This window comes from Corynebacterium sp. HMSC065D07, assembly GCF_001810695.1.
Classification (GTDB): Bacteria; Actinomycetota; Actinomycetes; order Mycobacteriales; family Mycobacteriaceae; genus Corynebacterium; species Corynebacterium hesseae.
The window spans coordinates 596-110,038 of the sequence record NZ_KV802471.1 but is presented as its reverse complement, the minus strand read 5'-3'; the positions used below and the strand labels follow the sequence as shown (position 1 = coordinate 110,038).

Below are 109,443 nucleotides of genomic sequence, written 5' to 3'. Positions count from 1 at the left end.
GCGGTAGCTGCACGATGTAGCCGGTGCAAGCATCGTCATTGTTGAGCTCTTCGATGACGCGCTCGAGTTCTTCCTGGGTAACGTCGCCAGGCAGGTCCTTGCGAATCGAATTGATTCCGAGCTTCTCGCAATCGCGGTGCTTCATCTTCACGTAGGAATGCGAACCCGGATCATCGCCCACCAGGACCGTGGCCAGTCCCGGGGTAATTCCCTTCTCCTTGAGGGCGGCCACGCGCTGGGCCAGGTCCTCAAAAATCTCGTCGCGGTACAAGTTGCCATCTAGTTTGGTAGCGCTCATGCCCACCATCCTAGACTGATGCCTATGAGCAGCTTGCACATTGTCTTCGACAACCCCGTGATCCCCACCAACACCGGCAACGCCATCCGCACCGCCGCCGTCACGGGCGCGAGCCTGCACCTCATCGAGCCGCTCGGCTTCAACTTCGAGGACAAACACCTCAAGCGCGCGGGCCTGGACTACCACGACCTGGCGGATCTCAAAATCCACAAAGACTTCGACGCCTGCATGGAAGCCCTGCCCGGTGCGCGGGTCTTCGCCTTCACCACCCACACAGATAAGTGGTTCACGGACATCGACTACCAGGAGGGGGACGTCCTCCTCTTCGGCACCGAGCCCACTGGCCTGCCGGAAGAGCACGCCTTCCATCCGCGTGTCACCGAACGCGTGCGCATCCCCATGATGCCGGCTAGGCGCTCGATGAATCTATCCAACGCGGCGTCGACGGCCGTGTACGAGGCCTGGCGCCAGCTCGGCTTCCGTGGCGCGGTCTAACAAGTCGCGGCACAATGTGGGTGGACTTTCACAACGAAGGAGAAACCTTGCCTAGCCTGCGCCCACTTCTTGATTCCCTCACTACCCGCATCGAAGCTTCGTCTGCCGCGCACGCCGCGCAGATCGCGCGCGTGGATCCCGTCCACCGCCCCGGCGCGGTTAACCTCGTGCGCTACATGGAATTGCGCTCCCAGGACGCCGTCGAAATCCAGGAAGGCCTCACGGCATTGGGCGCCACGAGCCTTAGCCATCCAGAGCCCGCGGTGCTTGAGCGCCTCCACGCCGCGCGCAACGTGCTCGACGCCTTCGATGGCCACGCACCGACCTACCCCGTGCAGCCGATTGCCACGGCCTATGCGGACGCGGACGATATCCTCGACGCCAACACCGAAGCCCTCCTCGGCCCCACTCAGGAGGACACCCACGCGCGCATCATGGTGACCCTTCCCACCGAGGCCGCAGATGACTATGAGCTGGTCCTCGGTTTCGCCCGCGCGGGCATGGAACTCGCCCGCATCAACTGCGCCCACGATGGCCAGGATGCCTGGCAGAAAATGGTGGCACACGTCCACCGCGCCGCCGAGGAGGTGAGGCGCGAGATCCTGATTTCCTGCGATATTGCGGGCCCCAAGGTCCGCACCGGCAGCATCGAGCCGGGTCCGCAGGTCATTCGCGTGCGCGGCGAGCGCACCGCGGCAGGTGAGCTGCTGAGCCCGGCAACGCTCGTGCTTCACGACGCCCCCTCCTCTACCCGCGCCCACGGGGTGGCGGGGGAGGCGTCGCCAAGCGCGGCACGCCCGGCGGTAGCGCTGGAGGTGGATGGCGAGTGGTTGGCGCGCCTGCACCCCGGCAGCGAGGTGCGCTTCACGGAAGCGCGCGGGCGCTCGCGTGTGTTCACCGTGGAGAGCGCGGAAGCAGGCGTGGCGGTGCTGCACGGTGATCGCAACTGCTACCTCGCCGAGGGAACGGTGTTGAGCCACGGCGGGGACACCACGCAGGTGCATGGGGTTCCGGCACTGGAGCAGAAGATTCGCCTGCACCGCGGCGAGGAGTTGGTGCTGAGCACTTCGCAGGAGCCGGCGCGCATCGTTGAGGGCGAGGTGACCACCATTGGGTGCACGCTGCCGGAGGTGGTCGGTGCGCTGGAGGTGGGCCACCGGGTGATTTTCGATGATGGCGCAATCTCCGGCCGCGTCCACGAGGTGCGGGACAACGGCGCTGAGCGCGAGGCTGTCATCACCGTGGAGCACGCCGGGCCCACCGGCACCAACCTGGCCGCCTATAAGGGAATCAACCTGCCGGATACTGACGTCCCGCTGCCCAGCCTCACCGAGGAAGACATCGAAGCGCTGCGTTTTGTGGCCACGCACTGCGATATCGCAGCGGTTTCCTTCATCCGCACTCCAGCTGATGTGGCCTTCCTCTATGACACGCTCGAGGAGATTGCCGCCGAGCAGGAGTCCGAGGAGATGGCGCAGCGCGTGCGTGACCTGGGCATCGTGCTCAAGATTGAGACGGTGCCGGCCTATGAGCAGCTGGGAAGCGTATTGCTGGAGGGCATGCGACATGCCAAGTTCGGCATCATGATTGCGCGCGGCGACTTGGCCGTGGAGTTGGGATTCGAGGAGATGGTCCAGGTACCGGGGCGGATCATGAAGGTCGCGGAGGCGGCACACATCCCGGTCATCATGGCCACGCAGGTGCTGGAGACCCTGGCCAAGACGGGGCTTCCCTCCCGCGCGGAAATCACGGACGCGGGCTATGCGCTGCGCGCGGAGTGCGTCATGCTCAACAAAGGCCCTCACATCACGGAGGCCATCCAGATTCTGGACCGCATGTCCCGCAAGCTGGGCCAGTCGCGGCTGAAGAACCGCCAAAAGCTGCGCCAGGTGAGCAGCTGGACCAACTAATTCAGGCAACATGTAGGAAACGCGGCGCCCCGAGCGCCGCGTGGTGAGGATCACCTAACCGAAAGCGGCGAAAACTAGACAGACCTATATTTACTTAGGTTAACCTATAACGGTAATGCTTTAGAGGAAGAGAGCTCACCGTGAAGTTGTCTGGGTGCCCACGGCAAACCGCCGACGCCATCCCCATGGGATGCACCATCACCTTGGGAAACGAGTGCATTTCCTGCACCTGCGACGCCGCTTTAGCGGTGCGCCTCGGCGAGCTGGGCATCCGCCCCGGCGCCACGCTGACCATGGGCCCGCGCGTGGCCGGCGGCGCCCGCGTTGTCTCGGTGGGCAGCTGCCGCTACGCCATCGACAAGGCAACACTGCAAGCCATCGAGGTCTAAACCATGGCCACCACGAAACCCAGCTGCCACGGCGATCCGGGCGGCGCGCTAGCCCCTGCCGGAGCACCCATCATCGCGCTCGTCGGCTCCCCGAATTCCGGCAAGTCCACACTCTTTAATGCCCTGACCGGCGCGAAGGCGCAGACCGGCAATTGGCCGGGAACCACCGTTGAGGTCAGCCGCGGTGCGTGGAAGCTGGGTGAATCCACCGCCGATCTCATCGACTTCCCCGGCACCTACTCGCTCGATCCGCTCAGCCCCGATGAGGCGCTCACCCGCGCCATGCTCATCGATTGCCCCGATGATGAGCGCCCCGACGCCGTCGTCGTGGTCGTCGATGCCAGCGCCGTCGCGCGCGGCCTCAACGTGGCCCTCCAGTTGGCGGAGCAGCCCTATCGCCTCATCATCGCGCTGACGAAGACCGACGTGGCGCTCAACCAGGGTCAAGTGGTTGACGCTGCTGCACTCACCGAGGCCACCTCCATCCCGGTGGTGGAGGTTGATGGGCGTAAGCGAGAGGGCGTCGAGAAGCTGCGCGAGGTCGTCGTGGAGTCTTTGGCGCACCACCCGGTGCAGCTGCGCGAGGACACCGGCCTGGAGGGCCGCTTCGCGGAGCTGGATGCGGCGGCGAAGGCCTCGGTGAGCGAGGTCGAGCATGCCACGCCACTCTCCCACCGCCTCGATGCGGTAGCCCTTCACCCGGTCGTGGGGCCACTGCTGTTCTTGGCCGTGATGTGGCTGGTCTTCCAGATCACCACCACGGTGGCCGCTCCCCTCCAGGATGGCCTGGAGGCGTTGGTCTCCGGCCCCTTGAGCGATTGGGCACGGGCGGGGCTTGAAGCCATCGGCTTAGGTCATCCCCTCGTTACGGGCTTGCTTGTCGACGGCCTCATCGGCGGCGTCGGCATGGTCCTCACCTTTGCCCCGCTCATGGCGCTGATGTTCTTGTGCTTGGCGGTGCTGGAGGATTCCGGCTACATGGCGCGCGCGGCGGTGGTCACGGATCGTCTTATGCGGGCCATCGGCCTGCCGGGCAAGGCCTTCATCCCCATCGTGGTGGGCTTTGGCTGTAACGTGCCGGCGATCTCGGCCACGCGCGTGCTGGGAAGCCCGCGGCATCGCATTATGACGGCGCTGCTCATCCCGTTTACCTCGTGCTCGGCACGCTTGGTGGTCTTCGTCATGCTTTCGGCCACGTTCTTCCCAGAGCATGCCGGCAGCGTGGTGTTCATCATGTACGTCATTTCCATCGCGCTGCTCGTGCTCGTTGGCTTGGCGCTGCGCAAGACGCTGTGGCGCGCGGTGCCTGAGGAAGCGCTGGTTATTGACTTGCCGACGTACCAGCTGCCCACCGTGCGCCTAGCGCTGAGCGTGATGTGGACGCGCTTGAAGGGCTTCCTGCAGACCGCCGGTGGCATCATCGTGAGCACCGTGGTCGTGGTGTGGCTGCTCATGGCCATCCCGGTTGGGGCCGCGGTGCACGAGACCACCTTGGGCGAGCCACCAGCACCGGAGGATTCCGCCTACGGCGCGGTCTCGCGCACCATTGCCCCGGCCTTTGCCCCGGCTGGCTTCGATTCGTGGTCCCTGGCGGGCCCGCTGGTGACGGGTTTCGTGGCCAAGGAGGCGCTGATTTCGACGTGGGCGCAGACCTACGCCGTCGACGACGTCACCGACGCCTCCGCCGAGGAACAATCCCACAGCGCGCTCAGTGACCACGTGCGTCAAGATTTCGACCGCGCCTCCGGTGGCCATCCCCTCGCCGCGGTGTGGGCCTACATGCTCTTCCTGCTGGCCTACACACCCTGCGTGGCCACGATTGCCGCGCAGCGCCGCGAGATTGGCTGGCGCTGGACGCTCTTCGGTTTCGGCATTCAGCTGGCCACCGCGTGGGTGCTGGCAGTGGCGGCCTTCCAGATTCTGAGGGTGTTTATCTAGTGCCTGCCTCGCCCATTCACGCCGTGCAGCAAGCCATCGAATCCGGTGTGCGCTCGCGCGTAGCCATCGCGGCGCAGACCGGGCTGGAGCCCGGCACGGTCGATGTGATTCTGGATCACCTCACTGCCAGCGGAGTGCTCGATATGGAGCCGCTCGGCTCCTGCCCCGCGGGCGGATGCGGGTCCTGTTCGGCGGCCTCGGCGTGTGCCGGCCCCAGCAGCACCCGCGGACCGGTGCTGCTTAAGCTTCGTCGCCGCCGCTAGGAGCAGGCGCAGACTCGAGGGCGGGGAGGCGGCGGGAGCGCAAACGGGTGAGGAGTTCGGAGGCGTCGGCAGGCGTGAGGTCCTGGCCGGCCATCTTGACTGGGCCCGCCACAAGGTCGAAGCGCACGGTGCGCACACCCGCGAGGTGACCCAACGGCCCCACCTTGAGAGTGAGCTCTTGGATGTGCGGGGTGCCAATCACCATGACGCGGCGGTTGATGCGGCCGCGATGCACGATGGTCACCGGCTGAGGCGATTCCACCAGCGTCACCGACTGCTGCTTACGGTCGACGGGACTGACCCAGGTGGCCCGGCGCGGGGAGGTATAGGTGGGCTGGGTGTGGCCTTCGGGGCGCGCATAGTCCTCAATCTGCGCGCGGTCTAGATCGGAGATGAGGGCTAGCAACTCCAGCGCCTGCTCCCGGGTGCCCACCGGCAGGATGCGCGTAGAACCAGATTGCTTGCCGCCGCCCTTCGCGCCATACCCGGCCACCGAGACGTGCACCTCGTACCAGCCGAAGCGCCTCCACAGGAAAGGCTGGCTCACCCGCACGCCGTGGATGCGACTGATGCGGATGGTTTGGCGGCGGCGGTCGGCAAGACCGTAGGAGACGTTGAGGGCGTTGGCGGGGGCGTCGTGAAGCGCGGTGAACGTCCACGAGGAATCCACCAGACTCCACACCCGCCCCACGAAGCCCACGATGATGGGCAGCAGCGCGGTCCACATCCCGGGGAGGAAGAGCAGGCCGCCGATGACGAGTGCGGTAACCAACGTGGGCAGGCGCAAAGCCTCAGCGGCAATCGTGCGCAGGATGGGAATCTCCGGGATCAAGGCGGCGGGGGTTTCCGGCGCTGGCTCACTGGCAGACCCCTTATTTGTGCGCCGCAGCAGCTCCGCGCGCAGCTCCTCCGCTGTCGCCTTGGTCAGGTACTCGATTTTGATGACGGAGGAGGTGCCGCCCGCGGTCTCCACACGGACTGCGGCCAAGCCCAATAGGCGCGCGATGATGGATTCCACGACATCCACCGCCTGGATACGCTCGTAGCGCGCGGAACGGAAGGACGTTGAGATGACGCCGTGGCGCAGCGCGATTTCATCCTCGGTGAGCTTGTAGCCGAGCTTGCGCCACCAAATTCCGGAGACGAGCCAAATCACCGTGCACACCAGCACGAAGGCACCGATGCCCAGCAGGGTGCCGCGGCCGACCTCGCCCAAGTGTCCACCCTGCACGTAGGACAGGACATCCGACACCATGGAGGCGTTGACGTTCACCGCGAGAACGGCCACCAGCGCCAGAATCAGCGACCAAAAACGCAGCAGCGGGGTGAGGCGGTGGACGCGGGTGTAGCCGTCGGCGTCGATAAGCGCGCGGTCCTTCACAGCCCACTCATCCTCTCGCGGGCCTTGACGGCGAGGCGCTCGCGCAGGGCGTCGGCGTCGGCAGCAAGGAGGCCAGGGATGGTGGCGTCACTGCTGGGCGACGCCGTGTGCAGCTTCACCTTTTTCAGCCCCATCGCCCGCTCGACGGGGCCGGCGGTGACGTCGACGAACTGGATGCGGCCGTAGGGCACGACGGTGAAGGTGTGCCAGATTTTTCCGCGGGTGACCAGTAGTTCGTCGGCGGTTTCCTGCCAGCCTAAGTTTTTGACCTGTGCGGGGATGAGCCACAGTTCGTAGAGCGCCCACACGAGAAACGTGCCGGCGACCCAATAGAGCCAATCCCACCAGAAATACGCTGCGGCGGCAGCGAGGGCGGCGAGGATAATGTCCCAGCTCAAATTCGTGATGTAGCGGGCTTTCGTGAGTGACGGGGATACGGGGTTCATGCCAACACACTAACACGAACCCTTGACAAGTTGTTGGGTTTATACAACACTGTGGTGCATGTCCCCAAAGAAAAAGCCAACCCGCCCACTATTTAACCGGGTCCGCGTGCTCCGCGCTGAACGGGACATGACGCGCGCACAGCTTGCCGACGCCATCGGGGTCAACCCCCAAACCATCGGCGCCCTCGAGCGCGGCGACCACTCCCCCAGCCTGGATCTCGCCTTCAATATCTGTGAGGTCTTTGACTTGCCTGTGGAAGCCGTGTTCTCCCGGACCGAATTCACTCCCATGTCCTCCGAAATCTACCGAAAGGACTAACTCGCTCATGTCCGCCGTCACCATTCCCGATTCCGTTAAGACCCGCAAGCGCTACATCACCCTGACCGACCTGTCCACCGCTCTCATCATCGCGTCCATCCCCCTGCAGTTCTGGAGCGCCTTTACCTCACTCATGGTGGCCGCCCTTGGAACTTTGCTGTGCGCGTTGATGACCGCTCGCCTGCGCACCACTATCAACGCGGCAGACCTACCCGGAACGGAACTTGATGAGTACCAAATGCAGCAGCACGTCGAAGCCCGCGACGACGGCCTCAAGTTCTCCCTCGCAGCACTCGTCATCTTGCTGCCAGTGACTGGCCTTATCGCCTGGGGTGCCCGAACCATGCCCATCATGGACGGCGTGTTCGTGTCCCAGCTCTACCTCAAGATCATCCTGCTGCTCATGGTGTGGGTGCCGTTCTCGGTGGCCCGTTCCCTGGCGGGAAAGATGAACCGCGACGAGCTCATCTCAAAAGAATAAACCTCTTAGCGGAAATCCCGCGAGCCGCGCGAAAGGGCCTCGCCGAAGGCCAGCGGCTCCAGCTGGTCCGCGGCAACGGTGACCGCCCCGGAGGCATTCTGCACGATGCCGCGCACGATGAGCGCGGGCGCCGTCCGCGCGGTGACTTTATCCCAGGCCCACAGGCCGGGCGTAACCATCACGTTCATCAGCCCGGTCTCATCCTCTAGGCCGAAGAAGACCACACCGGCCGCGGTCTGTGGTCGCTGGCGGTGCGTGACCACCCCGGCGATGCGCACGCGGGTGCCATCCTCCACGCCCGGCAAATCCGCCGCCGATAGGATGCCGCGGGCCTGCAATTCCCCACGAACCTGCTCCATCGGCTGCTGGTCGTGGGTCACGCCGGTGCTGGCCACGTCCGCCGCCATGAGCTCGAAAGCGCTCATGCCCGGCAAGGACGGCGCCTCAATCGCAGACAGCCCCGGCAGCATCCCCGCCCGTTCCGTTGCGGCCACGCCCGCCTGCCACAATGCCTGGCGGCGGTCCACCCCAAAGACATCCAAGGCCCCCGCCACCGCGAGGGCCTCCACGTGATCGACGGTGAGGTCGGCGCGGCGGGAGAGATCGGGGACGTCGCCAAACGGCGCAGCCGCCTCAATGCGGTCGGCGGCCTTATCCCCCAACCCCTTGATGAGGTTAAGCCCCAGGCGGATGCGCGCTTGACCGTCCGCGCCCACCACCACGCGCGCCTCGCGGCCCGACTCGTTGACGCTGACCGGCAACACCTCCACGCCGTGGCGGCGCGCATCCTGGATGAGGGACTGCGGTGAGTAGAAACCCATCGGCTGCGCGCGCAACAGGCCCACGCAAAACTGCGCCGGGTAATAGCGCTTAAACCACGCCGAAAAGTACACCAAGGAGGCGAAAGACTGCGAGTGGGACTCCGGGAATCCGTAGGCGGCGAAGGCCACGATCTTGGCCCACAACTTGTCCGCCACTTCCCCAACGATCCCGTTGGTCTTTTCCAAGCCCTCATAAAAGCGCTGCTTGAGCGCCGCCATCTTGGCTGGCGAGCGCTTCGAGCCCATCGCGCGCCGCAAGTCATCCGCCTCCGCGCCGCTGAACCCAGCGGCATCGACCGCAATCTGCATGAGCTGCTCCTGAAAGAGCGGAATCCCCAGCGTCTTGCCCAGGGACTTCTCCAACACCGGGTGGTCATAGGTCACCGGCTCCTTGCCATCGCGGCGACGCAGGTAAGGATGCACTGAGCCGCCTTGAATGGGGCCCGGGCGGATGAGCGCGACCTCCACCACGAGGTCGAAGAAGACCCGCGGCTTGAGCCTTGGCAGCGTGCTCAGCTGCGCGCGCGATTCCACCTGGAACACGCCCACCGCATCCGCGCGGCAGAGCATGTCGTAGACTTCCGGGTCAGCCAGGTCCAACTCCCACAGGTTGACCACCCTGCCGGCGCTTTCCTCCACCAAATCCATCATGTGATGCAGGGCTTCGAGCATGCCCAGGCCCAGCAGGTCGAACTTCACCAGCCCGGCCGCGGCACAATCATCCTTATCCCACTGCAGCACCGAGCGGTTTTCCATGCGCGCCCATTCCACGGGCACGACATCCGCAATTGGCCGGTCGCACAGCACCATGCCGCCGGAGTGAATGCCCAGGTGGCGCGGCTGCCCTATAAACTGCTCGGCCAAGGATTCAACGTCCGAAGGCGCGGGCGCGATCCCCTTCGACCAGGCATCGGCCGAACCCTGCGGGTAGCCCAACGCGCGGGCGGCATCCCGCAGCGCGCCTTTGCGGCGGTACGTAATCACGTTGGCCACCTGCGCGGCGCGCTCGCGGCCGTGCTTGGCATAGACGTACTGAATAACTTCCTCGCGCCGCCCCGATTCAATATCGATGTCAATATCCGGCGGGCCATCGCGGTCCGGGGAGAGGAAGCGCTCAAAGAGCAGGCCCGCGGAAATCGGCTCCGCATTCGTAATCCCCAGCGCGAAGCACACCGCCGAATTCGCCGCCGAGCCGCGCCCCTGGCACAGGATATTCTCCCGTTTACAAAAGTCCACGAGATCACACACGATGAGGAAGTAGCCGGGAAAGCCCAGCTGCTTAACGACGCCCAGCTCATACCGCATCTGCTCCCACGCCCGCTCCCGAATCTCCTTAGGCCGCGTGGCATAGCGCGCTGCCGCGCGCTCGAAGGTGAGGTGTTCTAGCCAGGACATCTCGGTATGGCCTTCCGGCACGTCGAAATCAGGCAGGTTTGGGGCCAGCGCCTCCCAGGTGAAGCTGCATTCCTCAAGGACGCGGACGGTTTCCGCGATGAGCTCGGGGCGCTCCGGAAACAGCTGCGCCATCTGTTCCCCGGAGCGCAGCCAGGACGAGCCCATGGGGTGGGAGTTGGGGGAGGCGTCGGCAAGCGCGAGGCGTCTAGACAAGGCTTCTTTCGCGCCGGCCAGCCGCGCGTGTTGCTGCGTGGCGGCAGCTGGGCGGGTAGAAGCGATGGCGCGCGAAACCGGCAAGGAATCCAGCAGTAGGTGGTGGTCCGTGTCCTCCGGGAGCTGGGTACAGGCATACTCCAGAACCATGCTGTCTATTTTTATTCCATCGACCAGAAGATCGAAATGCTCCGCCCACTCCCAGCCCACCAGGAACAGGCATTCATCCTGCAGCTGCTCGGCAATCTGCGCCAAGGGAGGATAGGACACGGCCCCCTTCTCCCCCGCCTCCATGTGGGCGCGGGCGATGAGCCGAGACAGGCGCCGATAGCCCTCCGGGGTGCGCGCCAAGACCGTCAGCGGGGCCGGATCCAGACTGAGCTCCGCACCAAAGACGGCGGGCAGCCCCACCTTGGCAGCAGCCTCCGCAAATTTCATGAGGCCATAGAATCCATCCCTATCTACCAGCGCAATCCCCCGCAGGCCCAGCTCGACGGCGCGCGCCACGAGCTCCTCCGGCTCGGAGGCACCATGAAGGAAGCTATACGAGCTCACCGCATGCAGCTCCACGAAGGGCACGGCGGAATGCCCAGCCTTCGGCTCCTCTGCCGCCCCCGGAAGGTGGTCCACCGGCACCGGGACGGGCCCTGGGCGGCCAGAGAGAATCCTCTCCACCCGGGACCACGGCAGTGCCTCACCCCCATTGAATCTCATAGCCCCACACACTATATTCGAACATGTATTCCAGTCAAGGTTTTCGTTGAACAAATACTCGGATAGACAAAGCGGTTCAATCGTTGCTAGTTTTTCGTGCAGTGCATACTCCTGCGGTGATACGACTTGCCGCACAAACCAAGAAGGGACACTAGGAACCCACTATGAGCATCCGTCGCGTACTTGCTGCCACCTCGGCAGCCGTCATCGCTGCAACCGGCCTGGTCGCTTGCTCCTCGGACTCCGCCGAGTCCGAGAACTCCGGTGAGGCCATTACCAAGGACTCCACCATCACCATCGGCACCACCGACGCCAACATGGAAGAGTGGGCCGTATTCCAGGACCTGGCCAAGGAGGCCGGCTTCGACGTCAAGCTGGAAAACTTCGCCGACTACAACACCCCGAACCAGGCTCTGGACCAGGGCAAGCTGACGACCAACAAGTTCCAGCACCTGAAGTTCCTGGCTGAATACAACAAGGGCAACGGCACCGACCTCGTCCCGCTGGCAGCTACCGAGATCTACCCGCTGGCCATCTACTGGAAGGACCACAAGGACCTCGGTGACGTCGAGGGCCAGGAAGTCGCCATCCCGAACGACTCCACCAACCAGGGCCGCGCCATCGGCCTGTTGGTCCAGGAAGGCCTGGTCACCCTCAAGGAGGGCAGCCCGCTGACCCCGACCCCGCTGGACATCGATGAGAAGAAGTCCAAGGTCAAGGTCACCCCGGTGGACGCCGCCCAGACCCCGGCCGCCTACGGTGAGGGCAAGCCTGCCATTATCAACAACTCCTTCCTCGAGCGCGCCGGCATTGACCCGCAGTCTGCCGTTGCTCAGGATGACCCGGACTCCACCGAGGCCGAGCCTTACATCAACGTCTGGGCCGTGCGTGCCGACGACGCCGATAACGAAACCCTCCACGAGCTGGCCAAGCTGTGGAAGGACCAGAAGGTCACCGACGCGGTCCTGAAGTCCTCCGGCGACACCGCCGTGGCTGTGGACCGCTCCCAGGAGGAGCTCCAGGAGATTCTGGACCGCCTCGAGGAGCAGGTTTAAGCAGCCTTCACTGACTAACTAGCAAAGGACGAATCATGCGCATCCGCCGTCTCGTAGCAGCCGCTGTAGCTAGCCTCGCTGCCGCTACCAGCTTGGTCGCTTGCTCGTCTGCAAGCTCCGATTTCGCCGCTGGTACCGCCGAGGATCCCATCATCATCGGCACCACCGACGCCGAGCTTCCGGAGTGGGGCGTGCTCAAAGAGCTCGCTGCCAAGGAAGGCATCGAGTTCGAGATGAAGAGCTTTACCGACTACGCCACCCCCAACCAGTCATTGGCTGAGGGGAGCACGGACACCAACAAGTTCCAACACTTAAAGTTCCTCGCCGAGTACAACGTGGGCAACGGCACAAACCTTGTCCCGGTGGCCTCTACGCAGGTCTACCCCATGCCTCTGTTCTGGAAGGGCCACGACAGCATCGACGGCATCGAGGGGCAGGACATCGCCATTCCGAATGACGCCACGAACCAGGGCCGCGCCATCAACCTGCTGGCAGCCAACGGTTTGCTGAAGCTCAAGGAAGAGGGCAAGCTCACCCCGGATCCCGCCGATATCGACGAGTCCGCTTCCAAGGTGACCATCACCCCGGTCGATGCCTCCCAGACTCCGTCCGCCTTCGGCGAAGGCAAGCCTGCCATCATCACTAACTCCTTCTTCAAGCGTGCGGGTATCAACCCGGCCGACGCCGTGCTTTACGACGACCCGGAAAACCCCAACGCCGACCCGGAGATCCTGTTCGACCCCTACGTCAACGTGTGGGCTGTGCAGGAAAAGGACAAGGACAATGAGAAGGTCAAGAAGCTGGCTGAACTTTACCTCTCCGATGAGGTGAAGGCCGCGGTGCAAGACACCACGGGTGGCACCACCATCTTCGTGGACAAACCACAGGCAGAGCTTCAGGAGATTCTGGAGCGCTTGGAAGAGGAAGCCTCCTCTAGCTAAGCGAATCTCCCTCACCCCCGCGCTCACGCTCGTTTGCGTGACCCGGGGGATTTTGCCCGTTACTCCCTGCTTATTCACTACACGGACACGTACAAAGGAAAACCACGTGACTGAACACACTGGCGCCCGCCAGGGCACCCGGATTGAATTCCGCAACATCACCAAAGTCTTTAAGAACAAGAAAACCACCACCACCGCACTCGATAATGTCTCCCTGACCGTCGAGCCCGGCGAGATCATCGGCATCATCGGCTTCTCCGGCGCGGGCAAGTCCACGCTGGTGCGCATGATCAACGGCCTCGATAAGCCGACCTCAGGGCAGCTGCTTCTCGACGGCACCGATGTCGTCCCCCTGCCCGAGTCCAAGCTGCGCGGCATCCGCCGCAACATCGGCATGATCTTCCAGCAGTTCAACCTCATGTCCTCCCGCACCGCGGCGGGCAACATTGAGTACCCGCTGAAGCTGCAGGGCGTCGAGAAGCAAGAGCGTAAGCAGCGCGTCCAGGAGTTGCTGGAGTTCGTCGGTCTGGCGGACAAGGGCGATAACTACCCGGAGCAGCTCTCCGGCGGCCAGAAGCAGCGCGTCGGCATCGCCCGCGCCCTGGCTAATAACCCTTCCCTGCTGCTGGCGGATGAAGCCACCTCGGCCCTCGACCCCACCACCACCCACGAGGTGCTCGACCTGCTGCGCAAGGTCAACCGCGACCTCGGCATCACCATCGTGGTCATCACCCACGAGATGGACGTCGTGCGCTCCATCGCCGACAAGGTAGCCGTCATGGAAAACGGCCACGTCATCGAGGCCGGCAGCGTCTATGAGGTCTTTTCCAATCCGCAGACCAAGGTGGCGGAGAAGTTCGTGGCCACCTCGCTGCGCAATACCCCGGACGTCGTTGAGGCCGATGACCTGCTGGCCCACGAGGGCCGCCTGTTCACCATCAACCTGACGGAAAAGTCGGGCTTCTTCGACGCCGCCGGCAAGCTCGCGGACAAGGACGTGTCTATTGCCGTGGTCCACGGTGGCATCACCACCTTGCAGAAGCACTCCTTTGGCAAGATCACCGTCCGCCTCAACGGCCCGGACGCCGCCATCGAAGACTTCTACGCACACATGCAACGCACCACCGAGATTGAGGAGATCCAACGATGAACGTCACCTACCTCGCGCAGGCTAATTGGGACCGACTGGGCAGTACGCTTGTCGACGCCATCAAGGACACCCTCATCATGGTCGCCACGACCCTGGTGCTTGCGGGCATCATCGGCCTCGTGCTGGGCATCCTGCTCTACACCACGCGCCCGGGCGGCATCCTGCAGAACAAGCCCATCCACTTCGTCATCAACATTCTGGTGAACTTCATTCGCCCGATCCCGTTCATCATCCTGCTGGCTTTTGTCCAGCCGCTGACCGTGGCGGTGCTGGGAAGCTCCATCGGCCGTGAACCGGCCACGTTCGTCATGGTGATTGCGGCTACCTTCGCGGTGGCGCGCATCGTGGAGCAGAACCTCGTGGCGCTGGATCCGGGTGTGGTCGAGGCGGCCCGCGCGATGGGCGCTTCGCCGTGGAAGATCATCACCACGGTCATCATTCCGGAAGCGCTGGGCCCGCTGGTGCTGGGCTACACCTTCCTGTTCATCGGCATCGTCGACATGTCCGCGATGGCGGGCTACGTCGGCGGCGGTGGCTTGGGTGACTTCGCCATCGTCTACGGTTACCGCGCCTTCGAGTGGGAGGTCACCGTGGTGGCTACCCTCATCATCATCGTGCTGGTGCAGGCAGCGCAGTTCTTTGGCAACTGGCTTTCGGCCAAGATTATGCGCCGCTAACCGCGTCGCGCGACGCGACGCGCGACGTAGATTCGAGAGGTCTTCGGCTCGTCTCCACAAGAAGAGACGACGCCGGAGGCCTCTTTTTCTTCCAGCTCCACGTCCCATGCGCGGCCGTCGCGGTGTCGCACAGCGGCAGTACCTGCCGCTGCGGTATCTGTCGCGTCGACGGTGAGGTCGCCGTAGTGGAGGGTCTCGGAGGCGTCGAGAAGCTGGCGGGCTACCGCGAGCTCCGCTACCTGGCCTTGGGGAGTGTGAAGACCGGAACCTCTGTTGGCGGGATAAAAATACTCGCCGTGCAAGGCCTTGCCCACGAGCTCGCGACCGGCCTCCACGTTGAGGCGGCCAAAGGAATATCCCCAGGGCATCAACAGCACTGACGGCGCGAAACGGTGCCCCTTGGTGTGAGAGGTTTCCCACACGGTCTCCTCAAATTCGCACGCCAGGGAGGCGGCAAGCGGGCGGCCCTTGATTGCACAGCAGGCATCGCGCTTGGCGTGGGTGCACACGAGCACCAGCGGCAGGCACGTGCCAGTGGGGTGCTCCAGATCCAAATCGAGGATGTCCTCCGGGCCGTTGAGGACATAATCCTGTACCAACCCCTCGCGTGCCCACACGACGAAACAGCGGAAGTGCCCCGCCCCCCGTTCATGCCCGGCGCGCCCGGGGCGGCGAATGAGTTGCAGGCCCGCCACGCCTTTGAGCTTGGCCTTGAGCTTCTCGGTGAGGCCCGGGCCGAAGGTACGGCCATCGAGCACGTCGCGCGACCACGCCGTGGGCCACTCGAAAAGGACGTACACAGATTCTTGTTTAGCGGTACCAGCCAGGGGCTCAACCTGGACGTCGGAGCAGAAGGTCATGGCGCCATCTTAACTGGCATCACTTCCTTCACAACAATGTGGTTACGATGCTTAGCTCGATGCATATAATTCCCTGCGGTGCCGCTACGCTCGGAATTATGCCGAAACACAATCTCTTGCGCACAGCCGCCCCCGTGGCCGCACTCGTTGTCTCGGGTGCGCTCGTGCTTCAGGGATGCGCTCCGTCTTCCTCCCCGGATGGTAGTACCGGCGACCCCACGAAGACTCTCGACGCCACCCTGTCCGGCGCCTCCACTTCCACCGCTACCGTCACTCCCACTGCGCCCTCCCCCGCCGCGCCCGCTGGCCTAACCCCGCTGGGGGACGCCAACCTGGAGATGAAAACCCTCCGCCCACCGGCCCCCTCGGAGCTGGTGGTGACCGATGTCCGCGTGGGTAAACACGAGGGCTTTGACCGCGTAGTCTTCGAGTTTGTCGGGGATGGTTCGCCGGGCTGGTTCATCGATTACACCGATTCCCCCGCCCAGCAAGGCTCCGGCAACCCGATTGCTTATGAAGGCTCCGCCGCGCTCGACGTCAGCATCGACGGCACCGCCTACCCCTTCCAGCTCAACATGGAAGACCCGAACATCGGCACTGTAAAGGGCGCCGGCGGGCTGGTTACCCAGGTGGTCAGCAGCGGCACCTTCGAGGCCCGCTCGCAGTTCGTTATCGGGCTTAATGAACGCCACCCGTATTCGGTCCAGGTGCTCAGGGCGCCGACGCGCCTGGTCATCGACATCTTGAACTAAGCCGTTCAGGCATAGGTTGCCTCCACCGACCAGCGCCCGCCTGCCCACACCAGCAACCAGGCGCGCTGGCCTTTGTCGTTTTCCCCGACGACTTGCAGACGCGCGCAGCGCTGCGCCGCACCCGCCTCCCACCACCCGGTATCCACGGGCCACGGGCCGGCCCACCCAGTCACCCGGTAGCGGTGCTGGCCCCACCCCAGACCTGCTGGAGCCCCGGAAAGGAGGGCCTCGGCGGTGACGATGATGTCCTTCGAGGAGACGTCGATAAGCCGAATCCGCGCAGCCGGGTGCGCCAGGCTCGCCGGAAGCGGCGCCGGGATGCGCCCCGGCCACGTGCCCTCCGGCTGCGGGTCGCGCTGCTCGCCATAAGGGACGTACTCGATGCGCTCGGCCACCCCCCGCCCGGCCGCCGGGCGGGGTTGCAGCACGCGATCCACCCCCAGCTGGGATTGCACGCGCGCGATGACACGCTTAGCCTGCTCAGCGGATTCACCCGCGCCCCACAAAAGCCCGTCCCCCGGCGGGGCGACCTCCACCGGTTCCAACGCCAGCTTGGCGATGCCCCCTCCCTCACCCGGCGCACTCCCAGCCCGCGCAGTACTCAGCCAGCCGTCGAGCTGCCAGCGCACACGATCCGCCGTGGCGGCCTCGCTGAGCGCTTCCTGGGTACGCCAGATCCGCTCCAGGCGCTCACCGCCCTCAAACTCCGCGGCAACGCGCAGGCGCAGGCACACCACGCCGGCCTCCTCGAGAGCCGCGTGGAGGCGAGCCGCCAGCTGACGCGCGGCGAAGGCCGCGGCATCCACGCGCTCCAAGGGCTCCTCGAAGCCCTGCTCCACGCCCAGGTCAGGGCGCGCGAGTTCCGGTGCCACGCGCCGATCCGGCGCAGCCGCGGCCACCGCGTGGCACCGCCGCCCGGCCTCACCGAAACGGGTGGTGACTTGGCGCAGCGGCAGGCTCGCCAGCTCCCCTAAGGTGCGCACACCCAGCTGCTCTAAAGAATGAACCACGTCCGCCGCACAGCCCAGCGCCACTTCCGCGGCCAATACTCCTACCGGCTGCTTAGCCAGAAAGTCGCGCGACCCTCCTACCGGCACCACCGCGCCCAGGTTGCGGTGGCGGGCGGCAATCAGCGCGGTAGCAATCTCGTCCGCGACGCCGACGGTGGCGTCGAGGTGGGATCTGGAGGTGGCGTCGACAAGCATCTCCACCGCCTTTGCCTCACTGCCGTGGAAACGCCCGGCCGCGCCCGCGTCCACGATGACCAGCCCAGGGCGCAGCACCTCCACCGACGAAGCCACCGCGTCCAGGCCCGCGGCAATCTCCGCGAACACCACCCCGTCCCGGTCCGGGTTGGCCTCCTCCACGCGCAGCTCCGGCAGGACGGCTTGGGCTTGGCGCACGCGCATCCCGCGGCGCACTCCCGCCCGGCGCGCCGCCGCGTTGCACACCGCCACGCGGTGCTGGGCGGCGATGACACACGCCGCCCTCTCGGCATCCTGCAGCGCCTGGATGGGCCAATCCGGGAACCACAGCGCCGCGACCCTCACACTGCCTCCAAGTGCGGGCGCGTGTCTGGTCGCTGCCCGCACGTGAGCACTCCACGCCGCGGGCGCATGCTTGCCGACGCCACCCGCACCCCTATATCAACCCCCCGAATCCGCCCGCTGCCCCGGCCCAGGCCATGCACCGCGACGACCTCCGCACCGATCTCCACGGCCGTGCCCGGCAGCCGGGTCCCCACGGTGAGCAGGGCCGCCTGCCCTGCCCGCACCTTCGCCAGCACGGGGCGCGCCCGGGTGGGACTCAGCGCACCTGTCCCCTTGTGCACGACGAGGTCCAGCCCCTCACACAGCACGCTAGTTACCGCCCAGGGCTCCGCGCCCGGGTCGGGCACCGTGATGACCCGGGAGACATCACCATCCTCGGCCACTTGTGCGAGTGATAGATCCGGCCAGCCCACTACCCCGACGTGTCCGCCCACCGCGCTAACATGAGTTATCAGCTCCACCACGAGCGCGGCGCATTCCGCGCAGGCGGTTGCCCGTTTACGCGGCAGACCACCACCCGGGAGCAGCTCAGATAACTTTTCAGGGACGCCAAGAAGTTCCGCATCCGGCTGCACCTGCACCGAATCATCCGGGGTTTCCAGGCGTTGAATCTGGGCGCGTAGAACCGCAATCTGGTCGGCCCGTGAGCCGCCCGCTACGCGAACACCTGTTTGATTCATGGCTCCTATTATGAACCTCTCCCCGGACACGCGCAATTGCGCTGGTAGCGTTAGGCGCCATGAATCCCCTCCGCGCGCACACCACCCCAATCCCCACTCCGCCGTGGGTACGCCTCGGCGCCTCGCTGCTGGCTGGTGCCGCCGTGGCAGCAGGTACCAGCCGCATCCACTTCGGGCTCGCCATGGGGCTCAGCCTGCTCCTCCTCATCGCCGCCTGCGCGCTCGTATTCCTGCACCCCTACCGCGCGGACCTGCGCGATTATGCCCAGCGCCACAACGTCACCATGCTGCCCAACGCCGCACAGCTTATTCCCCTCATGGTGCTGTGGTTGATGGTTATGCTCTCCCCGCTCCTCGCGCTCCCTGCCTGGGGCAGCGCGCTGGTGTGGGTGCTCGTCGCGGGCGCGGCCTTCCTGCTCTTTCCCCACGTCGACGGCTCCCGCAAGCTCGCCTACGCTCCCCCTGCCTAGGCTGCGCCTTAAGCCAGGTCGCGCGAGGTGGCCCAGCGCGTGAGCTGATGGCGGTTGGACTGCTGGGTCTTGCGCAAAATATTGGAGGCGTGCGTCTCCACCGTTTTCACTGAAATGAACAGCTGCTTGCCAATCTCGCGGTACGTATAGCCGCGCGCAAGCAACCGCAAAACCTCCAGCTCGCGGCGCGTGAGCGCATCCACTGCTGGGTCTTGCCCCTCCTCCGGCTCCGGTGCGGGCGATCCGGAGGCAAAAGCGTCAAGGACAAAGCCTGCCAGGCGCGGCGAGAAATACGCATCCCCGCTGTTGACCTGCAGGACCGCGCGCGCCAAATCCGGGCCGGAAATATTCTTCGTTACGTACCCGCGCGCACCCGCCCGAATCAGCGCAATCACGTCCTCCGCCGCATCCGACACGCTCAGCGCCAAAAACACCGGCCGCGAAGGCTGGTTAGCCGTCGCGTTAATAACGGCGAGGCCACCGCCGTCGGGCATGTGGACGTCGAGAAGCACCACGTCCGGCGAGGTACGCGCAATGCCCTCCAGTGCTTCCGCGACGGTGCCCGCATCGCCCACAATCTCAATCTCCGGGGCCGCCGCCAACTCGGCGCGCACGCCCGCGCGGAAGACGGAATGATCATCAACCAAAAAGACCTTCACCATGCTCATAACGCTACCGCTAGCTCCACCTCGGTGCCCTCCCCCGGGGTCGAGGAAATCCGCACGCGCCCACCAGATCCCTCTACGCGCGCGCGAATACTGTCACGAATCCCGTGCCTATCAGCGGGAATAGCATCCACGTCGAAACCCACCCCGCGATCACGCACGAAGATACTCAGCTCGCCCGCCAACAACTCCGCGTAGACATCCACCGCGTCCACGCCCGCGTGCTTGCCGACATTGACCATAGCCTCGCGCGCCGCCTGAATAAGCAACTTCGCGGACTCCGTCAGCTCCGCATCCTCACCCACCGTCACAGCGGATACCCGCATGTCGAAGAGGTCTTCCACCTCCCCGCACGCCGCTTCGAGGGCGCCGAAGCAGGTGGTGGGGGCGGCGGAGGGAGCGTCGAAAAGCCAGGCGCGCAGCTCGCGTTCTTGGGCGCGCGCCAAACGCGTCACCTCGCGCGAATCCCCCGCCCGCTTCTGAATCAGCGCCAGCGTCTGCAGTACCGAATCGTGCAGGCGGGCGGCAATCTCGGCGCGCTCCTCCGAGACCGCCTTGGCCGCCTGCTCCTGCGACAGCGAACGCCAGAGCTTCAGCACCAGCGGCACCACCAGCGCGCCAAAGCCCACCAGCGTCAGCGCCGTGGCCAGGATCGCCGAGCCGGATCCGCTCTCCCACGTCACCGCTGCCACCACGACGCCACCGATGACCAAGACGGCACCAGCCGCCACAGCAACCAGGCCCACCGGCGTGTTCAGCCCGCGGTCATACGCCAACCATGCCAGCACCGCACCGATGGCCACAACCGCCAACGGCACCGCCACGCTTAGCGACGCCCCCGAGACCCCCAACACACCCACCGCACTACCCGCCAGCGCCAGGAACACCAGCACGAGGGAGAGGGGGCTGCGGCGGGTGGAGGGGGCGTCGTCAAGCGCGGGCGTGAAGATCCACAGCCCGGCATAGGCCATCGCCCCCACCCCACCCAGCAGGGTCAACGCGGTCAAGGCGATGCGCGCGGAGAGCGCCGAAACCCCCAGATTCTGTGCCAACCCCGCTGCCACGCCGGCCACCACGCGGCCAGATTGGGGGCGTGACATCACGGGATAAGGCGCCGCGTTCTCGGCGGGGACATAGGGCGAAGTCATACTAGACATAGTCCCACGCACCATCCCTCCGGCACATCGGGGACAACCCTGAGGTCTAAAAATCAGGGCGATTACCGATACCGCCGCGAAGCCCCGCGCGGCACCATAAAAGTATGACGAAGAACAGCACTTTCAACCAGATGTGGACAACCCGCCCCGTCCGCCTTCCCAAGAAGCAGGGCGGCGACGCCCAGCTCGCCGGTGTCTGCGAAGGCATCGCGGTGCGCTACCAGCTCGATCCTACGATTGTGCGCGTGGCCTTCGTGGTCGCAGCACTCGCTTTCGGCGGGGGCATCGCCGCCTACCTCGCCGCGTGGGCGCTCATGCCGCGCTACGGATCGCCCTACTGCCCGCTCGATGCGGCCTTGGGCAAGGATGGCGTCAAGGAGGAGCAAGAGCTCGGCTGGATCCTGATTGTCGGCGTCCTTCTGACGTTTAGCTCCGGCCCACTGTTCTTGAGCGGACAATTCCTCGCCGGCCTTCCGCCCGCTGCACTGACCTTCGGCCTGTTAGCGCTGGCGTGGTACGCCCTTCACCAACGCGAGCCGCTACCACCCAGCGGGCTACTAGCTGCCGAGCAGCCGGTGCGCGAGGAACCTGTCAACCTCAACCCTTATACCCCGGCAGACGGCCACCCCTTCCCGCCAGGGCGCACGACCCCGCCGTCCTGGGATCCGCTCGGTGTGGTGCCCGATGCCTGGGACCTGCCGGAGCCGGGCCCGCGGGAGGAACCGACAAAGAAGCGCGGCTCGCAGTGGGTTGAGGGCGCGATTGCTCTCGGTGCCGTGGGCGCCGCCCTGACGATTGCCTTCCTTGGAGTCACCTTCGTCTCCGAGGCCGACGAGTCCGGCTTCAGCGCCCGCTTCAACGTCGGTGAGCAAGACATCGCGCCCACCCATGAAGATGAGCTCGAGGACTACTACGACCTGGGCATCGGCGAATCGACGGTGGACTTCAGCCAGCTCCACGACCTCACAACCAAGCACGACGTCACCGTCGACGCCGGCATCGGCGCCGTCGAGGTCATCCTCCCGAAGGACATCCCCGTCGCGCTGACCTGTGATGACGGCCTGGGTGAGAGCAACTGCACCGAACGCCAGGACCCTGACGCGCTGCTGAACATTCACATCGACGCTGGCATCGGCGAAGTCACCGTCACCGGCTAAACTGGCCACCCATGATTCACTTCGGCAACGACTACCATCGCTCCGCCCACCCCCGCGTCCTTGATGCCATCGCAGGGGCGGGCGGGGCTTATACCGGTTATGGCGCCGACGAGCTCTGTGCCACGGCCGCTGAGCGCATCCGCACTGCCTGCCAGGCGCCGAACGCCGAGGTGCATTTCATGGTCGGTGGCACGCAGGCCAACGCCACGATCATCGCCCATCGCCTGCGCCCCTGGGAGGGCGTTATCGCGGCGGATAGCGGGCACATCGCCACCCATGAGACGGGAGCTATCGAGCACACCGGGCACAAGGTCATCACGCTGCCGAACCAGCTGGGAAAGATCACCGCCGCGCAGGTGCGCGCCTGCATGGAGGAATACCGCGCCTCCGGGGTGGAGGAACACATGCCAGAACCCGCACTGGTCTACATCACGCAGCCCACCGAGTTCGGCACCGCCTACTCCCGCGCCGAACTCGTGGCCCTGCGCGAGGTCTGCGATGAGTACGAGCTGGGCCTGTTTGTCGACGGCGCCCGCCTCGGCTATGGCCTCTCCGCCTCAGATATCACGCTGCCGGACCTGGCCGCGCTTGTCGACGTCTTCACCATCGGCGGCACCAAATGCGGCGCCCTCTTCGGCGAGGCCATCGTCTTCCCTGCGGGCGCGCCGCGTTTTCGCAATGCAATGAAGCAAAACGGCGGCCTGCTGGCCAAGGGCTGGTTGCTCGGCGCGCAATTCGCCGCGCTCTTCAGCGCCCCCGCTCCTGAATCCGCCGATGTGCTCCCCGGAACCAACGCTTCCTACGCAGACGCTAGCGCAACTACCCCAGACGCTAAGGCACATAGCGCAGCAGCAACCACCCTCTACGAACACATCTGCGCCCGCGCCAACGCCCAGGCCCAGCGCATCGCCGAGGCATTCCGCGCCGCAGGCATCGACATGCTCTTTGACTCCCCTACCAACCAGCAATTCGCGCTGTTGACACGCGAACAGGAAGAGAAGCTCGCGCAGGACTTCGTGTGCCAGTTCTTCGAAGAACACGAAGGCCTGCGCGTGGTGCGGTTCTGTACGGCGTGGTCGACGGAGGAGGGGGACGTCGATAAGCTCTGCTCTGCGATTTCTGCGCTCAAGTAGCGAGGTTCCCCAACCTGGTTTAGGCTGTGAGCTATGCAACTGGGGGGTTACATTCAAGCACTAGCGCGCGGGCTCGACGTGGTCGAGCAATGCGCCGGTGTCACGCGCGCGCAGCTAATTGAGATGGGTGCGCGGCCGGATTTCGCGGAGAAGCTCCTGGGGCTGCACGCGGTGTATTTCGGGGACACGATGTTCCGCTCCCGGCAGCGCAAAGCGCGCCGCACGGGCCACGACGTGTTCACGCTCCTCGATATCGAGCGCTATTGTTCCAAGCTCAAGGCCCGCAAGGCGTGGGAGCTGCGCCAACTGCTGGCCGCTACCCCGCGGGAGAAAATCCCCATGGTGGCGAAGGCAAAACTCAAAGAGTGGCACCCGCCCAAGGACCCCGCCCCAGGCGTGCGGGTGACGCGGCGCGCGGGCCGCAACCACACGCTGAGCATTACGGATTCCTCGCTCAACATCTCGAAGCTGCTGGCCGTGTTGAAGACCACCGACAAGGACTTGCTCACCGCGGCGCATACCGTGTTCCGCGGCGGGGGCGGCTCGGGCCAGAAGCTGCAGTCCAACGTCATCGTGCGCTTGGATGAGCTGGACCGCATCGTGGATGGCGATGGTGAGGAGATTGAGCTGCAGTTGACCAATGGGGCGACGATGACCGGTGCGGAGTTCGTGCGCGAAAAGCTTGCCGACGTCGGCCTCATCACCCTCGTCCACCCCCACCACGGCCCCGTGAACCTCTACATGGCGAGCCGTTTCGCCAACATCAAGCAGCGCCTCGCACTGTCTGCAGAGCACCCGACGTGCGCCTGGCCCGGGTGCAACGCGCCTGCCGACGACTCGCAGATTCATCACCTCACCCGCTTCCAAGATGGCGGGCCGACAAACATGGCCAATATGGTGCCGCTGTGCGCGTATCACAACGCGGTCAACGACGATGATCCGGAAAAGCCCACCGGCCGCGGGCACCTCGACCGCATCGATGGCCGCGTGTACTACCTGCCGCCGTGGGCCGGCCCGCCGATTCCCATCGAAAGCCCGGCCCACCCGCCGCGTTCCGCGCCGGGGCGAGCACCAGGCACTGCTCGCGCATCCTCAGATCCGCCAACATCCGGCCCGCCTGATCCGCGTTCCGGTCCGGCTGACGGCTCCAGCCCTGGGGCGCCGCCGCATAACTCCGGCGAACCTCCGGACCCCGCCACCGAGTTCATGAGTTCAACCAGCCCGTGAATCGTCGCCCGAGTCCCCAGGTCGAAGTCCAACCGGTCGCCGGATCAACAGGATCGATGGGTCGTAGGACGCCGGCTCACCGGCCTGCGACGCCTTAGCAACAAACAGCCGCTTTCACCAGCCGCCCGCTGAGAATTTTCGCTCGGCGTGCGGCTACTCGCGCGCGCGTTAAAGAGGTATGCGAGAGCTCTCGCCCGATTCGCGGAGCTGTACAGCAACGAGGCAACACAAACGCTCTACTCCGCGCCTCGGTCGGAGCTTGTGGCGACAAAGACGGTGCCAACGACAAGCCACGCGGGCTTGGTACCAGGGGCCGAAAACGGGAGCGCAGCCGCGCCCTGTTAATTCAAGGCACGGCCGCGCTACGCAGCGTCTGGGAGTTTGCTTCGCTTTACTCCCACTCAATGGTTCCCGGCGGCTTCGACGTCACGTCGAGCACTACTCGGTTAACTTCCTTGACCTCGTTGGTGATGCGGGTGGAAATCTTCTCCAACACGTCGTACGGCAGGCGGGTCCAGTCCGCAGTCATGGCGTCTTCGGAGGATACCGGGCGCAGGACGATCGGGTGTCCGTAGGTGCGGCCATCGCCTTGGACGCCGACCGAGCGGACGTCGGCAAGCAGCACCACCGGGCACTGCCAAATCTCGCCATCCAGGCCAGCGTTGGTCAGCTCAGTACGCGCGATGAGGTCTGCCTGGCGCAGGGTCTCCAGGCGCTCCTCGGTGACCTCACCAATAATGCGGATGCCCAGGCCCGGGCCCGGGAACGGCTGGCGTGCCACGATTTCTTCCGGCAGGCCCAGTTCGCGGCCAACCGCACGGACCTCGTCCTTGAAGAGCAGGCGCAGCGGCTCGACGAGCTCGAACTCGACGTCGTCAGGCAGGCCGCCCACGTTGTGGTGGGACTTAATGTTCGCGGTACCATCACCGCCGCCGGACTCCACCACGTCCGGGTAAAGCGTGCCCTGCACCAGGAACGCGGCATCCTGGCCGTCCAGGGCTTGGTCGACGACGCGCTCAAAGGAGCGGATGAACTCCGCACCGATGGCCTTACGCTTAGCCTCCGGCTCGGTCACACCAGCCAGCTTGGAAAGGAAAGCCTCGCGCTCATCAGCGGTGATGAGCTTCGCGCCAGTCGACGCCACGAAATCCTTCTCCACCTGCTCACGCTCGCCCGCGCGCAGCAGGCCGTGGTCGACGAAGACACAGGTCAAACGGTCACCAATAGCGCGCTGCACCAGGGCCGCGGCCACGGCGGAATCCACGCCACCGGACAGGGCGCAAATGGCATGGCCGTCCTCACCAATCTGCTCGCGCACATCCTCAATGAGGCGCTCCGCAATGTTCTCAGCAGTCCAGTTCTGCTCCAGGCCTGCTACCTCCGTCAGGAAGCGCGTGAGCACCTCTTGGCCGTGCGGCGAGTGAAGAACTTCCGGGTGGTACTGCACGCCGGCCATCTTCTTGGACAGGCACTCGAAGGCGGCCACGGGAGCGCCCTCGGAAGAGGCGGTGACTTCAAAGCCCTCCGGGGCTTCAGAAACCGAATCGCCGTGGGACATCCACACCTTGTGCGTATCCTCGAGGCCCTTGTGGAGCACACCGCCAGACACGGTCATGTCCGTGCGGCCGTACTCGCGGGCACCCGTGGAGGCCACGGTGCCGCCCAGGGCTTGGGTCATGGACTGGAAGCCGTAGCAGATACCAAAGACCGGGATGCCGAGCTCGAGCAGCTCCGGCTTCAGTGCGGGGGCGCCGTCCGCGTATACGGAGGACGGGCCACCGGAGAGGATCAGCGCGGCCGGGTTCTTGGCCTTGATGTCCTCCACGGAGGCGGAATTGGGGACAACCTCGGAGTAGATGTTGGCCTCACGCACGCGCCGGGCGATGAGCTGCGCGTACTGGGCGCCAAAATCCACCACGAGGACAGGACGCGGGGTTGTATTTGGGTTAGTCACGGTCATCAGTTTAACGCAAGAACCCACACCCTAGACCGCAGGGAGTGGCCCAAAATCTTTAGCGGTGGCAGCCGCCTTGCTCAACGCGGCCCGAAACGCCCGCAAGGCGGGGTGTCCCTCGCGCCCGGCGCGCACCGCGGTGTAGAGCGTGCGGGTGGGATTACCAGGCAAGGAAACCACGCGCACGCCCTCAATTTCGTCGAGGAAAAGGTCCGAGATCACCGCCACCGCGTGTCCGGTGCGCACCAGGTGCGCATGTAGAAAGGGGTCCGGGGTTTCATAGAGCACGCTGGGGTTAAAGCCATGCCTGCGGCACAGCCGGTGGACGAACCGCCCCAATAAAAACTCCTCCGGGTCCATGGCAAAGGGGATTTCCTCGTCATGCGCTGCAAAATCCTCTAAGCGCAACTCGCTCCAGGGCCCGCGGGACCAGCGAGGACATGATGGTTTGAAAGGTCGTGACCTTAATCGTGCCCCGCACCGCGTTGGTTGACGCAATGACCTGCGACTCCGCCTCATCCGCCAACGCGAGCATTCGCTCCGCGTAGGAGGCCAGGATTTCTCCCTGTTCCGTCAAACGCACGCGCCGGCCGACCTTTTCATAGAGCGCCACGCCGACGTCCTTCTCACACTGCGCCAACTGCTGGGAGATGGCCGAGTGCGTATAGCGCAGCGATTCCGCCACCGCAGTGACGGTGCCGAGGCGGTGCAGCTCGTAGAGAATGCGGAGGCGGTGCAGGTCCAACATGGCAGAATCCCTAACGGGTACGTGTTAAAAACTGTAGATAGACTAACAGTTCTTCCCACCCCACAATGGTCTGCATGACCAATCCGTTTGCCGTTCTATGCGTCATCGGCTCGTGTATTTCCCTCCAGCTCGGAGCCAGCCTCGCCATCCAGATTTTCCCCATTGGAGGCCCCTGGGGCACCGCCTCGCTACGCTTGCTCTTCGCCGCTGTGATTCTGCTCTTCATCGCGCGCCCGCGCGTGCGCGAGTGGAGCCGCGAGAAGTGGATCTCCGCCACCATTTTCGGCCTCACGCTGGGCCTGATGAATGGTTTTTTCTATGCCGGCATCGAGCTCGTCGCGCTGGGCCCGGCAGTCACCATCGAGTTTCTCGGCCCGCTACTGCTGGCGGCGTGCCTCTCCCGCTCGCTTCGCGACGCCACCTGCGTCGCCCTCGCCCTCATCGGCATGGGCCTGCTGGGGTTGGACTCCTTCAACGGAGACCCCCTCGACCTGCGTGGAGTTTTCTTCTTGATGTGCGCGGGTGCGATGTGGGCCGCCTATATCTTGGCCAGCAAGAAGGCGGGCGCTCTCTTTAGCGGGCAGGATGGTTTGGCCGTGGCCTTCCTCATCGGTGGCCTCGTGCTCCTGCCCGTCGGCGGGCGCGGCGCGGTGGCTTTGGCCAGCGACCCAAACCTCCTAATGCTCGCCCTAGGCACGGGCGTGCTGGCCTCGCTCATCCCCTATTCGTTGGAGTTCATTGCGCTGCGCAGGCTCGCCCCCAACGTCTTTTCCATCCTGATCGCTTTGGAGCCCGTCTTCGCGGCTCTCTTTGGCTGGCTCCTGCTCTCCCAGAAAGCCTCCCAGCTTAAGCTGGCCGCTATCGGGCTGGTCGTGGTGGCCTCGGTACTGCAAACCATGGTGCCGGCGCGCGGGCGCGTGGTATTCCGCAAGGTGGCGCTGCGCCCACGCCGCCTAAAGAAGCCCCGGCTGCCGTGGCGCCCAAAACCGCGCGCCAGCGACTCTAACGCTACGGCCACTGAGGCCAGCGCCACGGCCACTGGAGCGGTGACATAAACTCCGCCCCGAGCTTTGTTGAGCGGAGCAGCATTACAACGGGCGGGCTAGCGAACGGCCAAGCCCACCTTCTGGAAGGACTTCAGGTCCGTGTAGCCGCACTTCGCCATCGCGCGCTTGAGCCCACCGACCAAGTTCAACTCACCCAGCGGCTCGTTGGACGGGCCATGGAGCACGACTTCAAGGGAGGTCGCTGAAGCGTCCTCGGCGGTGCCAGAAGCGTCGACGCCGGAAGCGTCGGTGCCGAGGAGGGCGCCAGCCACGCCAACCGGCTCGATGATGCCGCGCGGGAAACGCGGGTGGCCGGCCGTGGACGGCCAGTACCAGCCCTTGCCGCCAGCCTCCGCCGCGCGGGCCAAGACTGGCCCGAGAACGACGCCATCGGCACCACAAGCAATGGCCTTGGCGATGTCTGCGGAGGTGAAGATGTCGCCGTCGGCAAGCACGTGCACGTAGCGGCCCCCAGTCTCATCCAGGTAATCGCGGCGTGCGGCCGCGACATCCGCGATGGTCGTCGCCATGGGGATATCAATGCCGACGGTCTCCGGGTTGGTGTTCACACCGGAGCCGACGATGATGCCCGCGGCACCGGCGCGCATGAGGTGCAGGGCCGTGGTGTAATCCGCCACGCCGCCGGCAATCACCGGGGTATCCAGCGAGCCGATGAACTCCTTCAAGTTGAGCGGCTCGCCACCGGTCTGCACGTGCTCAGCGGAGATCAAAGTGCCGTGGATGAACAGCAACTCTGCGCCGGCCTTAATAACCACGGGTGCCAGCTCGCGGGCGTGCTGCGGGGAGACACGCACGGCCACGGTCACGCCGGAATCGCGCACCTGCGCGATGCGCTCGGCCAGCAGCTCTTCGTTCAAGGGCGCTGCGTGCAGCTCCTGCAGCGTCGACAGGTCACCGTAGTTCTCCGTCACGCGGGCAATCGCGCCCTCCAGATCCTCGTGGCGGCCCCACAGGCCTTCCGCGTTGATAACGCCCAGGCCGCCCTGCTTGCCCATCTCGATAACAAACTCGGGGGTGGCCAGCGCATCGGTCGGCGCCGAGACAAACGGGACCTCGAAGGTGTACGCATCGATGTGCCATGAGGTGTCCACGTCCTTGGAGGAACGGGTGCGGCGAGTCGGCACCAGGGAGATCTGGTTCAGGTCATAGGTGCGGCGAGCCTCACGGCCCACGCCGATTTCTACGTAATCGCGCATGATTAGTCCTTAGCGGTAGTTCGGAGCTTCGACGATCTGCTGAAGGTGGTGCGGGTGAGACTCCTTGAGGCCCGCGGCGGTGATCTGGACAAACTGCTTGGTCTTGAGCTCGGCCAGGGTGGCGGAGCCGGTGTAGCCCATGGAGGCGCGCAGGCCGCCGACAATCTGGTGCACGATGGCATCGATGTCACCGCGGAATGGCACGCGGCCCTCCACGCCTTCCGGCACCAGCTTGTCCTCGCTCTTGACGTCAGCCTGGAAGTAGCGGTCCTTGGAATAGGAGCGCTTCTCCCCCGTCAGACCGCGGCCCTGCATGGCGCCCATGGAGCCCATGCCGCGGTAGCGCTTGTACTGCTTGCCCTGGACCACGACGATATCGCCCGGCGCCTCCGTGGTGCCGGCCAGCATCGAGCCCAGCATGACGGTATCGGCGCCGGCAGCCAGCGCCTTGGCAATGTCACCGGAGTACTGCATACCGCCGTCACCGATAACCGGAACGCCCGCCGGGCCGGCCACCGCAGCGGCCTCCATGATGGCGGTGATCTGCGGGGCACCCACGCCCGCCACCACACGCGTGGTGCAGATGGAGCCCGGGCCAATGCCAACCTTGATGGCGTCGGCACCAGCCTCAATCATGTCGCGCGCCGCAGCACGAGTGGCCAGGTTGCCGCCGACGACGTCAACGCGGTCGCCGAAGTCCTTCTGCACGCGGGAGACCATCTCCAGCACGCGGTTGTTGTGGGCGTGGGCGGAGTCGACGACGAGGACGTCCACGCCGGCGTCGACAAGCTGGCCTGCGCGCTGGTAGGACTCCTCACCGGTACCGATGCCCGCCGCCACGAGCAGGCGCCCGGAAGCATCCTTGGAGGCGTTGGGGAACTGCTCAGTCTTGACAAAGTCCTTGACGGTGATGAGGCCGACGAGCTTGTTCTCATCGTTGACGATGGGCAGCTTCTCCACCTTGTTGGCGGACAGCAGCTCCAGCGCCTCCTCCTTGCTGACGCCCTCCTTGGCCACGACGAGCGGCATCGGCGTCATAATCTCGGAGACCTTGCGGGAGAAATCCGGCTCGAAGCGCATGTCACGGTTGGTGCAGATACCCACGAGGGTGCCCTGCTTATCGACGACCGGCAGGCCCGAAATCCGGAACCGCGCGCACAGCGTATCGACTTCATCGATGGTCATCTCCGGGGAAGCCGTGACCGGGTCGGTCACCATGCCGGACTCGGAGCGCTTGACAATCTCTACCTGCTGGGCCTGATCCTCAACTGACAGGTTGCGGTGCAGGACACCGATGCCGCCCTGGCGCGCCATGCCGATGGCCATGCGGGCCTCGGTCACCGTGTCCATCGCGGCGGAAGCCAGGGGCACGCCGAGGCGAATGTTGCGCGTAAACTGCGCCGAGGTATCCACCTCGGAGGGAACGACGTTGGATTCTGCCGGAAGCAGCAGGACATCATCAAAGGTAAGGCCGTAGAGTGCAATCTTGTCGGGGTTGTCTCCGCCGGTGTGGACGTGGCTCATGAGGGTGGGGCTCTCCTAAACTGACCAGATAGTTTTATGCGGTAGCCCTCACTGTAGTGCGTGGACGCCCCGTAGTGGTAGCCGTGGGTAGAGGAATAGGTATCTATAGGGAATTGCCATGCGCGCACGGAGTCAATAGGCTCGCAGGCGTGAACTTTTTCGCCAACATGCCCCGCGATCCTTTCGCGGACGACCCCAACGACCCAGCTTCCTTCCTCGAGGAGGATGATCACGTCGAGCCGCTGTCCGAGGAGGACCGTCTCGCCGTCATCCACGATCTGGCCATGGTCCAAGAGTTTGCGCGCGTGCTAAGCCCGCGCGGCATCGATGGCATCTTCTTTTTCTGCGAGGACTGCGAGGAGAACCACTTTTACGAGTGGGACATCATGGCCTCCAACATGCAGGCCACGCTGGCAGGCCAGCTAGCCCCCGTGCACGAGCCGGGCGCGGAGCCGGACCCGATGCGCTACGTCCCTTGGGATTATGCGGTGGGTTATCTCGACGGCATGGATTCGCGCTACTAGCTGCGGTCAGCGCGGTAGAACTACCGCGCGTTAAACGGAAAGAACCTCTTCCCTCCTGTTGCGGGGGAAGAGGTTCTTTGTGGTTTTATTGCTGGAATTGCGCCGGCGGGAGCTGGCCATTATCCGTGGCGCCATCCGAAGCTCCGTCGGAGTTGTCGCCTTGCGGAGGTGTTGCCTGATCGCCGCCCTGCTGGCCTGGCTCCGGCTGGTTCTGCTCCGGTGGGCTCAGCGGGTTGCCCGCCGAAACCGTGCGGGTCACCACGACGGTGGAAACCGCAGTCTCTGTCTGCGTTACGGTTTCCGGCTCCGGCGGCTGCTGCTCCTCCACTGGGGCAGGCTTCTCCACGGTCTGCGTCTGCGTCACCGTGGCGCTGGGCTGCTGCTTCGTGGTACGAGGGGCCTCTGCCTCACGTTCCCGCTTAGCCTGGTCCACCATCTTCCGGGCTTCTTCAAGCAACTGGCGGGTGCCATCCATGTCGCCTTGGGCGGAACGCTTCTCCATCTCATCGAGCGTTCCGGCAAGCTCCACTACGGACACATCGTGCTCGTCCGCGCCGAAGAGCGACTGGTTCACTCCGTAAAGCGGAGATCCCGGGCCGGCGTTGACGACCACAGCGCCGGTACCTGCGATGAGCAGCGTAGCTGCGGCCGCCCCGATGAGTCCGTGCATGAAAGGCTTGCTTCGACGGCGGCGTGCCGCGCCGAGGGAAATGATCTCCGGCTCTTCCTCCGCGCCCTCAATGAGAGGGGCCGGAGGCATCTGCTTTTCGACGTCCCCGCGCAGCTCCAGCAGAAGCCCCGCCAGTTCATCACCGCCATCGGAGGGATCTGTTCCTTCGGAGAGAGTAGTGAGGAATGCATCATCATCAACCAAGGGCTGCAGCTGCTCAGCGACACCCTGCTGAGGCTCGTCCTTCTTTGCCATGATGACCTCCCTTCCTTATTAGAGAATTATTAGTTTGTCGGTGCCAAGTGCCGATGGCTCACTGCTAGCTCTGGGCTAGCCCAATTACTGGTTCACTCTGCTGGTTCACATTGTTGGTTCACTGCGTCTCGTGCGAATCGAGGGATTTGCGCAATTGCGCGAGTGCACGATGCTGCGCCACGCGGACTGCGCCAGGGGTGGACTCCACAATTTCCGCGGTCTCCTCTGCCGACAGCCCCACGAACACACGCAAGATGATAATGTCCCGGGCCTTGTCACTTAACGTATCGAGCATGGCCCGCACTCTGTTACTACCGTCCACGGCAAGGGCGGATTCTTCGGGGGTAGCGTCCTGAGCAGCATCCTCCGGAAGGTCTTCCGTGGGGTGAGTGTGGTCGCGGCTCAGGGCGCGGTGGGCATCGGTCACCTTGTGAGCAGCAATGCCATAGACGTAGGCCATAAACGGGCGGCCCTTATCTTTGTACGTGCCAATAGACGTCGCCACCGCCAAACAGATCTCCTGCGCCACGTCCTCCGCCGTGGGCTGGCGGTGGCCGCCGATGCGCGCGCGACAATAGCGCAGGACCTGCGGGTGAATGATCCGCATGATGCGCTGGAGGGCGCGGCGGCTACCGTCGACGGCCAGCGGAACGAGGTCCGCTAATTCCTTATCGCTGTCGCGCTTCGCCGCCGTTGAGGAGCCGCTCGCGTCTGTAGCCTGAGTAGCCACTGCCATCCTTGCCGTTCTGCTTTTGCTCTTCTGCTTAATGCATTACTTCATATTCTGTATGAACATCATGGCATAACCTTTTGGCGAAACCCCAAAACGACGGGTCTCATCCCCAGCTTTGACCCCACTAGAAAAAGTTCATACACCGTTCATCTTAGCCTTAAGCGCAGGTCACAGGGGCTCCAGTTGAGGAGTTTCAGCCAGTTATACCTGCATGTCAGCATTGCGTAACGCGCTGTTTACCCAAGGGGGACACACTTCAATCTCGTCTCACTTCGCCTCGGCGTTCACGGGGGCGTGCCCGCAACGCGCCCCGCGCCTGGGCACTCTATCTTTGGCAAAGGAGAATCGAACGTGTCTCAGTCCTTCCTGCTCCCCGGGCCGAATACGGACTTTTGGGATTGGCAGCTTCATGGCGCATGCCGTGGAGAAAACTCTGACGTGTTCTATCACCCGGACGGCGAGCGCGGACGCGCCCGCGCCCAGCGCGAGAACCGCGCCAAGGCTATTTGCAGCACCTGCCCGGTCATCGAGATGTGCCGCGAACACGCTCTCGCCTCCGGCGAGCCCTACGGCGTGTGGGGCGGCATGAGCGAGTCGGAGCGCGTCGTCGCCCTGCGTTCTCGTCGCACCCACGCGGCCGTCGGCGCCTAGTCCGCTTCTGCCAGCTCCCAGCCTTGGGGTCGGACGGCAAACCACCACCTCTATTGGCTGGACGCGACAAGGCTGCTCTCCCCACTGGATGAGCCCGCCGTGGGCCGTCGCGCAGCGGGCCTTTTGCGAAGTTTCTTTAAGTAGCATCACGCCCCTCCCCCACCTGCACTGATATCCAACAGCCAGCACGGGCAAGGGGCAGCGGGTGAAAGACGCCAGTTTTTACAGCGCCTGCGCTAGGTAGCGGGCGGTCAGCGTGTCCTTGTCGAGGAACTCGCGCGGCGAGCAGGCCGCCACAACCTCGCCGCCGGCTGAGCCCGCGCCGGGACCGAGATCAATGATGTGGTCGGCGTGCGCCAGGACGGCGCGGTGGTGTTCGACGCAGATGAGGGTGAGATGGTCGTCGACAAGCGTGTCAAAGAGGCGCAGCAAGGTGTCGATATCTTTCTGATGCAGGCCCACCGTCGGCTCATCGAGCACGATGATGTCCGCAGTCGCCTTGCGGTCGCACAACCGCACCGCCAGCTTCAGCCGCTGGCGCTCGCCGCCGGAGAGCGTCGAGAGCGGCTGCCCCAGCGTCAGGTAGCCCAGCCCCACGGCAACGAGCTGCTCACACACGCGCTTGGCGGCAGTAACTTTGGCCTCGCGGCAAAACTCCACGGCTTCAACCGCGGGAAGCGCGAGTACCTCCGCGATGTTCTTGCCCGCCAGCTCGTAGCCCAAAACGTCGGCAGCAAAGCGGCGGCCCTCGCACACCTCGCAGGGCACATCCGCGCTGTCCATCACACCGAACTCCACGGTCACCACGCCAGCGCCGGAACAGGCCGGGCACGCGCCCTCCGAGTTGAAAGAGAACATTCCCGGCGTGGCCCCATCGTTGGCCTTGGCGAAGGCCTTGCGCAGCGCGTCCATCGCACCTGTGTAGGTGGCCGGGTTCGAGCGCCGCGAGCCAGACAACGAAGACTGGTCGACAACGAGGATGCGGTCGTCGTCCGGCAGGCATTCCCTCAGCGATGACTTTCCGGATCCCGCAACGCCCGAAATGACCGTGAGCACGCCCAATGGAATATCCACGTCGACGCCCTTGAGATTGTTATGGGACGCCCCACGGATTTCCAGCGCTCCGGTGGGCTCGCGTACCTCCTCCTTCAACGCCACCTTCCCGCTGACGGACGGTGCAGCACCGACAGAAAGGATCTCGCCACCTTCCACACCGGCGCCGGGGCCAAGCTCGACGACGCAATCCGCAATCGCCATCGTCTCCGGGTTGTGCTCCACCACGAGCACGGTGTTTCCCTTATCGCGCAGCTGCAGGAGCAGCTCGTTCATCCGCGTGACGTCATGCGGGTGTAGGCCAGCGGTCGGCTCATCAAAGACATAGGTGACGTCCGTGAGCGCCGACCCGATGTGCCGCACCATGCGCGTGCGCTGCGCTTCGCCACCGCTCAGCGTTCCCGTCGGGCGCGCCAGCGTCAGGTAGCCCAGCCCCAAATCCAGGGCGGCCTCCAACCCACGCAGCGGGGCCACGGCAAGCGGTGAGTTGATGGTGCGGAGCCATGCGGAGGCGTCGGCAAGCTCCATGGCGCAGACATCCGCGATGGAGACGCCGTTGAGGTAGGACTCGCGCGCGTGCTGCGCCAAGCGCGTGCCGTGGCACTCCGGGCAGTCGACGAAAACCACCGCGCGCTCGACAAAGGCCCGCATGTGCTTTTGCAGGGACTCCACGGGCTTGCTCAGCACGTTGGTTTTCAGGCGCGTGACCAGCCCCATGTAGCTCATGTTGACGCCACCGACCTTGACTTTGGTCTCGGTTTCGTACAGGTCGCGCTTCTGTTCCGCACTAAAGTCCTTGACAGGTACATCCGCCGGGTACAGCCCGGACTCGGCGTAGGCGCGCCACATCCACGAGCCCACCTTCATGCCGGGGTACATGATGGCGCCGTCGTTCAACGCCAGAGTCTCATCAACGAGCTGGCGCTTGTCGACGTCCCCCACTTCCCCCCTTCCCTCACACCTCGGGCACATGCCGCCGGTGCGCTCGAAGCGGCGGACTTCCTTCACACCGTTGACCTCGATGGCGCCCTGCCCGGAGGCGGAGGGCACGTTGAAGGAATAGGCCGCGGGGCCGCCGGCGCGGGGCTCGGCTAGGCGTGAGAAGAGCACGCGAAGGTGCCCGGTGATGTCGGTGGCGGTACCGAACGTCGAGCGCGCGGAAGCCGCCATGGGCTCCTGGCCCACGACGATGGCTGCGGTGAGCCCTTCCAAGCGGTCCACGTCGGGGCGGGGTGGGGCCTGCATGAAGCCCTGCACGAAGCCGGGATAGGTCTCGTTGATGAGACGCTGCGGTTCAGCCGCAACGGTATCGAAGACCAGCGAGGTCTTGCCGGAACCAGACACGCCGGTGAAGACGGTGAGCTTGCGCTTAGGGATGCGCACGTCCACGTTCTTGAGGTTGTTTTCGCGGGCGCCGGTGACGGTGATGAATTCTTGTTCCACGGCTCAGCAGTCTAGTACCGGGGCGGAGATTCCCGCCCCCACGGCGAAGGCCCGCCGCCCCGCAAAAATGCGGGTTAGCGGGCCTTCCTTACGGCAATGTGGGAACCCTTGTGGCTACGCGGGAACCCTTGTGGTTGTGCGGGAAACGAATGTTTCCCGCACGCACGGTTTAGTGCGCGTGCGAGTGCGCGTGCGCAGCCTGTGCCGGCTCTTCCTCGGCGGGCTTCTCCACAACGGAAGCCTCGGTGGTGAGCACCATGCGGGCCACGGAGGCGGCGTTAACCACGGCGGAGTGGGTGACCTTCACCGGGTCGATGATGCCCTGCTCGAGCAGGTTGCCGTACTCCAGGGTGGCAGCGTTGAAGCCCTCGCCGTTGGCCTTCTCGGCAACGTGGGCGACCACGACGGATCCGTCCAGGCCTGCGTTTTCGGCGATCCAGTAGGCCGGGCGGGTCAGCGCGCGGGCCACGGCCAGCACACCGATCTTGGCCTCGCCCTCGAAGCCCTCGGCGAAAGCCTCGAGCTCCTGGGAGATCTGGACCAGCGCAGAGCCGCCGCCAGCAATGACGCCCTCTTCAACGGCCGCGCGGGCGGCGTTGATGGCGTCCTCGACGCGCAGCTTGCGCTCGTTGACCTCGGTCTCGGTAGCGGCGCCAACGCGGATGACGGCAACGCCACCGGACAGCTTGGCCAGACGCTCCTCGAGCTTCTCCTTATCCCAGGTGGAATCGGTGCGCTCGATCTCGCGGCGCAGCTGCTCGCGGCGCTCCTCGACAGCCTCAGCGGTACCTGCACCATCCACAATCACGGTGTCCTCCTTGGACACGGTGACGCGGCGGGCAGAACCCAGCACCTCCGGGCCGACCTCCTTGAGGTTGATGCCAACCTCAGGGTCGACGACGGTAGCGCCGGTTACAACAGCCAAGTCATCCATGAAGCCCTTGCGGCGCTCGCCGAAGTACGGGGACTTCACGGCGGCGACCTTGAGGACCTTGCGGATGGAGTTCACCACGAGCGCCTGCAGCGGCTCGCCCTCGATGTCTTCAGCGATGATGAGGGTCGGGCGCGAGGACTCCGCGATCTTCTCCAGCAGCGGCAGGAAGTCCGGCAGGGAGGAGATCTTGTTGCGGACGAGGAGAATTGCGGCGTCGTCAAGCACGGCGTTGTAGGTCTCCTCTTCCGTCGCGAAGTACGGGGAGAGGTAGCCCTTGTCGAAGGAAATGCCCTCGGTGACGTCCACGGTGGACTCGATGGTCTGGGACTCCTCGACGGTCACGACGCCGTCCTTGCCCACCTTGTCCATGGCGCCAGCAACCATCTCGCCGACCTCCGCATCGCGGGAGGAAACGGTGGCAACCTGGGAGACCTCCGCGGAGGAGTTCACCGGGGTAGCGCGCTTCTTGAGCTCCTCGACGACCTTCTCAGCCGCCGCTTCGATGCCCTTGTTCAGCTCGATGGGGTTAGCGCCGGCTGCCACGTTGCGCAGGCCTTCGAAGACGAGAGCCTGGGCCAGCAAGGTGGCGGTAGTCGTACCGTCACCGGCGATGTCGTTGGTCTTGACGGCCACGGACTTCACCAGCTGGGCGCCGAGGTTCTCAAAAGGATCGTCGAGGTCAATGTCGCGGGCGATGGTGACGCCGTCGTTGGTGACGGTCGGGCCACCGAAAGCCTTGGACAGCACAACGTTGCGGCCGCGCGGGCCGAGGGTGACCTTGACGGCGTCGGCAAGCGTGTCTACGCCGCGCTGGATGCCCTCGCGGGCCTCCTGGTCAAATGCAATCAGTTTTGGCATAGGGTTAATCGCCTACTTTTACTTCTCGATGACAGCGAGCAGGTCACGAGCGGACAGCAGGAGGTACTCCTGGCCGTCGTACTTCAGCTCGGTGCCGCCGTACTTGGAGAAGATGACGGTGTCGCCCTCGTTGACGCCAACCGGGACAACCTCGCCCTTATCGTTGGTGCGGCCCGGGCCGACAGCGACGACGGTGGCCTCCTGCGGCTTCTCCTTCGCGGAGTCCGGGATAACCAGGCCGGATGCAGTGGTGGTCTCAGCTTCAACGATCTGAACAAGGACCTTGTCCTCCAGCGGCTTAATGTTTGCCATGATGATTTCCTCCAAAGTGTTCCTAGTGCGCGTCCACGTGGACGCGCGCGTGCCGGTTGTGGGTGTCCAGCACAGCCGTCGTCGCGGGTGAACAACTGTGGGTCAAAACAACCTGCCTAGCACTCTACCCGCGCGACTGCTAGCCCTCAACGTTGTGGGCCGCTAACCCGTTCGCCCTCCGCGAACGACGCGGCTCGGGTGTGTACAAAGCCGGCCAACGCCAGCTTGACGACGCCCAGGGCAATAAACATTGCGCCGAATATTACGGCGAAGGACGGCCACCACAACTCCTCTACCAGCGTTCGACCGAAGGAAGCCTGTGGGGTGAGCAGGTGCTGGAGGGGCAGGAGCGTCGCCAAACACAGCGCCCAGACCACGCCGGCCGCAGTCAGGGTGAGGCACGCCGCCTCCCCCACTTGCACGCGCGCCCAGGCTGAGGGGGCGGCGCCCGCCAAGGTGAGGCCACGAATATCGGCCGCGATGCGCCCGTGCATAAGCAGCGAGGTAAGCACGGCGCCCACGATGCTGGGTGCAAAGACAGGACCTAAAAGGGCAACAAAGACTTGCCAGGAGGACAGGGAGCCGCCGGTGCCGACGTCGTTCCCGAAGCGCAGGCCCGAACCGACGGCGACGATAAGACCTGCGACGAGCACCCACGGCACGATGTGCGGGGTGGAAAAGCTCCGGCGCACGCGTACGTTGTTCCCGGCGATGCCGACAGCGCGGGTCCATTGATCGATGCCGGGCATGAGCCAGGGCAAGAAGAGTGCAACGAGGATGACTAAGCCCATCTCGGCCGAGAGGAGGTCGCCGGGATCATCGATGTGTAGGCATCCATAGACCGTACTGCCGACAGCAACGGACGCGAGCAGGAATTTCACCATGAGCCATGCTGGGTGCGTGGCGGCCCGCGGCCGGAACACGCGGCGCAGTGGAGGAAGCGCGCCAACCAGGGCCGCGGACATACAAACAACTACTGCAATGACTACGACCTGGCCAGTAATAGCAATGTCTGGCAAGGGGATGCCGTCGCTGCGCAGGGCGCGCACGCACGGGGCAAGCAGAGGGAGGGCCGGCAGCACGCCGAGCAGCCCGGCGCCCGCGCTGACCACCGCGACTTGGCCCAGAATGAAAAACAGGATCACCCACCCAGGCATGCCCACCATGCGCCAGGAACGGTAGACCGGTTCGCGCTCGGCGATAATAAGGCGCATCTGTGACAGCGTCACTAGCACCACCACGCACAGTGACATACCCAGCACCGTGCCGCCCAGTTGGCCGGCGGGGTTTTCTTCGGCTCCGGGGGAAGCGACCAGCATGGCTAGCGCTAGGGTGCACGAGGTGGAAGACACCACCAGGGTCAGCGCTACGGCCAGCCACGATAGCCAATTGGACTGTAAGTCCTTAAGCCACACCAGCATGGGCCACCTCCTCCAAGGAAATGACCCGGTCGGCCGCCTCGGCGGCAAGGTGCGAGTGAGTCACCATGATCACCTGGCTCCATCGCGGGCAACGGCGCGAAGGTGGGAAAGGACGGTGGAAGCGGTGGCGTCGTCAAGCGCGCCCGTGGGCTCGTCAGCGAAGATATAGGGCGCTTGGGCCAGCAATGCCCGGGCGACAGCCACGCGTTGCTGCTGCCCACCAGACAGCTGCGCGGGCAGGCGGCTCTCCAATCCAGCGAGACCGAGCGAGTCGAAGACCTCTTCCACCCGGCCGCGTGCAGGGCGCCGTCCGGAAAAACGCGCCGTCAAGGTAGCATTGCGTCGCGCGTTGAGGGATTCCAGCAGGTTGTAGCCTTGGAAAACAAATGCACGCTGCTTGCGCCCCGGCGCGTTGACTCGGCCGGAAGTGGGCTTATCGAGCCCGGATAACAGGTTCAGGAGCGTGGTTTTGCCGCTTCCCGATGGCCCCATGATGGCAACGAATTCGCCTGGGGCGATAGACACATTGACGCGATTGAGCACGGTGCGGCGGCCGTAGCGCTTACTAAGGTTTTCTGCTTTTAACATGCCTTTGATTCCACTCGGCCACGCACGACAATGACATGGGGCGGGCTGCCCGGAAAATGGTGGAGCTAGCTCCACTGCCCTTCCACCGGCATGGCGGATAGGGTCGAAGACTATGCGAACCTTCAAAGCTTGTGCGTGGAGCCTCCTCCTCGGCATGCTGTGTATCCCAACCTTGGTGATTTCGGTGCTGATGCTGCCGTGGATCCCGTTGGTGGGTCGCGCCGCGGAACTTGTCGGCCGGTTGGGCGCGCAGTGGATGGGCGTGGAAATTCCACCCCGGCGCGCAGATCGATGGTTTGATTGGCAGCAGTTCTATCACCTCGTGTTGCAGTTATTGATTTCGGCTGCATGCTTTACCGCGTGGACGGCCCTGGGTTTCACAGCGGGTGTGCTAGCGATAACGCCATTCGTACCTAAGGCCGAGTTCTCCGTTGGCGAGTGGTCCACCTCCAACCGACCGCTCATTTTCTTAACCTGCTGGCTGGCTGCCCTGTTGCTTGTGGTGTTACTGGTAGGTCTCAACCGCCTCTTGGTCTTAGTGTCGGTCTCGCTGACCCGACTGGCATTGAGTCCTTCGGCCGAGGAAATGGCGGCCTCGCGTGCCACGCTTATCGATGCCTTCTCCGGCGAGCGCCGCCGCATCGAACGCGAACTGCACGATGGCCCGCAGCAGTACCTCACCGCGCTCAAGCTCAACTTGGCCGCGGCAAAACTACAAGCCCCGCCCCAGGCACAACAGGCCTTGACTGACGCAGAACATAATGCCTCTTTGGCTCTGGCTTCATTGCGGGCGACAGTGCGTGGCATTGCGCCGCAGGTGCTTTTCGACGACGGGCTTATCCCCGCCCTCGACGAGTTACTTGCCCATTCCGGGCTTGAGACCACACTTCGCGTAGAGGGCGCCGAGAGCTCGATTGACGAGACCACAGCATTGCTGGCTTACCATGCAGTCGCCGAGGCGCTCACAAATGCCTCTAAGCACGGCGCAGCCACCGAAGCCGTGGTAACGGTCGCTTTTAGGGATATGCTGCGCCTAAAAATCGTAGATAATGGCACGGGCCCCACGGACGAAGAGCCGGACGGTGAGAGTGCAGCTGTGGGTTCGGGCACGGGCCTCGCCGGGCTGCGCGAGCGTGCTGCTGCACTCGGCGGCACAGTAACCTTTGGTGCTGATAGCACCAATGCTACGGGTAAAGGCGGCGGCCAGCTGCTGGTCAAACTACCGCTGAAGGAGGCGGAATGAAGCTACTACTCGCAGAAGATTCCGCGCTCCTGCGCGCGGGTCTGGAGCAACTACTCGGTGCTCTCGGCCATAGCGTCACGACGGTCACAGATGCCGAAGCGCTGCGCGCCATCGCAGGGCAGGAAGACTTCGACCTCATTATCAGCGATGTGCGCATGCCGCCCACGATGACCGATGACGGGCTTCAAGCCGTGCACGATCTACGGGCAGCCGACCCCACCCAACCCGTGGTGGTGCTGAGCCAATACGTAGCGGCGAGCTATCTCGACCGCCTCCTGGAGCACGGCGGATTCGGGTACCTACTCAAGGAGCGCGTTTCTGATGTTGAAGAATTCGTGCGCACGCTTGACGATGTCGCCCGCGGCGGCACCGTGGTGGACCCAGAGGTGGTCACGGCGCTGCTTTCTGCAAGGCACACTGGGCTAGCCCGGCTCACCGCTCGCGAGCGGGAGGTACTGGGGCTTATGGCCCAAGGATTGAGCAATAAAGACATTGAAGACACGCTCGTCCTTACCTCCGGAGCAGTAAGCAAGCATGTCTCCAATGTATTTATAAAGCTCGGGTTTCGACCCGAGGACTCCAACCGGCGGGTGAAGGCCGTATTGGCATGGCTGCGCCACACCGAGCGCTAGAAAAGCGCTGAGGCCCTACAAACAAGGGCTGGAATTAGACCTGCCGGTGGGAGTTCAGCACAGCCGCGCGCCACAGCTGGTACTCCTCCGGGTTGTCCTCGCGGTAGTTCTTCACCGCGCGGATGCCGTGCTCCACGGCCTCGGCGACCTCGTCGATGTTCTTGTCGTCGCCGTCGGCAGCAACGAAGATCACCGGACCGCAGATGGAACGGATTGGGTCCTGCAAGAAGGCGGAATTGCCGGTCGCAGCTGCATTGCGCGCCAGGGACGCCACCGGGTTCGGGTCGGCGCCTTCAGCCTTGGCGTTCGGGTTAAACAGCGCCGCGTAGGTCTGGCCATCATCCTGAAAGGCCACAGATACGCGATCCTCGGTGGTGCCGCCGAGGAATTGATTTGCGTGCTCGATCTCAAACTCGATGGTGCGGCGGGACAGATCGGGGTTAACGAGGAATCCAGTGGTCATAGCGGTGTGAGCTCCTTATGTGCGAGCGAGGCAATTATCGGTCATCACACTACCTGCACCCCGGGGGTTGCGCATCCGCTAGCGCGCAGCAGCCACGAGCGGCACTTCCACCTCAAGCTGTGTATCGGTCCCGCATGCCAGGCCGGAGGGTTCGGCGCCTTCGTGGATGAGTTGGGCGGCCACTGCCGCGATCATCACGCCATTATCGGTGCACAGCTTGAAGCGCGGCACACGCAGCTCGATGCCCGCGGATTCGCAGCGCTTCGCTGCCAGCGCGCGCAGCCGCGAATTCGCCGCCACGCCGCCGCCGAGCAGCAGTACCTTGGCGCCAGTGTCCTGGCAGGCTCGCACGGCCTTGGCGGTCAGCACATCTGCCACCGCCTCCTGGAAGGAGGCACACAGGTCCTCAACCTGGACCGTCGCGCCCTCGCGCTCGGCCTTTTCCACGTGGCGCGCCACCGCCGTCTTGAGCCCCGAGAAGGAGAAGTTGTGGCGGTTGGGCCCGCGCAGGTCCTCGGCCTTGGACAAACCACGCGGCAAATCGATGGTGGGCTCTCCTTGGGCGGCCAGCTTATCGATGACCGGCCCTCCCGGATACCCCAAACCCAACAGGCGGGAGACTTTGTCGTAGGCTTCGCCGGCGGCGTCGTCAAGCGTGGTGCCCAACTCCTTCATGGGCTTGCCCACGGCCTCGACCTCGAGCAGCTGGGTGTGGCCGCCGGAGACGAGCAGCGCCACCGAGTGCGGCAGCTCCTCGCCCTCCAGGTTGGCCACCGCGACGTGCCCGCCGAGGTGGTTGACGCCGTAGAAGGGCACGCCCCACGCGGAGGCGAAGGCCTTGGCTGCCGACGCCCCGACGAGGAGCGCGCCGGCCAGTCCCGGCCCCACGGTGGCGGCCACCGCATCTGGCTTCTCGACGCCCGCTTCCTCCAGCGCTGCCTTCATCACCTGCGGCATGGCTTCGAGGTGGGCGCGGGAGGCAATCTCCGGCACCACGCCGCCGAAGCGCGCGTGCTGCTCCATGGAGGAGGCGACGACGTCGGCGCGAATCTCCATGTGGCCGTTGTCAGACAGCTCGATGATTCCCACGCCGGTTTCGTCGCAGGAGGACTCGATGCCGAGGATTAACATCTCTCACTCTTTCGTGGTCGGTACATGGTGTGGGCGTCCGCGCCGGAGGGCTGGTAGTAGTTGCGGCGCAGGCCGTTGATGACAAAATCATAAGCCTCATAGAGGCGAATGGCCGGATCGTTGCCCACGCGAACCTCAAGGAAGATGGGCGCGTCATGGGAATCTGCGAGCTCGACGATGGCGTCCATCATCAGCCGCGCGATGCCCTGCCGTTGGGCCGCAGGGTCGACGCCGATGGTGCGGATTTCGTATTCCGGCCACGCCGCGGGCCCCATCCGCCCCACGCCGGCGTAGCCGAGAGCTTCGCCGCGGTTGACGTTATGGCCCACGCGGTTGTCGTTGTGGTCATCGCGGTTGTCGTTGTGGTCATCGCGGTTGACGCTTGCGTCAACCGCCCAGTAGGTTGTGTGCCCCGCCGCGATTTCCTGCTCGAAGGCACGCGCCGGCCAGGGAGTTTCACCGGGGAAGAGTACTTTTTCTAGTTCGGCGCAGCGGGGTGCGTCCTCAAGCACGAGCGGACGCAGCCTCATGATGCCGGTGTTTCCCCGATGCCGCCGACCAAAGCGGCCGAGCGCGGCTTCGCCTTCGGCTCCACGGCATCGGGACGCCGCAGGTACAGCGGGACGAGCGGCGCGGGCTCGGCAGAAAGATCAGCGCAGGCAACCAGTCCCGCCACGCGCGGGGTAGCCCACTCGCGGGGAAGGCCGGCGATCTCTTCCGGCAAGCGTGGGGCGATGGACTCCGGGAACACTAGGCGCGTGGTCTCCGGGCTCGAGAGCCCAGCGGCGCCCAGTTCCAGAGCCTCCGGCTTCGACACGTTCGGGCCGCTGAGACGCTTGCCGTCGGCGTAGGTGGCCCAGTAGACCTCTTTGCGGCGGGCGTCGATTGCCACCAGCCACTCCCCCGTGCGCCCGTGCGCGATGGCATCCAATGTGCACACGCCATGCACCGGCAGGTGAAGAGCCACCCCCAGAGCGGAAGCGGTAGCCATGCCCACGCGCAGGCCGGTAAACGGTCCGGGCCCCGTGCCGACGACGATGGCGGAGAGGTCGGAGTAGGTCAGGGAGGCGTCGGCAAGCAGCTCCTCGATAGCGGGGATGAGCTGCTCGTTGTGAGCGCGCGTGCCGCTAATGACGCGGTCGATACTCTCCCCGGTGTCGGTATCAACGATGCCCGTCACCAGGTCCGTGGTGGCGGTATCGAGTGCAAGAACCTTCATTAGCCTGCGAGGTGCCAGTCGGTGTCGACGTAGTCGGGGTTGTTCTTACCCATCTGCTCCACGTAATCCTGGGTATCGCGAATAAACTGCAGCGGCTGGCCCTGCTGGAACGGCAGCAGCGGCGGGATGTCCTGCTTGGCTGCTTCCGGCGACTTCAGCTGCTGCAGCAGACCATCACACAGGTCCACCTGTGCGCGCGGGAGCTTCTCCGCCTTGAATTCACCGGTCTGCGAAGCCAGCAAGATGTAGTTCACGTCATCAGGCACGGCCCCGTCTGCGAAGTCAATGTTCAGGTTCTTCGTCTCCACGCCGCCCTTCTTGAGCTGATCTTCGGTGGCACCCGGGCAGACGGCGGCGACCGCACCCCACTCCTGGCCGTACACATCCTGCGGGATAAACATGGCGAAGTCCAGGTTCTTCGGGTACGCGCTCAGGGACTGGGCGACTGTCGACGGCTCCTTCGTCTCCGCCTGCGCTGGCCGGACCATCGGCAGCACGATGAGGGCGGCAAGGAATACGGCGAAGCCGCCGATAACGACAGTGGTGATGAATTGACCAAGCTTGTTCATAAAGGTGTTTTAGCTCCTCACGCGGGGTAGCGGGAATAAACAGTACGGGGATATCCTACGCGACAACCATCAAACAATAATCAAGGCCAAGACCTGGCACATGAGAATCTTTCCGATCATCGCCGTGGGGTACACGGTGGCATAGCCGCGCTCTGCCAGCTGAGTACCGGTTTGCGGGTTGAGGTAGGCCATGATCGCCGGGTTCGTGGTCATGCCGGCGGCGATGCCCATCGACTCATCAAACTTGAGGCGCAGCGCCAGCATGGACACCGCAACGATGCCGATGGCGGAAACCAGCGTCAGCATAATGCCCACGCCCATGTACTTCAGGGAGGTCGGATCCGACAAGGCATCGCGGAACTGGCCGCCTGCCGACGTACCCACGCCCGCCAAGAACAAGGTCAAGCCCAGCGTGGAAATCGTCTGCTTCGCGTGGAAGGGAAGCTGCCAGTTAATTGGGCCCGAGCGGCCCAGCGCGCCCAAGATGAGGCCGACGACGATGGGGCCGCCACCAAAGCCGAAGGACAACGTAGTGCCGCCCGGAAGCGGAATCGGAATAGCGCCGAAGAGCAGACCGATGAAGAGGCCTAGGGCAAAGGGCAACAAATCGACGTTGCCGAGCTTGGCTTCGGAGTCGCCGAGGAAACGGCGGACGTCGTCAAGCCTGCCCGGCGCGGTGATGACGCGCACACGGTCCGAGTAGTGCAGGACGGTTTCCTCGTTCGGCACGACGTCGGAGTCGCCGCGGCGCACGCGCGCGATGAGGAAGCCTTCCTTCACGGTGTCCAAGTCCTTGAGCTGATAGCCCGCAACACGTGGGCTGGACACGGTCAGGCGCCGGTAGACCAGGCCGTCCTCCTCATGAAGGTTGATGTGGATCTCCTCACCCAACTGGGAAATTGCGCTATCCAACGCGGGCGCTGTGCCGTTGAGCAGGAATTCCATGCCGGCGCGCAGCGGGAGCTCCGGGTAGGCCAGGTCGTGCTCGTGCGGGTTGTTGACATGGCGGGTGGCGATGACACGCTCACCGGTCACCTCTTGGAGGTCCCCCACCGTTGCGTCGAAGTCACGGGTCAGGCGCACTGCCCGCCACTCGAGCGGTTCTGCGATCATGCCCTCGGCGCGCGCGTCCTCAATGTGGTTCACGCGCAGTACCTTGGCGCCAATCGCGGCAACCAGAATGGTTCCGATGATGCAGCCCGGGTAGGCCAGGGAATAGCCCACCACCGGGGTGCTATCGCCGCCCAGGGCCTCGACGACCGCTGCCATACCCGGCGTCGAGCTTAGCGAGCCCGCGAGCGTGCCGACGCTGATCGCCGGGTCGAGATCAAACATGCGCATCGCCAGAGTGGTCAGCCCCGCCAACACGAAGAAGAAGACGATGACCACCATGGACATCTTCCATCCACGCCGGCGGAAATCCTGGAAGAAGCTACGGCCGAAGTTCAGGCCGATGACATACACGAAGATGGCCAAACCAAATTGATACACGAACGCCGGGACCACGATGTCCGGGTTGGCCGCGGACAAGCCTAAGGCCACGAACATCGCAGCGGCGGCGCCGAGCGAGATGCCGAAGACATTGATCTTGCCGACGGCTAATCCCACCGCCATGATGAGAAAAAGCGTGAGCAGGGGCTGTTCAGCAAGGAAAGCCAGCACGTTAATTCACCCATTTCCATGTGAATACGCGGACGTCATCGTCCGAATCCCGGTTGATTGTAACGGCGAGGTACGAGTCAGATAGCCGCTCCATGAAGCCCCCGCCCCATTCGGCGACGACGACGGCGTCCTCTATTTCGGTGTCTAAGTCTAGACTGTCCAGCTCCCCCAACGGATCCTCTGAATGATCCAAGAGGCGGTAGGCATCCACGTGCACCAACGTCGGCCCGCCCACGCGCGAGGGGTGCTCGCGCGCAATGACGAAGGTCGGCGAGGTCACCCGCCCCTTCACCTGCATTCCGCGGGCAATACCCTGCGTGAAGGTGGTTTTCCCGGCGCCCAGGGGACCATCAAGAATTACCAGGTCCCCGGCCTCTAAAGCCGCGCCCAGCTCCTCGCCGAAGGCCTGAGCATCCTCCGGAGTGGCCGCCTCGCGGTGTCCTTCGTGTGGAAAATCACTGCGCATCGCTAGCTCCTTCGCGGTATGTGCGCTGGGTGCGCCCGGTAGGGCGGCACAGTACTTCGTAGTTGATGGTCCCGGCTGCCTCGGCCAGCTCGGTAGCGCTCATGCCGCCACGGCCAAAGATAACGGCTGTCTCCCCGGCGCGCACACCGTGGGGATTGGCCCCAAGGTCGACGACAATCTGGTCCATACAGACCCTGCCTACCTGCGGGTAGAGCTCGCCGCCGATCCCTACCTGCAGCGCCCCTTGAAAGGCTCGCGGTAGGCCATCGGCATAGCCCACGCTGACGGTGGCGAGTTGACGGTCGCTATCCGCAGTCCAGGTCAGGCCGTAGCAGGTGGACTCCCCCGCCGAAATCGGCTTCACCGCGACGACGGACGCTTCCCACGTCATGGCGGGCTTCAGCCCATGGTCGCGCCCGGCCACCGGTTCGAGCCCATACAGGACCAGCCCGACGCGCACCTGCTCGAAGCGCGCCGAGGGGCGGGTCAAGGCCGCGGGCGAGTTGGCAAGATGGTTCAGCGGGCACTCAAGCCCGACCTCACGGGCAAGCGCTAGGGCCTGGCGGAACTCCGATTCTTGATGATCATTGTGCGGGTGCTCCGGCTCGTCCGCACAAGCAAAGTGGGACATGAGGCCCAGGACGGTGATGTGGGGGGCGTCGGCAAGCAGGCGGAAGGTCTCCTCCCACGCGTGCTTGTCGACGCCCGAGCGGTGCATCCCCGTCTCCACCATCACGAAGACCTCGGTGGGCGCATCAGTGGCGGCGATGAGCGCCTGCGCGTGCGCCAAAGAAGGGATGCCGATCTGGATTCCGGCGGCTAGGGCCGGGGCGAGGTCCTCCGTCGGCTCCCACAGCCAGGCAGCGATGGGGAGGGTGTCAATGACCTTCCGCAGCGCCACGGCCTCGGCCAGCGTGGCCACCCCGAAGGCGTCCGCCCCCGCCTTCGCCATGACCGGGGCGCAACGCTCGATGCCGTGGCCATAGGCATCCGCCTTGACCACGCACATGAGGCGGGCCGGGGCCACCGCCTCCTTCACGCGAGCGACATTGTGGGCAATAGCGTTGAGGTCAACGGTGGTTTTCAACATGCCCACCATTGTGCCACTTAAGGGTGCGGCGCTATTCGACGGTCACCGACTTCGCAAGGTTACGCGGCTGGTCCACGTCGTAGCCCTTGGCGGTGGCTACACCGCAGGCGAAAATCTGCAGCGGCACGGTGGCAAGCAGAGGCTGCATGAGCGTCGGCGCCTGCGGGATACGGATGATGTGGTTGGCGTAGGCCTCGACGGCTTCGTCGCCCTCTTCCGCGATGACGATGGTGATGGCACCGCGGGCACGGATCTCCTGGATATTGGAGACGACCTTGGAATGCAGGGAATCCCGGCCGCGCGGGGAAGGCACGATGACGAAGACCGGCTGGCCCTCTTCGATGAGCGCGATGGGGCCGTGCTTGAGCTCGCCGGCGGCGAAGCCCTCAGCGTGCAGGTAGGCGATCTCCTTGAGCTTGAGCGCGCCCTCCAACGCGACGGGGAAGCCGACGTGGCGGCCCAGGAAGAGCACCGACTTGGTGTTCTCCATGGCGTTGGCCAAGTCGTAGACCTGCTGCTCGTTGTCGATGATTGCCTGGACTTTATCCGGCATATCACGCAGATCCTCGAGGACGGAGTTGACCTCATCGGAGAACATGTTGCCGCGCAGGCGTGCCAGGTAAAGGCCCAGCAGGTAGGTCGCGGTGATCTGCGCCAGGAAGGCCTTGGTGGAAGCCACGGCGATCTCCGGGCCGGCGTGGGTGTACAAGGCGGCGTCGGACTCGCGCGGGATGGAGGAACCCTGGGTGTTGCAGATGGCAATCACCTTGGCGCCCTGCTGGCGGGCGTGGCGCACGGCCATGAGGGTATCCATGGTCTCGCCCGACTGGGAAAGGGCCACAACCAAGGTCTTTTCGTTGACGATCGGATCGCGGTAGCGGAACTCGTGTGCCAGCTCCACCTCGCACGGGATGCGGCACCAGTGCTCGATGGCGTAGCGCGCGACGTGTCCTGCGTAGGCGGCGGTGCCGCAGGCGATGACGATGATCTTGTCGATGGACTTGAGCACCGACTCCTCGATGCGAATCTCATCGAGGACCAGGTTGCCGGTCTCATCGAGGCGGCCCAGCAGCGTATCGCGCACGGCGGCTGGCTGGTCGTGGATTTCCTTCTCCATGAAGGAGTTGAAGCCGCCCTTTTCGGCCGCGGCGGCGTCCCACTTGATTTCGAAGGGCTTGCCCTGGGCGGGGTTGCCGTCATAGTCGGTGATCTCGACATCATCCGCGGTGATGGTGACGACCTGATCGTTGTCCATCTCCACGGCGGACTTGGTGTAGTCGATGAAGCCGGAGACGTCCGAACCCAGGAAGTTCTCCCCGTCACCCAGGCCGATAACCAGCGGCGAATCGCGGCGCGCGGCCACGATGCGGTCTGCCTGCTCGGCGTGGATAGCCAAGAGGGTAAACGCGCCTTCCAGGCGCTTGCCGGTCAGCTGCATGGCCTTGGTGAGGTCCCCGCCGGCCTCGTTGTGGAACACATCCGCCAGGAGGGTGGCGGCAACTTCGGTGTCGGTCTCGGACACAAAGTTGTGGCCCTTGGCCTCCAGCTCGGTCTTGAGCTCGGCGAAGTTCTCGATGATGCCGTTGTGAACAACGGCGAGCTTGCCGCCATCCACCACGTGCGGGTGGGCGTTCAGATCGGTCGGGCCACCGTGGGTGGCCCAGCGGGTGTGCCCGATGCCCAGGACGGAATCCTGAAGCGGACGCGCGGCGATTTCGGCTTCCAGCGCGGCGACCTTTCCGGCCTTCTTGCGCCAGCCGATCTTGCCATCGGCGTACATTGCGACGCCTGCTGAGTCATAGCCGCGATACTCCAGTCGACGCAGGCCCTCCAGCACAACGTCTAGGGCAAAGTACTCACGGCCATCGGTGTTATGGCCAATGTATCCAACGATTCCACACATAGGTCGGAATTTTACAGCATGATTTAACATGCCGAATCGCAAGGATCCTACTTAATCTCCCGCACTGTTCACCGCTTTGCTTATTCTTTCCTCTATTCTGTAAAGCGTGTCTGCGAATTTGAAGAAGCATCTCGGTACGTTGTCTAAGCGCGGCCCGCACCGCGTCCTCGTCGGAGACCTGTCTTATGCAGGGCTTGAGGGCAAGGTGTACACCCCGGTTGAGGGCAAGGGCCTGCCCGCCGTGGCGTTTGCCCACGACTGGACGAAGAGCATCAAGGACTACCACGCCACCCTGCGCCACTTGGCCAGCTGGGGCATCGTAGTGGTTGCTCCGGATACGGAGACGGGCGTCTTTGCCAAGCACCGCGACTTGGCTGCCGACCTCGAATCGGCCCTGCAGATTGCCGCCGGCGTTAGGCTGGGCGCCGGCAAGATTTCGGTCTCCGCTTCCAAGCTGGGTGTCTTTGGCCACGGTATGGGCGGTGGCGTGGCCACCCTGGCTGCCGTGGATAACCCGAAGGTCCGCGCCGTCGCGGCCCTCTACCCTGCCGATACTTCCCCGTCCGCAGTTCAGGCCGCACACACCGTGAAGGCACGCGGCCTCGTTATTGGCGCGGGCCAAGATGATATCTTCCGCGCGGGAAACCCCGCGAAGCTGGCCAACGCCTGGGGCGGTCCGGTGGCTTACCGCGAAATTGCTAAGGGCACGCAGTCCGGCTTCAGCGAGGACAAGCTCTTCAAGTTGGCGCTTGGCTCCGGCTTCTTCCAAGGTTCCGCAGTCGAAACTGCCCGCGGCCTTGTCACTGGCTTCTTCCTGTCCACCCTCGCTGGCGAATCCAAGTACGACGACTTTGCGGCTGCCGACGCCTCCGCCAAGGGCGTCGAGAGCTTCGTCGGCGAAGACCTCACCAAGCGCGCTGGTTTCTAGCACGACAGGAGTGGTTTCGACGAGCTAGCACCGCAAGGCGCACATGTGCTCCGACTAAAGCAGGACGATCGTTTATTCGTCCTGCTTTAGTCGTTTTAACCGAGGAACCTCAATGAAAAGCCAAGCGATAAGTGCAATGCCCGGCAGAAGCAACTGAGCGGCTGTCCACAGTTTTATGTGGGCCATTTCTCTGTCGTATTTAATCTCAATGCCAAGCACAACAAAAGCCACCAAGAGGTACAGCATGGGAAGAACGCCCCACAAGACGTCATAAAGCCAAGGAACTGTCATGCGGTCTTCCTCCAAACCCTGGTTGATACGTACAGCGATTACTCACGCCACGGTAGCACCTGGGGCTGCTGGCGCACAGAGGAGTTTCCCGGTTTCCGTGTCACCCGCGCCTGAGCACCGATTGCACTTGACCGCGCGGGCGGCCCCGCCCCTGCCCCTGGCTTTGGCCGTGCCCTACACCCCTGGCGGCTGGGCTTCGCCTCTGTGGGTCCGGGTGCACTTGGGTTTGGGCCGCGCGCTGCGCAGATCTTTCCAGCTCATCCTGTGCCTTAGCCATGGCTTTCTCAAATTCCAGTAGCCGTGCGGCTGTGCGCTCGCGGAATCCGCGGGCGAACTCATCAAAATCATTGTGCGGCATTACCACTGCCCTGCCTTTCGTGCGTGTACAGACGATGTCTCGGAGCTTTCTTGCGGCGCTATGTCTGGTGCGGCCTCAGTTGCGGGAGCTGGCGCTGGCTCGGATGCGGGTGCTGGCGCAGGATCCGGTGCTGGCACCGGTGCTTCCGCTGCTTGCATGTGTGCAAGCTTCTCCGGCGGTGCTTCTGGCTCCGGGACATTGTTCAGCTCCGGCGGTGGCGGCGTAACACCATTGTCAGGAGCAGGTTCCGGCGCAGGCGGCGGACAGGGCTCTGGTTCTGGCTGGGGTTCGGGCTCTGGCTCAGGCACCGGCTCCGGTACAGGTTCTGGCTCCGGCAGGTTTTCGATGAAGTCCACAGCCGCCTCGGCCAAGAGGCCCAGCCCCAGGATGGCAACCCCTACGCCGAGGATTCCCAAGCTTCCGCAGCAGGATTCTTCAGGCTTGCACTCACCCGGCTCCGCAACTGGTGGCTGCTCTGGCGCCTCACAGTCTTCACCTTCTACCGGTTCCTCAGGGCACTCCTTCTCCTCAGCCACCGGCTCCACATCCTCCGGGCAGTCAATCTCCTTCTGTTGCACGGGTTCGGTGGGACTCTCCACCCCTGCATCGGCTGGCTTCGTGGTTTCTATTTCACGTTGCTGCTCACTGCAACTGCAGGACTGCGCTTCTTTCTCCGCATGGCAGCCGCACGGTGTGTGCTGCGCTTCTGGCGCAGTGGATTCCGGCTTGGGCTGCGCTACGGGTTCAGTTGGTGTGCTTGGAGGCTGGCTCGGTTTCGCCGGCTGTGGCTTCTCTTCATCCGGTGGGCACTCTTTTTCCTGCGCCGCAGCGGGACGAGTCGGCGCCGGTTCCTCCGGTGGCGCTACCGGTTTTTCAACCCCCTGCTCAACCGGTTGCTGTGGCGGGGCAGGTGTGGAAGAAGCCGGTGCGGGAGAAGGCTGCGCTGGCGCAACAGGTTCAGTGGACTGGGCTGGCTTCGTCGGCGCACAAGGCTCAGGCGCAGGTTGCGCACACTGCTTCGGTTTGTCCTCGCAGCCACATTCGGGTTCCGGCGGGGTCTCCGGAAGCTCGCGCTCACACACCTCAGAACAACGCCTCTCAAACTCGCCATAGCAATTCTCGATGGCAGTATCGCGGTCCCGGCAGGTCTGCGTAATAGTGTCATTCGTCTGATCGATCAGGCCCCCACCAATGCGCGCTATCTCAGGGACGATGACCTTTCCCAGAGGATGCCGCTGCAATAGCATCGTCAGGATGTTGAGCAGTGGAATTACCGCGGAAATGAGCTCTGCCACCGCAGAATCGGAAACATCGACCACATCCTCGATGGCCTCGGAGCACTGCTGCGCGGATTCCACCAGGTCATCGGCTTCGTCTCTCTCCTTCTCAAAGTCATCCTGCACGCCGCGCAGGTGATCCATGAGCGCTCCCCCGGCCAGCGATAGGACCGTTCCTAAAAGGAAATCTCGCAAACCATTGCCGCCACGCCGCGGGCGCCGAGCGCCCATCGCCGATGCGGTACTGCTCACCAGGTCATCCGGTTTTATCCCATCGACCGAGCCCACCATGTCTCCCAACAAACCAATAGGTGTGCTGGGTCCGGAGTAGCCGCCTAAGCTAGCGGCCTGGAACTGGGACACCGCCTGTGAATAATCACCCAAAAGTGACTTGACCATCGTGGACATCAGTTCATCCCCACTTCCTGCTCACCAAGCTGGCTAGAAAGACCACGGTCGATCTCCCCGAAGGCACGCAGCTGTGCGCGTGCAGCATCCGCTGTGGCCGATATGTTGTCCAACCGCCACGCTCCGCGCTCATGCAGCTGGCTCAGCAACGCCTGAATCTGCGCCCCATGCCCGCCGAAGTCCCTGCCCGCGGATGACGCGGGAAAGTTCGGTCTGTCCCCACGATGCGCGTCACTTTGGGCGCGGGTTTGGTCCACGACGGCGTCGAGAAGCCGCGTGGCTTCGTCCTCATCAAAAAATACGTCGGGCATGAGCGCCCTCCTTCTCGTCCACAACAAACAGTGATTCCTGCCCTTATTGGACTGAGAAACCTCCCCTCCGGTTCCCCCATCACCCACAAAACACGAAACCCCAGGCCACATGGCCCGGGGTTTAGCGTGGGTGCGTAGAACTAGACTGCAGCAACAACCGCAGCGAGCTTGCCCGCCACCTTGCGCGCCTGCTCCTCTTCAGCAGCCTCCACCATGACGCGGAAGAGCTCCTCCGTGCCGGACGGGCGCAACAGAACGCGGCCTGTGTTTCCAAGCTCCGACTCGGCGGCAGCGATAGCTTCCTTGACCTCAGGAGCCTTAAGAATGACGGCTTTATCGGACACCGGAACGTTAATGAGCACCTGCGGCAATACCGTCATCACGGAGGCCAGCTCCTTGATGGACTTCCCGGACTTCGCCATGCGCGCCATGATGGACAGGCCAGTCAGAGTGCCATCACCAGTGGTGCAGTCATCCGGCAACACCACGTGGCCGGACTGCTCGCCGCCCAGGGAGTAATCGCCACGGTTGAGCTCCTCCAGCACGTAGCGGTCACCCACGGCGGTTTCCTTGACCTCGATGCCCTGCTCCTGCATGGCCAGCTTCAGGCCCAGGTTCGACATGACGGTAGCCACCAAGGTGTTGAAGCGGAGATCGTTGTCTTCCTTCATGCCCACGGCGAGGATCGCCATGATCTGGTCGCCGTCAACAACGTTGCCCTCGGCATCCACGGCCAAGCAACGGTCAGCGTCGCCGTCGTGAGCCAAGCCCAGATCGGCGCCGTGCTCGACGACGGCCTCCTGGGTCTTCTCGATGTGCGTCGAACCGCAGTCCTCGTTGATGTTGAAAGCATTGGGCTTGTTGTGAATGGCAATGACCTCAGCACCCGCAGCCTCGTAGGCCTGCGGTGCCACCTTGGAGGCAGCACCATTAGCGGTATCGACGACAACCTTGATGCCGCTCAGATCCGTGGTGACAACCTCGGCCAAGTGCTTGAGGTAGCGCTCGCGGCCATCGGGGGCCTCCGAAATGATGCGACCAATCTTGGTCGCAGTAGGTCCGTCTTCGGTGAGGCTTCCCATGGCAGCCTGGATGCGATCCTCCACCTCATCAGGCAGCTTCTTACCGCCCGCGGAGAAGAACTTGATGCCATTGTCCGGCATCGGGTTATGGGAGGCGGAGATCATCACGCCGAGATCTGCCCCAAAGTCATCGGTGAGGAACGCGATAGCCGGGGTAGGCAGCACGCCGACGCGTACGACGTCGACGCCACGCGATGCTAAGCCCGATGCGATCGCCGCATCCAGCATCTCACCCGACACGCGCGGATCGCGCCCGATAATCGCGAGCGGTCGACGCTCATAGGACTCGCGGTCCGAGGTCAATACCTCCGCCGCCGCCTGTCCCAAGCGCAAGGCCAGGATCGGAGTGAGCTTCTTGTTCGCTAAGCCGCGAACTCCATCGGTTCCAAAAAGTCGAGTCATAGTTGTTCATTATGCCTGCTACCCCATAGCTTCCGCAGATCGGGCCACCAACGATGTCTGTCTATGACTCGCGGCTTCACGTTGTGCAGGCCCTACGCATAGCGAAAGCCGCCGCCTCCATACAAGGGAAGCAGCGGCTTTCGAAAATGCAATGCGCGAAGATTAACGCTTGGAGTACTGCGGGGCACGACGTGCCTTGTGCAGACCAGCCTTCTTGCGCTCCACGGCACGAGCGTCACGGGTGAGCAGGCCGGCCTTCTTGAGGGCCGGGCGGTCAGCCGGGTTGTAGACGTTCAGTGCGCGGGCGATAGCCAGACGCAGAGCGCCGGCCTGGCCGGTCGGGCCACCACCGTTGACGGTGACCTTAATGTCGAACTGGCCATCGCGCTCAAGGATGGTCAGCGGCTGCAGGATGTCCTGCTGGTGCAGCTTGTTCGGGAAGTACTCGTCAAAGGCACGGCCGTTGACGGAGATGTTTCCGGAACCAGCAACGAGGCGAACACGAGCGATGGCGCGCTTACGGCGACCAACGGTCTGGATCGGGCCCTCGTGGATAGCCGGGGCAGCGGTCTCAACCTCAGCCTCGGTATCGGTTGCCAGGGAATCACCGATGGTGTTGGTGAACTCCTCGGTAGCGGCGGTTGCTGCAGCGATGTCGGCAGCGTCGGCTACATTGTTGTCGATGTTCTGCTCGGTCATTACTGTGCCACCTGCTTAAACTCAAAGGTTTCCGGCTTCTGGCCGGCGTACGGGTGCTCCTCGCCCACGAAAACGTGCAGCTTCTTGATGGAGGCGTTGGAAAGCTTGTTGTGCGGCATCATGCCCTTCACAGCTTCCTCGATAACGCGGACCGGGTTGGCGTCCAGGGACTGACCAAGGGTCATGGACTTCAGGCCGCCCGGGTAACCGGAGTGGCGGTAGCGCATCTCGCGCTCGCGCTTGTTGGAAGAAATGTGGATCTTGTCCGCATTCAGGATGATGATGTGGTCGCCGCAATCAACGTTCGGTGCGTACTGGGGCTTGTGCTTGCCGCGCAGCATGTCAGCCACGGTGGAAGCGAGCTTGCCCAGAACCACGTCGGTAGCGTCGATGACGTACCACTTGCGGGTGATGTCACCGCTCTTCGGGTGGAAAGTAGACAAAATGACTCCTTGAAAGTCTGTCTCGGAACTGCCGGCCATCGCTATGTAAGCCTTGACGCGGTACATACAGCGGCCGGTGGAGACCTGCAGCCCGCGCGCACCCACTAACGACGGGGTGCGGACACATAGGTGTTTCACTTTAGTACGCAGCAGTTTGAAAACCCAAAACGCCGATATCGCCCCTCACCAACGCCTCCACCTCAATTCATTCGGGGTGGGGGTAGAGACAGAAACGTTGATGAGAAGCGATACCGGCGCCTTCACTGGGCGGGCGGTGGAAGCTGAGTCAAGGCGGCGCGTCCAGCCCTTCCATTCCCTGCGCCTTCCTTTCCTAGCCTCCGCGCCTTCCTACCTACCGCTCATCACTCATGGTGGTGAATGGTGTTAAAGAAAAAGCTCACCCACCCAGTTCAAGACTCACAGCCGGGTCGGTTTATCCCCAGCTGGCGGCAGCGCGACGGTTGACGTCACTCATGTTGTCGTTGCCCTGGGAGACCGTGGTGGAGATGGTCGCCAGCACCGTGTTGAGCTCGGCGGCCGCCTTATCCCACTTAGCTTGCGCCGCGTTATATGCCGCAGCGGAATCTCCCTCCCAGGTCGATACCATCGGCTGCAGGGTGGCCTTCAGGTCACCGAGGAGTCCATTGATGCGACCGGAGGTGGAGTTGATGTCGGCTGCGGCGCCGGCGATGGCGCCGAACTGATACTTGATTCCAGACATTGCGTGTTCCTTATCTTCTGTGTGCTCGTGTGTAATTCAACGTGTGCTGTAGTCAGTGAAAGCAGCTAGCGCTACAAGGCCAGTCCCGCGCCGCCGACGTTCTCGAAGGACTGGGCGTTATCCGCCTCAACCGTGTCGAAGTTGCGGGCATTATCCCTGATGTTTTCGCTGATGGCGGTCAGCGCTTCACGCAGCTGCTGCGCGGAGGAGTTGTAGCGCTGCATCAGGTTGTCAAAGGAAACCTGCGCGCGGCCTGCCCAGCTGCCGCGAACGGAATCCACAACACCCTGCAGACGGGTGAGCTCACCCTGTACCTCGTCATTGGTGGAGTCGACGCGGCCGGCGGTGGCCACCATTACGTCGGCTTCTGTGCGGAACGTTTGAGTCATGTTCTTCTCTTTCTGTCTTGTTCCCTACCTGGGGTATATCCCTTTTCCAAGGGCTTGGTGTGTGTTTCTTTTCCCCCCCGAGAAGCACCCTGTGTCCTTCTCACCCTTATTGGACTGAGCTAGTGGCTCATCGGTTCCCGCCGCGTTCAAAAATCTTTTAGCTTCGCGGCGTGCTCCCTCCTACTCCTTTTTGACCAGAGATTCCGCAGCCATCCGGCAGGCGGCTTTCTGCACCACGTTGGGTTCAAACTTGGTGTGGCACCCCACGGACATCTGATGGCCCTTGTCTTCCCACATCATCCACGTCACCTGCGAACCGTCTCCAGGGTCCTCGGTATACGTCAGCCGCCCAGATTCCTCGACCGGATCACGGAGGGCGGGATCGGAGTCGATCTGTCCTTTAATCTCGGCGAAGAGGACGTCGACGGGGACATTGAAGAGCGGATCAGCTGCCAAAAGGATGCGCAAATTGGGGTCTTCGCCGGCCGCAGTGACAAGTCCATCCTCCACGCTGGTGCGGAATCCCTGCGGGAGTACCAGGGACATCCCTTCAACCTCGATGGCCTGCTGGCCAGGGCGCAGCTGCGTGCTGCCGGATCCCCCGGACTCCGCCTCCGTTGCGGCACCCCTAGGACGCTCATCCCCACCGGGTGCTGCAGCCGTACCCGGCGCGCCGGCAGCCACAGACGTATTCTCATCCACCTGTTCGGAAGTCGACGCCGCCACGGCCGCATCCTTGCGCCCCACCGCCCACCAGGACACCCCGGCGACGACAACCACCATGACCGCTATCGCGATGTAGAAGGGATCGATGCCTCCCAAAAGCGCCGTCCAACGGGATTGCGCTGCGCGATGGGAGCGCAAACGGCGAGTTGCCCGAGGCCGCTCAGCAGTTATCTCCTTCGCACCGTCATAGTCGTACTGTTGCTCCCCCACCGCCGAGTGGGAAGCAGCCTGTGATGCGCTGGCCGCAACCGGTGCCGGCGGCGGCGATGGTTCTGGCTCTAGGACCGTCGCACCGGCACCAGCGAGGTGCCGGCGCAGGATACTCACAGCTTCGACACTGACATCCGTTCCGGAAGGATCCGCCACCACCTCAACGGTGGCGTCCGGCCATTCCGCCCCGCAGACTTTTTCTGCTTGGTCAAGGACGGCCTCCAGCGCCCACCCCTCGGCGATTCCCGTGCCGGGCAGGTCATAGCGATAGATCGTTTCCGGGCCTTCATAAATCGTGGCGGCATCGAGCACCGTGACGATCAGCGTGGTCTCTGGCGCGGTTGTCGGGGTTCGCAGTGCGTGCGTCGCGGTCATTGGTTGTCTCCTTTGTTGCCTGTGGTCTGTGGTGGGTTGTGTGAACTATCGGCGCTGGGCACGTACACCTGCGCCAAGCCCTGAGATATGCCGCGCAGGACCCATTGGCCGCGGCCTGGCGGCAGCGCTGTTGGCTTGATGCCGAAGATGGTGCCTTCTTCGCGGTCGGCGTCGAGAAGCAGCAGCGCTGGCTGCAGGTCCCGCACCGCAGAGAGGAACTGTCCAAACATCGCGCGCCCGATGCCGCCGGCTTTGCGCGCGAGCACCAGGTGCAGCCCCACATCGCGGGCGTGTGGGAGGAGCTCGAGCAGGGGCGCCAGGGCAATGTCGCTGACCAGGTCGAGGTCGTCGATAACGAGGTAGATGTCCGGCCCCTCCCACCAGCTGCGCGCTGCGAGCTGGGCGGGAGTGACCTCGGGGCCGGGAAGGCGCTGTTCCAAGGTGCGCACGGTATCGAGAATGGCTTGGGTGGCCGCGCTTGCCGACGCCCCATACGCCGCCACCATCTCCTCATCCAACGTCCCCAAATGTGCACGGCGCTCATCGATGACCACGAGGCGGGCGGCTTCCCTGCCCAGGTGGCTAATTCCGGCCAGGATTACGCTGAGGAAGTTCGATTTGCCGGAGCCTTGGGAGCCAATGCACACCAGGTGCGGCTGTGTGACTGGATCCCAACTAAGGACTTCGAGGTCCGGCCCGCCGATTCCCCAGGCCACCCCGTCCGGTGGCGAGCCGTCTTCTGGCTCGGGCAACTCGGTGAGAAGGGCGGGCAGCATCTTCAGCGGTGGAACCGGCTCGGCACCAGCATGCACACCGCAGATGTGGGCGATGTCTTGCGGGGACGTTGCGGCAAAAAGCAGGTTTTCCCCTGCCAGTGTGATTCCCCGTCCGGGCGTTGCCGGGAGCTTCTGCTGCGCCTTGCGGTCGATGAGTGAGTCCATTGCTTCGCCCAGCCGCAGCTCGATACGGGCCGCGATGAGATCCCGAATAGACGGCCGCAGGCTCGTCCACCGCGCTGCAGCGATCACGACGTGGACGCGGGCGGAGGCGCCGTCGGCCACCAGCTGGGTGATCGGCTCAGCAAGGTCCTCAAAATCCGCGCCGGAGGTGCCGATGTGGTGCCAGCCGTCCACGATGAGGAAGGTGTGGCGGGGCTCCGGGCGGCGCACGAGACCGGCGACTTCATCAACGATGCGACGGATTTTCTCCGGCTCCTCACGGCCGGCCACCCCGGCCACGTGGGGCAGCCGGTCCAGCACCCGCAGCTGCCCGCCGCCCAGGTCAATGACATAGAAACGCACCTGGTCCGGCGAATGCCGCAGTGCCAGACCGGAGGCGATACTGCGCAGCGCCATCGACTTACCCGACTGCGGTCCACCGCACAGCGCCAAGTGCCCGCCTCCCGCTTTAAAATCCACGGTGAGCGGGTCTTGGCGCTGGTGGTAGGGGCGGTCAATAAGCCCCACCTCGGCGCGCAACTCTCCGCCCGCGCCGGGAGAATCTTCCCGCAAGGAGGCAACGCTGGACAGCTCCACCACGGGCGGCAGGGGAGGCAGCCAGATTCTTCGCGCCGACTGGCCACGCCGAGCAGCCTTATCCCGGGCGGCGGCCACCACGGTGTCCAGGAGCGTGCTCGAGGAATCTACGAGCTCTGCAAAGCCGAGCTCTTCTTCCACCGCGCGCTGCCCTGTGAAAAGCTCCACGCGCGCGGCGTGCCGCGCATTCATTTCAGAATCATCAGGCGCTACCCGGCGCGTGACCGGGCCAGACACATAGGAGGCGTGGAAACGAGTAGGGGCATCGGCATCCGTCTTGAGGTAGCCGGCTCCCGGCTGGGCGGGGAGGTGATAGGCATCGACCACGCCGAGAACTTGGCGGGACTCCCCCGCGGAGAAGGTCTTCAACCCGATGCGGTAGGACAGGTGCGAATCCAATCCCCGCAAGCGCCCTTCCTCCAAGCGCTGGGAGGCCAGCAGCAGGTGCACATGGAGCGAGCGGCCAAGCCTTCCCACCGCGACGAAGAGCTCGGCGAAGTCCGGGTGCTGGCCTAAAAGCTCCGAGAACTCATCCACCACGATGACCAACGCCGGCAGCGGTCCGTGCTGGGCCACCGCAGCAGCCGCGGCGTTGAATTCGCCCACGTTCGCAAAATTGCCCGCCTTACGCAGCAGCTCCTGGCGGCGGTTCATCTCGCCGGAGATGGCATCATACATGCGCTCCACCAGGGTCGATTCTTCCTCCAGGTTGGTAATCACGGCGGAGGTATGCGGCAGCTCCTCACACCCTAGGAAGGTTGCGCCACCCTTGAAATCAACGAGCACGAGGTTGAGCTCCTCCGGGCTATGGGTGGCGGCCAGCGCTACGACAAGCGTTCGAAGTAATTCCGACTTTCCGCTGCCAGTAGCACCAATGCACAAACCATGCGGCCCCATCCCGCCCTGCGCGGACTCCTTCACATCAAGCATCAGCGCGTGCCCGGACTCGTCCACGCCGATGGGCACGCGCAGCCGCTCAGCTGGGCTGCGCCCTGTCCACATGCCGGAGGCCTCGAGCGCATCCACGTCCCGGAAGCCCAACAAAGTCGGCAGGTCTGCATCGCGACCGTGCCGGGGCGCTGCCGCAGCATCACTGCCAAAGGGGCGGTGATAGGGCGCAAGCGTACGGGCGCGCAGGAGGGCCGTGGAATCGTCGACAAGCGCACAGCGTCCCAGCTCCTCCTCCCCCGCGGCAGTAACCACGGAGAGCGCGCCCTCCGCCCGCAGGTAGATGCCTTCTTCCTCAGCGCGGCGCCCGAGCGGCGAATGGGGTGTAACGCCCACGGCGATGGTGGTTGTGGGGGTATCCTCCAGCTCGTCACCGCGCGGCATGGCAACGCCGCTTGCCTGGTCCTCCTCAACTACGCGGATGCGGAACTGGGCTTGGGCCGGATCCTTGACGTGTGGCAGCCACTTCAGCCACTCCCACTCCTCACCGTGGTACTCAATGCCCACGGTTTCCGGACCGTGCAGCACGGCCAGGTGTAGCAGCAGCGCGCGGGCAACCCCGGCCGCATCCTCGCCGGCCAGGCCAACGATGGGAAAGGCTTGCAGTTGGATGACCACCGGCATGTCCGCCAGCGTTCCCACCGCGCGCACGGTCTGGCGCAAGCTCACCGCGCACACCGGATCGAGGTCCTCCGCCGCGCCCGAATCCGGCACGTTAATGGGCGTGCACAGGGCCATCGGCCCCGTCCCCACCCGCACCTCCAAGGCGTCCGGGGCATCCGCGTCCCGTTCCCACAGGCGCGTTGTCGGAATCAATGCACCAAGCTGCTCAGGGTCAGGGTTGCGGTGTTCTTCATGCGCGCGTTGCGCCGCCCCGCGCTCCAGCGCTTCCTCCCGCAGCGCCTTAAGGTGGCGCAGGTAGGTCCGGCGGGTCTCATCCGGATCCTGCCCGCCTCCCTGCGGGTTAAACATCATGGCCATACTGGCCAGCATCATGAGCGGAAACATGAGGCTCATCGGGCTCATCCGGCGGGCATCCCCCGCACCGAGAACCATGAGCGCCACCATGCCCAGCATGGCCGCGATCATGACCAGCGGCATAAGCAGGCGAACCAGTGGCATGGGTTGAGCGCGAGCCGCCTCCGGCACGGCCTCGGCGTTAATGCTGCCCTGCGGCAACGGTGGTGCCGGCTCCCGATAGGCCGGCTGCCCAGTGTCCACGACGCGTGTGGGTACGCGCATGTCAAAGTCCTTCCCCCCGAAGTACTCCACCGCCTCCTGAAGCGGTGGACAGCGTGCCACCAGTAAGCCACAATGTGAGGCAATGGGCAAGGGGTTGCCCAGAAATTTTTCTCGGGGGAGGTACATTCCATGACTCGCGCACTCGCGCATTCTGTCCACGTCACCGTCCGTATCCACGCAGGTCATACCCGCAAAGAGGCGGACATATCCTTGCCGCTTTCTTCCAGCCTCGGGGAGGTGCTGGGGGAACTGCTCGTGCTTGTCGACGTCCCACCGGCCCCCATCCTGTGGCGCGCTACTACCGCGGCGGGCAAGACCATATCGATGACCACGCCGCTGGATCGCACCAGCGTGGAAGACGGTTCCGTCCTCGTGCTCAGCCCCGATGAGCCATCGCCGGCGCCGATTGTGCGCGATGCCGCGGAGGCGCTCGCTGCCGACGTCTCTGCAGCGCAGTTTTCCGGCCTGGCCGGGTTCTGGGGCGCAGCGGGGCTCATCGCCGTCGGCGCGTTGCTCGCCGCCGCGCTGTCTCCCGCGGTTGGCTGCACCGCCGCTGCGATAATCGGCCTCGTGCTCGCGGCGTGGACCCGGCGCGGCTCCCTGCTCGCGGCCTCCCACGTGGCTGCCGGGCTGGCGGGGGCGCTGGCCACTGGGGTGCCCTTCTTTGCTGGCCCATCCGGAACCGCGATTCCGGCCGCGCCACTCGTGGCTGCGGCGGCGGCCGTGGGTACCGTGGCGGTGCTCTCCCATCTGGTGCGCATCGGCGGAATACGTGCTCGGGCAAGTGCCGCGACGTGGTGCCTGCTCGTGCTCATCGGCCTGCTTGGCCCCGCCCCGCTGCTTGCCGCCACCGTGGCCCTACTCGCAGGCGCTCCCCTGTTCACCACGCGGCTCGCTGGCCTCCGGGTGCCACAACTTCCCACCGCCGGACAAGACCTGAGCATCTCCGATGAGGACCCTACGGATAACTCGCTCAAAGCCCGGCGCGCCGGGCAGGCCTACGAGGGAATCGCAGTGGGCTGCGCGCTGGCGGGCGTTCCTTCCCTTCTCCTCGTCGCGCTCAACGCTCACGAGGGCGCAACCGTCATTGTTTCCCAAGCCCTGTGCCTGAGTGTCGCGGGCGGTGTCATCGTGCATGCGGCACGCCACGCCCGGCCCGTCGCTGCGTGGGCGCTGGGAATCTATGGCCTTGCTGCTGCGTGTGCCGCGGTGGCCGTACCTCTACGCGAGTGGCAGCTGCTTTCCGCCCCAACGACGGGAACGTGGGTTCTTAGCATCGTTGCGGGTCTGGTCATCGCGGCCATGCTGTCCGTGCCGGTGTGGGCAGGCAAGCTACGGCAGATTGAGCCGACCACTATCGTGTGGTTCGAGCGCGCCGAGGCTCTCGCCCTGGCCGCGTGCCTGCCGCTGGCCGCGCACGTGGCGGGGCTCTTCGAGCTCATTCGGGGGTTGGGATCATGAATACGCTGACCCAAATAGGCGCTGTCGGCGCTGCGCTTGGTGTTTGCCTGGCTTGGGGTACCAGTGCTCTGTGTGCGCCCGTAGCCGTCGCCCGCGAACCGGATACCGCCTGCGCGAAGGCCACGCTCGCCACGGCAGGGCCACAGCCTTCCGCGCAGTACTCGGAGTACCGGGCACGGCTGCATTCTTTTGCCACGGGTGCTGGGGTGAAGGTCGCGGTCATCGATACCGGGGTGGCCGCCCACCCACAACTACGGGTGACGCCAGGAGCAGACTTCGTGACCCCGGAGGAGCCTGACCCGCTGCGGGACTGCGACCTGCACGGGACGGTGGTGGCCGGCGTCATCGCAGGCAAGGACCTCGGCGTGGCCCCGGATGCGGAAATCTACTCCATCCGGCAGACCAGCTCGCACTACCGGACCCCAGCGCCGGACAATGGTGAGGCGGACCGCGCCGGGGCCGGCACGCTGGCCAGCCTGGCTGCCGCCATCGAAGACGCCGTCAGCGCGGGTGCTCAGGTCATCAACGTCTCCGTGGTGTCGTGCGTTCCACCGGAGGCCGCCACGCGGGTCGATCGTTCCGCCTTGGACGCGGCGCTGCAGCGCGCGGAAGGGGCTGGGGTGGTGGTTGTGGCGGCGTCGGGAAACGCGACGGCCGGCAGCTGTGAAAAGGATGACGTGGTCTTTCCCGCGGAAGCCGAAACCGTCCTCGCGGTTGGTGCTCTGGCCACGCCGCACGACCTCGCGGAGTATTCCATCACGGCACCGCTCAGCGCGGAAGGCAGCGTTCCCCTCGCGCTGGAGCCCGGCGGCGGATGGGCCACGGGAAAGGAGGACACCGTCTTTCAGGGAACGTCCTTTGCAGCTCCCCTGGTCAGTGGCACGATCGCATTGTTGGCGCAGCGCTACCCTGGGGACTCCCCAGCACAGCTGCGCCAGCGCATCATTGACTCAGCAGAGCCCGGGCATGGGGTGGTTGATCCTCTCACAGCAGTGACCTATCGGCCCGCGAGCGAATCCCGTGAGGAGCGTGCCGTCGCGGTGAGGCCGCAGGCGGCGCCACCAGCCAAGGGCTGGCCGATTGTTCGCCTTCTCCTCGGCGCCGTGGCCTTCCTCGCCCTCGTAGCCACCCTCAGTGCTCAGACTCTAAGGCCTCCGCGCGGCTCAAAGCAGAGCCTTCCGGCAGCAGCCGCAGGATCTCCCACGGCACCCGCTCCGGTTCCCCCACACCCAGTGCTTTAAGCTCTACCGCGCTAGCCAGCTCGTGGCGCCTGCCGGTGGCGGAAACCACGTGGTAGCCGTGCCCGCTGTCCACGCCCACGCCGGCCTGGAGGCCGGCGAAACGCTGCGCGGCCGAGTCCCCCGGCAAGTCCACCGTGGCCGCCACCGGCCGCATGGTTCCGGCGCCTTGCTCGTGAGTTGCGCACAACCAGCCTTGCTCAGGGGACAGGAAGTCCACACGGGTGGTGGGGAGGTTGAAGGACGGTGGGACGTCCCCCAGCGCGGCCACCTCCTGCGCCTGCGCAGGCAAACGCTGTGCGCCCAGGCCGACCAGCATTTCCGCCTGTGTGGGGGTGATGGAGAAAACACCCTGCTCCGTGCGCGCCCAGAGCTGCTCACCAGTATCCAGAATCTCCGGCGGGGCGGCCGGAAAGCTCAGCGGCTCCAGTTCGGCAAATGTGTTGAGCAGCTCCGCGGGCATGGCCCACACGGCGGTCTCCGCGGTCATCCCCAGCGCGCGCCGCAGAACCCGGCCTTGTGTGCTCGTAGCCTCGGGCAGCACGACGCGCCCCTGGCCGGTGAGCAGCCACTGCGTGCCCTCGGTTTCCACTACGGCGGCGTGCTCTTCATCGAATCCGGGAACAGCGCGGTGCGCCACCACGGTCACGGTGCCAACGCGGCTGCTGGATTGCCAGTTCGCGCCCTGTGTTGATTCTTCCAAGCAGGCCGACCAACCAGGTTCCTGCCCAGTTACGTCTGCAAGAAGGTTGGGGGCGTCTGCAATCCCCAGCGGGGTGCCCAGGCTCATCTCTTCTAAGAAGCTATCCCCTGCCACATGCGGTTCGACCGGCTCGTTGGCAATGAGTCTGGCCGAAGCCAAGTTAGCCACTGGATGATACGTGCCGTTGACCAGCGCTAAGAGCTGCCCTTCGGAGGAACGCACGACGGGCGCATCGCCGGGTTGCGGGTCCGGCTGCATCCAGGCGATGAGCCCCGAGCCAAGACTCAAGAAGGCTACTGCGGCTACCCCGCCCAGCAGGGCGCGTTGGCGCCTTTTCAATGGATCATGAATCATACGGATATCCCCGAACACGAGTCCGTGCTCGAGGCGGCGCAATAGAAACTTGTGGCCCGATACCTGGGCCTTGGTAGTTGGCAACGCGCGTGCCATGAGAATCCTCCCCCGAATCGCAGCGCCACCCTCCCACGGCGCAGTGGGTTCTAGATTAACCCAACTCGGTGTCCTCCGCAGCGCGACGACCACGGGTCATCTCCGCGCGCGCGGCTAACTGGTCCGCATCGGGATAGTCCACGCCCACCAGGCTCAAACCTTGAGCATCAGCAAGCGGGATCTCTGAGGACCGGCTTTCTTCCCGCAGCATATGGGCGGCGAAGTCAACTCCGCGCGAGCCCTCCCCCACCCGCAAACAGCAGCCCACCAACGAGCGCACCATGGACCAGCAAAAGGCATCCGCGGTTACGTGCGCCTCGTAGAGCTGCGGCTCCGCGGGCGTCGACACGTCCTTCCACTCAAAGGCAAGGAGCTCGCGAATGGTCGTGGCGTGCGGCTTCGCCTTGCAGAAAGCCACGAAGTCATTGAGCCCCACCAGCTGATCGGCCGCGGCCTGCATTAGCTCCAGGTCCACTGGCTTGAACCACGTCGCGGTATCGCGTGCGCGAGTCGGAAGTGCACCGCGCGGATGGGTGGTGATGCGGTAGACGTAGCGGCGGCGTAAGGCAGAAAAGCGCGCGTCGAAATCTGCGGGAACTTCGGTGCAGGCGTGGACGCGGACGTCGGCAGGCAGCAACTTGGCCAAGCGCTTCACCAGCTTGGTGGGATCGCCGTCAATGCTGCGCTGTCCCAGCGCCGCCCGTGTGGTATCTAAGTGCGCCACCTGACCGCTGGCATGCACTCCGGCATCGGTGCGCCCAGCCACGGTGAGCTCCACTGGGTGGCGCAGCACCATGCTCAGCTTCTCCTCAACGGTCTGCTGAACAGTGCGCAGGCCGCCCTTCTGCTTGGCCCACCCGTGGAAGTCGGTGCCGTCGTAGGCCAAGTCTAGGCGAAGGCGAACGTTAGTCATGGATGCTGATTCTACCTAGTCGTTGGCATTCCACTCGCGATTGAGTTCCCAATCCTGGGCCGCGTGCTGGCGCTTCGCGCTCTTGCTCACGCCCAGCTTGCTCAAAGCGGCATAGCCAGCCCGCTTGGGGTGCTTTAGATTCTTCTTGGCCTGGCCGGCTTTGCGCTTGGCCTTGCGGGCGCCATCCCGAACAATGCGGGCAGACAAGCGCAGGCGCGGGTCCATGGGTTGTTCGGCTCCCCGGTATTCAAACACCGGCAGCGACCATCCAAAGTAGATCGCAGCCACGCGCAGCGCCAGCGCTAGGCATACCGTCACGACGCCAGCGACCTCATCGCTGAGCCCCAGCTCCATCAATCCCGCATAAGAAAAGGCTGCAAGAACAGAAATGGAGGCGTACAGCTCGGCGGACAAGACCAGCGGGATACGGTCGGACAACAAGTCACGCAAAATACCGCCAAAGACACCGGTCAGCACCGCAGCCACGGCAGCGATAACCAACCCATGGCCATGTTCCAAGGCCTTCTGAGCACCAAGGACACTGAATACCGCAAGGCCCAGGGCGTCGAGAAGCAAGAATACATGCCGGAAATAGTGCATTAGGAAGGACATATAAACCGTGGCGACGGCGGCGGCCACCACGGCCAAGAGGAAGCGCGGTTCCGCCACCCACGTCAACGGGTAGGCGCCCAGCACCATGTCGCGGATCGTGCCGCCGCCCAATGCGGTGACTGCGCCCAACATGATGACGCCAAACAGATCCATCTTTTGCCGGCCAGCGGACAGCGCAGCGGTCATCGCCTCGGAGACGATGCCGATTACGTACAGCACAGTAAACAGCGGGGTCATAGAGTATACGTTCTGGTCGGGGTTATATAGCCCAGAAAGCATAACAAAAGGCCGCAGCCCCACCTAAGGTGGTACTGCGGCCTAGTTAAGGCGAGAGAAGTTTACTTCTCCTCGGACTCCTCAGCAGCGGTCTCCTCGACCTCTGCCTCGGTTGCCTCTGCCTTTGCTTCCTCAGCGGATTCAGCCTCAGCCTCTTCGGCCTTAGCTTCCTCGGCCTGCTTGGAAGCAGCAGCGCGGGTAGCGCGGTTAGCCTCGGAGGTCACGGTCTCCTCGAGAACGAGGGAGATCTGGGACATCGGGGCGTTGTCGCCGGAGCGGTTGTCCAGCTTGATGATGCGGGTGTAGCCACCCTCACGGTTCTCGAACTTCGGTGCCAGCTCGTCGAAGAGGTAGGCAACGACATCCTTGTGCGGGATGAGCTTGAGAACAGCGCGACGGTCAGCAACGGTGCCGGCCTTCGCCTTGGTGATGATCTTCTCGGCGTAAGGACGAAGCAGCTTCGCCTTAGCGTCGGTGGTCTTGATTGCGCCGTGCTCGAACAGGCTCGCTGCCAGGTTGCTCAGCAGGTGCTTCTGCTGGCTGGCGGAGCCGCCGAGACGCGGACCCTTCTTGGGGGTAGGCATTGTGTACTCCTCGTGTGCGGATTAAGTGAGCGCGCGACGGGGCGCACAAGTCGCGCCGTCACGATTCAGTGAAATTCTTTACTCGGAATCGTCGGAAGCCGGGTCCTTGAAGTCGCCGGTTTCAGCGTCGTAGCCTTCGAGCTGGGTCGGGTCGAAGTCCTCAGGGGTGTCCTTGAGAGCCAGGCCCAGGTTAGCCAGCTTGATCTTTACCTCATTGATCGACTTTTGACCGAAGTTGCGGATATCCAGCAGGTCCGATTCGGTGCACTCTGCGAGCTCACCAACGGTGTGGATTTCCTGACGCTTCAGGCAGTTGTAGGAACGGACGGAGAAGTTCAGATCCTCGATCGGCATGCTGTAGGCGGCGATGTACTCCGTCTCCTGCGGGGACGGGCCAATCTCAATGCCCTCAGCAGCGGTGTTCAGCTCGCGGGCCAGGCCGAAGAGCTCGACCAGGGTGCCACCGGCGGAAGCCAGGGCGTCGCGTGCGGAAATCGAGTTCTTGGTCTCGACGTCGATGATCAGCTTGTCAAAGTCGGTGCGCTGCTCAACACGAGTAGCTTCGACCTTGTAGGAGACCTTCAGCACCGGGGAGTAGATCTGGTCGACCGGAATGCGGCCGATTTCCCCGGAGGTGGAGGCAGCCGGGACGTAGCCACGGCCGCGCTCGACGACGAGTTCCATCTCCAGCTTGGCGGAATCATTCAGCGATGCGATGTGCAGATCCGAGTTGTGGATCTCCACGCCAGCCGGCGGCTGGATATCGCCTGCAGTTACCTCACCCGGGCCTTCCTTGCTCAGGTACATAACCACCGGCTCGTCAGAGTCGGAGGACAGAACCAGACCCTTGATGTTCAGGATGATTTCGGAAACGTCTTCCTTCACGCCATTGATGGTGGTGAACTCGTGGAGCACACCATCAATCTTGATGGAGGTTACTGCCGCGCCCGGGATGGACGAGAGCAGCGTGCGACGAAGCGAGTTACCGAGGGTGTAACCAAAGCCCGGCTCGAGCGGTTCGATGACGAACTTGGAGCGAGACGAGTCAATGAATTCCTCGGTGAGCTGAGGACGCTGGGAAATAAGCATGGAGTTTCTCCTTGTCGGCGCCCGCTATATGACGCCGGTAGAAGGGGTAAAGATGAAAATGTCGAAGGATTACTTCGAGTAAAGCTCGACGATGAGCTGCTCCTGCAGCGGAACGTCGATCTGAGCGCGCTCGGGCAGCTGGTGCACGAGGATGCGCAGGGTGTCCGGAACGACCTGCAGCCACGCCGGAACGTTGGCGTCTACCAGGCGGTCCTGAGCCTCTTCGAACCATTCCATCTTCTGGGAACGCTCACGAACATCGATGATGTCATACTGCGTAACGCGGAAGGACGGAACGTTGATCTTCTTGCCGTTCACGGTGAAGTGACCGTGGGAGACAAGCTGGCGAGCCTGGCGGCGGGTGTTGGCCAGACCAGCGCGGTAGATCACGTTGTCGAGACGGGACTCGAGCAGAACGACGAGGTTGTCACCGGTCTTGCCCGGGAGACGGTTAGCCTCGGCGTAGTAGCGGCGGAACTGACGCTCCAGCACACCGTAGGTGTACTTTGCCTTCTGCTTCTCCTGGAGCTGCAGCAGGTACTCAGATTCCTTGATGCGGTTGCGGCCAGCCTGTCCCGGTGGGTACGGGCGGCGCTCAAATGCCATGTCGCCGCCGACCAGGTCGACGCGCAGACGGCGGGATACGCGGGTAGCGGGGCCAGTATAACGAGCCATTTTCTTACCTCTTCCTTTCCCTTAAACCTTGCGGCGCTTGGTCGGACGGCAGCCGTTGTGCGGCTGTGGGGTGGCATCCGTGATCGAGGAAACCTCGAGGCCTGCAGCCTGCAGGGAACGGATGGCGGTCTCGCGGCCGGAGCCCGGACCCTTGACGAAAACGTCAACCTTCTTCATACCGTGGTCCATGGCCTTGCGGGCCGCGTTCTCAGCAGCCATCTGCGCTGCGAACGGGGTGGACTTACGGGAACCCTTGAAGCCAACGTGGCCGGAGGATGCCCAGGAGATGACAGCACCGTGCGGGTCCGTGATGGACACGATGGTGTTGTTGAAGGTGGACTTGATGTATGCGTGGCCAGCGGCCACGTTCTTCTTTACGACGCGACGACCACCACGGCGCGCGCCGGAACGAGTCTTAGGTGGCATGTGTTACTTCTTCTTTCCTGCGATCGTCTTCTTAGGACCCTTGCGCGTACGAGCGTTGGTCTTGGTGCGCTGACCACGAACGGGCAGGCCACGGCGGTGGCGGATGCCCTGGTAGCAACCGATTTCAATCTTGCGACGGATGTCAGCCTGAACCTGGCGGCGGAGGTCACCCTCGACCTTCCAGGTAGCTTCGATGACGTCACGCAGCGCCGACAGCTGATCGTCGTCGAGGTTGTCGGTGCGCAGGTCAGGAGAAATGCCGGTCTTTTCCAGCAGCTCCTTGGCACGGGCAGGCCCGATGCCGTAGATGTAGGTGAGAGCAACCTCCATGCGCTTGTTGCGCGGGAGGTCAACACCAGCTAGACGTGCCATATGGCTAGTCCTTTCGGGTTGTTACGATGGTTTTCTCCTCATCCGTCCCCCGCCACGCATACGCTTCGCCCCGGGCCGTGCCGGGGAACTGTGGGCATGCTTAGCAGCGTGGGCTCAGGCCATCGCAGCCTGAGGTAGAAAGGAACGCATCAAGTGCGTCCCGTGGGTGAGGAGGCTTACTGTCTTTACTTGTAGCGGTAGACGATGCGTCCGCGGGTTAGGTCATAAGGAGACAGCTCCACGACAACGCGATCCTCCGGGAGGATGCGGATGTAGTGCTGACGCATCTTGCCCGAAATGTGGGCAAGTACCTTATGCCCGTTGTCGAGCTCGACGCGGAACATTGCGTTGGGCAGGGGTTCGACGATGCGACCCTCAACCTCGATTGCGCCTTCCTTAGCCATAACCTCTACTTTTCTGGTGGGGTTCTTCGCGCCGCGCTTGGCGACGCTCCCACCTGCATGTTTGGTGTCTACTGCCTGGTGCCCTCCGCAACCACGTCGGCTGCGTACAGACACCAGCACTAAAGCATACGCTGCGCGGAGTCGTTTTCCAAATACGGTAAGTGCAGGATAAGAGCACTTCGCTACCAGACACGCCAAAAACGTGAAAGCCTCCCGCACTGTAAGGAGCGGGAGGCTGTTGGTGTGTAGCGGTGACGCACTCACCGCTACGGGTTAGTAAATGAAGACCTTGGAACCCATCGGCACATCGTTCCAGTAGCGCACAGCATCCTGGTGGGTCAGGCGTACGCAGCCATTGGACTGGTATGCCGGGGAACCCTCATGGAAAGCATGGCCGTTGTTGGTGAAGTACATGGCGTAAGGCATCGGAGCGTTGCCGAACTCCCACGAAATTTCATCTTTGATCTTGCGGTTGATGTAGAACGTACCGGCCGGTGTCTCCTGCCCCGGCATGCCGGTGGACATCCCCTGCGCAACATAGGTGACGTTGCCGTTGCCGTCCTGCAGCCACGAGCGGCGGCCATCACGATCCACGCAGATACGGGCATCCGCGGGGCACGGGCCAACATCGAAGCGCTGAGCCTGGCGCTCAGCCTCGGCCTTGCGGGCAGCCTCCTCAGCGGCAGCCTTCTCGCGTGCAACCTGCTCAGCATGGGCGCGCTCTGCAGCTTCGCGAGCCGCACGAATCTCAGCGTTCTTCTGGTCAATCAGGCCTGGGAAGACCAGTTCAATAGCACCGTCGATGACGGGGCGCAGGGCATCAGCGGCCTGCGGGTTAACGTTTTGCAGCGTCTCCAGCATCTGGTTGCGGCTGTTCCACGCGTTCTCACGGGTCTGGCCGGCGAACTCATCAATCTGAGATTGGACGTCGGAGGACAGGGAATCAATCGAAGGGACCGTCTGTGCGTTTGCGGCGGGGGCAACCGAGAGAGTGGCGGCTACCAGGCCGATTGCGGTGGCACGGCGTAGGGAACGAGCGCCAACAAAGGAGCGAATCTTAGACATGTGGAGAAGTATAAACCTTCCTCCACGGTTTTCCTACCTGAATGTTGCGTTTTAGTAACGCTGCGTCAGAATTCGAGGACCATTCTCCGTTGCCGCCACGGTGTGCTCCCAGTGGGCAGCCAGCGATCCGTCGAGGGTGACAACGGTCCAGTCGTCGTCAAGCACGGCGTTGTCCTCAGTGCCCAGCGCCAGCATAGGTTCAATGGCCAGGACGGAGCCCTCCTGGATGATAGGGCCGCGCCCTGCCTTGCCTTCATTGGCCAGGTAGGGGTCTTCGTGCATTTCGTGGCCGATACCGTGGCCGCCGTAGCCGTCAACAATAAACAGGTCAACGCCAAACTTATCCTCGGCGCGGTAGGTGGCCTGCTCGAGGGCGGCGGAGACGTCGGTAAGCCGGTTGCCGGGGACCATGGCCTTAAGCCCTTCGTGGAGGACCCATTCGGTGGCGTTGCTCAGCGCCTGCGCCTCAGAGCTGAGCTTGCCGACGCCAAACGTCCACGCGCTATCCCCCACCCAGCCGTCGAGCGTGGCGCCACAGTCGATGGAGACAAGGTCCCCTTCAGCGAGGACAATCTCCTTGCTGGGTATGCCATGGACAATGACGTCGTTGACTGACGCACAGATGGACCCCGGAAAACCGCCGTAGCCCTTGAAGGTGGGCACGGCACCGGCATCCCGAATGGTCTGCTCGGCTACGTGGTCGAGCTCGAGCGTGCTCACGCCAACTGCAGAGGCGGCACGCACCGCCTGCAGGGCGCGGCCGACGATTTCGCCAGCCGCCTGCATGGCATCAAGCTCGCCCGGAGTGCGGGCCGGGATGGTTTTAGTGCGTCGACGAAAAGCCATGACAAAAAGACGGGCTACTTGCCCATCGCCTTCAGAGTGCGCTCGTTGATCTCCTCAACGGAGCCCTCGGCCTTGATGGAGATGATGGCATCGCCATAGTGCTCGATGAGCGGGAAGGTCTCTTCGCGGTAGACGCCCAGGCGGGTGCGGATGGTCTCCTCGGTGTCGTCCGCGCGGCCGCGGGCGAGCATGCGCTCGACCACGACGTCCTCGGATACCTCAAAGTTCAGCACGCCGTCGAGCTTCAGGCCCTTGTCGGAGAGGAGCTTCTCAAGAATATCGGCCTGCTCCACGGTGCGGGGGAAGCCGTCGAGAAGGAAGCCATCCTTGGCGTCATCCTGGTTGAGGCGGTCCTCCACCATGCGGGCGGTGACATCGGTCGGCACCAGCTTGCCGGCATCGATGTAGGACTTAGCCTCGACGCCGAGCGGGGTGCCCTCACCAATGTTGGCGCGGAAGAGGTCACCGGTGGAGATGTGCGGAACGCCGAGCTTTTCGCTGAGGAGGGCGGCTTGGGTGCCCTTGCCGGCACCGGGAGGGCCAAGGAGTACGTAACGCATTACTTAAGCAGTCCTTCGTAGTTGGATTGTAGGAGCTGGGACTCGATTTGCTTGACCGTGGTCAGGGCCACCGAGACCATAATGAGGATGGCAGTACCGCCGAAGGCGGAAGTGCCGCTGGCACCTGCGCGGCCCACGCCGAGGTCCAGAAGGATATTCGGCAGAACAGCGATGAGCGCCAGGTAGATCGAACCGACGAACAGAAGGCGGTTCATGACGAATCCCAGGTATTCGGCGGTCGGCCGACCCGGGCGGATACCCGGGATAAATCCACCATACTTCTTCATGTTCTCCGCCTGTTCAGCAGGGTCATACTGAACCGAGACATAGAAGTAGGAGAAGAAGATGGTGAGGACGAAGTAGAGGACGATGTACTGCCAGGAGCTCGGAGCCTGCAGGTGCGCAATCACGTTGCGCTGCCACCAGTTATCGGACACGCCCGGGGAGCCGGAGTTGACGATCTGGGTGATAAGCACCGGCATGTAAATCAGCGAGGAAGCGAAGATAACCGGGATAACGCCGGCCTGGTTGACCTTGAGCGGCAGGTAGGTCGACGAACCACCGTACTGGCGACGGCCAACCATACGCTTTGCGTACTGCACCGGAATGCGGCGCTGCCCCTGCTCGATGAAGGTGATGCCCACGACGAGGACGATGAGGCCGGCGACCACCATGGCGAAGACGAGGCCACCGTTGTTCTGCATGATGCTGACACCATCGGTGGGAAGGCGGGTAGCAATACCGGCGAAAATCATCAGCGACATACCGTTACCAATGCCCTTCTCCGTAATCAGCTCACCCATCCACATCACGAGGATGGCGCCGGAGGTCATGGTGATAACGAGCACGACGAGGGTAAAGAAGTTACGGTCCTCCGCCAGGACGCGTACGCCTTGCCCCAAGAGTTGCTCGCGGTCCGCCAGGGCCACAATGCCCGAAGACTGCAGAAGCGCCAGCGCCAGGGTGAGGTAGCGCGTGTACTGCGTCATCTTGGCCTGACCGGACTGCCCCTCCTTCTTCAACTGCTCGAAGTGAGGAATCACCACGGTGAGCAGCTGCACGATAATCGACGCCGTAATGTACGGCATGATGCCGATGGCGAAGATCGACAGCTGCAGCAGCGCGCCACCGGAGAACAGGTTGATCACCGAGTAGAGGTTGCCGGATTCCTCCGTGAGGTCACGAAGGCGGCCGGCGATGGTGGCGTAATCAACGCCCGGCGACGGGATCTGCGCGCCAACGCGGTAGAGGATAATCAACACGAGCGTGAAGATGATCTTCTTACGCAGGTCGGCATCTTTAAAAGCCTGCAAAATGGCGGACACTACTTAATCCTCCTGGCCTACCGCGCTTGTTGTGCGGTTCGAATTCGCCGCGCACGGGGGTGGATCTCATCTGTTCCCAAAAGCTAAGAGCCCTCTTAAGGCATCTCATAGGAACGGTTGAACACTTTTGACCCCATTACCCTACCAGCCTTGGCCACTTTCGCCACATTAACCCCGCACATGGCCGCCCGGAGGTCCCCTTTTTAGTTTCTCCCTTAGCGCTATCCCCGGATTGGGCCTACCATTGCCTGTGTTGTCTGAAGGCAATGTCCTTACAAGATTTCTACGTCTTTTCGACCTCCCCCGAGACGCCCGGGGCGTCTCGGAGTATGGCCGTTCTTTTTCTGCCAGCCAATGAACCGAAAGAAGTATGTAGTTTTATGAGTAAGCGATTCTCTCCAATGACCGTGGCCGAGATTATCGATACCTTCGTCCCCAGCCCCAACCCCTTCCGCTGGGAGGCTTTCGATGGTTCCGCCACCGGCCCAGCCGATGCGCAGTTTACCGTCAAGATCAACAACCTCCAGGGCTTGGCCTATATCGCGACTCACCCAGGGGATGTAGGATTTGCCCGCGCTTATGTCACCGACGGCATCACTGTCGAGGGCGAACACCCGGCGCACCCCTACGGCATCTTCGATGCGCTGCACGCCATGTATGACAAGTTCACCCGCCCGGACGCGAAGACCTTGGCCAGGGTGGCACGCTCCCTGGCCTCGATGGGAGCTTTCCAGATCCAGCCGGTCCCGGAAGTCGAGCGAGCCTCGTGGCTGCGCCGCAAGCTGCACGAAGGATTGTCCAAGCACTCCAAGGAACGCGACGCGGACGTCATCTCCGATCACTACGACGTGGGTAATGACTTCTACGAGCTTTTCCTCGGTGACTCGATGACGTATACCTGCGCCTACTACCCCTCCCCCGACGCCACGCTGGATGAGGCCCAGGAAAACAAGTATCGCCTCATCTTCGACAAGTTGCGGCTCAAGGAGGGTGACCGCCACCTGGACGTCGGCTGCGGCTGGGGCGGCATGGTGCGCTACGCCGCCAAGCGCGGTGTGAAGTCCCTCGGCGTAACCCTCTCCAAGGAGCAGGCTGAGTGGGGCCAGGCCAAGATCAAGGAGGAGGGTCTCGAGGACCTCGCGGAAATCCGCTTCATGGACTATCGCGATGTCACCGAGGAAGGCTTCGACGCTATCTCCGCCATCGGGCTACTCGAGCACATTGGCGTCAAGAACTACCCGGACTTCTTTAGCTTCCTCAACGGCAAGCTCAAGCCGGGTGGATTGATGCTCAACCACTGCATTACCTACCCGGATAATCACAAGACTCCGAAGGGCGGCTTCATTGACCGCTATATCTTCCCCGACGGTGAGCTCTCCGGCTCCGGCACCATCACGAAGTGCATGCAGGATGCCGGCTTCGAGGTTGTCCACACGGAATCCCTGCGCTTCGACTACATGCGCACTCTGCACGATTGGTGCGAGAACCTCAAGGAGACGTGGGAGGAGGCCTGCTCTCTGGTGGGCCTTCCCACCGCGCGCCTGTGGGCCATCTATATGGCCGGCTCCGAGTGGGGCTTCGAGCACAACATCATCAACTTGTACCACTTCTTGGGCGTCAAGCTGGGTGAGGCCGGTTCTCGTTCCGGCGTGCCCGAGCGCCGCTGGTGGGAAGATTCGCGCTTCTAAAGACTTAAAGGAATTCTATGTTGACTGATCTCATTCGCAATCACCGCAGCGTCGATGCCGTGGAGATCCCGCCGGTGGGCTGGCGGGCGCACGAGGAGGGCGTCGATAAGCTCCTGCGTAGCTTCCGCGCGGTGCCGAAGGAGAAGCGCGTACGTCTGGCAAAGAAAACCTCGAATCTTTTCCGCGGGCGCAGCGGCGAGCAGGTGGGGCTCGACGTGTCCGGTCTGGGTGGTGTTATTGAGGTCGATCCGATTGCGCAGACCGCCGAGGTTCAGGGCATGTGCACCTACGAGAACCTCGTCGACGCCACCTTGCCGCACGGTCTTATGCCCTTCGTGGTGCCGCAGCTCAAGACCATTACGCTGGGTGGCGCGGTAACGGGCATGGGCGTGGAGTCCACGAGCTTCCGCGATGGATTGCCGCACGAATCCGTGTTGGAGATGGACATCCTCACCGGTACTGGCGAGATTCTCACGTGCTCGCGCGAGGAGAATGTCGATCTCTTCCGTCTCTTCCCCAACTCCTATGGCTCCTTGGGCTATGCGGTGCGCCTCAAGATTGAGCTGCGCGCAGTGAAGCCTTACGTGGAGCTGAGGGAGGTGCGCTTCCACGACTTTGAGTCCTTGGCACGCACGCTTGACGACGTCTCCCGCACCCACTCCTATGACGGCCTCGATGTCCACGGCCTAGATGGCGTGGTCTTCTCTCCGGAGGAATCCTACCTGGTCATGGCCCGTTTCACGGAGGAGGAGGGCCCAACCTCCGACTACACGAGGGAGGAGATTTTCTACCGCAGCCTCCAGCACGCCCGCGGTATCCGCCGCGACCGCCTCACGGTGCGCGATTACATCTGGCGCTGGGATACTGACTGGTTCTGGTGCTCGCGAGCCTTCGGCGCGCAGAATCCGCGGGTGCGCAAGGTGTGGCCGCGGCAGCTGCGGCGCAGTTCCTTCTACTGGAAGCTCGTGCGCCTGGACCGGAAATACGAGCTGGAGTACAACTTCATCAAGAAGCCGAAGGGCCTGCCGCGGGGTGAACGCGTGGTGCAGGACATCGAGGTCACCCCGGAGAACTTGCCGGAGTTCTTGGACTGGTTCTTTGCGGCCTCCGATATTCAACCGGTGTGGCTGTGCCCGATTCGACTTCGCGAGGGCGTCGAAGACCTCGTCGGCACCGGCTCTCTCGCGGCTGATTCCCCCGCCCCGTGGCCGCTGTATCCTCTGCGCCCAGGCCAGACCTGGGTCAACGTGGGGTTCTGGTCGGGCGTGGAGGGCAATCACGTCGACCCCTCCGCCCCGGGAAACGGCGCCTTCAACCGCGTCATCGAGGCTAAAGTCAGCGAGCTCGGCGGGCATAAGTCGCTGTATTCAGAAGCCTTCTACTCCCCCGAAGAATTTGCCGAGCTCTACGGCGGTGACCTGCCGGAGCGCATTAAAGCGCTCACTGACCCGGACAGCCGCTTCCCCGGCCTCTATGAAAAGACGGTCAACGACGCGTAGCGCGCTGCCTTCCTAGGCAACTGCATCGACGCGATCATAACCGTTGGTGGCCAGGGCCTTCATCACGCGGTCCACGGCGGCTTGGTCGGTGTCGGGGTTGTAGGTTTCCAGGAAGACGATGTGTGCGGTGTCGTTGCCTTCGAAGCGAATGGTCATGAAATCGTGGCCCAGCTCCTGGGTGGCAAGGGCCAGCTCGCGCTGCACCGCCAGCTCGCCGCTGGGCAGGTTCTCCGTGCTGGTGGCGGACTCTGGCTGGGAGAGCATCTCCTGTGCATCGACGGGACCAGTAACGCCAGCCAAGGGCAGAAGTGCGGCGATGGCGGTTGCCACGATGGAAGATACGGACGACATAACAATCTCCTTAACGCTTACTAAGATTTAACCAAGAGCCATACTACTCTTCTTAGCTCCGCGCGCACAATAGGCATGAAAAATCCCCCTGCGCCGCACGAATGCGGTGGACAGGGGGAAGAAATCTACTGAGTAGAGATTTACTTGGTGGTGGCGGTGCCGCCAGCAGCCTCGATCTTCTCAACAGCAGACTTGGAGAACTTGTCAGCGGTGACGTTCAACTTAACGTTGATGTCGCCGTTGCCCAGAACCTTGACCGGCTGGTTCTTGCGAACCAGGCCAGCAGCGACAATGTCCGCTACGGTGACGTCGCCACCCTGAGCGAAAGCCTCTGCGAGGTCAGCAACGTTGACTACCTGGTACTCAACGTGGTTCGGGTTCTTGAAGCCCTTGAGCTTCGGCAGACGCATGTGAATCGGCATCTGGCCACCCTCGAAAGCAGCGGAAACCTGCTTGCGAGCACCGGTGCCCTTGGTACCGCGACCAGCGGTCTTACCCTTGGATGCCTCACCGCGGCCGACGCGGGTTTTGGGCTTATTGGAGCCTGCGGACGGGCGCAGGTCGTGGAGCTTGATGATATCAGCCATGGTTTACTCCCCTGCCACTTCTTCGACGGTGACCAGGTGACGCACCTTGTGAACCATGCCGCGAATAATCGGGGTGTCCTGCTTTACAACAGAGTGTCCGATGCGCTTGAGACCAAGAGCCTCAATGTTGGCGCGGTGGTTCGGCTTGGTGCCCACAAGGCCCTTTACCTGAGTAATCTTCAGAGCCATTGCTTATGCCTCCTGACCTGCGCGCTTGCGCAGCATCTGGGCCGGTGCGACCTCCTCGAGGGACTTGCCGCGGCGTGCAGCAACTTCCTCTGGGCGAACCAGCTGCTTGAGGCCGTCCACGGTAGCGCGGACGACGTTGAGAGCGTTGTCGGAGCCCAGGGACTTCGACAAAATGTCCTGCACACCGGCGCACTCAAGCACCGGACGAGCAGCACCACCGGCGATGACACCGGTACCCGGAGCGGCCGGCTTCATCATGACGATGCCAGCTGCGTCGCGACCCTCAACCGGGTGGGTAATGGTGCCGGCAATCATCGGGACGCGGAAGAAGTTCTTGCGAGCCTCTTCTGCACCCTTCTGGATTGCGGCCGGGACTTCCTTGGCCTTGCCGTAGCCGACGCCAACCATGCCCTGGCCGTCGCCTACGACGACGAGAGCGGTGAAGGACATGTTGCGGCCACCCTTAACGGTCTTGGAGACGCGATTGATGGTCACAACGCGCTCGATGTACTTATCGCGCTCGTTGTCCTGGTGGTTGCGGCGGTCGTTACGACGGCCGTTGTTGCGACCCTTGCGGTCGTTGTTGTTCTCGGCGGAGCGTCCGCCGTCACGCTGTTCACGGTCCGACATTAGGCGTTCCTTCCGTTGATGTTTCCGTATGCCTTAATCATTAGAACTGCAGACCACCTTCACGAGCAGCTTCGGCCAGCGCAGCAACGCGGCCGTGGTACTTGTAGCCTGCACGGTCGAAGACGACCTTCTCGATGCCAGCGGCCTTGGCGCGCTCAGCGATGAGCTGGCCTACCTTGGCAGCCTTGGCCTTCTTATCGCCCTCGAGTGCACGCACGTCGGCTTCCATGGAGGAAGCAGCGGCCAGGGTGTGGCCGGCCAGGTCGTCGATGACCTGAACGTGCATGTGGCGGGAGGAGCGGTGAACGACCAGACGCGGTGCCTCAGGGGTGCCGCGGAGGGTCTTACGGATGCGGAAGTGGCGGCGCGCGCGTGCTTCACGACGACGCGAGGAAATGTCCTTGCCAACCGGGGTGCGCTTTGCGTTTTCAGTGTTAGCCATTGCTTACTTACCCGTCTTTCCGACCTTGCGGCGGATCTGCTCGCCGTCGTAGCGAATACCCTTGCCCTTGTAAGGATCGTCCTTACGCAGGCGGCGGATGTACGCGGCGACCTGTCCAACCAGTTGCTTGTCAATACCAGATACGGAGAGCTTGGTTGCGCCATCCACAGCGAAGGTGATGCCCTCCGGAGCCTTGATGAGGATCGGGTGGGAGTAGCCCAGAGAGAACTCCAGGTCCTTACCCTTCTGCTGGACGCGGTAACCAACACCGAAGATTTCCATCTTCTTGGTGTAGCCCTCGGTCACGCCAACGACGGCGTTGTTGACCAGGGAGCGGGCCAGACCGTGCAGTGCGCGGTTCTTGCGGTCGTCGTCCGGACGGGAGACCTTGATCTCATCGTCCTCGACGGCTGCGGTGATCGGCTCCGGCAGCTCAACCTCGAGGGAGCCCTTGGACCCCTTCACGTTGACAACCTGGCCATTGATGGTGATGTCGACGCCCTTCGGGACGGCGATAGGTGCTAGACCGATACGAGACATGTGTCAATCCTCCCTTACCAGACGTAGGCGAGAACTTCTCCGCCTACACCCTTCTCCTGAGCCTGACGGTCGGTAAGCAGACCCTGAGACGTGGAAATGATGGCCACGCCCAGGCCGCCCAGAACCTGCGGCAGTTCGGTGGACTTTGTGTACACACGCAGACCCGGCTTAGACACGCGACGCAGACCCGAGAGGGAACGCTCACGATTGTTGTACTTAAGCTCGAGGGACAGCTCACGGCCCTCGACGGAGTAGTCAGCGATGTAGCCTTCCTGCTTCAAGATCTCGGCGATGTTCGCCTTGAGCTTGGAGGTCGGCATCGACACGGAATCGTGGTGCGCATTGGATGCATTGCGCACGCGCGACAACATGTCGGCAATAGGATCAGTCATAGTCATATGAGTGACCTGTAACCTTTCTCGTTGCGGTTCCCTTAAAGCTCACCAAAGCGTTTTCCGTGTGATTTCGGGCTACTCACGCTCCCCGCGGTCAATACCGCGAGGCGCTCGCCACCCTTTGATACAGACAACGGTCCGCTGTCTACGGCGAGGGGCCTACAACAAAGTAGATGTGTTCAATTCTTCCGGCTTGGCACATTTGCGCACCTCCAGCGCCATTTTTGCGGCGCGGAGGAGGAAAAATGCAAGTCCGTCGGCTTACTTTACCCGCTGACATGCTGTTTTCCAAAACGCGTTAGCATGGGAAGTCATGAGTGAAGAACAAGACCCCATCCGCACGGCACACCAGTGGCTTGAGGAGGCTGCCGAGCTTGTCGGCGTCTCCCCGGCCGACGCCACCGCCTTGGTTAGAGAACTCCTCGATCTGACTAAGGACGTCGCGCATACCCAATCGCGCCCCGCTGCCCCACTGACGGCGTACCTGGTCGGTTTGGCCTCGAAGGACGTCGACGAGGCCCGCGCCCACATCGCCACACTCAAGGAGGCCCTCAACCGATGAGCGGGCGCGTCAACGCCACCTTCGCCGTGGCCAAGGTCCGCCTCGATGAGCACGGAGAGGTCATCCAAGTCGATACCCGCGGCGATACCGTCGCCGGCGAGGAGCCTTTGGAGATCCGCGTGGGCGGACAAACGCTGACCACCACGATGCGCACGCCTGGCCACGATGTCGAGCTGGCCCACGGTTTTCTTCATTCCGAGGGCCACATCGAGAAGGCCAGCGATGTCGCCGAGGCGCGCTACTGCGCCGGTGCCTCAGTGGACGGGCGCAACCCCTATAACCTGCTCGACGTTGAGCTAGCCAATCCCCACGCGATCAGCCTCGCCGATCTCCGCCTGACGACAACCACGTCTGCGTGCGGAGTATGCGGCACCTCCTCTATCGAGGCGCTAATGAAGCAGTCGCGATACCCAATCCCACAGGTGCCGGTGGATCCGGGGGTCGTCGCCAAGCTGCCCGGCGCCTTGAAAGCGGAGCAGAAGCAGTTCCGCAAAACCGGCGGCATCCACGCCGCGGGCGCCTTCACGCTCGAGGGAGAACCCGTCGTTGTACGCGAGGACGTCGGCAGGCACAACGCCGCCGACAAGGTTATCGGGCACCTACTGATGGAAGGAAGGCTCCCCGCCAGCAACCTCATCCTGGTGATGAGCTCGCGCGCCAGCTTCGAGCTGGTCAACAAGGCTGCTATGGCCGGCTTCGGCATGCTCGTTGCGGTCTCCGCTGCCTCCTCGCTGGCGGTTGAGACCGCCCGCGAAACCGGCATGGCGCTCGTGGGCTTTGCCCGCGGCGACCGCTTCAACCTTTATTCCGGAAGCTTGGTCACACGATAGCTTCGCGTACTGCGCGGATCGTAGCGACGCTGGATATGGGATTCGTAGTACTAGCGATCGATTACCGCGATGAATAGCGCTACGAAACCGTCGGATCCATCGCTACAATTGCGCCTTTCCAAACCTCAAGCACTTCAACTGGCTCCGCGTTCTCAGTTTCCCTAACTACGGGAAACATCATACTCACAGCTCTACCGCGCAATCCTTCAGGAGATACTTCGCTTACAACACGACCTCGACTGCGTGAATCCCAGACCTAACTTTCGTTAGGTGGCGAAAGAGTACGACCGGGGACTAACTGTCCTTGATACTTTCTCTGGACCCAAGGGGTCGGCTTCTCGACCTCCCCATAAGCATCGATTAGCTCAAGAATGGACGCTACCGCTCCTGTCGCTAGCTTTCGCACAGGCCAAGAATAGGTCGTCAAACCCATAATATCGAAGCCTGGCAACGCCCCATCACAGCCAGTGACGCTCACATGACTGGGAACAGATATTCCTTCATCCTGGCAAACACGCAAGTAATGTAGCTGGCGCAAATCTGTCGGACACATGACAGCCGTGATGGCTCCACTCTTAATGAGAGGTACCACATACGCTTCCCCGCTATCGAACTTCACGTCAACAATAAAGGGCTCCAATCCTTGCTTACGAATTTCCGCGATTGTTGCCTGAGCTCGGGTGTACTCAGGAAACGAAACTTCAGGACACGTGCGCACAACCGCAATCTTCGTGTGGCCAGCTTTAACAACAGCTTCTGCTAAAGCCTTGCCTGCGTGTTCTGCATCGAAAGACACAGCGGGAATTAGCGCATCGGGTTCCGGTCGCCCTGCTCGGATGATTGGTACGCGTTCTGAGAACGGCAGCAAGAGCTCACTCGCTAAATCTCCGGTTGAGACAATTAGTCCCGCTACCCCCAAGCCAAGGAGATGAGACAAGCTGTCTAGCTGACGGTCATCACACTTGCCTGGCGCTACCGACATAGTAACTAAATCATATCCTTGACGATGAGCCGCAACCTGCAGCTCCTGAAGAAGTAAACCGTATGCAGGATTAGCAGGGTCCCGGACCAATGCACCAAGTGTTCGCCCGCTAAGAGCCGATAGTTTTCGAGCTATTACATTCGGAACGTAGCCAAGTTCATGCGCAGCTTCGAGGATCCTCCGTCTGTTTTCATCAGACACTTTCTTCTGTCCCCGAAAAACTCGTGAGACTGAGCTGCGAGAGACGCCTGCTCGCGCAGCGATGTCACCCAGCGTCGGCTGTCGACCCTCTGCTCCATTAGAAATACAGTCACCCATGGAGAGCCCTTCCTTCGCAGCATAAGACAGAACTAGAAGAGTGCTGCGTTATGTCGCCCTTCTTGAACGGTACCCACCGTTGCCCTTTACCGCTCTACTTTCACCATTTGCGCAGCCATTCATCGAAACTGGTTATTTGCCACGTCAACTAAGTATATCTCGATCAGACACCCCCGCTTGAGGGGAATTTGGAGATACTCCGACGCTACTGACCCAAAAGTGAGAAAAGCCATTTTACCCAAGTGGGGAAACTTCCCCCCTCCGCCAAGGGAAACTTAGCCTCATTACAGAGCATTGGGTAAACAAAATCCTGCCAGTTAACCACCATGCAATCTTGTTCACCTAACCCTCAATCACCAAAAGAGGTAAACGCCCAGTTCAGGAGGCTGCACAGATTTGAAATAGCGAAGCAAAGTGCTCCCACCTGCAAAAATGTCGCCCCAAACAAGACGTGAGGCGCTTCGTTTATTGTTTACGCACCCGAGTAATCCCGTTTACTTGTAGCTGGGACAGTGTTTTCGCTTCCAGAGGGCGGCGACCTACGACCTTTCGCCATGTCGCCGCATTCGGCAGATCAAAGCAATAACGCTCGTTCACTTTTAGTTCAGAAAGCTATCTCAATGTCCGACATAGTTTTTGACGCAGCTACGCTGCTCTACCCCGGCAATGAAACGCCCACCATCAATAACCTCGACCTCACAGTCCATGACGGTGAGTTTCTAGCGGTCGTCGGACCATCCGGCTCCGGCAAGTCCACGACGCTTCGAATGGTTGCAGGTCTCGAAGCTGTCACAGGTGGGGAAATCTTCATTGGCAATCAGCGTGCCTCACAGCTCCCGCCTTCTAAGCGCGATGTCGCTATGGTCTTCCAGTCTTACGCCCTTTATCCGCATATGACGGTCGGTGAGAATATGGAGTTTGCACTTAAGATGCAGAAGGTTGACAAAGCGAGCCGTGCTGAACGCGTCTCTGAAGCAGCAAAGCTACTTGAACTCGAGCCTTACCTCGACCGCCTACCGAAAGCATTGTCTGGTGGCCAACGCCAACGCGTTGCCATGGGGCGTGCCATTGTCCGTAATCCGCAGGTGTTCCTGATGGACGAGCCGCTGTCCAACCTCGATGCCAAATTGCGAGTAAGTACTCGATCGCAAATTAGCCGTCTGCAGCGAAAGCTCGAGACGACGATGCTCTACGTCACCCACGACCAGACTGAAGCCATGACCATGGCTGATCGAATCGCGGTTCTGGAGGGAGGAAACATGCAGCAAGTCGGAACTCCAGAGGATTTATACTTACGCCCCGCAAACGTTTTTGTGGCTACATTCATCGGGTCACCATCGATGAACCTCGTTTCTGCAGTCAAAGACGGTTCAGAGCTGAAAGCCAATGGGTTCAATCTTCCTGTACCCGAACTTCAAGATCAACCAAACAGCCGAGACGTCATCATTGGTATTCGCCCTGAGGACTTCGAGTTATGTGGATCAACAGAGGCCGATATTTTGGGCACTGTTGAGTATGTCGAGAACTTTGGTTCCGACAAATATGTCCATATCGTTCCGCAAAGTTCACCAGTCGCTGCTCCCCCGAAAGCCTCTGACACCAGCGATGAGGAAACCACAGCAACTCTTCTCGTTCGCGTTGCAAACACCGAGGTGCTGGACGAAGGCGCACCCATTTCGGTACGCATCAAGCGCGACAAGCTCCATCTTTTTTGCAGCCATACAAAGGAGCGGATCAACTAATGAGCATCACCGCAAACTCTGCTACCTCAGCTCGCCGTACGGCAGAAACCGTCAAAGAGGACACACAGCAGCGCCGCGGGGCAGGGATCGACTGGCTTTCCTGGGCAATGTTGTTTCCAACCCTTGTCCTTTTTCTAATCTTTGAGTTTTATCCATTCTTCCGCGCCCTGTATTTGTCTTTCGCTTCAACCGACCTTTTTGGACGACCTAAAGGGTTCGCGGGTTTCGAGAATTACGTCGCCATGTTCACAGATCCAGCCTTCGGTGCCACTTTGGTGCGAACTCTGGTGTTTACGGTAACCACCGTAGTTCTCAAGCTCGCTATCGGTTTGGCCATCGCGCTTCCCTTGAGCTACCGACTAAAGGGCACTTTTTGGATGCGTTCTTTAGTGCTAGTGCCTATGGCTGTATCCACGGCGATCGGCACTCTCGTTTTCCGAAATATGTTTGCCCCCCGTCATCGGATTCTTTGATCAATTAGCGACGATGCTCGGGTTTGGGACCGTAGGGTGGCTAACCAGTCCTCGAGTCGCACTACTTTCCACAATCACAGTAGACCTGTGGATCGGTATTTCTTTTGTCATTTTGCTGCTGATGGTCGCTATCGACGGGATCTCGGATGACGTCGTAGAAGCTGCGAATCTCGACGGCGCCACCGGCATCAGGTACGTGCGCTACATCATCATTCCAGGAATTGCTCCAATGCTCCTATTCCTGGCTGTGACTCAGTCCATGGCTGCAATGAAGGAATTCACAATCTTCAACGTTCTTACTGACGGCGGCCCAGCATCATCCACTAGGACCCTCGTACTTGACATCTATGACTTGGCGTTTGGTGGCGGTACAGCAGACTTTGCTGCAGCTTCAGCCCGCGGCATGGTGCTTTTCGCCATCATCCTCGTTCTCACGCTCATCCAATTTCGTCTAAGCCGGAAACAGTCTTAAGAATTATCTGAAAGGAGGAGCATGATGTCTCGCACCTCAGACACCCCGAACAAAAGAGTGAATCGGGTCCGCCGACAAAAGCGCTCCCAAACTACCCAAACGACTCCTAATCCCAGTTCTCAGCTGCGCTCACCGTTGATGACGGCACTCATATGGGTCTGGCTACTTATTGCATGCATCTTTATCATATTTCCTGTCGTCTACGCGTTCGTCGGGTCTGTACGTTCCACAGCAGATATTCAAGCCGGCATCCAAACGCTGTTCTTCGGTGATTTCGTCGGTTCAAACTATCCACGAGCATGGGAGCAGTCCCAAGTTGGTCAACAGCTTGTGAACTCACTGATTGTCACGGTTTGCCAAACCGGAGGCCAATTTATTACATCGGTTCTTGCGGCCTTCGCCTTGGCTTTCGGCCGTATTCCCATGCCTGGAAAGATCCTCGGTTTCTTTCTCATCCCAATGATGATTCCTTCCGAGGTCTCGGTGATTGGTAACTATCTCACTGTGAGTGAGATGGGCCTTTACGACACAGTCATCGCAATCTTCCTTCCCTATGTCGCATCATCCTTCACAATCTTCTTGTTCTATCAAGCTTTCAAGCAGTTTCCCAAGGAGATCTATGAAGCAACGAAACTCGAAGGCGTCAGCAGGATTCGGTTCCTCTTTACTTTCCTTCTTCCTTTGAATCGTTCGGTATGCATGACTGCACTAGTCACCGGTGCAATTGCCGCTTGGAATGGCTACATGTGGCCACTGCTAATTACCCAATCTCCCTCTGTACGCACCATTCAGCCGGGTATCAAAGCCTTGGCGGATGAAACTGCCGTCGACACTGGCCTTGTGCTCGCTGGCCTTCTAATTGCCGCTCTGCCCACAATAATCCTCGTGATATTCGGCCAAAAATACCTGAGCCGCGGCCTCACCGAAGGAGCTGTCAAGTAATGCCTTTTTCTTCCCGCGCGAAGCTCTTGTCTGTAGTCACTGCCGTGGCTATCCCTGCTTTTGGAGTTACCGCCTGCGGCTCATCCTCTGACTCGGTGCCAAGAAATGAAGCCGGTGAAATTGTGGTGGACTTCTGGCATTCCTCTTCAGGTGCCTCTGGCGACACGCTCCAAGCTATTGTTGACCAATTCAATTCGGAGCATGAAGGCGAGTACGAAATTCATGCTTCTTATCAGGGAGCATATGAAGACTCAATTTCCAAGTTCATCGCCTCGGTCCAAACTGGCCATTTACCAGCACTCATGCAAGCTAGCGACATTCAAAGTCGCTTCATGATGGACTCAGGGCTCGCTATCCCGGCTGAAGACTTGGCAAAGGAAAATGGCGACTATGACTTCAACGATCTTGTTCCCATCGTCGCCAACTACTACACGATGGGAGACAAGATTTACTCGATGCCAGCGATGGTGTCGCAACCGGTCTTGTATGTCAATGACGAAGCCTTCGCAGACGCTGGTATCAATCCATCGTCATTGAGCACCACCGAGGGGCTCATGGAAGCTGTAGAAAAGCTGCACGGCAAGACTGGCAAGGCTGGATTAACTTTCCACCACTCAGGCTGGTATGTCGAAGAGATGGCAGCCATGTTGGGCAACGAGTTTTGTACACCAGAGAATGGCACTACGTCTGAAAAGGCTTCAACGTTCAGAATTGACGACCCTCAGCTTGTCGATATGTGGACGACCATCAGTGAGCTCTACAAGGAGGGTGCAATCCATGATGCGGGCAGTGATGGGTCTGCAGCCACGGGCGCATTTCTTAGCCAAAATGCTGCTATCCAGATGAACTCCTCTGGCGGTTACGGAAACGTCGCTGAGGCAAACCTCGATTGGGACTGGTCCATTCACGCCTTACCACGAGATACTGACGCCGCTGGCGCAGCTCCTGGAGGAAACTCTCTGTGGGTAATCGAAGAAGGTACTTCAAAAGAGGAACAAACCGCTGCTTGGGAATTTATGAAGTTTGTCGGTTCGGATGAAATTCAAAAGAAAATTTTTGACGAAACCGGTTACCTACCGACTACAACTGCAGCCATGGATTCTCTGACAGATCTAAGCCCCCAGCAAAAGTCGCTGTTAGAGCAGTATGCTTCTACGCCAGTCAACACTGTTACCGCTGGATGCCATACCGGCGCCTTGAATGACGCTCGTAAGTCCTATAGCCAAGCCATGTCAGCCATCGCCAATGGCAAAGACCCAAGGGCAGAATTCGAAACTGCTCAAGAAACGGCGGACTCTGCCATTGCCTCCTATAACAAACGAGCAAGTAAGTAGGTACTAGTTCAATGACCAAGATTGCCAATCCCCATACTTGGGAAAAGTTCACCGAGCGCGGCGATGTTCGTCGCCATCCAGGCTCTACTTTTGTTGCACATGTTCCTGAAGGCTCTGAGTTCCAACAAGTTGAAATTAGAATTCAAGACGACATTAAGTCTAGAGGTTGGGAAACCGATTACGGCTTCACCGTTCCTTCCAGCTTCCACATGACCCTCCTCAATGGCCTCAAGCATCGATCTCTACTCGGTCAGAAAGAAGCTTGGCCAGCTTGGCTCAACGAAACCGATGATTTTCCTGATTCGGTTGTCCGGATGCGTCAACGCCTCGTTGAAGCCAACATTGAAGGGCCCAAGGCACTTGCGGTGCGCGCTGTAGAGATGTACCCACTCGACGAACACCTGACCGTCAAATTGAAGCCGGCCGATGAGTCAGTTCGTCAGGAGATCGAACGGTTTCGTTGTGATATTGGAGAGGCGCTCGAGATTCCCGTGACAAGCCTTGAGCACTACCAGCTACACTCCACATTGGGTTACCGCCTTACCCAGGCAGAAGGAAACCTGGAGGAACTCTCCGAGGCCGAGGAGCTTTATAATTCCTGGTTACAGGAGATGGGCGTTATCAACCTCGAACCTGCTTTTTTCTCCTTGTTTAACGACATGCAGAGCTTCCCGCCTTTGCTCTACTTCGATCCGAGAGAGCGATAGACAATAGAGAATGCCCTGGCCTCACATTCTGGTGTGGCCAGGGCAATCTTTTTCAGCTGGGTCACGCTAGGTCAATACGTCAGCTAGAACAGTACGCGCGGGCCCCACTCCCTCCCAGAGCTGTCCTTGCCAGCCAAACGCTTGGGCGCCTTCGATGTTTACTGGGCGATCGTCAAAGAACACAACGTCTTCACGCTTGTGAGGGCCAAAGGATGTCTCAATTTCCCTTTCGGCTATACGAAAAATCTCTTGGCTCGGTTTAGCAACCCCCACCTCAGAAGAAAACACTTGTACTGCAATCTCTTGCGCCCACGGAGAAGTTTTTACCGCCCGCGCCATCGAATGCGGTGCATTGCTCAAGAGTGCAACGGGCACCTCAGCGGCATGAAGCTCCGCAAGGAAGTCCGCAGTCTCGGAGGTAGTTGCAGAGTTCCGCTCACCGTCGAGGGCACCCAATGCTGCGGAATCAACATGCTCGATTTCAGTAGGTGCAAGTCCCGCATCGAGAAGAACCTTCGGCCAATACTCCTCGTCTGACATCCCCAAGTCGTAAGCATCGCGATGGGCCCAATACGCGTTCATCAACGCCTCTGTATCCACTGGCAATCCGCACTCGGTAATGAAGTTAACCAGGCGCGGAACCCTATCTCCCTCCGGCACCAACACCTTGCCAATATCAAACACAACGATTGTCATAGCCTCTCCTCATACCAAAAGAAATCTCTAACTCTCTTCGCACAATTCAGTACGTACGAATCACAGTGTAGCGCCCGAATTTTCTGGCTGACCTGGCGTAATGGATATTTTGGGCGCAACAGAAAAGATTCATCTTTAGGCCATCTTGGCTGTTTACTTGTCGTTAATCTGCGCTAGATGGACTCAGCGTTGCTCTTAAGAAGGGAGAGATCTTGCCCGCTTTTCCACACCACGAATAGCGGCACTGTCAGTCTTCGTAGCCACGAGACTCGGCGCCTTAACCGATGTCTTTGTCCGCGGAGGGATTCTTGAAGAAGTACGGAAGAATGACTGGACGAACCATCGGCCAACCGGACCATTGCACGGACCACGAACTGCGTGGTTCTTAGAGCCCCAACAGTTCCGAAAGCTACTCCACGGCCGATTCGCCCGAGGCGGTGAGAAGACTAGTCGCGGTACGCCTCCGGGCCAGAGTTAAGCCAGGCGTACACGCCGCCAATAAGGAAGCCGCCGCCGATGAGGTTTCCCACCCACACGATGGACCAGTTGGCCAACACCGCGCCGAGGGTAAAGCCTTCCGGCAGCGGGCTGGCGCAGAAGAAGGTCAGGGTCATCAGGCAGAAGTTGGCAATAACGTGCTCCAGGCCTAGGCCCACGAAGCAGGTGATGATCGGCACGATGACGAAGAACTTGGACACCACGTCCTTAGCAAAGACCGCGCCGACGATAGCCATGTTGACCACGAAGTTGGCCAGCATGGCCTCCACCAGCAGTCCGCCTGGGCCCTTGGTCAGCTTGCCCATCGAGAGGTTGGCAATGAGATGGTTGGGGTCGATTCCGCCCAGCTTGGCCGACATTCCCATGGCTGCGGCAAAGAGGGCGGCACCGACTAGGTTAAACAGCGTCGTGACCACCAGCAGCCACAGGCCCTTGCCCCAGCCCACCTGTTTAGTTACGGCGCCATAGACCATGTACATCATGTTGCCGGTGGCCAGCTCCGCGCCGAGAAGGACGATGGCAAACAGGCCCAAGCCGAACAGGCAGGCAAACACCAGCGAGCCCATGCCTTCCACATGCTTCTCGACGCCCATCCCCATCACCGCAGCAAACGCCGTACCGATGGCGAGGTACACACCCGCCAGGGTGGAGCGCACGGCAAACCGGCCAAAGGACTCGTCGAGCAACGCAACCTTTTTCTTTACCGCGGCTGCCGAAGCATCATTCAGGGACATTTCTTACCTCACTGGGGGACGCAGACTTCTCAGACGCTCGTAGTGTACTCCCCCGCGCTCAGGGTGACGAAACTCACCAGTGGCGCAGACACAAAAATTCCCCCGGAGCTCCTTCACGGAGTGCCGGGGGAATGATTCAAGCGCTACTTTACTTGAACGGGAAGCCGAGCTCGCGCAGGAGCTTGCGGCCCTCCTCGTCGTTGGTAGCGGTGGTCACGACGGTGATGTCCATACCGCGCGGGCGGTCCACCTTGTCGATGTCGATCTCGTAGAACATGGTCTGCTCGGTGAGACCGAAGGTGTAGTTGCCGTGGCCGTCGAACTGCTGGTCGGAGAGACCGCGGAAGTCACGAATACGCGGCAGCGCGATGGTCAGCAGGCGGTCCAGGAACTCCCACATGCGGTCGCCGCGCAGGGTAACGCGTGCGCCGATGGGCATGCCCTCACGGAGCTTGAAGTTAGCGATGGACTTCTTAGCGCGACGCACCTGCGGCTTCTGGCCGGTGATAGCGGTAAGGTCCTCGAGAGCGCCGTTGATCATCTTGGAGTCGCGGGCAGCGTCGCCCACGCCCATGTTGACAACGACCTTGGTGACGCCCGGAATCTGCATCACGTTGTCGTACTTGAACTCGTCGTTCAGAGTCTTCTTGATTTCCTCGCGGTAGCGGGTCTTCAGACGCGGAGTGTAGTTCTCGCTCATGTTAGATGTCCTTCCCGTTGCTACGTGCGATGCGGACCTTCTTGCCGTTTTCGTCGAAACGGTAGCCCACGCGGGTCGGGTTGCCCTCGGAGTCAACGATCGCAACGTTGGACACGTGGATCGGAGCTTCCTGGGTAACGATTCCGCCGGACTCGGCGCCACGCTCGGTAGCGGAGTTAGCAACGTGCTTCTTGACGCGGTTGACGCCCTCAACGAGGACCTTGTCGCGCTTCGGGTATGCCTCGATGACCTTGCCCTTCGCGCCCTTGTCCGGGCCCGAAATGACGATCACCATATCGCCCTTATGAATCTTCATAAGATTAGATCACCTCCGGTGCGAGAGAAACGATCTTCATGAAGCGCTTATCACGAAGTTCGCGAGCAACCGGGCCGAAGATGCGGGTACCGCGCGGCTCATTGTCGCCCTTGAGAATAACTGCGGCGTTTTCATCGAATGCGATGTAGGAGCCGTCCGGGCGACGGGTCTCCTTCTTGGCACGGACGATGACGGCCTTGACGACATCGCCTTCCTTCACGTTGCCACCCGGGGTGGCTTCCTTGACAGTGGCAACGACAACGTCACCAATGCCAGCGAAACGTCGAACGGAGCCGCCGAGAACGCGGATGACGAGGAGCTCTCGTGCACCGGAGTTGTCGGCGACGCGCAGACGCGATTCTTGCTGAATCACTATGGGTCTCCTGACCTGGATTAACGTGCGTCAAGATTTCCGTCCTTGACACACCTGGTCTACTTGCTTGCGTGGCATAGGCTGTGCGACGAACTCGCTGTTCACAGCGGTCGAAGGGTCTCGGTGTGGCGATTCGGAAACGCATCGCGCTGCACCGACCGACCATATGCAACCCATACATTCAAGCATGTCCCCCACTGTTTCCCCAAATCGCGCACCCCACTGTTTCCCCGCCCCCACAGAACTTCCCATCCTCCCAAACCCAAATGTGCAGACCCGGAAGTGCAGAGGCGCTGGTGGACGTCGTCAAGCGCACGCGCAGTGCTTGGCGACGACCGTGCTGTACTTCCAGGTCTGCACTTATGGAATCGGCGGACGGAAGCTCTAGGCCTTCTCCGCTGAAGCGGCGGTGGCTGCAGCAGCGGGTTCCGGCTTGGGGTCGACGGTGAGCAGCGCATCGCCGAAGGTGATTTCCGCACCGGTGGTATAGGCCGGGAGGACCGGGCCCGTCTTCTTCGAGTTGGATACCACCACAGGTGTTGTCACCGGGTAATCCGCCGCCTTGATGGCGGCGATATCGAACTCGCAGAGGAGGTCGCCGGCCTTGACCTCGTCGCCCTTGGAGACGTGCGAGGTAAAGTGCTCACCCTTCAGGTTCACGGTGTCGAAACCGACGTGCATGAGGATGTCCACGTTGTTGCCGTCGGCATCCTTTCCGCGCACGGCATAGGCGTGCTTGGAGGGGAAGGTGACGGTGATCTTGCCATCAATCGGGGAGACGAGGCGCCCCTCGCTCGGCTCGATGGCCGCGCCCGCGCCCAGCTTGCCGGCGGCAAACATCGGGTCGGAGACCGATTCCAACGCGATGGCCTTTCCGGCCAGCGGGGAGGCCACGCGGTAGGCATTCGGATCAGCGGTGGCGGCAGGAACCGCACCGCCTACGTCGGCGTTGGCGGTACCGACCTCATCGGGATCGATGGAGCCGTTCTTGGAGATGAGGTAGCGGCCATATACAAAGGCCACGCCGAAGGAGAGGATGAGGGAGACGAAGGCGCAGATGAAGAACTGCGTGTAATCCTCCGGGCGCATTGAGACGAATCCGATGAAGCCGGCGGCGCCGAGGGCGGTAGCTTTGACGTCGAGAAGCGCGATGAGCGTCGAGGCCACTGCGGACGCGCCCATGCCGATGTAGAACGGCCAGCGCAGGCGGAGGTTCACACCGAAGATAGCGGGCTCGGTAATGCCGAAGAGCGCGGAAACACCCGAGGCGCCCGACAGGCCCTTGAGCTTCTCCGACTTGGTCAGGAAGTAGACCGCCAAGGCCACACCACCCTGGGCAATGTTGGCCATGGAGGCCACCGCGAAGATGAAGGAACCGCCCTCGTTCCACAGCATCGTCTCAATCGGCGGGAAGGACTGGTGCAGGCCGGTAATGACGATCGGTGAGTAGAACAAACCGAAGATGAAGCCGCCCACTGGGCCGGCGAAGGTGTAAAGGTCGTTGAGCCCAGCGCCAAGCATGTCGCCCGCCGTGCGCAGAATAGGACCAACCGCGATGAAGGTGATAAAGCCCGTCACCAGCAACGTGAGCAACGGGGTGAGCATGAAATCCACGGTGCCCTTGAGGTGCTTGTGCAGGAATTTCTCAATCGTGGCCAGAATCCACGCGATGACCAAGATCGGCAGGATGGAACCCTGGTAACCCGCCTGGGCCACATCGAGGCCGAAGATATTCCAGTAGGACATCTCCCCCGCCTCGATGGTCGCGGCCACCTGATACCCGTTCACCAGGTCCGGCATCACCATGGCCATGGCCATGCCCGCGCCGAGGAACTCGTTGCCGCCGAAGCGCTTGGTGGCGGTGAAGCCCACCAGGATGGGCAGGAAGGCGAACGGCGCGGAAGCCAGGAGGTTGATGAGCCCGGCGACATCCGCCATGGCTGGGAACATCTCGATGACGGATTGCTCGCCGAACAGCCCGTTGGCGGTCAGCACATTGTTGAGCGCCATGAGCAGACCGCCGCCAACCAGAATCGGGATGAGCGGCACGAAGATATCCGCGAGGACCTTCACCGCCCGGGAGAACCAATTGCCGGAGTCGGCGGCGATGTCCTTGAGCTTGTCAGTAGAAACCGCGATATCCTTCGAGGTCATCGCGTTGATCTGGTCGAAGACGATGTTGACATCGCCCGGGCCGACGATGACCTGGAACATGCCCCCGGCCTCAAAGATGCCCTTGAGGTCCGGATCGTTTTCCAGTGCGGCCGTATCGACTTTTTTGCTGTCTTTCAGCACCATGCGCAGGCGGGTGGCGCAGTGCGCGAGCGCCACAATGTTGTCTTCGCCGCCGATTGCTTTGAGTGTTCGCGCCGCGACCTGTTTGTGATCCATACCGGCGTGCCTCCTCGGAGAGTGAGATGAATTAAATAGCTTCACCTCCCATTAGACACGTTACCCAACATAAAACCAATCATTCGGGCCCAAATATAGGAAAATTCACACCCTACCGGGCTTCCCAGCCGCGCCAGCGAGCGTCACCGGCACCAAAGACTGCCGACGCCCCCGCAATCCGCCCATCACCTGCAAAGACCTCCACCGCGCAGCCATCAGCGACAAGCTCCAGTGTTCCTGCTGGACACGGCACGACGCGTTCATCTTCGCCAGACGTGAGCCGCAGCTCTCCCCCGCCGTAAGCTACGAGGAAGGCGGTGGCATCGGAGGCGTCGACAAGCGCATAAGTGCCCTCCCCAGCCTGCAGCGTGGCCACCGAACCGAACCCCTCTCGCGCCGGCCCCGTCGGCGCAGACCCTAGCGACCACAGCGGTGCCTGGCGCAACCAGCCATCCTCCAGCCAGACGCGCCGCGGAAGCGTCAGCGTATGCACCCAGCCCTGGGCGACAGTCGGGGTGTCATCCTGCGCGGGCAGCCCCATCCACCCCAGCATGATGGCCTCGCCATCCTTCTCCACCAGCTGCGGCGCATAGAACTGGTGGCCATAGTCCACCTCGCTGAAACCGCGCTCCACGTGGAAAACCGTGCTCTCAAGCCGGCCCACGAGGTAGCCGCACTGGTCGGAGGAGGCGTAGTGCGTGGCGTTACCGCGCACGGGATCTAAACCTTGTGGGCAGATGACCAGGACGTCCTTGTCCTCCCCCGTGGCACGGTCCCGCAGCGTGAGCAAATTCGGGCATTCCCACATGTAGCCGCCCGGCACCAGGTCGGGGCTCAGGCCCGGCTCAGCGCCTGAGGTGTCAAAGGTGAGCGCACCCTTAAAAGACCACTGCGCCAAGTCCGTGGAGCGATAGAGCACCACGTGCCCGGTTTCATCCTCCGCCTGGGCGCCGAGCACCATGCGCCAGCCGTCCTTGTCGCGGGTGATCTGGGGATCGCGGTAATGCCCGGTGAAACCTGCGGCGGGCCCGTCGATGAGCGGGTTCGCGGCGTCGTGCTCATAGAAGCCGCCTTCTGGACCGCCGGCATCAACCGCGCGGACACGGTTCTGCGAGGGAATCCGCACGCCATCGCGCTTGAGGTTGCCGGTATAAAACAGCCAGACATCCTCGCCGTCGACCACCGCGCCACCGGAATAGCAACCGTGGGCGTCGTGCTCACGGATGGGATAGAGCGCGTCCGGGAAGTGCCGCCAGGGCTGTGGTTCGCTTAAGCAAGTCACGGCGTGCCCCCAGCCCGTCTGCTTCGGCGCGTGTGGGAAGCAGGGGTCGTGCTGATAGTAAACGTGCAGGTTATCGCCATCAAGGAAGACCCCGTTTGGATCGTTAAGGCGACCAGACGGCGGGGAGAGATGGAAGTGCGGACGGTAGTTCATGCTCCCGATAGTATGGGCTCTATGGACATTATGGTGTGTGGCGAAGGCCTCGTTGACCTCGTTCCGCGCGGACGCGGGGGGGCTGGCAGATCTCACCCCGGCGTTGGGCGGCGGCCCCTTCAATGTGTCGGTCGCGGCGGGGCGTTTGGGCGCAAGCGTGGGTTTTCAATCGCGGCTTTCGCGGGATGCATTCGGGCAGGCGCTCATGGAGCGCCTACATAGAGAAGGAGTGGATACCTCGCTCGTGCAGCGCGGTGACGAGCCCACCACGCTGGCAGTCTGCAACATCGGGGAGGACGGCTCGGCCACCTACTCCTTCTATACGGAGGGCACGGCGGACCGGCTGGTGGAGCCAGTGCTTGCTGACGTCCCCTGGGCCTGCTTCGGCACCGTCTCCCTCGCCCTGGAGCCGGGCGCATCCCGCTATGCCGCGCTACTTCAGGCGCTTGCGGCGCAGGGCACAAAGGTGGCGCTGGATCCGAACATCCGCCCCTTCTTTGCCACCCCGGCGCACCGCGAGTTTTTGTTGTCCTTGCTGCCGCACGTCACGCTGTTGAAGCTGAGCGAGGAGGAAGTTGAATTCCTCGGTGAGGACGCGCTTTCGCAGGTGCCCGTGGTCGTGACCACGCGTGGCGCCGAAGGTCTGAGCGTGCGCACGGACTCGGTGTCGCTGCAGGTCCCGCCGGTTACGGTGGAGGTGGCGGACACCATCGGCGCGGGCGACACGGTGATGGCCGCGCTCTTAAGACAGTTGGTGGAGCGGGACATTAGCGCTTTGAGCGTCGAGGAGTGGCAGGAGATCCTGCACTTTGCGGCGACGGCCGCAGCCATTACTGTTTCCCGCACGGGCGCGCAGCCGCCCACGCTTTCTGAGGTGGAGGAACTACTATGAGCTATCCCCTGCGCACGACCGGGCTCCACGGCCTGCTCTTCCTCGTGGTGACGGTGTCCTTCATTTTGCCCGTCGTCTTCGGCACGGGCGCGCTTCTGCCGGTGCCAGCTGCGGTGGTGCTGTCGGTGCTGTTGGGAGGCGCCGCGCTTGTCGACGCCTCCTACCACGCCTTCTCCCCCGCCCAGCGCCCCACCCGGGGGCTGCGCGCTATCTCCGCGCTGGGCGCGGTTGCGCTCATCGCGGGCTGGCTGGTGTGGCTCAAGGTCTTTCGCACCGTCGACCTGGCCAGCGCCGCGCCCTACCGTATCGGCACGTTTCTTCTCGCGGTGGGCTCGGTGCTCAGCGTCTTTAGCATCGCTATCGCGCTCACACACCGGCGGGTGCGCTAAAGAATATCTGCCGGTATGTAGGGCATGCGCAGCGTGCCCATCGGGACACTCACATCGCTTTGCCAGAATCCGCTCGTGGCATCGATCGGCAAGGTGGCCTTCATTCCTTCGTAGCCGTCCCACAAATCCCCATTGCCGACTATTCCGATGCATTCCTGGTTTGCACGAACCTCCACCTCACCCGGCCTGCCGCTCTTGGTACCGCTCAACGTGGTGGGCGCGTCCAAGGCCAGGACCCACACCTCTTCCGAGGCATATTCGGGCAAGACGATGCCGGGCTCTCCACCGTCAAGGTCGCCTGCTTTTGCCTTGTGTACGGTACCCGACACAGTGGAGGGAACATCGGCAGGATTGCCCTCGCTGCGGACGCGGTCCTTCCGGTACACGCACTTCTCAATGCCGCTGGCGGCGGAGGTGCCCGCGCCGTCTTTAGCTACATCTTGTGCGTTGGACGTCTTCGCGCCCTCAGCCGCACCAGAATCATCGGCGCCAGGTGTATAGCCGGCTGGCAGCGTCGGGTTGGGTCCGGCCGCTTCGATGCTCGGTTGTGGCTCCGCGTCCGAATCCGGCTCCGCCTGCGTAGTTGAAACGTCGCCAGTGGATTCCACCGCCGGAGCATCGGCAGCAACGGGAGCAGGCTCCTCCGCGGCGCAACCGACGAGGGCTGCAACAGAGAAAGCGCAGACAAGGGTAAGCAGAGAGCGAGAGAACGCGGACATAGAGAGTTTGGCCTTTCAAGAGATGAACGGCCTTACCCTAACACGTTCCCGCAGCTTAATCCCTATAACTGGAGACCGCTCCCCTGGCAGGCTGTTGTCTCTGGCGTGCCGGATGCGGGGGCGAAAGGCGCATAGAAAATGGCCCCCACGTAAACCGTGGGGGCCATTGATATCGAGGAGGGCTAGATTCTACTTAGCCTTCTCGACGATCTCGACGAGACGGAAGTGCTTGTCCTTGGACAGCGGGCGAGTCTCGGCGATGAGAACGCGGTCGCCGATGCCGGCGGTCTCGTTCTCGTCGTGCGCCTTAACCTTCTTGTTAGTGCGCATAATCTTGCCGTAGAGGGCGTGCTGCTTGCGGTCCTCGAGCTCGACAACGATGGTCTTGTCCATCTTGTCAGAGACAACGATGCCGGTGCGGGTCTTGCGAGCGCCCTTTTCCTTCTTAGTGTTCACGTTTGCCTCACTCATGATTAAGCCTCAGCTCCCGGAGCAACGGACAGGCCCAGCTCGCGCTCGCGCAGAACGGTGTAGATGCGGGCGATGTCGCGCTTAACCGTGCCGATGCGGCGGTTGTTGGTCAGCTGGCCAGTGGCCTTCTGGAAACGAAGGTTGAAGAGCTCTTCCTTCGCATCCTTCAGGCGGGTCTCCAGCTCAGCGTTGTCGAGCTCACGGAACTCGTGGGCGGGGGTACCGGTAGCCATTAGAACTGGTCCTCCTTCTTGATGATGCGGACCTTGCACGGAAGCTTCTGGCCAGCGCGGCGCAGGGCCTCGATGGCAACTTCGTCGTTCGGGTAGGTCATCTCGAAGAGGATGCGGCCCGGCTTAACGTTGGCAACCCACTTCTCGACGGGACCCTTACCGGAACCCATACGCACGCCGAGCGGCTTCTGGGTCAAGGGGCGGTCCGGGAAGATGTTGATCCACACCTTGCCACCGCGCTTAACGTGGCGGTTGATGGCAATACGTGCGGCCTCAATCTGGCGGTTGGTGATGTACGCCGGCTCGAGAGCCTGGATGGCGTAGTCACCGAAGTTGATGCGGTTACCGCCCTTGGACACACCCGAGCGGGTCGGGCGGTGCTGGCGACGGTACTTGACGCGCTTAGGAATCAGCATGGATTAGCCCTCCTGCTTCTGCTGTGCGCGCTGACGACGCTGGCCACCACGGCGTGAGCGACCGTTACGGTCACCGCGGCCACGGCCCTGCGCCGGAGCGTTCAGTTCGGACTCGCGCACGCCACCGACAACGTCACCCTTGTAGATCCACACCTTGATGCCGATGCGGCCGAAGGTGGTGTGGGCCTCTGCGGTGCCGTAGTCGATTTCGGCGCGAAGAGTGTGCAGCGGAACGCGACCCTCGTGGTAGCGCTCAACGCGAGACATTTCTGCACCGCCCAGGCGGCCGGACAGCAGAATCTTGATGCCCTTGACCTGCGGCTGGCGCATAGCGGACTGGATAGCCTTGCGCATTGCACGACGGAATGCGACACGGTTAACCAGCTGCTCCGCGATGGACTGTGCAACCAGGGTTGCGTTGGCGTCGACCTGCTTGACCTCGAGAATGTTGAGGGCAACCATCTTGCCGGTGAGCTTCTCCAGCTCGCGGCGGATGCGGTCAGCCTCAGCGCCGCGGCGGCCAATCACGATGCCCGGGCGGGCGGTGTGAATGTCCACGCGGACGCGGTCGCGGGTGCGCTCGATGACGACGTCGGCAATGCCGGCGCGGTCGAGGCCCTTCTCCAAGTACTCGCGGATCTTGATGTCTTCGGCTACGTAGTTTGCGTAGTCCTTATCGGCGTACCAGTGGGTCTTCCAGTCGGAAGTGATGCCCAAACGTAGGCCGTGAGGATGGATCTTCTGGCCCATTACTTGGCCCCTTCCTTCTGGCTCTCGACAACCACGGTGATGTGGCTGGTGCGCTTACGAATCATGAATGCGCGGCCCTGTGCGCGCGGCTGGAAACGACGCATGGTCGGACCCTCGTTGGCGTATGCCTCGGAGATGACCAGGGTGCGCGGATCCAGGCCGAAGTTATTCTCAGCGTTGGCAGCTGCGGATGCAACGACCTTGGCGACCGGCTCAGCGGCGCCCTGCGGAGCGTACTTCAGGATTGCAAGTGCCTCGGCTACGGACTTACCGCGGACCAAGTCGATGACGCGGCGTGCCTTCATCGGGGTAACGCGGACGTAGCGAGCCGTTGCGGATGCGGAGGTGATGGTGTCACTCATCGCTTATCGACGTCCCTTCTTGTCGTCCTTGACGTGACCCTTAAAGGTCTTGGTGGGTGCGAACTCACCGAGCTTGTGACCAACCATGGAGTCCTCGACGAACACCGGCACATGCTTGCGGCCGTCGTGGACGGCGAAGGTGTGACCGATGAAATCGGGCAGGATGGTGGAGCGGCGAGACCAGGTCTTGATGACCTGCTTGGTGCCGGCCTCGTTCTGAGCATCAACCTTGTTGAGGAGGTGCTCATCGACGAACGGGCCCTTCTTAAGGCTGCGTGGCATTGTTTACCTCCTCTTAGCGCTTCTTGTTCGGGCGACGACGGCGCACGATCATGTTGTTCGAGTAACGGTTCGGGTTGCGGGTGCGGCCTTCCTTGTGGCCCCACGGCGACACCGGGTGGCGACCACCCGAGGTCTTACCCTCACCACCACCGTGCGGGTGGTCGACCGGGTTCATAACGACACCGCGGACGGTCGGGCGGACGCCCTTCCAGCGCATACGGCCGGCCTTGCCCCAGCGGATGTTCATCTGGTCAGCGTTGCCAACCTCACCGACGGTGGCGCGGCAACGGATGTCGACGCGACGGATCTCAGAGGACGGCATACGCAGGATGGCGTACTTGCCCTCCTTACCCAGCAGCTGGATGGAAGCACCAGCGGAGCGAGCCAGCTTAGCGCCAGCGCCCGGCTTGAGCTCCACAGCGTGGATGGTGGTACCGGTCGGGATGTTGCGCAGCGGCAGGTTGTTGCCAACCTTGATATCTGCGTTCGCACCAGCCTCAACGATGGCACCCTGCTTCAGGCCCTTCGGGGCGATGATGTAACGCTTCTCGCCGTCTGCGTAGTGCAGGAGGGCGATGTTAGCGGTACGGTTCGGGTCGTACTCGATGTGAGCGACCTTTGCAGGGATGCCGTCCTTGTCGGTACGACGGAAGTCGATGAGACGGTAACGGCGCTTGTGGCCACCGCCGATGTGGCGGGTGGTGATGCGGCCGTAATTGTTACGACCACCAGTCTTGCTCAGCGGGCGCAGCAGGGACTTCTCCGGGGTCGAGCGAGTGATTTCCTCGAACTCGGACACGGAGGATGCGCGGCGACCCGGAGTTGTCGGCTTGTACTTACGAATAGCCATAATTCTTCCTTTTCCTTTCGGCTCTTCGGTGGGGCTTAAGCGCCTGCGCCGAAGACGTCGATGGAGTCGCTGCCTTCACGGAGCGTCACGTAGGCGCGCTTGGTGGACTTACGCTGACCGTAGCCGGCACGGGTGCGCTTGCGCTTACCTGCACGGTTGACGGTGTTGACGGAAGCAACCTTCACGCCGAAGATCTGCTCTACGGCATCTTTAATCTGGGTCTTGTTGGAGTCCGTGGAGACGTAGAACGTGTAGACGTTCTGCTCCATCAGGCCGTAGGACTTCTCGGACACAACCGGTGCGATGATGACGTCGCGCGGGTTAGCGAGCTTAGCCATTACTTCTCCTCCTTAGCTTCCTCGGCGGCGCCGGTGGCGCGCTCGACGAAGGTGTGCAGAGCCTCAACGGAGAACACAACGTCGTCCGAGTAGAGGACGTCGTAGGTGTTCAGCTGGCCGGCGTCCAAGATCTGGACGTTCGGCAGGTTGTTGGCGCTGCGGCGAGCATTAATGTCCTCGCGGCCGATGACCAGAAGAACGTTCTTGCGGTCGGTGAGGCGCTCGATGAAGGCCTTGGCCTGCTTGGTGGACGGGGTCTGACCCGGGACGAGCTCCTCGATGACGTGGATGCGCTCGTTACGTGCACGGTCAGACAGTGCGCCGTAGAGAGCAGCCTTGATCATGCGCTTCGGGGTGCGCTGGGAGTAGTCACGCGGGACCGGGCCATGCACGGTGCCGCCGCCGGTGTAGTGCGGAGCACGGATGGAACCCTGGCGGGCGCGGCCGGTGCCCTTCTGGCGGAACGGCTTGCGACCACCACCGCGGACCTCGCCGCGGGTCTTGGTCTTGTGGGTACCCTGACGAGCGGCAGCGAGCTGTGCGTTGACAACCTGGTGCATCAGAGCAATGGATGCCTCGGTGTCAAAGAGCTCGGCCGGCAACTCAACGGTGCCGTTGGTCTTACCGTCAGCGGTCTGGACGTCTAGCTTGAGGTTGCTCATGCGTGTGCACCGCCCTTCACTGCGGTCTTAACGGTGACGAGGCCACCGCGCGCACCCGGGATAGCACCCTTGATGAGCAGCAGGTTGGACTCGGCATCAATCTTCTGAATCTTCAGGTTCTGGGTGGTCACGCGGTCCTGGCCCATGCGGCCAGCCATGCGCTTACCCTTGAAGACGCGGCCCGGGAACGAAGCGCCACCGATGCCACCAACGCGGCGGTGAGCAGCCTGGTTACCGTGGGCAGCGCCCTGGCCTGCGAAGCCGTGGCGCTTCATGGCGCCAGCGTAGCCGTGACCCTTGGTGGTGCCGGTGACGTCGACGAAGGTCACGCCCTCGAAGATGTCCACCTTGACCTCCTGGCCGACCTCGTATGCGGAGGTATCGTCCATGCGGATCTCAGCGACGTAGCGGCGCGGGGTCACGCCAGCCTTCTTGAAGTGACCAGCGGCCGGCTTGTTGGCCTTGCGCGGGTCCTTCTCGCCGAAGGCAATCTGGATGGCGTTGTAGCCATCGGTTTCCTTGGTACGGATCTGGGTAACCACGCACGGGCCAGCCTCGACGACGGTCACCGGCACAACGCGGTTCTCCTCGTCGAAGACCTGGGTCATGCCGAGCTTGGTGCCCAGAATTCCCTTGATCTCGTTTTCACTCATTGTTTGTTCTCCACCAAATACGTTGTGTCGATCGCTTACTGAATATTCACGTCGACGCTTGCCGGAAGGTCGATGCGCATCAGGGCGTCAACGGTCTTCGGGGTCGGGTCGAGAATGTCGATGAGGCGCTTGTGAGTGCGCATCTCGAAGTGCTCGCGAGAGTCCTTGTACTTGTGCGGAGAACGAATAACGGCGTATACGTTCTTCTCGGTTGGGAGCGGCACCGGGCCGACAACACGAGCACCCGTACGGGTAACGGTCTCGACGATCTTCTTAGCAGAAGCGTCGATGGCCTCGTGGTCGTAGGCCTTCAGCCGAATGCGGATTTTTTGTCCCGCCACGCTTATCCTCTTCCTCGCTTCCCCACTTTCACATACCCGGCCTATCCGGGGCGTGAAGCGGTGGGAAATTGCTTCTCGATTTCTCTATAACGTTGTCCGGGCTGGAAGCCATGGCTCAACGCCAGTTGTCTGACTGTCATGACGACCACGAGAGTGACTTAAGGCAAAGCCCAGAGTGCAGTGCTCGTGACGGGGTACAAGACCCGTAGTCAAAGTAAATAGGAAGAAGACTGGGGCGTTAGATCACTATCGATCCGCAACCAAAGTCTTATTCATATACTGCCGCTGTTTATTTGCCATGCCCCTTCTCCGGTCCATCTTCTCGGGGGTGTCTCTGCTCAAGCGCGGACCTAGCCCGATCGGATGACCTTCGCGTGCAGCTCTGAAACGAACTCCACAACAAAGGTGTCATGTTCGCCTTACCAGCAACAACGCCCTACAAGCTTGCGCCTGCGGCTACGTTGCTGTGTTAAAGCAACCCCTGTATTTAAGCACGTAACCTCGCGTTTTCCAAACTCCTGCCGAAACAGTGGGTAACATCACGTTTTGGCCAAAGATTTCCTTCTCGCCGCCCCGCGTTCTGCATTCGGCGATAAGCTCGTGACGTAGGTACCAACTACACAACGAAAAGGATTGAGCATGGCTGAGAACACCACCCCCAAGGACGTTGCCGAGCAGAACACTCAGGCTGGCGACGCCACCCCGGCACCCGCACCGGAGCGCAACAAGAACCTGGAGACCGACTTCGGCACGACTCGCATCGATGACGTCGTCGTGTCCAAGATCGCCGGCATCGCCGCCCGCGAGGTTTCCGGTGTCGCTGCCCTCGGTGGCGGCGGCGCCCGCATGATGGGTTCCATCCGCGAATCCTTTGGTGCTTCCGAGGACGTGCGACAGGGCGTCACCGTCGAGGTGAATAACGGCACCGCTTCCATTGATATCGCCATCATCGCTGAGTACGGCGTGGCCATCCACGAGCTCGCCGAGGCCATCCGCCGCAACATCATGAATGCGGTCGAGCGCATGACCGGCCTGAGCGTGGACCGCGTTGACGTCGTCGTCCACGACGTCAAGCTGCCGAAGGAAGAGCAGGATTCCACCGAGTCAGCCCCGGCGGTTACCCAGGGCCAGGCATAACGTGGCCCCTGCCGAGCTGACCCCCTCCATCGCGCAGTCCATAGTGGCGGCGGTGACGGATCTGAGGGGCGTCGCCAAGCTCTCGCCCGGCCGGTTCGGGGAGGTCGCGCTCCTGTTTCCCGGTGAGCGCATACACGGCATCCGCCGCCCCACCCCGCAGGATGACACGCACCTGGAGCTGCACGTCGTCGTTGATGTCAGCGCCGGCGTTCCGCTCGCCGAGCTTGGTGCCGCCACCCGCACCACCGTCCGTAACACCTGGCCCGCGGCGCGCCGCGTGGACGTTGTCTTCGACGACGCGGTGTAGAGGAACCGACACACAGAACTAAAGGAAAACCATGAAGAACTACACCTCCCTCGGCGTGATTGCCGGCTTGGTTCTGGCCTTTTTCATCTACCTCGGCGTGTGGTACGTCGCGCTGGCGGTGCTGCTCGCCGCGGTCGGCGGCGTCATCGGCGCGCATTTCGACGGCCGCATTGACCTCACCGCGGTGTGGAAGGGCGTGGTCGGCCAGGATAGAGGCCGAGGCTAGTGAGCACCGATTCCACCGGGGTCGCCCTCGCCGGGCGGACCCGCTTTTCCCTGCGTGCGATGGAAAAGGTCATTAGCTCCGCCATTGCGAGCGTGCCGGGAACCGCGGCTGTCGACGCTAAGTTAGCCGGCCTCGCCGGCCGCGCTTTTCCGCGGGTGATGGCGCAGATGGACCCGGATACGCAGATGGTGGCGGTCGACGTCGACATTGCTGTGTACTGGCCCTCCCCCGTCACCGCAGTGGCGAAGGCCGTCCGCACGGCGATTCGGGAAGCCGTCCGCGATTTCACGGGCTTTCGTACCACCCGCGTCAACGTGACGGTCGCCGGCGCGGTCGCGGGCGAGCGCACGACCGCACTGGCGGTCGACACCCGCGCGCCGCTATCTCCGCAGATTCCCGCGATCGTTCCGGAACGTGCCCTGAAGCCGGTAGAGGTCTCACCGCACGCAAAGGTTCACCAGGTTGCGGTCCCCTCACCGGTGACGGTACGCGCGGTGACGGTGCCGGAGGCGGTGAAGGTGAGGGGCGTCGGCAAGCAGGCGGACGTTGAAGTGCGCACGGAAGGTTTCGGCCCTGGCGAGCACCGCTACGACGAGCTGCGCCCCGTTCGCACAGCCCCGCCGCAGCGGCTGCGCGCTGTCGCCACCCCCGCGCCCGTGGCCGTCCGTTCCGTACCGGCTCCGCGGGGATTCGCGCTGCGCCGCGTTGAGGCTCCCCGCCCCGTCCAGCCGCGGCGGGTTCAGGTCCCGCAGGCTGCTCCCCTGCGCACCCCGCACGCCGAGCCGCTCCAGCTACGCCCCATTGAGATTCGGCCTTCCGCCGAGTTCACACGCCGGGTCGACATTCCACGGCCGACGCCGCTGCGTGCCATCACTATCCGCGAAGGAGTCCATCATGAGTGAGAGCTCCCTTCCCGTTGGCTTTGGCCAGCGCCCAAAGGCATCCCCGCCGGCGCGCGGGTGGACCATCATCGTCGGCATCCTGCTGCTCGCCGCGGCCGTCGTCGCGGGGCGCGAAGCCTGGGTCGTGGGTGCCAAGGAGGGCGGTGTCTCGTGGCTACAGCCATTCATCGACGTGATGTCCACGCCGACTGTCGCCACCTGGATGCTGGTCGCCGGGGGCGTCGCCATCGTCGTCGGGTTGATTCTGCTGTGGGCGGCGTGCGCGCCGCGGAAGGCAATGCACGTGCAAATTGGGTCTGAGGACGCGTCGATGTGGCTGCGCGCGGTGGATATTGCCCGCGTGGCGTCGGCGACGGCGCGGCGGGTGCCGGGAACTGTAGCGGCGCGGAGTCGGGCGAAGATTTCACAAGGCCGCTCTCAGATCACGGTGACCGCGACGGGCGATACTGACGACGCTCAGCTCAAGGCCCGTGTCACTGAAGCCGTAACGGCGGCGCTTGCGGCGATTACTCCGCCCCCGGAGATCACCGTGGTGATTGAGAATGATGAGGAGGAGGTTGCCAATGTCTAAGACGCTCGCGGGTATAGACCGCACGATTCTCGCTGTCTTGGGGCTCCTGCTCATTGCGTTGGGCGCGTGGCCGATCCTTATACACTTCGAGGTCCCCTTCGCCACATATTTGGCGTCCTGGGTGGACCACGATACGTGGGCTGGCCTACCGGAACAGTCCTGGTGGCCGTATGCGCTGTGCTTGGCGACGATCATCTGCAGCCTCGCCGGCCTGTGGCTCGTCATTAGCAACCTGCGGCACCATCGGTTTAACGCGGTGCCCTCGGATGCCTCCGATGAGGAAGGCGCGATTAAAACGGAGATGTCTGCGATTGCGGGTGCGGTGGCGGATACCCTCGCGGCGGTAGAAGGCGTTGAGAAGGTTTCGCGGCTCGTGGCCTACGACCGCTCGCGGCCGACGCTGCAGTATGAGGTGTTGGCGGATCCTGATACACCCTTACTGCGTATCAAGGACGCCATTGAGGTCAATGACAGTGACTTCCGCGCTGCGTTTCCCGGCATGGATGTGGATACGCGGTACAAGGTCCACTTCACGAAGGTCCAGTCAGCCTAAGCGCAGCGCACGCGTTGCGCCTTTAAGCCCCTCACCTGAGGGGCTTTTCTCGTTCCGTCCCTCCCCACAGCTGCCGTTCCCCCAACCAATCCCTTTCCCTGCCCTTAGTCGGCGTTAACCCCGCCTCTGAGCAGGAATTTTGCCCGTTCCGGTTGCGGGGCCCAGGGTGCTGTTTTAGTCTCTGTGCTCATGGGGGATATTGAAACCTACATCCGCCTTCGCAACTCGGGGATTGCGCTGGTGGAAAACATACCCAGCGCACCCGACGAGCTCCGCACGCTCGGAGCGGATGCCTCCGATGCCGCCGAACTAGCACGCCTTAACCAGGTGTACTTCGGCCCCACCCGCTTTAGCGGCAAACAACGCAAAGCCC

119 protein-coding genes and 3 pseudogenes (1 of these 122 running past the window's edge) are annotated in these 109,443 nt (G+C 62.7%); 43 read left to right on the top strand and 79 right to left on the bottom strand.

All coding sequences use genetic code 11. From position 1 onward, the window contains the following. Positions 1 to 298, bottom strand: the start of a protein-coding gene (locus HMPREF2760_RS09620; protein WP_070527991.1) for a bifunctional methylenetetrahydrofolate dehydrogenase/methenyltetrahydrofolate cyclohydrolase. Its footprint begins 557 nt before the window's first position; 298 of the gene's 855 nt are visible here — the first part of the coding sequence; it begins with the start codon at positions 296 to 298; its stop codon lies off the left edge, out of view. A gap of 24 nt (positions 299 to 322) precedes the next feature. Here HMPREF2760_RS09620 and HMPREF2760_RS09615 point away from each other — a divergent pair, with 24 nt between their 5' ends. From HMPREF2760_RS09615 to HMPREF2760_RS09595, 5 genes are all read left to right on the top strand, one after another. Then, positions 323 to 793 (top strand): tRNA (cytidine(34)-2'-O)-methyltransferase, encoded by a 471-nt coding sequence (locus HMPREF2760_RS09615; RefSeq protein ID WP_070521448.1) that lies wholly within the window; start codon positions 323 to 325, stop codon positions 791 to 793. Positions 794 to 807: 14 nt separating this feature from the next. Beyond that, positions 808 to 2,703 (top strand): pyruvate kinase, encoded by a 1,896-nt coding sequence (locus HMPREF2760_RS09610; RefSeq protein ID WP_070521452.1) that lies wholly within the window; start codon positions 808 to 810, stop codon positions 2,701 to 2,703. A gap of 140 nt (positions 2,704 to 2,843) precedes the next feature. After that, positions 2,844 to 3,092: a FeoA family protein gene (locus HMPREF2760_RS09605; protein WP_070521454.1), complete on the top strand. Its 249-nt coding sequence runs from the start codon at positions 2,844 to 2,846 to the stop codon at positions 3,090 to 3,092. 3 nt (positions 3,093 to 3,095) lie between these two features. Further along, positions 3,096 to 5,030, top strand: a complete 1,935-nt coding sequence (feoB, locus tag HMPREF2760_RS09600; RefSeq protein WP_070597148.1) for a ferrous iron transport protein B — start codon at positions 3,096 to 3,098, stop codon at positions 5,028 to 5,030. Continuing rightward, entirely contained in the window at positions 5,030 to 5,293 is a 264-nt protein-coding gene (locus tag HMPREF2760_RS09595; protein ID WP_070597147.1) for a FeoC-like transcriptional regulator, read from the top strand. The genes feoB and HMPREF2760_RS09595 overlap by 1 nt, the downstream gene beginning before the upstream one ends. Here HMPREF2760_RS09595 and HMPREF2760_RS09590 read toward each other — a convergent pair. Together HMPREF2760_RS09590 and HMPREF2760_RS09585 are read right to left on the bottom strand one after the other, a co-directional pair. Then, positions 5,271 to 6,674: a PH domain-containing protein gene (locus HMPREF2760_RS09590; protein ID WP_070597146.1), complete on the bottom strand. Its 1,404-nt coding sequence runs from the start codon at positions 6,672 to 6,674 to the stop codon at positions 5,271 to 5,273. The genes HMPREF2760_RS09595 and HMPREF2760_RS09590 overlap by 23 nt on opposite strands. Beyond that, positions 6,671 to 7,120 carry a PH domain-containing protein gene (locus HMPREF2760_RS09585; protein WP_070530705.1) on the bottom strand — a complete coding sequence of 150 codons (450 nt, stop codon included), beginning with the start codon at positions 7,118 to 7,120 and terminating at the stop codon, positions 6,671 to 6,673. Before HMPREF2760_RS09585 ends, HMPREF2760_RS09590 begins: the two co-directional genes overlap by 4 nt. Positions 7,121 to 7,178: 58 nt before the next feature. Here HMPREF2760_RS09585 and HMPREF2760_RS09580 point away from each other — a divergent pair, with 58 nt between their 5' ends. Further along, entirely contained in the window at positions 7,179 to 7,439 is a 261-nt protein-coding gene (locus HMPREF2760_RS09580; RefSeq protein WP_070597145.1) for a helix-turn-helix transcriptional regulator, read from the top strand. Positions 7,440 to 7,446: 7 nt separating this feature from the next. Continuing rightward, positions 7,447 to 7,920 (top strand): hypothetical protein, encoded by a 474-nt coding sequence (locus tag HMPREF2760_RS09575; protein ID WP_070597144.1) that lies wholly within the window; start codon positions 7,447 to 7,449, stop codon positions 7,918 to 7,920. 5 nt (positions 7,921 to 7,925) lie between these two features. Here HMPREF2760_RS09575 and HMPREF2760_RS09570 read toward each other — a convergent pair whose 3' ends face one another. After that, positions 7,926 to 11,063 carry an error-prone DNA polymerase gene (locus HMPREF2760_RS09570; protein WP_070597143.1) on the bottom strand — a complete coding sequence of 1,046 codons (3,138 nt, stop codon included), beginning with the start codon at positions 11,061 to 11,063 and terminating at the stop codon, positions 7,926 to 7,928. A 164-nt stretch (positions 11,064 to 11,227) separates the two neighbouring features. Between HMPREF2760_RS09570 and HMPREF2760_RS09565 the strand changes: the two genes are divergently transcribed. The 4 genes from HMPREF2760_RS09565 to HMPREF2760_RS09550 all read left to right on the top strand — a co-directional run bounded on the left by HMPREF2760_RS09565 (position 11,228) and on the right by HMPREF2760_RS09550 (position 14,886). Beyond that, the gene (locus HMPREF2760_RS09565) at positions 11,228 to 12,118 is read left to right on the top strand and encodes a MetQ/NlpA family ABC transporter substrate-binding protein (protein WP_070597142.1); all 891 of its coding nucleotides are present in this window, start codon (positions 11,228 to 11,230) and stop codon (positions 12,116 to 12,118) included. 35 nt (positions 12,119 to 12,153) lie between these two features. Next, the gene (locus tag HMPREF2760_RS09560) at positions 12,154 to 13,059 is read left to right on the top strand and encodes a MetQ/NlpA family ABC transporter substrate-binding protein (protein WP_070597141.1); all 906 of its coding nucleotides are present in this window, start codon (positions 12,154 to 12,156) and stop codon (positions 13,057 to 13,059) included. Positions 13,060 to 13,165: 106 nt separating this feature from the next. Beyond that, positions 13,166 to 14,209: a methionine ABC transporter ATP-binding protein gene (locus HMPREF2760_RS09555; protein WP_070597140.1), complete on the top strand. Its 1,044-nt coding sequence runs from the start codon at positions 13,166 to 13,168 to the stop codon at positions 14,207 to 14,209. Then, positions 14,206 to 14,886 carry a methionine ABC transporter permease gene (locus HMPREF2760_RS09550; protein ID WP_070597139.1) on the top strand — a complete coding sequence of 227 codons (681 nt, stop codon included), beginning with the start codon at positions 14,206 to 14,208 and terminating at the stop codon, positions 14,884 to 14,886. The genes HMPREF2760_RS09555 and HMPREF2760_RS09550 overlap by 4 nt, the downstream gene beginning before the upstream one ends. Here HMPREF2760_RS09550 and HMPREF2760_RS09545 read toward each other — a convergent pair. Beyond that, positions 14,883 to 15,746, bottom strand: a complete 864-nt coding sequence (locus HMPREF2760_RS09545; RefSeq protein ID WP_070597138.1) for a sucrase ferredoxin — start codon at positions 15,744 to 15,746, stop codon at positions 14,883 to 14,885. The two genes, HMPREF2760_RS09550 and HMPREF2760_RS09545, sit on opposite strands and share 4 nt — an antisense overlap. A 98-nt stretch (positions 15,747 to 15,844) precedes the next feature. On the opposite strand from HMPREF2760_RS09545, the gene HMPREF2760_RS09540 reads away from it, so the two are divergent. Further along, positions 15,845 to 16,498: an AMIN-like domain-containing (lipo)protein gene (locus HMPREF2760_RS09540; RefSeq protein ID WP_070563803.1), complete on the top strand. Its 654-nt coding sequence runs from the start codon at positions 15,845 to 15,847 to the stop codon at positions 16,496 to 16,498. Between the two features lie 5 nt (positions 16,499 to 16,503). On the opposite strand, the gene HMPREF2760_RS09535 is transcribed toward HMPREF2760_RS09540, so the two are convergent. Both HMPREF2760_RS09535 and HMPREF2760_RS09530 read right to left on the bottom strand, forming a co-directional pair. Next, positions 16,504 to 18,048 carry a DNA polymerase Y family protein gene (locus tag HMPREF2760_RS09535; protein ID WP_070563800.1) on the bottom strand — a complete coding sequence of 515 codons (1,545 nt, stop codon included), beginning with the start codon at positions 18,046 to 18,048 and terminating at the stop codon, positions 16,504 to 16,506. Next, positions 18,045 to 18,728 (bottom strand): hypothetical protein, encoded by a 684-nt coding sequence (locus HMPREF2760_RS09530; RefSeq protein WP_070521496.1) that lies wholly within the window; start codon positions 18,726 to 18,728, stop codon positions 18,045 to 18,047. Before HMPREF2760_RS09530 ends, HMPREF2760_RS09535 begins: the two co-directional genes overlap by 4 nt. A 59-nt stretch (positions 18,729 to 18,787) precedes the next feature. Between HMPREF2760_RS09530 and HMPREF2760_RS09525 the strand changes: the two genes are divergently transcribed. Next, positions 18,788 to 19,198 (top strand): hypothetical protein, encoded by a 411-nt coding sequence (locus HMPREF2760_RS09525; protein ID WP_070521499.1) that lies wholly within the window; start codon positions 18,788 to 18,790, stop codon positions 19,196 to 19,198. An 8-nt stretch (positions 19,199 to 19,206) separates the two neighbouring features. On the opposite strand, the gene HMPREF2760_RS09520 is transcribed toward HMPREF2760_RS09525, so the two are convergent. Together HMPREF2760_RS09520 and HMPREF2760_RS09515 are read right to left on the bottom strand one after the other, a co-directional pair. Then, positions 19,207 to 19,860 carry a response regulator gene (locus HMPREF2760_RS09520; RefSeq protein ID WP_070521502.1) on the bottom strand — a complete coding sequence of 218 codons (654 nt, stop codon included), beginning with the start codon at positions 19,858 to 19,860 and terminating at the stop codon, positions 19,207 to 19,209. 2 nt (positions 19,861 to 19,862) lie between these two features. Then, positions 19,863 to 21,011: an ATP-binding protein gene (locus HMPREF2760_RS09515; protein ID WP_210386358.1), complete on the bottom strand. Its 1,149-nt coding sequence runs from the start codon at positions 21,009 to 21,011 to the stop codon at positions 19,863 to 19,865. A gap of 113 nt (positions 21,012 to 21,124) precedes the next feature. Here HMPREF2760_RS09515 and HMPREF2760_RS09510 point away from each other — a divergent pair, with 113 nt between their 5' ends. From HMPREF2760_RS09510 to HMPREF2760_RS09500, 3 genes are read left to right on the top strand one after another with little or no spacing between them, the layout of a single operon-like run. Next, positions 21,125 to 22,177, top strand: coding sequence for a PspC domain-containing protein (locus HMPREF2760_RS09510; protein WP_070564975.1), 1,053 nt, complete (start codon positions 21,125 to 21,127; stop codon positions 22,175 to 22,177). 11 nt (positions 22,178 to 22,188) lie between these two features. Next, positions 22,189 to 23,310 carry a threonine aldolase family protein gene (locus HMPREF2760_RS09505; RefSeq protein WP_070521511.1) on the top strand — a complete coding sequence of 374 codons (1,122 nt, stop codon included), beginning with the start codon at positions 22,189 to 22,191 and terminating at the stop codon, positions 23,308 to 23,310. 33 nt (positions 23,311 to 23,343) lie between these two features. Next, positions 23,344 to 24,537: an HNH endonuclease signature motif containing protein gene (locus HMPREF2760_RS09500; RefSeq protein ID WP_070521513.1), complete on the top strand. Its 1,194-nt coding sequence runs from the start codon at positions 23,344 to 23,346 to the stop codon at positions 24,535 to 24,537. A 391-nt stretch (positions 24,538 to 24,928) separates the two neighbouring features. Here the strand turns inward: HMPREF2760_RS09500 and guaA are convergent, their stop codons facing one another. Both guaA and HMPREF2760_RS09490 read right to left on the bottom strand, forming a co-directional pair. Continuing rightward, entirely contained in the window at positions 24,929 to 26,497 is a 1,569-nt protein-coding gene (gene guaA, locus HMPREF2760_RS09495; protein WP_070521516.1) for a glutamine-hydrolyzing GMP synthase, read from the bottom strand. 24 nt (positions 26,498 to 26,521) lie between these two features. Continuing rightward, positions 26,522 to 27,239 (bottom strand): annotated as a pseudogene (locus HMPREF2760_RS09490) (LysR family transcriptional regulator). A gap of 74 nt (positions 27,240 to 27,313) precedes the next feature. On the opposite strand from HMPREF2760_RS09490, the gene HMPREF2760_RS09485 reads away from it, so the two are divergent. Continuing rightward, positions 27,314 to 28,294, top strand: coding sequence for an EamA family transporter (locus tag HMPREF2760_RS09485; RefSeq protein WP_167595540.1), 981 nt, complete (start codon positions 27,314 to 27,316; stop codon positions 28,292 to 28,294). 47 nt (positions 28,295 to 28,341) lie between these two features. On the opposite strand, the gene HMPREF2760_RS09480 is transcribed toward HMPREF2760_RS09485, so the two are convergent. Beyond that, positions 28,342 to 29,502 carry a GuaB3 family IMP dehydrogenase-related protein gene (locus HMPREF2760_RS09480; protein ID WP_070521525.1) on the bottom strand — a complete coding sequence of 387 codons (1,161 nt, stop codon included), beginning with the start codon at positions 29,500 to 29,502 and terminating at the stop codon, positions 28,342 to 28,344. Positions 29,503 to 29,511: 9 nt separating this feature from the next. Next, positions 29,512 to 31,026, bottom strand: coding sequence for an IMP dehydrogenase (gene guaB / locus HMPREF2760_RS09475; protein WP_070521530.1), 1,515 nt, complete (start codon positions 31,024 to 31,026; stop codon positions 29,512 to 29,514). A 149-nt stretch (positions 31,027 to 31,175) separates the two neighbouring features. On the opposite strand from guaB, the gene HMPREF2760_RS09470 reads away from it, so the two are divergent. Further along, a complete protein-coding gene (locus HMPREF2760_RS09470) occupies positions 31,176 to 31,550 on the top strand; it encodes a DUF5319 domain-containing protein (RefSeq protein ID WP_070521533.1) in 375 nt (124 codons plus the stop codon). Between the two features lie 85 nt (positions 31,551 to 31,635). Here HMPREF2760_RS09470 and HMPREF2760_RS09465 read toward each other — a convergent pair whose 3' ends face one another. Together HMPREF2760_RS09465 and HMPREF2760_RS09460 are read right to left on the bottom strand one after the other, a co-directional pair. After that, a complete protein-coding gene (locus HMPREF2760_RS09465) occupies positions 31,636 to 32,475 on the bottom strand; it encodes a hypothetical protein (RefSeq protein ID WP_070521536.1) in 840 nt (279 codons plus the stop codon). A gap of 118 nt (positions 32,476 to 32,593) precedes the next feature. After that, positions 32,594 to 33,211: a sigma-70 family RNA polymerase sigma factor gene (locus HMPREF2760_RS09460; protein ID WP_070521539.1), complete on the bottom strand. Its 618-nt coding sequence runs from the start codon at positions 33,209 to 33,211 to the stop codon at positions 32,594 to 32,596. A 348-nt stretch (positions 33,212 to 33,559) separates the two neighbouring features. Between HMPREF2760_RS09460 and HMPREF2760_RS09455 the strand changes: the two genes are divergently transcribed. Next, positions 33,560 to 33,859: a WhiB family transcriptional regulator gene (locus tag HMPREF2760_RS09455; protein ID WP_070521542.1), complete on the top strand. Its 300-nt coding sequence runs from the start codon at positions 33,560 to 33,562 to the stop codon at positions 33,857 to 33,859. 222 nt (positions 33,860 to 34,081) lie between these two features. Here HMPREF2760_RS09455 and HMPREF2760_RS09450 read toward each other — a convergent pair whose 3' ends face one another. From HMPREF2760_RS09450 to HMPREF2760_RS09430, 5 genes are all read right to left on the bottom strand, one after another. Then, a complete protein-coding gene (locus HMPREF2760_RS09450) occupies positions 34,082 to 36,355 on the bottom strand; it encodes an excinuclease ABC subunit UvrA (RefSeq protein ID WP_070597136.1) in 2,274 nt (757 codons plus the stop codon). Positions 36,356 to 36,524: 169 nt separating this feature from the next. Further along, positions 36,525 to 38,147, bottom strand: coding sequence for a chaperonin GroEL (gene groL / locus HMPREF2760_RS09445; protein WP_070597135.1), 1,623 nt, complete (start codon positions 38,145 to 38,147; stop codon positions 36,525 to 36,527). Positions 38,148 to 38,165: 18 nt separating this feature from the next. Continuing rightward, on the bottom strand, positions 38,166 to 38,465 hold the full coding sequence (gene groES, locus HMPREF2760_RS09440) for a co-chaperone GroES (RefSeq protein WP_167595557.1): 300 nt from the start codon (positions 38,463 to 38,465) through the stop codon (positions 38,166 to 38,168). Between the two features lie 140 nt (positions 38,466 to 38,605). Continuing rightward, positions 38,606 to 39,880, bottom strand: a complete 1,275-nt coding sequence (locus HMPREF2760_RS09435; RefSeq protein ID WP_070597134.1) for an FtsX-like permease family protein — start codon at positions 39,878 to 39,880, stop codon at positions 38,606 to 38,608. Between the two features lie 69 nt (positions 39,881 to 39,949). Further along, a complete protein-coding gene (locus HMPREF2760_RS09430; RefSeq protein ID WP_246823668.1) occupies positions 39,950 to 40,468 on the bottom strand; it encodes an ABC transporter ATP-binding protein in 519 nt (172 codons plus the stop codon). A gap of 112 nt (positions 40,469 to 40,580) precedes the next feature. On the opposite strand from HMPREF2760_RS09430, the gene HMPREF2760_RS09425 reads away from it, so the two are divergent. Continuing rightward, on the top strand, positions 40,581 to 41,711 hold the full coding sequence (locus tag HMPREF2760_RS09425) for a sensor histidine kinase (RefSeq protein ID WP_070563773.1): 1,131 nt from the start codon (positions 40,581 to 40,583) through the stop codon (positions 41,709 to 41,711). Then, positions 41,708 to 42,343: a response regulator gene (locus HMPREF2760_RS09420; protein ID WP_070563770.1), complete on the top strand. Its 636-nt coding sequence runs from the start codon at positions 41,708 to 41,710 to the stop codon at positions 42,341 to 42,343. The genes HMPREF2760_RS09425 and HMPREF2760_RS09420 overlap by 4 nt, the downstream gene beginning before the upstream one ends. Positions 42,344 to 42,377: 34 nt before the next feature. On the opposite strand, the gene HMPREF2760_RS09415 is transcribed toward HMPREF2760_RS09420, so the two are convergent. The 9 genes from HMPREF2760_RS09415 to glmS form a co-directional block, all read right to left on the bottom strand. After that, a complete protein-coding gene (locus tag HMPREF2760_RS09415) occupies positions 42,378 to 42,806 on the bottom strand; it encodes a hypothetical protein (RefSeq protein ID WP_070563768.1) in 429 nt (142 codons plus the stop codon). Between the two features lie 78 nt (positions 42,807 to 42,884). After that, positions 42,885 to 43,937, bottom strand: coding sequence for a tRNA (adenosine(37)-N6)-threonylcarbamoyltransferase complex transferase subunit TsaD (gene tsaD, locus HMPREF2760_RS09410; protein WP_070563766.1), 1,053 nt, complete (start codon positions 43,935 to 43,937; stop codon positions 42,885 to 42,887). Further along, a complete protein-coding gene (locus tag HMPREF2760_RS09405; RefSeq protein ID WP_070521559.1) occupies positions 43,931 to 44,467 on the bottom strand; it encodes a GNAT family N-acetyltransferase in 537 nt (178 codons plus the stop codon). Before HMPREF2760_RS09405 ends, tsaD begins: the two co-directional genes overlap by 7 nt. Then, positions 44,464 to 45,156, bottom strand: a complete 693-nt coding sequence (gene tsaB, locus HMPREF2760_RS09400; RefSeq protein WP_070521562.1) for a tRNA (adenosine(37)-N6)-threonylcarbamoyltransferase complex dimerization subunit type 1 TsaB — start codon at positions 45,154 to 45,156, stop codon at positions 44,464 to 44,466. The genes HMPREF2760_RS09405 and tsaB overlap by 4 nt, the downstream gene beginning before the upstream one ends. Then, positions 45,156 to 45,725 (bottom strand): hypothetical protein, encoded by a 570-nt coding sequence (locus HMPREF2760_RS09395; RefSeq protein WP_070521567.1) that lies wholly within the window; start codon positions 45,723 to 45,725, stop codon positions 45,156 to 45,158. The genes tsaB and HMPREF2760_RS09395 overlap by 1 nt, the downstream gene beginning before the upstream one ends. Before the next feature lie 69 nt (positions 45,726 to 45,794). Beyond that, the gene (locus HMPREF2760_RS09390; RefSeq protein WP_070597133.1) at positions 45,795 to 47,387 is read right to left on the bottom strand and encodes an aspartate:alanine exchanger family transporter; all 1,593 of its coding nucleotides are present in this window, start codon (positions 47,385 to 47,387) and stop codon (positions 45,795 to 45,797) included. Position 47,388: 1 nt separating this feature from the next. Continuing rightward, complete coding sequence (gene tsaE / locus HMPREF2760_RS09385; RefSeq protein ID WP_070530761.1) at positions 47,389 to 47,853, bottom strand: tRNA (adenosine(37)-N6)-threonylcarbamoyltransferase complex ATPase subunit type 1 TsaE; 465 nt, start codon at positions 47,851 to 47,853, stop codon at positions 47,389 to 47,391. Beyond that, positions 47,843 to 48,949 (bottom strand): alanine racemase, encoded by a 1,107-nt coding sequence (gene alr / locus HMPREF2760_RS09380; protein ID WP_070597338.1) that lies wholly within the window; start codon positions 48,947 to 48,949, stop codon positions 47,843 to 47,845. The genes tsaE and alr overlap by 11 nt, the downstream gene beginning before the upstream one ends. 25 nt (positions 48,950 to 48,974) lie before the next feature. After that, a complete protein-coding gene (gene glmS, locus HMPREF2760_RS09375) occupies positions 48,975 to 50,846 on the bottom strand; it encodes a glutamine--fructose-6-phosphate transaminase (isomerizing) (RefSeq protein ID WP_070597132.1) in 1,872 nt (623 codons plus the stop codon). 106 nt (positions 50,847 to 50,952) lie between these two features. Between glmS and HMPREF2760_RS09370 the strand changes: the two genes are divergently transcribed. Beyond that, entirely contained in the window at positions 50,953 to 51,774 is an 822-nt protein-coding gene (locus tag HMPREF2760_RS09370; protein ID WP_070597131.1) for a dienelactone hydrolase family protein, read from the top strand. A 72-nt stretch (positions 51,775 to 51,846) separates the two neighbouring features. Here HMPREF2760_RS09370 and HMPREF2760_RS09365 read toward each other — a convergent pair whose 3' ends face one another. The 10 genes from HMPREF2760_RS09365 to eccCa form a co-directional block, all read right to left on the bottom strand. Next, positions 51,847 to 52,065, bottom strand: coding sequence for a hypothetical protein (locus tag HMPREF2760_RS09365; RefSeq protein ID WP_070521584.1), 219 nt, complete (start codon positions 52,063 to 52,065; stop codon positions 51,847 to 51,849). 357 nt (positions 52,066 to 52,422) lie between these two features. After that, the gene (locus tag HMPREF2760_RS09355) at positions 52,423 to 54,108 is read right to left on the bottom strand and encodes a zinc metalloprotease (RefSeq protein ID WP_070597130.1); all 1,686 of its coding nucleotides are present in this window, start codon (positions 54,106 to 54,108) and stop codon (positions 52,423 to 52,425) included. Next, complete coding sequence (locus HMPREF2760_RS09350; protein ID WP_070521594.1) at positions 54,108 to 54,419, bottom strand: hypothetical protein; 312 nt, start codon at positions 54,417 to 54,419, stop codon at positions 54,108 to 54,110. Before HMPREF2760_RS09350 ends, HMPREF2760_RS09355 begins: the two co-directional genes overlap by 1 nt. A gap of 140 nt (positions 54,420 to 54,559) precedes the next feature. Further along, positions 54,560 to 55,903: a phosphoglucosamine mutase gene (glmM, locus tag HMPREF2760_RS09345; RefSeq protein WP_070530775.1), complete on the bottom strand. Its 1,344-nt coding sequence runs from the start codon at positions 55,901 to 55,903 to the stop codon at positions 54,560 to 54,562. Between the two features lie 162 nt (positions 55,904 to 56,065). After that, complete coding sequence (gene rpsI / locus HMPREF2760_RS09340) at positions 56,066 to 56,602, bottom strand: 30S ribosomal protein S9 (RefSeq protein WP_070521636.1); 537 nt, start codon at positions 56,600 to 56,602, stop codon at positions 56,066 to 56,068. Further along, positions 56,602 to 57,045 (bottom strand): 50S ribosomal protein L13, encoded by a 444-nt coding sequence (rplM, locus tag HMPREF2760_RS09335; RefSeq protein WP_010189505.1) that lies wholly within the window; start codon positions 57,043 to 57,045, stop codon positions 56,602 to 56,604. Before rplM ends, rpsI begins: the two co-directional genes overlap by 1 nt. A gap of 433 nt (positions 57,046 to 57,478) precedes the next feature. Continuing rightward, positions 57,479 to 57,766, bottom strand: a complete 288-nt coding sequence (locus HMPREF2760_RS09330; protein ID WP_070521638.1) for a WXG100 family type VII secretion target — start codon at positions 57,764 to 57,766, stop codon at positions 57,479 to 57,481. A gap of 71 nt (positions 57,767 to 57,837) precedes the next feature. After that, positions 57,838 to 58,155 (bottom strand): WXG100 family type VII secretion target, encoded by a 318-nt coding sequence (locus tag HMPREF2760_RS09325; protein ID WP_070521640.1) that lies wholly within the window; start codon positions 58,153 to 58,155, stop codon positions 57,838 to 57,840. Positions 58,156 to 58,335: 180 nt separating this feature from the next. After that, positions 58,336 to 59,466: a type VII secretion-associated protein gene (locus HMPREF2760_RS09320; RefSeq protein WP_070597129.1), complete on the bottom strand. Its 1,131-nt coding sequence runs from the start codon at positions 59,464 to 59,466 to the stop codon at positions 58,336 to 58,338. Next, the gene (gene eccCa / locus HMPREF2760_RS09315) at positions 59,463 to 63,191 is read right to left on the bottom strand and encodes a type VII secretion protein EccCa (RefSeq protein WP_246823666.1); all 3,729 of its coding nucleotides are present in this window, start codon (positions 63,189 to 63,191) and stop codon (positions 59,463 to 59,465) included. The genes HMPREF2760_RS09320 and eccCa overlap by 4 nt, the downstream gene beginning before the upstream one ends. 129 nt (positions 63,192 to 63,320) lie before the next feature. Between eccCa and eccD the strand changes: the two genes are divergently transcribed. Further along, entirely contained in the window at positions 63,321 to 64,652 is a 1,332-nt protein-coding gene (gene eccD / locus HMPREF2760_RS09310) for a type VII secretion integral membrane protein EccD (RefSeq protein ID WP_070521649.1), read from the top strand. Continuing rightward, complete coding sequence (locus HMPREF2760_RS12605) at positions 64,649 to 65,893, top strand: S8 family serine peptidase (RefSeq protein WP_083304506.1); 1,245 nt, start codon at positions 64,649 to 64,651, stop codon at positions 65,891 to 65,893. The genes eccD and HMPREF2760_RS12605 overlap by 4 nt, the downstream gene beginning before the upstream one ends. On the opposite strand, the gene eccB is transcribed toward HMPREF2760_RS12605, so the two are convergent. The 13 genes from eccB to secY form a co-directional block, all read right to left on the bottom strand. Then, complete coding sequence (eccB, locus tag HMPREF2760_RS09300) at positions 65,784 to 67,043, bottom strand: type VII secretion protein EccB (RefSeq protein WP_070521659.1); 1,260 nt, start codon at positions 67,041 to 67,043, stop codon at positions 65,784 to 65,786. The genes HMPREF2760_RS12605 and eccB overlap by 110 nt on opposite strands. Positions 67,044 to 67,098: 55 nt before the next feature. Next, entirely contained in the window at positions 67,099 to 67,956 is an 858-nt protein-coding gene (gene truA / locus HMPREF2760_RS09295) for a tRNA pseudouridine(38-40) synthase TruA (protein ID WP_070521662.1), read from the bottom strand. Positions 67,957 to 67,971: 15 nt separating this feature from the next. Then, positions 67,972 to 68,805 carry a trimeric intracellular cation channel family protein gene (locus HMPREF2760_RS09290; protein WP_039674330.1) on the bottom strand — a complete coding sequence of 278 codons (834 nt, stop codon included), beginning with the start codon at positions 68,803 to 68,805 and terminating at the stop codon, positions 67,972 to 67,974. 101 nt (positions 68,806 to 68,906) lie between these two features. Next, a complete protein-coding gene (gene rplQ, locus HMPREF2760_RS09285; RefSeq protein ID WP_070521664.1) occupies positions 68,907 to 69,428 on the bottom strand; it encodes a 50S ribosomal protein L17 in 522 nt (173 codons plus the stop codon). Positions 69,429 to 69,506: 78 nt separating this feature from the next. Further along, positions 69,507 to 70,517 (bottom strand): DNA-directed RNA polymerase subunit alpha, encoded by a 1,011-nt coding sequence (locus HMPREF2760_RS09280; RefSeq protein ID WP_070521667.1) that lies wholly within the window; start codon positions 70,515 to 70,517, stop codon positions 69,507 to 69,509. Positions 70,518 to 70,586: 69 nt separating this feature from the next. Beyond that, on the bottom strand, positions 70,587 to 71,192 hold the full coding sequence (rpsD, locus tag HMPREF2760_RS09275) for a 30S ribosomal protein S4 (protein WP_010189536.1): 606 nt from the start codon (positions 71,190 to 71,192) through the stop codon (positions 70,587 to 70,589). Positions 71,193 to 71,213: 21 nt separating this feature from the next. Beyond that, entirely contained in the window at positions 71,214 to 71,618 is a 405-nt protein-coding gene (gene rpsK / locus HMPREF2760_RS09270; RefSeq protein WP_010189540.1) for a 30S ribosomal protein S11, read from the bottom strand. Between the two features lie 3 nt (positions 71,619 to 71,621). Next, positions 71,622 to 71,990: a 30S ribosomal protein S13 gene (gene rpsM / locus HMPREF2760_RS09265; RefSeq protein ID WP_010189542.1), complete on the bottom strand. Its 369-nt coding sequence runs from the start codon at positions 71,988 to 71,990 to the stop codon at positions 71,622 to 71,624. A gap of 185 nt (positions 71,991 to 72,175) precedes the next feature. Further along, entirely contained in the window at positions 72,176 to 72,394 is a 219-nt protein-coding gene (gene infA / locus HMPREF2760_RS09260) for a translation initiation factor IF-1 (protein ID WP_003854422.1), read from the bottom strand. A 273-nt stretch (positions 72,395 to 72,667) separates the two neighbouring features. Further along, a complete protein-coding gene (locus tag HMPREF2760_RS09255; RefSeq protein ID WP_070521670.1) occupies positions 72,668 to 73,459 on the bottom strand; it encodes a L,D-transpeptidase in 792 nt (263 codons plus the stop codon). A gap of 51 nt (positions 73,460 to 73,510) precedes the next feature. Next, positions 73,511 to 74,305 carry a type I methionyl aminopeptidase gene (map, locus tag HMPREF2760_RS09250; RefSeq protein ID WP_070521673.1) on the bottom strand — a complete coding sequence of 265 codons (795 nt, stop codon included), beginning with the start codon at positions 74,303 to 74,305 and terminating at the stop codon, positions 73,511 to 73,513. Positions 74,306 to 74,319: 14 nt separating this feature from the next. Next, the gene (locus HMPREF2760_RS09245; protein WP_070521676.1) at positions 74,320 to 74,865 is read right to left on the bottom strand and encodes an adenylate kinase; all 546 of its coding nucleotides are present in this window, start codon (positions 74,863 to 74,865) and stop codon (positions 74,320 to 74,322) included. Beyond that, positions 74,865 to 76,190 carry a preprotein translocase subunit SecY gene (secY, locus tag HMPREF2760_RS09240; RefSeq protein ID WP_070521679.1) on the bottom strand — a complete coding sequence of 442 codons (1,326 nt, stop codon included), beginning with the start codon at positions 76,188 to 76,190 and terminating at the stop codon, positions 74,865 to 74,867. Before secY ends, HMPREF2760_RS09245 begins: the two co-directional genes overlap by 1 nt. Before the next feature lie 380 nt (positions 76,191 to 76,570). Here secY and HMPREF2760_RS09235 point away from each other — a divergent pair, with 380 nt between their 5' ends. Further along, complete coding sequence (locus HMPREF2760_RS09235; protein ID WP_070521682.1) at positions 76,571 to 77,878, top strand: class I SAM-dependent methyltransferase; 1,308 nt, start codon at positions 76,571 to 76,573, stop codon at positions 77,876 to 77,878. 17 nt (positions 77,879 to 77,895) lie between these two features. After that, complete coding sequence (locus HMPREF2760_RS09230) at positions 77,896 to 79,377, top strand: FAD-binding oxidoreductase (protein ID WP_070530792.1); 1,482 nt, start codon at positions 77,896 to 77,898, stop codon at positions 79,375 to 79,377. Between the two features lie 12 nt (positions 79,378 to 79,389). Here HMPREF2760_RS09230 and HMPREF2760_RS09225 read toward each other — a convergent pair whose 3' ends face one another. From HMPREF2760_RS09225 to rpsH, 7 genes are all read right to left on the bottom strand, one after another. Then, positions 79,390 to 79,728: a hypothetical protein gene (locus tag HMPREF2760_RS09225; RefSeq protein WP_070521688.1), complete on the bottom strand. Its 339-nt coding sequence runs from the start codon at positions 79,726 to 79,728 to the stop codon at positions 79,390 to 79,392. Between the two features lie 140 nt (positions 79,729 to 79,868). Further along, complete coding sequence (gene rplO, locus HMPREF2760_RS09220; protein WP_070521691.1) at positions 79,869 to 80,315, bottom strand: 50S ribosomal protein L15; 447 nt, start codon at positions 80,313 to 80,315, stop codon at positions 79,869 to 79,871. Between the two features lie 3 nt (positions 80,316 to 80,318). Continuing rightward, on the bottom strand, positions 80,319 to 80,504 hold the full coding sequence (gene rpmD / locus HMPREF2760_RS09215) for a 50S ribosomal protein L30 (RefSeq protein WP_039673747.1): 186 nt from the start codon (positions 80,502 to 80,504) through the stop codon (positions 80,319 to 80,321). Positions 80,505 to 80,507: 3 nt separating this feature from the next. Then, positions 80,508 to 81,134, bottom strand: a complete 627-nt coding sequence (gene rpsE / locus HMPREF2760_RS09210) for a 30S ribosomal protein S5 (RefSeq protein WP_070521694.1) — start codon at positions 81,132 to 81,134, stop codon at positions 80,508 to 80,510. A gap of 40 nt (positions 81,135 to 81,174) precedes the next feature. Beyond that, entirely contained in the window at positions 81,175 to 81,576 is a 402-nt protein-coding gene (gene rplR, locus HMPREF2760_RS09205; RefSeq protein ID WP_070521697.1) for a 50S ribosomal protein L18, read from the bottom strand. Between the two features lie 3 nt (positions 81,577 to 81,579). Continuing rightward, positions 81,580 to 82,116, bottom strand: a complete 537-nt coding sequence (gene rplF / locus HMPREF2760_RS09200; protein ID WP_070521700.1) for a 50S ribosomal protein L6 — start codon at positions 82,114 to 82,116, stop codon at positions 81,580 to 81,582. 14 nt (positions 82,117 to 82,130) lie between these two features. Continuing rightward, positions 82,131 to 82,514 (bottom strand): 30S ribosomal protein S8, encoded by a 384-nt coding sequence (rpsH, locus tag HMPREF2760_RS09195; RefSeq protein WP_070597126.1) that lies wholly within the window; start codon positions 82,512 to 82,514, stop codon positions 82,131 to 82,133. A gap of 310 nt (positions 82,515 to 82,824) precedes the next feature. Between rpsH and HMPREF2760_RS09190 the strand changes: the two genes are divergently transcribed. Both HMPREF2760_RS09190 and fdhD read left to right on the top strand, forming a co-directional pair. Then, complete coding sequence (locus tag HMPREF2760_RS09190) at positions 82,825 to 83,073, top strand: DUF6457 domain-containing protein (protein ID WP_070521706.1); 249 nt, start codon at positions 82,825 to 82,827, stop codon at positions 83,071 to 83,073. Then, entirely contained in the window at positions 83,070 to 83,903 is an 834-nt protein-coding gene (gene fdhD, locus HMPREF2760_RS09185) for a formate dehydrogenase accessory sulfurtransferase FdhD (protein ID WP_070521709.1), read from the top strand. The genes HMPREF2760_RS09190 and fdhD overlap by 4 nt, the downstream gene beginning before the upstream one ends. Positions 83,904 to 84,159: 256 nt before the next feature. On the opposite strand, the gene HMPREF2760_RS09180 is transcribed toward fdhD, so the two are convergent. Beyond that, positions 84,160 to 85,203, bottom strand: a complete 1,044-nt coding sequence (locus HMPREF2760_RS09180) for a LacI family DNA-binding transcriptional regulator (protein WP_083304505.1) — start codon at positions 85,201 to 85,203, stop codon at positions 84,160 to 84,162. 620 nt (positions 85,204 to 85,823) lie between these two features. Here HMPREF2760_RS09180 and HMPREF2760_RS09175 point away from each other — a divergent pair. From HMPREF2760_RS09175 to HMPREF2760_RS09150, 6 genes are read left to right on the top strand one after another with little or no spacing between them, the layout of a single operon-like run. Further along, complete coding sequence (locus HMPREF2760_RS09175; RefSeq protein WP_070521715.1) at positions 85,824 to 86,945, top strand: ABC transporter ATP-binding protein; 1,122 nt, start codon at positions 85,824 to 85,826, stop codon at positions 86,943 to 86,945. Then, complete coding sequence (locus HMPREF2760_RS13090; RefSeq protein ID WP_070597125.1) at positions 86,945 to 87,418, top strand: carbohydrate ABC transporter permease; 474 nt, start codon at positions 86,945 to 86,947, stop codon at positions 87,416 to 87,418. The genes HMPREF2760_RS09175 and HMPREF2760_RS13090 overlap by 1 nt, the downstream gene beginning before the upstream one ends. 13 nt (positions 87,419 to 87,431) lie before the next feature. Next, entirely contained in the window at positions 87,432 to 87,890 is a 459-nt protein-coding gene (locus tag HMPREF2760_RS13085; RefSeq protein ID WP_070597124.1) for a carbohydrate ABC transporter permease, read from the top strand. Between the two features lie 21 nt (positions 87,891 to 87,911). Beyond that, positions 87,912 to 88,832: a carbohydrate ABC transporter permease gene (locus HMPREF2760_RS09160; protein WP_083304504.1), complete on the top strand. Its 921-nt coding sequence runs from the start codon at positions 87,912 to 87,914 to the stop codon at positions 88,830 to 88,832. Then, positions 88,832 to 90,166 (top strand): ABC transporter substrate-binding protein, encoded by a 1,335-nt coding sequence (locus HMPREF2760_RS09155; protein ID WP_083303817.1) that lies wholly within the window; start codon positions 88,832 to 88,834, stop codon positions 90,164 to 90,166. The genes HMPREF2760_RS09160 and HMPREF2760_RS09155 overlap by 1 nt, the downstream gene beginning before the upstream one ends. 11 nt (positions 90,167 to 90,177) lie before the next feature. Beyond that, positions 90,178 to 90,873: a DUF1868 domain-containing protein gene (locus tag HMPREF2760_RS09150; RefSeq protein WP_070521719.1), complete on the top strand. Its 696-nt coding sequence runs from the start codon at positions 90,178 to 90,180 to the stop codon at positions 90,871 to 90,873. 66 nt (positions 90,874 to 90,939) lie between these two features. Here the strand turns inward: HMPREF2760_RS09150 and HMPREF2760_RS09145 are convergent, their stop codons facing one another. The 7 genes from HMPREF2760_RS09145 to HMPREF2760_RS09115 all read right to left on the bottom strand — a co-directional run bounded on the left by HMPREF2760_RS09145 (position 90,940) and on the right by HMPREF2760_RS09115 (position 98,016). Then, a complete protein-coding gene (locus tag HMPREF2760_RS09145; protein WP_070521722.1) occupies positions 90,940 to 91,569 on the bottom strand; it encodes an HAD family hydrolase in 630 nt (209 codons plus the stop codon). Positions 91,570 to 92,015: 446 nt separating this feature from the next. After that, complete coding sequence (locus HMPREF2760_RS09140; RefSeq protein WP_070521725.1) at positions 92,016 to 92,801, bottom strand: formate/nitrite transporter family protein; 786 nt, start codon at positions 92,799 to 92,801, stop codon at positions 92,016 to 92,018. A gap of 148 nt (positions 92,802 to 92,949) precedes the next feature. After that, positions 92,950 to 93,501: a 50S ribosomal protein L5 gene (gene rplE, locus HMPREF2760_RS09135; protein ID WP_070521728.1), complete on the bottom strand. Its 552-nt coding sequence runs from the start codon at positions 93,499 to 93,501 to the stop codon at positions 92,950 to 92,952. Between the two features lies 1 nt (position 93,502). After that, complete coding sequence (gene rplX, locus HMPREF2760_RS09130) at positions 93,503 to 93,817, bottom strand: 50S ribosomal protein L24 (protein ID WP_005527724.1); 315 nt, start codon at positions 93,815 to 93,817, stop codon at positions 93,503 to 93,505. 4 nt (positions 93,818 to 93,821) lie between these two features. Continuing rightward, on the bottom strand, positions 93,822 to 94,190 hold the full coding sequence (rplN, locus tag HMPREF2760_RS09125) for a 50S ribosomal protein L14 (RefSeq protein WP_070521731.1): 369 nt from the start codon (positions 94,188 to 94,190) through the stop codon (positions 93,822 to 93,824). A gap of 384 nt (positions 94,191 to 94,574) precedes the next feature. Then, entirely contained in the window at positions 94,575 to 96,581 is a 2,007-nt protein-coding gene (locus tag HMPREF2760_RS09120; protein ID WP_070597123.1) for a sucrose-specific PTS transporter subunit IIBC, read from the bottom strand. 112 nt (positions 96,582 to 96,693) lie between these two features. Continuing rightward, positions 96,694 to 98,016 carry a glycoside hydrolase family 32 protein gene (locus HMPREF2760_RS09115; protein ID WP_070597122.1) on the bottom strand — a complete coding sequence of 441 codons (1,323 nt, stop codon included), beginning with the start codon at positions 98,014 to 98,016 and terminating at the stop codon, positions 96,694 to 96,696. Positions 98,017 to 98,037: 21 nt separating this feature from the next. Between HMPREF2760_RS09115 and HMPREF2760_RS09110 the strand changes: the two are divergent. Together HMPREF2760_RS09110 and HMPREF2760_RS09105 are read left to right on the top strand one after the other, a co-directional pair. Beyond that, positions 98,038 to 98,908: pseudogene (locus HMPREF2760_RS09110) on the top strand (carbohydrate kinase). After that, on the top strand, positions 98,905 to 99,297 hold the full coding sequence (locus HMPREF2760_RS09105) for a hypothetical protein (protein ID WP_070597121.1): 393 nt from the start codon (positions 98,905 to 98,907) through the stop codon (positions 99,295 to 99,297). The pseudogene HMPREF2760_RS09110 and the gene HMPREF2760_RS09105 overlap by 4 nt, the downstream one beginning before the upstream one ends. Here the strand turns inward: HMPREF2760_RS09105 and HMPREF2760_RS09100 are convergent. The 12 genes from HMPREF2760_RS09100 to rpsJ form a co-directional block, all read right to left on the bottom strand. Next, the gene (locus HMPREF2760_RS09100; RefSeq protein WP_070597120.1) at positions 99,294 to 100,016 is read right to left on the bottom strand and encodes a hypothetical protein; all 723 of its coding nucleotides are present in this window, start codon (positions 100,014 to 100,016) and stop codon (positions 99,294 to 99,296) included. The two genes, HMPREF2760_RS09105 and HMPREF2760_RS09100, sit on opposite strands and share 4 nt — an antisense overlap. Positions 100,017 to 100,205: 189 nt before the next feature. Beyond that, complete coding sequence (rpsQ, locus tag HMPREF2760_RS09095) at positions 100,206 to 100,487, bottom strand: 30S ribosomal protein S17 (protein ID WP_070521746.1); 282 nt, start codon at positions 100,485 to 100,487, stop codon at positions 100,206 to 100,208. A 2-nt stretch (positions 100,488 to 100,489) separates the two neighbouring features. Beyond that, entirely contained in the window at positions 100,490 to 100,720 is a 231-nt protein-coding gene (rpmC, locus tag HMPREF2760_RS09090) for a 50S ribosomal protein L29 (RefSeq protein WP_005276944.1), read from the bottom strand. After that, positions 100,720 to 101,136 (bottom strand): 50S ribosomal protein L16, encoded by a 417-nt coding sequence (gene rplP / locus HMPREF2760_RS09085; RefSeq protein ID WP_070521748.1) that lies wholly within the window; start codon positions 101,134 to 101,136, stop codon positions 100,720 to 100,722. The genes rpmC and rplP overlap by 1 nt, the downstream gene beginning before the upstream one ends. 3 nt (positions 101,137 to 101,139) lie before the next feature. Then, complete coding sequence (gene rpsC, locus HMPREF2760_RS09080; RefSeq protein ID WP_070446580.1) at positions 101,140 to 101,886, bottom strand: 30S ribosomal protein S3; 747 nt, start codon at positions 101,884 to 101,886, stop codon at positions 101,140 to 101,142. Beyond that, positions 101,886 to 102,248: a 50S ribosomal protein L22 gene (gene rplV, locus HMPREF2760_RS09075; RefSeq protein ID WP_010189645.1), complete on the bottom strand. Its 363-nt coding sequence runs from the start codon at positions 102,246 to 102,248 to the stop codon at positions 101,886 to 101,888. Before rplV ends, rpsC begins: the two co-directional genes overlap by 1 nt. A 3-nt stretch (positions 102,249 to 102,251) precedes the next feature. Beyond that, positions 102,252 to 102,530, bottom strand: a complete 279-nt coding sequence (gene rpsS / locus HMPREF2760_RS09070; RefSeq protein WP_010189646.1) for a 30S ribosomal protein S19 — start codon at positions 102,528 to 102,530, stop codon at positions 102,252 to 102,254. Positions 102,531 to 102,543: 13 nt separating this feature from the next. After that, positions 102,544 to 103,380, bottom strand: a complete 837-nt coding sequence (gene rplB / locus HMPREF2760_RS09065; RefSeq protein WP_070563577.1) for a 50S ribosomal protein L2 — start codon at positions 103,378 to 103,380, stop codon at positions 102,544 to 102,546. 35 nt (positions 103,381 to 103,415) lie between these two features. Next, positions 103,416 to 103,718, bottom strand: coding sequence for a 50S ribosomal protein L23 (rplW, locus tag HMPREF2760_RS09060; RefSeq protein ID WP_070597119.1), 303 nt, complete (start codon positions 103,716 to 103,718; stop codon positions 103,416 to 103,418). Beyond that, positions 103,718 to 104,380 carry a 50S ribosomal protein L4 gene (rplD, locus tag HMPREF2760_RS09055; RefSeq protein ID WP_010189650.1) on the bottom strand — a complete coding sequence of 221 codons (663 nt, stop codon included), beginning with the start codon at positions 104,378 to 104,380 and terminating at the stop codon, positions 103,718 to 103,720. The genes rplW and rplD overlap by 1 nt, the downstream gene beginning before the upstream one ends. Beyond that, positions 104,377 to 105,033 (bottom strand): 50S ribosomal protein L3, encoded by a 657-nt coding sequence (gene rplC, locus HMPREF2760_RS09050; RefSeq protein ID WP_070521756.1) that lies wholly within the window; start codon positions 105,031 to 105,033, stop codon positions 104,377 to 104,379. The genes rplD and rplC overlap by 4 nt, the downstream gene beginning before the upstream one ends. A 35-nt stretch (positions 105,034 to 105,068) precedes the next feature. Continuing rightward, positions 105,069 to 105,374, bottom strand: coding sequence for a 30S ribosomal protein S10 (rpsJ, locus tag HMPREF2760_RS09045; protein WP_003848085.1), 306 nt, complete (start codon positions 105,372 to 105,374; stop codon positions 105,069 to 105,071). Between the two features lie 639 nt (positions 105,375 to 106,013). Here rpsJ and HMPREF2760_RS09040 point away from each other — a divergent pair. The 7 genes and pseudogenes from HMPREF2760_RS09040 to HMPREF2760_RS09010 all read left to right on the top strand — a co-directional run. Continuing rightward, on the top strand, positions 106,014 to 106,511 hold the full coding sequence (locus HMPREF2760_RS09040) for an Asp23/Gls24 family envelope stress response protein (protein ID WP_070521759.1): 498 nt from the start codon (positions 106,014 to 106,016) through the stop codon (positions 106,509 to 106,511). A 52-nt stretch (positions 106,512 to 106,563) separates the two neighbouring features. Beyond that, complete coding sequence (locus HMPREF2760_RS09035) at positions 106,564 to 106,818, top strand: hypothetical protein (protein WP_246816518.1); 255 nt, start codon at positions 106,564 to 106,566, stop codon at positions 106,816 to 106,818. A gap of 31 nt (positions 106,819 to 106,849) precedes the next feature. Then, the gene (locus tag HMPREF2760_RS09030; protein WP_010189668.1) at positions 106,850 to 107,044 is read left to right on the top strand and encodes a hypothetical protein; all 195 of its coding nucleotides are present in this window, start codon (positions 106,850 to 106,852) and stop codon (positions 107,042 to 107,044) included. Beyond that, entirely contained in the window at positions 107,044 to 107,946 is a 903-nt protein-coding gene (locus HMPREF2760_RS09025) for an Asp23/Gls24 family envelope stress response protein (RefSeq protein ID WP_070597118.1), read from the top strand. The genes HMPREF2760_RS09030 and HMPREF2760_RS09025 overlap by 1 nt, the downstream gene beginning before the upstream one ends. Continuing rightward, positions 107,939 to 108,517: a DUF6286 domain-containing protein gene (locus HMPREF2760_RS09020; protein WP_070530818.1), complete on the top strand. Its 579-nt coding sequence runs from the start codon at positions 107,939 to 107,941 to the stop codon at positions 108,515 to 108,517. The genes HMPREF2760_RS09025 and HMPREF2760_RS09020 overlap by 8 nt, the downstream gene beginning before the upstream one ends. After that, on the top strand, positions 108,510 to 109,070 hold the full coding sequence (locus HMPREF2760_RS09015; RefSeq protein ID WP_070521772.1) for a hypothetical protein: 561 nt from the start codon (positions 108,510 to 108,512) through the stop codon (positions 109,068 to 109,070). Before HMPREF2760_RS09020 ends, HMPREF2760_RS09015 begins: the two co-directional genes overlap by 8 nt. 189 nt (positions 109,071 to 109,259) lie before the next feature. Next, positions 109,260 to 109,443 (top strand): annotated as a pseudogene (locus HMPREF2760_RS09010) (HNH endonuclease); the annotation flags it as partial.

Bases quoted from the DNA above. Each gene is read 5' to 3' on its own strand.
- HMPREF2760_RS09615 (WP_070521448.1), top strand. From the start codon at position 323: ATGAGCAGCTTGCACATTGTCTTCGACAACCCCGTGATCCCCACCAAC.
- HMPREF2760_RS09610 (WP_070521452.1), top strand. From the start codon at position 808: ATGTGGGTGGACTTTCACAACGAAGGAGAAACCTTGCCTAGCCTGCGC.
- feoB (WP_070597148.1), top strand. From the start codon at position 3,096: ATGGCCACCACGAAACCCAGCTGCCACGGCGATCCGGGCGGCGCGCTA.
- HMPREF2760_RS09585 (WP_070530705.1), bottom strand. From the start codon at position 7,120: ATGAACCCCGTATCCCCGTCACTCACGAAAGCCCGCTACATCACGAAT.
- HMPREF2760_RS09580 (WP_070597145.1), top strand. From the start codon at position 7,179: ATGTCCCCAAAGAAAAAGCCAACCCGCCCACTATTTAACCGGGTCCGC.
- HMPREF2760_RS09575 (WP_070597144.1), top strand. From the start codon at position 7,447: ATGTCCGCCGTCACCATTCCCGATTCCGTTAAGACCCGCAAGCGCTAC.
- HMPREF2760_RS09570 (WP_070597143.1), bottom strand. From the start codon at position 11,063: ATGAGATTCAATGGGGGTGAGGCACTGCCGTGGTCCCGGGTGGAGAGG.
- HMPREF2760_RS09565 (WP_070597142.1), top strand. From the start codon at position 11,228: ATGAGCATCCGTCGCGTACTTGCTGCCACCTCGGCAGCCGTCATCGCT.
- HMPREF2760_RS09560 (WP_070597141.1), top strand. From the start codon at position 12,154: ATGCGCATCCGCCGTCTCGTAGCAGCCGCTGTAGCTAGCCTCGCTGCC.
- HMPREF2760_RS09550 (WP_070597139.1), top strand. From the start codon at position 14,206: ATGAACGTCACCTACCTCGCGCAGGCTAATTGGGACCGACTGGGCAGT.
- HMPREF2760_RS09545 (WP_070597138.1), bottom strand. From the start codon at position 15,746: ATGACCTTCTGCTCCGACGTCCAGGTTGAGCCCCTGGCTGGTACCGCT.
- HMPREF2760_RS09540 (WP_070563803.1), top strand. From the start codon at position 15,845: ATGCCGAAACACAATCTCTTGCGCACAGCCGCCCCCGTGGCCGCACTC.
- HMPREF2760_RS09530 (WP_070521496.1), bottom strand. From the start codon at position 18,728: ATGAATCAAACAGGTGTTCGCGTAGCGGGCGGCTCACGGGCCGACCAG.
- HMPREF2760_RS09525 (WP_070521499.1), top strand. From the start codon at position 18,788: ATGAATCCCCTCCGCGCGCACACCACCCCAATCCCCACTCCGCCGTGG.
- HMPREF2760_RS09520 (WP_070521502.1), bottom strand. From the start codon at position 19,860: ATGGTGAAGGTCTTTTTGGTTGATGATCATTCCGTCTTCCGCGCGGGC.
- HMPREF2760_RS09515 (WP_210386358.1), bottom strand. From the start codon at position 21,011: ATGACTTCGCCCTATGTCCCCGCCGAGAACGCGGCGCCTTATCCCGTG.
- HMPREF2760_RS09510 (WP_070564975.1), top strand. From the start codon at position 21,125: ATGACGAAGAACAGCACTTTCAACCAGATGTGGACAACCCGCCCCGTC.
- HMPREF2760_RS09505 (WP_070521511.1), top strand. From the start codon at position 22,189: ATGATTCACTTCGGCAACGACTACCATCGCTCCGCCCACCCCCGCGTC.
- HMPREF2760_RS09500 (WP_070521513.1), top strand. From the start codon at position 23,344: ATGCAACTGGGGGGTTACATTCAAGCACTAGCGCGCGGGCTCGACGTG.
- guaA (WP_070521516.1), bottom strand. From the start codon at position 26,497: ATGACCGTGACTAACCCAAATACAACCCCGCGTCCTGTCCTCGTGGTG.
- HMPREF2760_RS09485 (WP_167595540.1), top strand. From the start codon at position 27,314: ATGACCAATCCGTTTGCCGTTCTATGCGTCATCGGCTCGTGTATTTCC.
- HMPREF2760_RS09480 (WP_070521525.1), bottom strand. From the start codon at position 29,502: ATGCGCGATTACGTAGAAATCGGCGTGGGCCGTGAGGCTCGCCGCACC.
- guaB (WP_070521530.1), bottom strand. From the start codon at position 31,026: ATGAGCCACGTCCACACCGGCGGAGACAACCCCGACAAGATTGCACTC.
- HMPREF2760_RS09465 (WP_070521536.1), bottom strand. From the start codon at position 32,475: ATGGCAAAGAAGGACGAGCCTCAGCAGGGTGTCGCTGAGCAGCTGCAG.
- HMPREF2760_RS09460 (WP_070521539.1), bottom strand. From the start codon at position 33,211: ATGGCAGTGGCTACTCAGGCTACAGACGCGAGCGGCTCCTCAACGGCG.
- groL (WP_070597135.1), bottom strand. From the start codon at position 38,147: ATGCCAAAACTGATTGCATTTGACCAGGAGGCCCGCGAGGGCATCCAG.
- HMPREF2760_RS09435 (WP_070597134.1), bottom strand. From the start codon at position 39,880: ATGCTGGTGTGGCTTAAGGACTTACAGTCCAATTGGCTATCGTGGCTG.
- HMPREF2760_RS09430 (WP_246823668.1), bottom strand. From the start codon at position 40,468: ATGTTAAAAGCAGAAAACCTTAGTAAGCGCTACGGCCGCCGCACCGTG.
- HMPREF2760_RS09425 (WP_070563773.1), top strand. From the start codon at position 40,581: ATGCGAACCTTCAAAGCTTGTGCGTGGAGCCTCCTCCTCGGCATGCTG.
- HMPREF2760_RS09420 (WP_070563770.1), top strand. From the start codon at position 41,708: ATGAAGCTACTACTCGCAGAAGATTCCGCGCTCCTGCGCGCGGGTCTG.
- HMPREF2760_RS09415 (WP_070563768.1), bottom strand. From the start codon at position 42,806: ATGACCACTGGATTCCTCGTTAACCCCGATCTGTCCCGCCGCACCATC.
- tsaD (WP_070563766.1), bottom strand. From the start codon at position 43,937: ATGTTAATCCTCGGCATCGAGTCCTCCTGCGACGAAACCGGCGTGGGA.
- HMPREF2760_RS09405 (WP_070521559.1), bottom strand. From the start codon at position 44,467: ATGAGGCTGCGTCCGCTCGTGCTTGAGGACGCACCCCGCTGCGCCGAA.
- tsaB (WP_070521562.1), bottom strand. From the start codon at position 45,156: ATGAAGGTTCTTGCACTCGATACCGCCACCACGGACCTGGTGACGGGC.
- HMPREF2760_RS09395 (WP_070521567.1), bottom strand. From the start codon at position 45,725: ATGAACAAGCTTGGTCAATTCATCACCACTGTCGTTATCGGCGGCTTC.
- tsaE (WP_070530761.1), bottom strand. From the start codon at position 47,853: ATGCGCAGTGATTTTCCACACGAAGGACACCGCGAGGCGGCCACTCCG.
- glmS (WP_070597132.1), bottom strand. From the start codon at position 50,846: ATGTGTGGAATCGTTGGATACATTGGCCATAACACCGATGGCCGTGAG.
- HMPREF2760_RS09365 (WP_070521584.1), bottom strand. From the start codon at position 52,065: ATGACAGTTCCTTGGCTTTATGACGTCTTGTGGGGCGTTCTTCCCATG.
- HMPREF2760_RS09355 (WP_070597130.1), bottom strand. From the start codon at position 54,108: ATGTCCACGATGGTCAAGTCACTTTTGGGTGATTATTCACAGGCGGTG.
- HMPREF2760_RS09350 (WP_070521594.1), bottom strand. From the start codon at position 54,419: ATGCCCGACGTATTTTTTGATGAGGACGAAGCCACGCGGCTTCTCGAC.
- glmM (WP_070530775.1), bottom strand. From the start codon at position 55,903: ATGACTCGACTTTTTGGAACCGATGGAGTTCGCGGCTTAGCGAACAAG.
- rpsI (WP_070521636.1), bottom strand. From the start codon at position 56,602: ATGACCGAGCAGAACATCGACAACAATGTAGCCGACGCTGCCGACATC.
- HMPREF2760_RS09330 (WP_070521638.1), bottom strand. From the start codon at position 57,766: ATGTCTGGAATCAAGTATCAGTTCGGCGCCATCGCCGGCGCCGCAGCC.
- HMPREF2760_RS09325 (WP_070521640.1), bottom strand. From the start codon at position 58,155: ATGACTCAAACGTTCCGCACAGAAGCCGACGTAATGGTGGCCACCGCC.
- HMPREF2760_RS09320 (WP_070597129.1), bottom strand. From the start codon at position 59,466: ATGACCGCGACGCACGCACTGCGAACCCCGACAACCGCGCCAGAGACC.
- eccCa (WP_246823666.1), bottom strand. From the start codon at position 63,191: ATGCGCGTACCCACACGCGTCGTGGACACTGGGCAGCCGGCCTATCGG.
- eccD (WP_070521649.1), top strand. From the start codon at position 63,321: ATGACTCGCGCACTCGCGCATTCTGTCCACGTCACCGTCCGTATCCAC.
- HMPREF2760_RS12605 (WP_083304506.1), top strand. From the start codon at position 64,649: ATGAATACGCTGACCCAAATAGGCGCTGTCGGCGCTGCGCTTGGTGTT.
- eccB (WP_070521659.1), bottom strand. From the start codon at position 67,043: ATGGCACGCGCGTTGCCAACTACCAAGGCCCAGGTATCGGGCCACAAG.
- truA (WP_070521662.1), bottom strand. From the start codon at position 67,956: ATGACTAACGTTCGCCTTCGCCTAGACTTGGCCTACGACGGCACCGAC.
- HMPREF2760_RS09290 (WP_039674330.1), bottom strand. From the start codon at position 68,805: ATGACCCCGCTGTTTACTGTGCTGTACGTAATCGGCATCGTCTCCGAG.
- rplQ (WP_070521664.1), bottom strand. From the start codon at position 69,428: ATGCCTACCCCCAAGAAGGGTCCGCGTCTCGGCGGCTCCGCCAGCCAG.
- HMPREF2760_RS09280 (WP_070521667.1), bottom strand. From the start codon at position 70,517: ATGCTTATTTCCCAGCGTCCTCAGCTCACCGAGGAATTCATTGACTCG.
- rpsD (WP_010189536.1), bottom strand. From the start codon at position 71,192: ATGGCTCGTTATACTGGCCCCGCTACCCGCGTATCCCGCCGTCTGCGC.
- rpsK (WP_010189540.1), bottom strand. From the start codon at position 71,618: ATGCCACCTAAGACTCGTTCCGGCGCGCGCCGTGGTGGTCGTCGCGTC.
- rpsM (WP_010189542.1), bottom strand. From the start codon at position 71,990: ATGGCACGTCTAGCTGGTGTTGACCTCCCGCGCAACAAGCGCATGGAG.
- infA (WP_003854422.1), bottom strand. From the start codon at position 72,394: ATGGCTAAGGAAGGCGCAATCGAGGTTGAGGGTCGCATCGTCGAACCC.
- HMPREF2760_RS09255 (WP_070521670.1), bottom strand. From the start codon at position 73,459: ATGTCTAAGATTCGCTCCTTTGTTGGCGCTCGTTCCCTACGCCGTGCC.
- map (WP_070521673.1), bottom strand. From the start codon at position 74,305: ATGGCTTTTCGTCGACGCACTAAAACCATCCCGGCCCGCACTCCGGGC.
- HMPREF2760_RS09245 (WP_070521676.1), bottom strand. From the start codon at position 74,865: ATGCGTTACGTACTCCTTGGCCCTCCCGGTGCCGGCAAGGGCACCCAA.
- HMPREF2760_RS09235 (WP_070521682.1), top strand. From the start codon at position 76,571: ATGAGTAAGCGATTCTCTCCAATGACCGTGGCCGAGATTATCGATACC.
- HMPREF2760_RS09230 (WP_070530792.1), top strand. From the start codon at position 77,896: ATGTTGACTGATCTCATTCGCAATCACCGCAGCGTCGATGCCGTGGAG.
- HMPREF2760_RS09225 (WP_070521688.1), bottom strand. From the start codon at position 79,728: ATGTCGTCCGTATCTTCCATCGTGGCAACCGCCATCGCCGCACTTCTG.
- rplO (WP_070521691.1), bottom strand. From the start codon at position 80,315: ATGGCTGATATCATCAAGCTCCACGACCTGCGCCCGTCCGCAGGCTCC.
- rpmD (WP_039673747.1), bottom strand. From the start codon at position 80,504: ATGGCTCTGAAGATTACTCAGGTAAAGGGCCTTGTGGGCACCAAGCCG.
- rpsE (WP_070521694.1), bottom strand. From the start codon at position 81,134: ATGTCGGACCGTGAACAGCGTGACGGCGGACGCTCCGCCGAGAACAAC.
- rplR (WP_070521697.1), bottom strand. From the start codon at position 81,576: ATGGCTAACACTGAAAACGCAAAGCGCACCCCGGTTGGCAAGGACATT.
- rplF (WP_070521700.1), bottom strand. From the start codon at position 82,116: ATGTCTCGTATCGGTCTAGCACCTATCGCCGTCCCGAAGGGCGTCGAC.
- rpsH (WP_070597126.1), bottom strand. From the start codon at position 82,514: ATGACTATGACTGATCCTATTGCCGACATGTTGTCGCGCGTGCGCAAT.
- HMPREF2760_RS09190 (WP_070521706.1), top strand. From the start codon at position 82,825: ATGAGTGAAGAACAAGACCCCATCCGCACGGCACACCAGTGGCTTGAG.
- fdhD (WP_070521709.1), top strand. From the start codon at position 83,070: ATGAGCGGGCGCGTCAACGCCACCTTCGCCGTGGCCAAGGTCCGCCTC.
- HMPREF2760_RS09180 (WP_083304505.1), bottom strand. From the start codon at position 85,203: ATGGGTGACTGTATTTCTAATGGAGCAGAGGGTCGACAGCCGACGCTG.
- HMPREF2760_RS09175 (WP_070521715.1), top strand. From the start codon at position 85,824: ATGTCCGACATAGTTTTTGACGCAGCTACGCTGCTCTACCCCGGCAAT.
- HMPREF2760_RS13090 (WP_070597125.1), top strand. From the start codon at position 86,945: ATGAGCATCACCGCAAACTCTGCTACCTCAGCTCGCCGTACGGCAGAA.
- HMPREF2760_RS13085 (WP_070597124.1), top strand. From the start codon at position 87,432: ATGCTCGGGTTTGGGACCGTAGGGTGGCTAACCAGTCCTCGAGTCGCA.
- HMPREF2760_RS09160 (WP_083304504.1), top strand. From the start codon at position 87,912: ATGATGTCTCGCACCTCAGACACCCCGAACAAAAGAGTGAATCGGGTC.
- HMPREF2760_RS09155 (WP_083303817.1), top strand. From the start codon at position 88,832: ATGCCTTTTTCTTCCCGCGCGAAGCTCTTGTCTGTAGTCACTGCCGTG.
- HMPREF2760_RS09150 (WP_070521719.1), top strand. From the start codon at position 90,178: ATGACCAAGATTGCCAATCCCCATACTTGGGAAAAGTTCACCGAGCGC.
- HMPREF2760_RS09145 (WP_070521722.1), bottom strand. From the start codon at position 91,569: ATGACAATCGTTGTGTTTGATATTGGCAAGGTGTTGGTGCCGGAGGGA.
- HMPREF2760_RS09140 (WP_070521725.1), bottom strand. From the start codon at position 92,801: ATGTCCCTGAATGATGCTTCGGCAGCCGCGGTAAAGAAAAAGGTTGCG.
- rplE (WP_070521728.1), bottom strand. From the start codon at position 93,501: ATGAGCGAGAACTACACTCCGCGTCTGAAGACCCGCTACCGCGAGGAA.
- rplX (WP_005527724.1), bottom strand. From the start codon at position 93,817: ATGAAGATTCATAAGGGCGATATGGTGATCGTCATTTCGGGCCCGGAC.
- HMPREF2760_RS09120 (WP_070597123.1), bottom strand. From the start codon at position 96,581: ATGGATCACAAACAGGTCGCGGCGCGAACACTCAAAGCAATCGGCGGC.
- HMPREF2760_RS09115 (WP_070597122.1), bottom strand. From the start codon at position 98,016: ATGAACTACCGTCCGCACTTCCATCTCTCCCCGCCGTCTGGTCGCCTT.
- HMPREF2760_RS09105 (WP_070597121.1), top strand. From the start codon at position 98,905: ATGAGCTATCCCCTGCGCACGACCGGGCTCCACGGCCTGCTCTTCCTC.
- HMPREF2760_RS09100 (WP_070597120.1), bottom strand. From the start codon at position 100,016: ATGTCCGCGTTCTCTCGCTCTCTGCTTACCCTTGTCTGCGCTTTCTCT.
- rpsQ (WP_070521746.1), bottom strand. From the start codon at position 100,487: ATGAGTGAGGCAAACGTGAACACTAAGAAGGAAAAGGGCGCTCGCAAG.
- rpmC (WP_005276944.1), bottom strand. From the start codon at position 100,720: ATGGCTACCGGTACCCCCGCCCACGAGTTCCGTGAGCTCGACAACGCT.
- rplP (WP_070521748.1), bottom strand. From the start codon at position 101,136: ATGCTGATTCCTAAGCGCGTCAAGTACCGTCGCCAGCACCGCCCGACC.
- rpsC (WP_070446580.1), bottom strand. From the start codon at position 101,886: ATGGGCCAGAAGATCCATCCTCACGGCCTACGTTTGGGCATCACTTCC.
- rplV (WP_010189645.1), bottom strand. From the start codon at position 102,248: ATGAGTGACACCATCACCTCCGCATCCGCAACGGCTCGCTACGTCCGC.
- rpsS (WP_010189646.1), bottom strand. From the start codon at position 102,530: ATGCCACGCAGCCTTAAGAAGGGCCCGTTCGTCGATGAGCACCTCCTC.
- rplB (WP_070563577.1), bottom strand. From the start codon at position 103,380: ATGGCTATTCGTAAGTACAAGCCGACAACTCCGGGTCGCCGCGCATCC.
- rplW (WP_070597119.1), bottom strand. From the start codon at position 103,718: ATGGCTAAGCTCGCTAACCCGCGCGACGTCATCATCGCACCGGTTGTG.
- rplD (WP_010189650.1), bottom strand. From the start codon at position 104,380: ATGAGCAACCTCAAGCTAGACGTCCAGACCGCTGACGGTAAGACCAAC.
- rplC (WP_070521756.1), bottom strand. From the start codon at position 105,033: ATGAGTGAAAACGAGATCAAGGGAATTCTGGGCACCAAGCTCGGCATG.
- HMPREF2760_RS09040 (WP_070521759.1), top strand. From the start codon at position 106,014: ATGGCTGAGAACACCACCCCCAAGGACGTTGCCGAGCAGAACACTCAG.
- HMPREF2760_RS09030 (WP_010189668.1), top strand. From the start codon at position 106,850: ATGAAGAACTACACCTCCCTCGGCGTGATTGCCGGCTTGGTTCTGGCC.
- HMPREF2760_RS09020 (WP_070530818.1), top strand. From the start codon at position 107,939: ATGAGTGAGAGCTCCCTTCCCGTTGGCTTTGGCCAGCGCCCAAAGGCA.
- HMPREF2760_RS09015 (WP_070521772.1), top strand. From the start codon at position 108,510: ATGTCTAAGACGCTCGCGGGTATAGACCGCACGATTCTCGCTGTCTTG.